Consider the following 115,343-nt stretch of genomic DNA (forward strand, 5'->3'; position numbering starts at 1 on the left):
TCACGATCATCAAAGCGGTGAACGTGCGCCAAGACCGCAACAGGAAAATGTCTCGGAGCATCCCCGTCACGCAGAATCGCCCACGCTGCAAGACGACACCCAAGAGGGCTCCCACGATCAGGCCAGTGAATATCATGCGGTTCGGTACTTTCTCAGTCGGTGCAGTGATGCGTACCGACGAAGCTACTCGTGGACGGCCGGAGGCACCTAAGGGACGGTAACCCGGCGTCATCGTGCGTTGTGCTTATTCGGGCCGAGTTCACGAGCGGGAATGGCGACGACGGAAACGACGAGCCGACCCTTTCCATCTGATGGGGCACCGGACAAGGGTTTAATAGGTCACCCATTCCTAAAGGCCTTCATGCCGTCGTCACGAAATTATTAAACTTCAAATATAAAACTCACCGTATTCCGAAAACGATTCGTATTCATCATGGCCCTGGATCGCCAGCAGTGCAGTGTTAGAGATTTCTTTCAAAGCCACCTTTCGAGGCCAGGATTTTTTCACCCGTTACTTATTCGTGACCACAGCATCAGTTTGATAATAATTTCAAGAATTCCTTGTTTTGCGCCTCACGATTCGGGAGGGTACATAGTGTCATCCACAAATGATGGGAAACACCAACGACTCGGAACCACAGTCGAGTCTCTTCTAGATTCGGCGGACCGAGATGAGAGGAATGGACCACCATGAGGACAACGAAATCACACCACTTCACATCAGCCCTAGCCGCGGGTGGCGGCGCCTGCCTCCTGGCAGTCACGCTCGCCGCCGGAACCCCAGCCCTGGCAGAAGGCACAGATGCTCCACAGGCTTCGACTCAACAAGAAGCATCCCCCCAGTTGCCCACGATTGAGGACACCTGGAGCGGAACGTGGAACGAAACGACACGCCAAGTCGTTAACCATCCGAAGTTTGGCGAGCTCGAGATTCGCACCTACTTCTTGGGTACTCCGCCAACGGACACTTCCCTAGCACAAGGCGCAGTGGGATATGCGGTGTACCAGAACGGTCGTGCCGTGGGCTTCTCCCAAGACAATGGCACCAGTTCCGTGCCGCTGACTGACGGACAGCCGGACAGTGTCACGGCCGTCAACTTCGCGGACACCAACGTGGACCGTGAGGGCAATGTCTATTTCACGTCGGGAGCGTCCGTCGTCGTCTTGCGTCCCACGGACAATGGGTATACGGCGAATCAGACCCTGCCGAACGACGTCAATCAATTGTTCACCGACGCCCTCGAACTGAATATTAACGAAGACGGCGTGGCCTCAATTGTCGCCATAGACGAAAACGGAGTGGCCCAGAAATACACCATGAAGGGCGGCCACTTCTCCGTCACGCCAGCATAAACCGGCGATTCCGGAACGTGGGGCGCTCACTTGCCAGTGGGCGCCCCACATTACGTTGCTTAGAAACCGCCGTCGTTGGCCATGTTGGCAAAGCGTGAATAATGGCCCTGGAATGCGACGGTAATCGTTTTGGTTGGACCGTTACGGTGTTTCGCCACGATCACGTCTGCCTCACCGGCACGCGGCGATTCCTTGTCGTAGATGTCCTCACGGTGAAGCAGGATCACCATGTCGGCGTCCTGCTCGATGGAACCACTCTCACGCAGGTCAGAAACCATCGGCTTCTTGTCATTTCGTTGCTCTGAACCACGGTTAAGCTGCGACAGCGCAATGACCGGGACTTCGAGCTCCTTGGCCAAGAGCTTCAACGAACGCGAAAACTCGGAGACTTCCTGCTGACGCGATTCCACGCGCTTGCCGGAGGACATGAGCTGCAGGTAGTCGAGCACCACCAGCTGCAAATTATTCTTCTGCTTGAGACGCCGACACTTGGCCCGAATCTCCATCATGGACATATTCGGAGAGTCATCGATGAACAGCGGCGATTTGTCCATCCGGCCCATCACTTCGGCGATCTTGGACCACTGGCTATCCTCCAGCGAGCCTCGGCGCAGGTCGGAAAGGTTCAGGGAGGCCTCGGCGGAAAGGAGCCTCATGGCGATTTCGTTGCGGGACATCTCCAAGGAGAAGATCACCGCGGCCTGATTGTGGTGAATTGCGGCGGATCGAGCGATATCTAACGCTAGCGTCGACTTACCCACGGCCGGACGGGCGGCCACGACGATCATCTGTCCACCCATGAGTCCATGAGTTAGCTCGTCCAACTCGTAGAATCCCGTCGGAACGCCCTGCATGCCGTCGGTCTTGTCCCCGTTGGCTTCGATCTCTTCGACGGTTTCGCCGATGATCTCTTTGAGGATGACGTAGTCCTCAGACGTTCGGCGTTCAGCGACCTGGTACACCTCGGCCTGCGCCTGGTTCACGACGTCGTCGACCTCGCCGTCCTGCGAATAGCCCAGTTGGACGATCTTGGTGCCGGCCTCCACCAGACGACGCAGAACGGCGCGTTCGCGGACGATTTCCGCATAGAAACCGGCATTGGCGGCCGTGGGAACGGACGAAATTAGCGTGTGCAGATACGCCGCACCGCCGACTCGACTGAGCTCTCCCCGCTTTGTCAGCTCATCCGCGACGGTAATCGCGTCAGCGGGTTCGCCTTTGCCATAGAGATCGATGATCGCGTCGTAAATCGACTCGTGCGCGGGGCGGTAGAAGTCGACGCCCATGAGAACCTCGACGACGTCTGCGATGGCATCCTTGGACAACATCATGCCGCCGAGCACAGATTGTTCGGCCACGTTGTCCTGGGGTGGGGTCCGCCCGCCGTCGTGTTCTTGGACCGCTTCAGACATCGATTCGTGACTCCTTTTCTTCACCGCTGCTACCCCAGCCTACTGACTCTTGTACGCCGTGGAAGCCGTCCGACAGTCCGGTTTCCGGCCTGACACAACTCATCTTGTGGATAACTTGTGCAAAAGCGAATCCCTCTTGTGGACCCTCTGGGGATATCGGTGTGGATAAACAAATTTGTAGTACCGAAATCCGCGAAATATCAGGGATTATCCCATGCACAGGCTGTGGATAACTGCCCTAATTTTTCGAAGATTCACCCCTCACGTGAGGGTTGAAGGTTTGGTTTCGAGTGATTTTCGCCGAGTTATCCACAGGCGGGAGGTCCACCTGTTGATAACATTGTGGGCTTCGAAGTCATCACACGGCTCATCCAGTAGCCCGTAAGGCTTGGTGTTTGGGCATGACGACTTCACTTTGTGGTGAGCGTCGGTTTCCTACGCCACGCCGTTCATCGCGACCATCAGGAGAACCAACGGGTTAGTGGCCACGGAGATCAGCAGCAGGATGATGTTCAGGGCCTTGCGGCGTCGATATTTAAAGAGGCCAAAGAGGGCCAAGAAGCTCGCGAAGGCTGCAGCAATGGCCGATACGACCAGGCACACCAGGAAGAACCCGAGGACAGTGGACGTCGATCCAGTGTTCCCCGCGAGGAATCCGAGAACGATCAAGACGATGGAAGCGACCCAGAAGCCTGTGGCGATAACTAGCAATTTCGTGCTGGGCAACAACGGAAAGCGATTGCTCTTCCGTCCGATCCTTTTGAACCGACCCGGGGTCTGTGAAGCGCCGGTCTCGTCGGCGTCTTCCCACATCGCTTCCCATTCGGACTGCTTACTCGTTGGGGCCATTCCTTCATCCTTCCACGGGAATCTGACCGTGTTCTGAATCGTCAGTTCGTGACATACAACGAAGCCCGGTACCCCTCCCAAGGGGAGAGACACCGGGCTTCGTTCGATGCTCACGCTACGGTCTCACACAAGGTGTTCCACGGCGTGGTCACCAGCATCTAGGATGCGACGACGTCGATCTCGATGCTGGCAACGACATCTTCGTGGAGACGAACGGCCACGGTGTGGCGTCCGGTCCGCTTGATGTTCTTCTCGATGGTCACGGCGCGCTTGTCGACCGAGCCAAGGCCTGCGGCCTGGATGGCGTCGGCGATAGCGGCCGGCTTGACCGTACCGAAGAGACGACCCTCGGCGCCGGCGTTCACCGGAACCGTGACCGTTGCGGCCGAGAGCTTCTCGGCCTGAGCCTGGGCGTCCTCGAGGTTGTGCTGCGCACGAGCCTCGCGGGCCTTACGGATCGACTCGATCTGGCGTTCGCCGCCCTTGGACCACACGGTCGCGAGGCCGCGGGGCATGAGGTAGTTGCGAGCGTAGCCGTTCTTGACCTCAACGACGTCGCCAGCGGCACCGAGGCCGCTGACTTCCTGAGTCAGAATAATCTTTGCCATGTTCTTCTACTCTCCTTCTCTTTAGCGGCCAGCGCCGGAGTAGGGCAACAGGGCAACTTCGCGGGCGTTCTTAATGGCCTGAGCGATCTTGCGCTGCTCCTGAACGGTCACGCCGGTGACGCGACGCGCACGGATCTTGCCGCGGTCGGAGATGAATTTACGCAGGAGAGCGACATCTTTGTAGTCGATCTCGGTGACTTCAGCAGCCTTGAGCGGGTTCTGCTTTGGTTTGGGCTTACGGATTTCAGCCTTAGCCATCGTGGTGCTCCTTCAGTGTTGTGGAGCCCGCGGATTTCACACCGCGGGATGGGTTAATACATGGATCGGAAGGTTGCGCCTCGGTTTAGAACGGCGGTTCGTCGTCCTGGCCAGCACTCCAGTCGTAGTTTCCACCGGAGTTCTGACCCCAGGGATCCGCCGCGGGAGCCTGCTGGCCACCCCGCTGGTTTCCACCCTGGTTAAAACCGTTGCCGCCGTACCCGTTGGAGCCGCCGAAGTTTCCTCCGGTACCTCCCTGGGCACCACCCGCAGCTTGGCCTTGACCGGTGTTTCCACCGTATCCGCCCTGGCTGCCCCCGAAGTTTCCTCCTCCGGAGCGCTGGTTACGGTTGACCGACGCGGTGGCGAAGCGGAGCGAGGGGCCGATTTCATCGACATCCAGCTCCATCGAGGTGCGGCGCTCGCCCTCCTTGGTTTCATACGACCGTGCTTTGAGACGACCCTGTGCGATCACACGCTGTCCCTTGGTGAGGGACTCGGCGACGTTCTCCGCAGCCTCGCGCCAGATCGAGCAACGAAGGAACAAGGCTTCTTGATCCTTCCACTCGCCGCTCTGACGGTCGAAAGTTCGCGGAGTCGAGGCGATCGTGAAGTTCGCGACCGCGGCACCCGAGGGGGTGAACCGCAGTTCAGGGTCGCCGGTGAGGTTTCCGACAACCGTGATGATGGTTTCTCCAGCCATCATGACCTCCTGAGTCGTATTGAATAGTGCTTCCAGTCAACCACCGGTTCCTGCCCCATGGGACGGTTCCGGCGCAATTGTGGAAACTAGGAGATCTTCTGCTCTTCCGGGCGGATGATCTTGGTGCGCATGATGGACTCGTTCAAGTTAAGAACGCGGTCCAGTTCCTTGGCGACGTCCGGCTCGGACGTGAAGTTGACGACGGCGTAAATGCCTTCGGTCTTCTTCTGGATTTCGTATGCCAGACGGCGACGGCCCCAGATGTCGATGTTCTCGATGGTGCCGTTGTTCTTACGGACCACATCGAGGAACTTGTTGAGGGTCGTCTCAACGGCGCGATCGTCAACCTCGGGGTTAATGATGGCCATGAGTTCGTATTCACGCATGTTTGAACCCACCTCCTTTGGTCTTTGGCGGCTACGGTATTTCCGTAGCAGGAGGTTCGCATGTGCGTTGCCTGATCACTCGGGGATTGACCGAGTCGACACAGACCTACACGACTTTACAGCACCCGCTATCTAAAGAGCACCCCTCTGGGAGCCATGTCACCCGCCTGGGCGCGCGGCGTCGTCGGGCCCTAGAAGCGGCGGTTGTTCAGACGGGCCGTCTCCCCCGCGTTAATAAGGCCCACACGGAAGGGCATTGTGAAGAGGTCGATGAACATCAAGAGCCCCAAGATTCCAAAGAATATATAGCCGATAAGGATCGGCGCGAGGAGCCATCCCAGTCCGTGAAGGATCAGGTAGAAGACTCCCATGAAGGGTGCGCGCAGGTAGAACTTGTGGATACCGAAAATGCCCAAGAAGAACCAGAGCACGTAAGAGAGCACCAGACTCTTCCTCACCACATATACCGGCCGCGCACTGCCGTTGGAATTGATGTACTGCGGCGAATGGTGCTCGGGCTGCGGGTGGCTCATGGCTACTCCTCAATTCGGTCCAATATCCCCGCAGGCTACGGGATTACTAGATTATCGGTCGGCATGGTTGGGGTGGCATCCTGGCGCTTGATTTTCGCGATGCGTGGACGATTCGCTCCGCTTCGGCACCTGGAGACACCGATGGCGACGGTGAAACACCGCCGCCATCGTTCGCTTGCTACCGCAAAGGGTCGCTCACATTACTTGGGGTCGCGCTGAGTGAAGGAGAAGTATCCAAGAATCAGCGGCACGACAGCCCACAGGGCATACCAGAGGCCTGCCTCCACGTACTTCGGGTCGCTCTGCGGCTCGAAGGGGTTGGTGAGGATGCCACTCAACTGCTGAGGAATGTAGCCCTGGAAGTCCCGGACCCACTCCCACTGGAAGGGCATCAACAACAGGGGCAGGATAAACAGCAGGACCACCAAAATCACGATGGCGCCCGCGTTATTCCGGATGATCGCGCCCAGACCAATGCCCATCCATGCCGTCAGCACGAACACCACGATCAGACCCACGATGTTCATCAGGGTTTGTTCCTCAAAGAGGCCGAAGGTGAGATCCACCGGGGAAAGCACCAACTGAGCCATGAGCCAGGCGAGGACCCCGGAGATGATGGCGGCGATGATCGCCACGATGGTGATCTGCACGGTCTTGGCGACGTACACCATGCCGCGACGAGGCGTTGAGGTGAGCGTCGAGATGACCGACTTATTGGCAAATTCCGAGGCGATGAAAACCACGGCCATCGAAGCCAAAATGATATAGGCGAAGATATATCCCGAATCGACGGCTTGCCGTGCCACGTCGGCAGGGTTACCCACCTGCATGAGGTAGGGGTCGGGCTGTTTCCCGTTTTGGATGGCGTCGTCCAGAGCCTTCTTGACCGTACGGGCCTGAGCTGCCGTCAGGGCGGAGAACCCCGCCATCAGCACGATGGTGATGGCCAACATGACCCAGCTGGACACCAAAGTGCGGAATTTCAACGACTCAGAACGGAGAACGCCAAAGAACGACAATTTGTGCTTCGCTTCGTTGGAGTGGGCAGGTTGGGATCCCTGCCGCCCACGTGAATCTACGGTTGTGCTCATTGCTTACTTCTCCTCCTGATTCCAGGGGGTGGCCTGTTCGGTGGAGTGCTCCGGGGTGTAGCCGGAAGACTGTGGTTCGTTATTCACCTGTACCTGATCCGGTGTGTGCGCGCCCCCAGGATTCTGGCCGGGCTGTGCACCTCCGGAGCTGAGGCCCTGGTTCGGGTCCGACGAGCGGTACTCGACGGAATCCTTCGTCATCGACATGTAAACCTGCTCGAGGCTGGCCTGTTGCGGGGTAATTTCCCACAGCAACGCACCATGCGACTGCGCCCGTTGGGCCACCTCGCGACCGGTGCCGTTGACCAACAAGGAGCCGTCGCTCTGCTGCGTCACGCCAACTTGATCTCGCCGCAAAGCCTCGGCCAAAGCGTTGGGATCGTCGGTACGAACCAACACTCGGTCGTCTCCAGCTTGATTCAGGAATTCATTCAACGGCTGATCCGCCAGAACCTTGCCCTGACCGATCACAATCAAGTGATCTGCGGTCTGCGACATTTCCGACATGAGGTGCGACGACAAGAAGACCGTCTTGCCTTCCGAAGCCAAATACCGGGCCATCTGACGAACCCAAATGACGCCCTCGGGGTCGAGGCCGTTGACCGGCTCATCCAGAATCACGGTGGTCGGATCGCCGAGGATCGCGGTGGCGATGCCCAGTCGTTGTCCCATACCCAAGGAGTAGCCGCCGACCTTCTTATTGGCCGCGCTGCTCAACCCGGTGATCTCGATGACCTCGTCCACGCGGGACTTCGGGATGCCGTGTGTGAGGGCCATGGCCCGGAGATGATTCACACCGCTGCGACGAGGATGTACGGCTCGCGCTTCGAGCAACGCTCCAACACTCGTCAGAGGCGAGGAAAGTTCGCTGTATCGCTTTCCATCGACGAGCGCCTCGCCCGCCGTCGGTTTCTCCAAGCCCAGGATCATGCGCATCGTCGTCGACTTGCCGGCGCCGTTCGGTCCCAGGAATCCGGTGACCTTACCCGGCTGGACGGCAAAGGAAATATTGTCGACGGCACGTTTGGACCCATACTGCTTGGTGAGGCCAGAGACCTCGATCATGGTGGCTCCTTCCTTGCCCGGCACTGACCGGGGTAAATGTCGTCCGTAACCAGCCTAAGGGCTAAGTCCTTGACATTCCCTGGCAATTCACGGACCGGAGCATATTTCATACCTGGGTATGAGTTCGCACTGGTGCCTAGCACTACCCCAAGCGGATTCTCTTCGCTCTGTGGACATTCTGTGACGTCCCAGGAACCGTTAATTCACCGTGTTGGATTCGGCCCACCATTGCTTCAAGCGCCGTTCCGCTTCTTCGGGCCCTAAGCTTCCTTCATCCAAGCGAAGATTGAGCAGATAGTTATATGCCTTGCCGACCATAGGTCCAGGTTCGATCCCCAGAATGCTCATGATCTGCTGGCCATCAAGATCAGGCCGCATCGAGTTAAGTTCTTCTTGCTCCGCCAATTCGGCGACCCGGCGCTCCAGGTCGTCATACGCCTTTCGGAGGCGTTGCACTTTGCGGCGATTGCGGGTCGTGACATCCGATCGGGTGAGTCGGTGGAGTCGTTCCAGTTGATCGCCGGCGTCTCTCACGTACCGGCGTACTGCCGAGTCGGTCCATCCGGCGTCGCCATATCCGTAGAACCTCATGTGCAATTCAACGAGCCTGGTCACGTTCTTGATGGTTTCATTGTCGAATCGAAGCGCCCGCATTCTCTTCTTCACGAGTTTGGCCCCGACGACGTCGTGATGACGGAAGCTCACTGCGCCATTGGTGTCGATCTTTCGGGTGGCGGGCTTGCCGACGTCGTGCATGAGGGCGGCAAAGCGCAACGTGAAATCTGGTGCAGGCACGGCACCATCAGGTCCCGTTTCGAGATCCACGGCTTGCATCATGACCGTCAAGGAATGTTCATAGACATCCTTATGGTGATGGTGCTCGTCCGTTTCCATTTGAAGCGCCGGGATTTCGGGCAGAACATGTGCAGCGAGCCCGGTGTTGACCAGCAACTCTATGCCTCGCCGCGGGTTCTTCCCGATGATGAGTTTGACGAGTTCGTCGCGCACCCGTTCCGCGGAGATGATGGTGATGCGCTCCGCCATGTCGTTCATGGCTTGCACAAGTTCCGGTGCGGGGGTGATGTCCAGGCGAGAAACGAATCTCGCGGCTCGCATCATGCGCAGCGGGTCATCCGAGAACGAGTCTTCGGGCGTCCCCGGCGTGCGGAGCACGGCAGCGGAGAGATCTTTCACACCGCCGTACGGATCGACCAACTCGAGGCTCGGTAGCCTCAACGCCATCGAATTAATCGTGAAGTCCCGGCGGAAAAGGTCGTCCTCCAATTTTCGCCCGAAAGCAACGGTTGGCTTCCTCGAGTCCGCGTCGTAGGCCTCAGCGCGATACGTCGTCACCTCGATCATGGCATCACCCTTGCGCAAGCCAATGGTTCCGAAGTCTCGGCCAATCTCCCAGTGAGCGTCGGCCCAATCGCTCGCCACATCAAGGGTTTCGTCAGGTGTGGCATTCGTCGTGAAATCCAGATCCAAGGCAGTTTCACCGAGGAAAAGGTCGCGGACGGGGCCACCCACCAGGGACAGCTCGAATCCTCGCTGCTCAAAGAGCTTGCCGAGTGCTAGAGCGACGGGGTGGATCGATGAGCTGTCAAAGAGGTTTGCCATAGTGCTTAAATCGTGCCAGAAATCCACGACGACGGTGCGCGCCTCTGTCACCGTCCGAGACAAGGGCACCTTCACACGGGTGCCGTTCCCGCACGTGTCAAGGTCGAACTCTGTAAGGTGGACGTATGACTTTTCCAGTTCCCCGGGCGCCGAAGAAGCGGGCATTCACCCCGCCTTCGCCCTTGCCCACGGTGGAAGAAGTCTCTGCCGGGGGTATCGTTGTCGATCTTGAGACCACGGATCATCCCGTCGCCATCATCGCGCGCATCAATCGCGGCGGCAGGCTCGAATGGTGTCTTCCCAAGGGTCATCCGGAAGGCGAAGAGACCAACGAGGAAGCCGCGTGTCGTGAGATCGAGGAAGAAACGGGCATTGCCGGACGCGTCCTCGCACCCCTCGGATCCATCGACTACTGGTTCACCGTCGCCGGACACCGTGTCCACAAGACGGTTCACCACTTCCTCCTTCAAGCAACCGGTGGTTACCTAACCACCGAAAAAGACCCTGATCACGAGGCCATTGACGTCGCCTGGTCCAATATCGATGACCTCGGTCGAAAATTATCGTTCCCCAATGAACGGCGTATCGCAGACATCGCCAGGGAATACATCATCCATCAGCTGTAGAACCGTGTGGGTGATGGCCCGGCAAAGGTCACTCCCATTCCTCCATCGTTAGGCAGAACAGATATGGCACGTACCGGTGCACGTTCCAGCGCCATTATGGCTGCAGGAACCATGGTCTCCCGCGTTCTGGGCTTCGTGAAGACGATGCTCCTGGCGGTGGCCATTGGCGCTTCCACCACCACCGGTAACGTCTTCGCCCTGGCCAACACCTTGCCGAACCTCATCTATGTCCTCGTGGCTGCGGGCATGTTCAATGCGGTGTTAGTTCCGCAAATCATCAAGGCATCCAAAAAGCCCGACGGAGGCGCGGACTATATCTCGCGTTTGCTCTCGTTGGCAGTGATTGGATTGGCTGTCATCACCCTCCTGGTGGTGTTGTGTGCCCGACCCATCATTTCGGTCATGGCCAGCGATTGGTCCCCGGAAAAGCTGGACATGGGCACCACGTTCGCCCTTTGGTGCTTCCCCCAAATCTTCTTCTACGGCCTGTACACCGTAGTCGGCCAGATCCTGAATGCTCGCGGTGCCTTTGGTGCGTATATGTGGGCTCCGGTACTCAATAACGTCGTCGCCATCGCCTCGTTGCTGGTATTCATCGCACTGTTCGGCACCTGGCAGACCGGACAACACGACCCCTCGCATTGGACCACCGACAAGACGTTCTGGCTCGCCGGAATGGCAACGATCGGAGTGGCGACTCAGGCCATCATCCTGTTTATTCCTCTCAAGGCATTGAAGCTCGGATTGGGTCTCAAGCTGGGGTGGCGTGGCATCGGTCTCGGCACCGCTGCCCGGCTCGGTAGCTGGACCCTCGCGACCGGCGTCGTTGCCAACCTGTCCTTCCTTTTCCTTGCACACATCGCTACGACGCCCGAAGGTTTCCAGGAACAGTTCAACCATCCGATTGCGGGTAACAACATGCTCGATCAATCGACCATGCTGTATCAGTTGCCCCACGGCGTCATTGGTTTGTCCATCGCAACCGTGCTGTTCAATCAAATGTCTCGTCACGCGGACAATAATGACGACGCCTCGCTCGTCCAAACACTGTCGCAGGGCCTGCGCATCAGCTCCGTGGCGACCATATTTTGCGCGGTGGCCCTCGTGGTCTTCGCCGGCCCGGTCGGAATGCTCTTTGGCGGCGGCTCCCCCGCTCAAGGTGCCGTGGTGGGGCAGGTGATTTCGGTGATCGCCCTCGGCGGTCCCTTCCTGACCATCGCCTTCATGATGGGACGCGCGTTCTACGCTCACGAGGACGCCAAAACTCCGCTGGTCAATCAAGCCATCTCCGCAGTTTTGGTGATCGTCCTCGGATTCCTGGTTGGGCGTATTCAGCCCCAATACATTGTTTTCTGCCTCGCTGGGCTCTACGCGGGGCAAAACATTCTGGCAACGCTTCTGTTCCACCGAGGCTTGAAGAAGTGGCTCGGAGATTACGACCTGGCGAATATCGTCAAGACTCACCTCCGGGTATCCATATCGGCGATTTTTGCTGGCGTTTTTGGATATATCGCCCTTCGGCTCATGGGCGGAGGTTCCTTCGAGGGCTTCGCGTGGCACAGCCAAATCACCGCGTTCATCACGGTGATTGTTGGCGGATTAGTCATGGGCGTGGTGTATCTCGGCGCCCTGCGAATGTTCCGTGTGAGGGAACTTGACGGAATACTTCGTCCTGTCTTGGCACGATTTGGACGCTAGATAGAGCCACTCGGCCGGTCCGCCGGTATCATCGAACTGTTACTTCGACCCAAACAGCGCGGGGGTTTCTTTTGACGCAGGCTATCCAACTCGGCTCCGTTCTGGGCGGCCGCTATAAGGTGACCGGTCAGATCATCACGACCGCCGCGCAAGACCAGGTTCTCGACGGCAAGGATCAAGTCCTTGAGCGCAAGGTCTCGATCCTCGTCGCCAGCCCCGAGCACAGTGACCTCCTGATCGAGAATGCTCGCGACGTCGCCACAGGGTCTCGGTCCGGGTCCCTCCAGGTGCTCGACCTTGGTCAGTCGGACGACATCACCTACCTGATCACGTCTCACACCCAGGCGAATGACCTCCTTGATCTCCTCCTGACCGATCATCAGGACAACACCTCGTCCGAGAATGAGGAGCTGGGAGGCGAAATTTTCGGAGGCTCTGATGCTCCGACGGCGCCTTCCTCCGATTATGAGCAGGTTGGCACGGAAACTTCGCCGCAGGCCAAGCTCGACGAGCGGAACCAGGATTCTCCAGGTGTTACCGAGTGGACCGACGCCGACTACGAGGCTTTCGGCGAGGAACCTCCGGCCCGCCGTTCGTCTCGAGGGTCCTCGAGGGGTGGTTCACTCTTTGATCGGGCCGCTACCGACGTCGCAGGTGGAGCCGCCGGTGCCTCGGCCGCGTCATGGCGTGATGCGGATTCGAGCTACAACGATGACAGCCGCTACGACTTTGACGACGACTTCAGCGGCTCCCATGACGCCCACGACGAGTACGATTCCCCTGAGCACGACACCTACGAGGACGAGCCCTATGAGGGCGAGTACCCCGAGGATGATGGCCAGTACTACGACGATGACGACTACTACGACGACTCTGAAGACAACCGTCGTCGCGGTAGCTCCATCGGACTGTGGATCACGGCCATTGTCATCATCATTTTGCTGTTGCTCTTGGTGGTATTCGGTTTTAGCCGCCTCGGCAAATTAGTTTCAGGGTCGGAATCGGTTCCTAGTGGAACGGTGACCTCTGCACCAAGCCAATCAGCGTCGGAGGCCTCCGACTCGTCCAGTAATTCGTCAGGAGCCTCACCTACGATCGCCTCGGTCTCTCGCCTCGTGCCCGACCGCCCCGATTTTATGGCGGACCAAGATGCCACGCTCACCAAAACCTTTGATGGCAACGCTTCCTCATATTGGACGAGCTACGGTTTCTCTTCCCCCGACTTTGGGGGCCTGGTCTCGGGCATCGGGTTGGCCATCAAGCTTCAGGAACCGACTAAAGTCTCTCAGCTGACCGTTGATGCCCCGAAGAGCACAGGTGGGCAGTTCACCGTTTTCACCAACGACTCCCCCAGCTTGGATGGAGCCACCAATGCCGGGCAGGGAACATTCGAGAACGGGAAGACGACCGTTGATCTCTCGGATGAAGCCAAGTCCAAGTCGAGCCAGTACGTCATGTTGTACATCACGAAGCTTCCTCAGGTGTCGTCACCCATTGGCGGATACAACAACGGTGTCCACATTGGCGAAATCGGGTTGAAGTAGCCCTCTCACGTGGCGGGATGCTGAGTGGTCTCTCTGAAGGGCGCTGCGCGGCATAGGTGGCCACGTGTGCCTTATGAGCGTCGTCTTACCCTGATTCCATGCGCTGGGAGCCCTCTGCCTTCTACTGCGGAATATTCCGAGGGCCCCGTAGGTTTCACCATCAGATCTTCAACGAGTCGAGTCATCACACAGTCTTCGACTCTTGGTAGCCGCCGCCAGTTCATGGCCGTCATGAAAGGAACTCAGTGACCGATAGCGTCTTTTCACAAGGTGCCGCTCCGTTGATCAACCTCTCCGGTAAGGAAGCGGAGACTCCGCATCAGTCCGGTTCTGAGGAGAATAACGTGCACGACGTCGCCATCATCGGATCCGGACCTGCAGGATATACCGCTGCCGTATATACGGCGCGGGCCAACCTCAAGCCCGTCGTCTTCGCGAGTTCCGTCGCGGCCGGTGGTGACCTCATGACCACCACCGAGGTTGAAAACTACCCGGGATTCATCGAGGGAATCCAGGGCCCTGAGCTCATGGCGAATATGCAGCAACAGGCCGAGCGCTTTGGGGCCGATATCCGGTACGAGGACGTTGAAAGCGTCAATCTCACAGGCGACCTCAAGGAGATCGTTCTTCAAGATGGCACGGTCCACCACGCCAAAGCCGTCATCATCTCGACCGGTTCCGAATACCGCAAGCTCGGCCTCGACGACGAATCACGCCTTTCGGGCCACGGAGTGAGCTGGTGCGCAACCTGTGACGGTTTCTTCTTCAAGGAAAAGCCCATCGCCGTGGTGGGTGGCGGCGACTCAGCCCTCGAAGAAGCCCTGTTCCTCACCAACTTCGCGTCCAACGTCACGATTATTCACCGCCGCGATACTCTCAGGGCTTCCGAAATCATGCAGGATCGGGCCCTCAACCACCCGAAAATCACCTTTGTGTGGGATTCGGCCGTGGTAGGCATCGAAGGTGAGAACAAGACGGAGGCTCTCCAGGTGAAGAACCTCAAGTCCGGTCTCTCCCAGCGCCTCGAGGTCGACGGCCTGTTCGTGGCTATTGGGTCGGACCCCCGTACCGACCTTGTCAAAGGACAGCTGGACCTCACTGCGGAGGGAACGATTGCGGTACAGGGTCGTTCATCCAAAACCAACCTGCCTGGCGTCTTCGCGGCCGGCGATGTCATCGATCCGACCTACCGACAAGCGATCACAGCAGCCGGCTCCGGTTGTGTGGCCGCCATTGACGCCCAGCACTACCTCGAATCCCTGTAACTCCACGATCACGACAGAATTCATCTGAAAGGAAATTCCATGAGCAACGCTAAAGCAGTATCTGACGCTTCATTCGAAGAGGATGTCCTCAAGAGCGACCGTCCGGTCATCGTAGATTTCTGGGCCGAATGGTGCGGTCCCTGCCGCCAGGTTGGACCCGTTCTGGACCAGATCGCCGAGGAGCACGCTGACAAGGTAGACGTCGTCAAGCTCAACGTCGACGACAATGGAGAAACCGCTGCCAAGTATGGCATCACCTCTATCCCCGCCATCTACGTCTTCAAGGACGGAGAGGTTGCCAAGACCTCCGTGGGAGCCAAGCCCAAGGCAATTCTCGAGAAGGAATTCGCGGACTTCCTCGCGTAACCCAAATCAACTAAAAAGTCCCGGTGCGTTTCACGTGAAACACACCGGGACTTTTTTGTCATCTAGGCCCCATCCGTGACGTCGAGACGCCCTCGCACTCAACGCACGGATCAACCTTCAGACAGGAGCAGGTTCGCTCAGAGAACCAGCCTCCACTCCCCTACTGGTCCTTCTCAATCTGCGGATCAAGAACGGAAATAATCCGATTCAGGTCGTCAACCGAGGCAAATTCAATGGTCATCTTTCCTTTACGGGCTCCGAGATTGATCTTGACGCTCGTATCAAGTTTGTCGGCAAAAGCGTCGGCGATGTAGTCCAACCGCTCGTGATGGCGATGCGGGGCGACAGGCTTACGTGCCGGCTTCGCGGACTTTTCAGCAGAACCTGACTGGATAATCTCTTCCACAGACCGAACGGAAAGGCCTTCTGCCACGATCCGCTGCGCGAGTCTCTCCATCGATGCCGGGTCACTGAGGCTTAGGAGTGCCCGAGCATGACCCGCCGAAAGAATTCCCGCAGCTACCCGCCTTTGGACCAGAGCCGGCAACCGCAAGAGTCGAATGGTGTTGGAGATCTGTGGACGGGAACGACCAATGCGCTGAGCCAGTTCATCCTGCGTCGTCCCAAATTCGTTCAGCAGCTGCTGGTAGGCGGCGGCCTCTTCCAGCGGATTCAACTGACTCCGGTGCAAATTCTCTAGAAGTGCATCACGAAGTAGGTCTACATCCTGGGTATTTCGAACAATAGCCGGAATCGTGTCGAGACCGGCACGTTGGGTCGCCCTCCAACGACGCTCACCCATCACCAGCTCGTACGATTCGGGTCCCTGCTCGGCGCTAGGCCGCACCACGATGGGTTGAAGCAACCCAATCTCTCGAATCGAATGGACGAGCTCTTCCATCTCATCTTCATCGAATTCCTGACGCGGTTGCTTCCGATTGGGGTGGATGTCCCCTACCGGGATTTCGCCAAATTTCGCACCAGGAACATTTACCAGCTTGGTTCCGTCGGTGCTACTTTCACTCTGCCCGTCCGAGGCTGCAGCATGAGCATTTGCCTTCGATGCCGCGCCGTCCTCATTCGTGGGCGTCGTTTCACGTGAAACCTCGTCACGGCCAGCCCAAGGAGTTGCCTCTTGACTCTCTGACGCTTGATCAGACGGAGCCTTGACGGATTCCTGTGCTGCTGTCGAGGGTTGGAAGAAGAAGTCCACCGGACGCCTACCACCGGAGCTCTTACGCAATGCGGCACCCATATCAGCCCTGGCGTTACCGGATTTACGGTTACCGGCCTTGGACGTCACCTCATCAGTGTTCTCGGTGCCTGCTGCCGATGTTTCACGTGAAACGGGAGCAGCCTTCTGGCTACCACCGTCGTTGGTCGCCTTGGCGCCACTACCTGAAGCCGATGACTTCTTTGATTTCGCAGTGGATTTGGACGTTGTCTTGGTCGAGGTCACTTTTGCCTTTGTGGCGGAGTTCTTCGACTCACTCGTCGCTTGCTCAGAAGAAGAACTCTTCTCAGCTGTGGCATTCTTAGCAGCTTGACCCTTCCGGGCGGTCTTCTGAGAAGAGCTCTGTTCGGGCGTTTCACGTGAAACGCCTTGACTCGATCCGCTCTTGCCATTGGTGTCTACGGCTTGTTGTTCGTTGGCTTGTCTACTTTTGGCCTCTTGTTCGGGTGCTGTCGGGATGAGAGATCCCAACCCTCTTCCAAGTCCACGACGTCGTTCTGCCACGATGCTCCTCTAAATTGTGCTGACTACCAACAGTCTATCCGGCCCCGTGCGTGTAGTCGGCAGATTTCCACATTCAACTGGATTTTTGCGGCTACAAGTTGCCATTTTGTGACGTTTCACGTGAAACGTGGCGCTTAGTGAGTACAACGTGGCCGCACGCGATACAGAAACGAAAAGCAACTCCGGATCGATCTCGTGCGTTGCCGCTGACTTTCCGCCTTTCCATCGCACGTCGGTGTTTCACGTGAAACGGCACAGTCGCCTCCCAATGACTCCCGGAGGCGGAAGTTTCTAATCGTTTTAGTCATATGACGTCAATTTGGTCGTGGCACTTAGAAGTTCGATCCCGCTTCACAGGGGAGTGCCATTTGAAGGGGATCCCGATGCAATGACTTCTTCGCTCAGGAAGGGGCAATGTTTCATGTGAAACACTGCCTGGGCAGGGGAGTCGTGCCGGATTCGGGTTCCACGATCGCGTAGAACATGTAGTTACACGTCGAGCCTCGATCATTCGGCCAGATGGAGTATTAGAGCATGAAAAAGGGCCCGATACCTCGAGGAATCGGGCCCTCAATCTTGATCTATTGGGCTCCCTTGTGCGCGATCTCAACTGCCGCTTCCAGGTAGGACAACGCGCCAGTGGACTGCGGGTCGTACGAGAGAACGGTCTGTTGGTAACTTGGCGCCTCTGAGATCCTGACAGACCGCGGAATTACCGCGTCCAGAACCTGCTTCGGGAAGTGTTCCCGCACCTCGGAAGCGACCTGGGAAGCCAGGTTGGTGCGTCCGTCGTACATTGTCAGCAAAATGGTACTGACACTCAGCGTCGGGTTGAGGTGCTTCTGTACCAACTCGATGTTCTTAAGGAGCTGGCTAAGCCCTTCCAGTGCATAGTATTCGCACTGAATCGGTATAAGAACCTCTTTGGCGGCCACAAACGCGTTGATGGTGAGGAGGCCGAGCGACGGCGGGCAATCAATAAAGATGTAGTCCAAGCGGGGGAGTCCCTGCTCTTCCCTATACTTTGCATACTCCTGGAGCGCCCTGTCCAAGCGTTGCTCCCTGGCAACCAGTGACACCAACTCGATCTCCGCGCCAGCCAAATCAATGTTGGAAGGAAGGCAATAGAGGTTCGGATACTCTGGGCACTGTTTGACGACGTCGCTCATGGGTGCCGCATCAATGAGGACGTCATAGGTGGAATCCACCTCGACTCCATGCTCAATATTGAGCGCCGTCGAGGCGTTCCCCTGGGGATCGATATCTACCACCAAGGTCTCTAAGCCCCGATCAGCCATTGCGGCCGCCAGGTTAACGGCCGTGCTGGTTTTCCCAACACCGCCCTTTTGATTGCTGATGGTGAAGACTCGGGTCTCGGCGGGCCGAGGAACCGGTTGTTTCGCCAACTTCTTCCATCGCTTCTTTTCGTTCATCAGCTCTCTCGCAACGGGGTACTTCAGGCGATCCGTAATTTTGATTTTGGACGTCAGGGAATCGACCGTTTCACGTGAAACATGACGACCTTGATCTGGCACAACCGGATCAGATTGGTCCTGAGGGTTGGGCGGCATACCCGCATCTGTTGGATCGGGAGCCCTATGTCGTCCTGCCACCAGTTATGTCCCTTTCACGATCCGAGAATAGATTCCACATCACACCAGAGTACCCGCAACCTCGAATTGATATACAGCCATTCCCTTCAGATGTGGATCACCGGTCGCCAAACGATACGGAGAACTCGACGGATCGCCTGACCCAGTTCGGGCAATCCGACGAGGGAATCACAGCAGGAACTACAGCTCGACGCGTACGACCGTCGTCGGTTGCTCCAGAATCGACTCACCAACCGTCAGGATTTCCGTTGACCGGGCGCCATACTTGTTCAGCTTCTTCTGCGCCTTCAAAATTTCTTCGTCAGCGGTCTTTCCCTTGAGGGCCAGTAGTTTGCCGGTACCGCGCAGAAGCGGCAGCGTCATATCCACCAGGCCCACCAAAGCGGAGACCGCACGAGCCGTGACGACGTCGACCTCGAGATCGCCCACAAATTGTTCCGCGCGACCGCGCAGCAATTCCACATTGTCGAGACCCAAGTCGTCGACGACTTCCTCCAGCCAGATAATCCGACGCTCGAGGGGCTCAATCAACGAAATCTCCAGGTCTGGCCGGGCAATAGCCAAACAGAGGCCAGGCAACCCGGCCCCAGAACCAACGTCAGCAACGCGTGCCTCGCGCTCAATGAGACCCTCCACCACGGCGCAGTTCAGCACATGGCGGGACCACAGCCGGGGGACCTCCCGCGGGCCAATCAGCCCGCGTTCAATCCCGCTGGTGGCCAGGTGTTCGACGTACCGCTCCGCAAGGTCCAGGTTGTCCCCGAATACCGCTTCCGAGGCCTCGCGTTCAGCACCGACCAACTCGGTTTCCGAATTCATTCGGAGGCTCCATTGGACTGCGGGGACGTAATAACGATGTGTCGACGTGAGCCTTCACCCTCCGACTCCGAATGGAACCCGTGTTCGGCCACGACGTCGTGCACCAGTTTGCGCTCATAGGGGCTCAGCGGCTTGAGGTGGCAGGGTTCACCGGTATCCTTCACAGATTCAATGGCATTCACGGCCATATCCCGGAGTTCTTTCCCTCGACGATCGCGGTAGCCTGCGACGTCGAGAATCAAGCGGGTACGTTCACCGGTCGCAGCCAAAACGGAGAGCCTCACGAGCTCTTGAAGGGCGTCCAGGACTTCGCCACGGCGTCCCACCAGGAGTTCAAGGTCTTCTTCGTTCTCGTCCGTCACGACCGAAAGATAGGTCCGGTTCTGGCGAACCTCGATGTCAATGTCGCCATCCAGATCCGCAATGTCGAGGAGCTCTTCCAAGTAGTCGGCGGCGATTTCGCTCTCATCTTCGGCTTCATCGGCAAGAACCTCATCGGCGGACGTCTCGTCGACGGTGTCGTTCTCCGACGAGGCAGAATTCTCCTGGGTACCGCCGGTCTGCTGATCCGCGACGGGGCCCGTGGCCTCTACCGCATCCTCGGTGGTCTCTGCGCGATCTTCGTGATGATCAACCATGTACATCTCCTGCTTCCGCGGCCGGTGCTCCGGCGCAGCTATCCGTTTGGGCACCTGACGCGCCCACAAGGGACTCAAGACAACGGTGTCCGGCCCCATCCTGCTGGGCCGGACCACGTTGCACTACTTCTTCTTTTTCTGCCTATTCTTACTGACCGGCTGCTTCCGCTGCCCGCCTTTGGCACGCTCACGCTGCTCTTCGAGTTCCGCCTCGTGCTGTTCCTTAGTCTTACCAACCGGGGGGAGGCCCTTCTCCGCACGACGACGGTTGAGCTCCTTTTCGGCTTCGGAACCGGGAGTCGGGTTGTTGCGAATGACCCACCACTGCTGGCCCATGGCCCAGAAGTTCGACACGGTCCAGTAGACCAACACACCGAGCGGGAAGTTGATGCCACCGATAGCGAAGATGATCGGGAACAGGTACATCAGCATCTGCTGCTGACGGTACATCGGCGATTCTTTGGCCTGTGCGCTCATGTTCTTCGCGGTGAGCTGTCGCTGAGTGAAGAACTGCGTCAACGACATCGCGATGATCATGACGATCGCCATCGTGACGGTGGCGACGTGATTGCCGTTGCCCGGCTGCATGAGCGTCGAGAACAAGGGCGCACCCAAGATGTACGCGTCATTGAACTGGTGCACCATGTCCGCAGAGAGAACGAGAATTCCTTCATGGTTCTGCGACGCCGCCGGGACGCCTCGGAGCACCTGCAACAGACCGAAGAAGATCGGCATCTGAACGATGATCGGGAAGCACGAGGACAGCGGGTTCGCGCCCTTGGACTTGTAGAGGGCCATCTGCTCCTGAGCCATGGCCTGACGAGACAGCTGGTCCTTTTTACCCTTGTACTTGGCCTGAATCTTGGCCATTTCGGGCTGAAGTTCCTGCATCCCGCGCATAGATTTGATCTGCTTCATGAAAAGCGGAACCGTGAGGATACGCATCACGAAGGTCATGAACACGATGGCCAGCACCCAGGTCCAGCCGTTTGCCGGATCCATGCCGATGGCAGTGAACAGACTGTGGAAGACCCAGAGGACGGCCGAAACAATCCACTTGAAGGGCCACAGAATGATGTCGATTGGATTCATCAGGAATTGACTCCTAGCCCCGAGGCTTGTGGGGCGTCGTGTACTCCGCCATCGGCGGATGGTTCAACAGCAAAATCTTGGGCTCGGTGCCCGGCGTGAAAGTTCGCCGGCCAGGAGGTACGGGATCCACACCACCGGTCGCCCAGGGGTGGCACCGAATCAATCGTCTCACGGTCAGCCCGATACCGCGGACCGTCCCGTGAACCGTCACGGATTCCAACCCATAGGCCGAGCACGTAGGGAAGAAGCGGCAGACGTCGCCATACAGCGGCGAGATCAACCGTCGGTATAAGCGGAGAAATCCGATCACCAGGTTTTGGGGGAGTGTCCACACGGCTTCTCCCAGACTCCGCGGTCGGACGTATTCCCTAGGTGCCGCCTGCAGGCGGTCATCGAGGGGATCTGAAGCCGGGTGTCCGGCGGAAAGATGTCCGGTGTGATCGGTCATTGCGCCTTCTCCAGGGTGGGGCCAGAAGACACATCCACATCGATCTTTCGGGACACACTCGACCAAGCGGCGTCGTAGTCCTTCGACAGTTCCTCCCAGGAGGCTTCCGCCGCAGGAGGGAGAGCCCGGACGACGATGCTCAGACCGGAAGGAAGGCCTTTGATGGTGACGGCCACGAGTTCACGCAACCGCCTCTTGACGAGGTTTCGCGTCACGGCATTGCCCACCGCCTTTGACACCACGAAGCCACATACGGTGGGGGTTGTTTCCTCAGGCAGAAGGCGCGCATATAGAACTAAGTTCCGGCGTCCACTGCGGACGCCGGAACGTGTAGTTGCTGAGAACTGTTGAGAAGTCCTCATCCGGTGCTGTTGTGCCAGCACGTCAAGGCTCCTTCTACGCAGACCGGTATGGCGTCTGGCATCGAAGCTCCGAGAAGAAGCCTCCGACCAGAAGAGATCCCCTCAAAGAGGGAGTCAGTTACGCCGAAACCGAAGCGCGACCCTTGGCGCGACGGTTAGCCAAGATGGCACGACCGGCGCGGGTGCGCATACGAAGACGGAAGCCGTGCTTCTTGGCACGACGGCGGTTATTCGGCTGAAAAGTCCGCTTGCTCACTGTAATAACTCCAAAGACTGTTGGTTGGGCCTACCCTGCTGTGGGTCCGCGTGGACCACATCCCGATCAGGAACAGAAGATGGGCGCTGTCGGTTCAGCCGCGCTGTCGGTTCATCCAGCCCATTTCCCCGCACCTTGCAGGGGCGGTTTCGGGCAGGTGGACATAGTCCAACGCGCAGTTGACTAACAAACTCTACGAGCCAGCGCGTGAAACGGTCAAGTCATCTGAGGCGAAAACTCGCACAATAGACGCACGCCACACCCATATTCGACTGGGAGATGTGACACTTCTGTAGACCAACTGTCAACATCCCCAGCCTGTGTGTATCCAAGTGTGCACAGCTGTGGATAATCCGAAAAAAATTTTGCCCTCCCCAAGCGCGAGATGCCGCGGAACTACAAAGTTGTGATTACAGAATTCCCCGAATTTGAGGGCCTGAGGGGCCTTCTCATGCCCTAAGCTATCTAGAGTCGTCCGAGGTTTTCCACAATATCCACAGGTGTGGACAAACGTGTGGAGAACCTGGGTAGAGCACGTGGAACACCGCCGGCACCCCTTCGATGTCCGATCGTTCTTGAGCCCCTCAGGGCCCGAGAAAGGACGGAAATTCAAGGGAGGCCACGTTTCGTACCGGAAGCCGTCCCGAGACCTAGGAGAACAGTGAGCATTCAGGGCAACGACGAGGTTCAAACCCGTTGGGATGCGTGCATCTCCGAACTTCGCGCGAATGTGAATCTGGCCCGGCGCCTTCGAGCCTTTTTGCCACTCGCTCAGCCTCAAGGTCTCTTTGGAAACACCCTGATCATCGCGGTTCCCAACGAGTACACCCGCGATATCTTCCAGACGGAAATGCATCAGGCCTTTAAAGAGTCCATCGCGGCGTCTTTCGGCCAAGACATCACCGAGGCATTCGTCATCGATCCGGAGCTCGATAGCAGCGTTCCGCAGTCGTCGACCACGCCGGCCCCGTCCTCACAGCGGCAATCGTCATCATCTTGGGGCGACGCCGAGCCCCAAACCGCCGGTTCCAACCGCGATCTCCCGCCCGAGCCATCTTTGCGACACGAGAATTCCGTGACGGTCTCCGGTTCGTCGATGCCTCCCATCAGCGAATTGGAAGCCGAGCGTGGCCATGCGGCGTCTCACTCTTCGCCCGTGGACGTTCCGCGCATGGATGAGGAGGGTCCCTCACGGATCCAAAGCGCCGGAGTCGATCTTCCCGCACCGCGTGTGAACGGACCGGATCGCGGTGGAGATATTCCTCGTGACGCATACGATCGTGGCCAAGAAGAGATCGTGTGGGACAGCTCGGCTCGTCTGAACGACAAATACATGTTCGACACGTTTGTGATCGGCCAGTCAAACCGTTTTGCCCATGCTGCCGCCCTCGCCGTCGCCGAAAACCCGGCCAGTGCGTATAACCCGTTGTTCATCTACGGTGACTCCGGACTGGGTAAAACTCACCTGTTGCACGCGATCGGTCACTACGCCAAGCGTTTTTACCCCAACCACCGCGTTCGGTACGTCAATTCAGAAGAATTCACCAACGACTTCATTAACTCGATTCGCGACGACGAAGGCTCCAGCTTCAAGCAGATCTACCGCAATGTTGACCTGCTGCTGATCGATGACATCCAGTTCCTGGCAGGCAAGGAACACACGCAAGAAGAGTTCTTCCATACGTTCAATGCCCTGCACAATCACAAAAAACAGATCGTCATTACCTCGGATCTTCCTCCGAAACAGCTCTCGGGCTTCGCCGAACGCATGCGTTCGCGATTCGAGTGGGGACTCATCACCGACGTCCAACCCCCAGAGTTGGAAACTCGCATCGCGATCCTTCGCAAGAAGGCTCAGAACGAGGATCTCGATGCCCCCGACGACGTCATGGAATACATCGCTTCCAACATCACGACGAATATCCGTGAGCTGGAAGGCGCCCTGATCCGGGTTACGGCGTTCGCTTCGCTCAATAAGCAGCGGGTGGACCTTCCCTTGGCCGAACTGGTGCTCAAAGATCTCATTACCGACGACGGCGTCCCGGAGATCACTTCATCGGCCATCCTCGGACAAACCGCCAACTACTTCGAGATTTCTCTGGATGAGCTCCGCAGCAAATCCCGTAACCGAACACTTGTCACCGCCCGTCAGATCGCCATGTACCTGTTGCGGGAACTCACGGACATGTCTCTTCCGAAGATCGGCCAAGAATTCGGGGGACGAGACCACACGACCGTGATGCACGCAGATCGCAAGATTCGGAAATTGATGGCTGAACGACGCCAGATCTTCAACCAAGTCACCGAGCTGACCAACAGGATCAAGCAGCAACAACGCGAGGGCTAAGTTATCCACAGGTCCCAAGAATCGGTGGAAAACCTGTTTATTAACACCTGTGGATGAGAGTGTGGATTTCTCCCGAGGAACTGTGGACCTTAAGGGGACAACCTGCCGGCCTCTGTGGAAACGACGCTGAGGACCCAAAATTCCTGCACAGACCGTCCACGACGACGATCTTCTTCTCCCACAATCTATCTACAGCCTCGACCCTACTGCCGGCAGTGATGTAAGGGGTTATCCACAGAATCCACATGCGTTATTAACACTACTGATCCTTTAAAGAGATCATTCCAAATAACAAATCTCCGATCCGAAACCCGCCGGCAGGGCCTCCAGGATCTCTGGAGTTCTGAAATTACAAGAATCCTACGGATGCCTTCTCTCCGGTAGGCTCAACCTAGAGACCAACCACCTTCCAGAGAGGGACTTCGCGCACGTGAAATTCTCAGTTGATCGAGACGTACTCGCCGAAGCTGTCACTTGGACAGCTCGTTCCCTCTCTCCCCGCCCTCCGGTACCCGTGCTTTCCGGTCTTCTCATCAAGGCCTCCGGCAACGAAGTGTCAATCGCCAGCTTCGATTACGAAACCTCGGCAAAGCTCAACATCGCCGCTGAGGTCATGGAAGAAGGCGAAACTCTCGTCTCCGGCCGTCTCCTGGCAGATATCTGCCGCTCTTTGCCTTCGGCACCCGTCGAAATCGAGACGCACGATTCGAAGGTCTACCTGAACTGCCGTTCCTCGAAGTTCAACCTCGCGGCCATGCCCGTTTCTGAGTACCCAGAACTTCCCGGACTTCCTGAAATTTCAGGAACGGTCGACGGAGCGGCCTTCGCACACGCGATCTCTCAGGTCATCATTGCCGCTAGCCGCGACGACACCCTTCCGATCCTGACCGGCGTCCGCGTCGAGATCGAAGGTTCCACCATGACCCTCTTGGCAACGGACCGTTACCGCCTGGCCATGCGCGAGCTCACCTGGGAACCCACCAACCCGGAGATCTCCACGGCCGCCCTGATCAAGGCAAAAACCCTCAATGAAGTGGCTAAAACCTTGGGCAATGCCGGTCTGTTGAAGATCGCCCTCTCTGATTCTCACGAACTCGTCGGTTTCGAATCGGGCGGTCGTCGCACCACTAGCCTGCTCGTCGACGGCGAATACCCCAAGATCCGCTCGCTCTTCCCGGATCAGACCCCGATTCACGCCGTCGTCAAAACTTCGGAGCTGGTCGAGGCCGTTCGCCGTGTCTCGCTCGTTGCAGAGCGGAACACCCCGGTTCGCCTCGCCTTCACTCAAGGCCAACTCACCTTGGATGCGGGCACCGGCGAAGACGCCCAAGCCAACGAGGTGCTCGATGCCCGTCTCGACGGCGACGACATTACGGTTGCCTTCAATCCTGTGTACCTGAGCGAAGGGCTCCACGTATTCGGAAGCGATTACGTACGTTTCTCGTTCACGACGCCGCCCAAACCCGCGGTGTTGTCAGCTCAAGACGATCTCGACGGCGAAGATGGCAAGGATTACCGTTACCTTCTGATGCCCGTTCGCCTCCCGAATCAATAAAGGGGCCGCGAGGTGTATATGGATCACCTCTCGCTCATGGATTTCAGAACCTACGGGTTCCTGGATCTTCCGCTGACCACCGGACTGACCGTCATGGTGGGGCCGAATGGCGTGGGCAAAACCAATATTGTCGAGGCCATCGACTACACCGCTAACCTGTCGTCACACCGGGTCAGCAACGATGCGCCGTTGATTCGCGTGGGATCCGAGCGTTCCTATATTCGTTCCCGTGTCATTCGCGGCGGTCAACAGACCGTCATGGAACTCGAACTCGCGCCCGGTAAAGCCAATAGAGTCAGAATCAACCGGGCCGCACCGGTTCGCGTTCGCGAAGCCCTCGGCATCTGCCAGACGGTCTTGTTCTCCCCGGAAGACCTCGAACTCATCAAGGGTGAACCTGCTGGGCGGCGTCGTTTTATTGATGACCTTGCGGTATCGCTGCGGCCCATTATCGGTGGATACCGGGCCGACTATGAGAAGGTGCTGCGTCAGCGCAACGCCCTGCTCAAGTCTTTGCGCAAACGAGGTGCGGGGAAGTCCTTGGGCGACGACGACCGGGCGACCCTCGAGGTCTGGAATGGGCAGCTCGTGAATCTTGGCGCGCGCATGATGCAGGCACGGTTTCAGGTGCTGGCCGGCCTCTTGCCTCACGCGGATCGCGCATATGATCAACTCACCGACGGCGGGAAGACCCTCGGTTTTGTGTACGAATCGGCGGCCCTCGGTCGACGGTCCGGCGCCAACGTCGCGGAGCTCTCGCGTATTCCGCTTCAGGAATTGGGCGCGATGTTGGAGTCAGCACTCGAAGAGCGGGCCTCCGACGAGGTGGAACGTGGCATGAGCCTCGTAGGCCCACATCGTGATGAAATCAGCTTGATCCTGGGAGATATTCCCGCTCGAGGATATGCTTCGCACGGGGAAACATGGTCATACGCCCTGGCCCTGCGGTTGGGCTCTTGGTATCTGCACCAGGCAGATCACGACGACGCCGCGGCCTGCCCGATCCTGATCCTCGACGATGTCTTTGCCGAACTCGACGCGACGCGACGTTCCCGTTTGGCACGGATCGTTTCCGGGGCGGAACAAGTGCTTGTGACGTGCGCGGTGGAAGAAGACCTCCCGGACGAACTGGATCATTCGCGCCGTATCGTTCGAGTATCACCGGGGCAGGCGGTCGTCGTCGACGACGAGACGCTCAACAACTCAGCTCTCGAAGATCCTCCGGCGTCGTCGAGAGGCGAAGGGGCGGAATGAGCATGACCCCGGGAGACGATATCGCTGGTGAGGAGGTGCGCCGCGACCTGGAACGAAACCAGGTCGATGCGCCGGCCGCGTTGCTGCAGCGGCTCCGAACCGCCGCTCTTGCACGGGGTGAAGGAAGGTTGACCGGCCACGCCGCCAAAAAGATTATTCGCGATTTCGGTGAGGTGGTCTCTGCCGAACCGGGCCAGTCGAAGGTGCGGCGGTGGCGTGAGGAAGGCTGGGACCCGCGCACTCTGGGCGGGTACACGGGACCGGGTAAATCCTCGCGAGATCCGCAGAATCTGGGGTCGGTCTTGACCCATATGATTTCTTCCCGGGGATGGAAGGAACCCGTCGCGGTCAGCAGCGTCTTGGCTCGGTGGACGGACCTCGTTGGTCCCTCGATCGCGGCGCATTCCCACCCCGAGAGTTACGAGGACACCGTGGTGGTGATTCGGTGTGATTCCACGAATTACGCGACCACTTTGCGCACCATGATCCCGCAGCTCATGAGGACCTTCGAGGAGGAACTGGGCCGGGGAATCGTCACCAAGATTAGCGTTCTCGGGCCCAATGTGCCCTCGTGGCGGAAAGGGCGCAGGGTCGCTCCCGGCGGAAGAGGTCCCCGAGACACCTACGGTTAGGCGAAGTTGGCTTCCGTCGCATCGACGTCGGAGACAATCCGCTCATCGCCGCTGTAGATCACGAATCGGTGGTCCCGAACGAACCCCGCAAGGGTCATGCCGGCGTCCTTCGCGAGCTCCACGGCGAGGGAGGACGGCGCCGACACGGAGGCCAACATCGGTACGCCCGCCATGGCGCATTTCTGTGTGAGTTCGAAACTCGCTCGACCGGACACCATGAGCACATGCTGGCGCAAGGGAAGTTTGCCCTCGAGTAGTGCCCAACCCAGCACTTTGTCGACCGCATTGTGTCGGCCGACATCTTCGCGCACCGCCACCAGTTCACCTGTTCGACCATCGAAAAGCCCGGCGGCGTGCAGGCCACCGGTGTGGTCGAAGACCTTTTGCCGGTCGCGCAGCACCTGAGGCATTCGGAGGACAAACTCCTCTGACAAGCGCAAAGGATCCTCCGAGGTGGAGAACTGCGATTTTTGGTGCACCTGATCGATGCTGGTGCGGCCACACATGCCGCACGCGCTGGACATCATGACGTTCCGCTCCTGGAAGGGGAGAGGGGGCAAGACCCATGGCTGTAGGACGACGTCGATCGTGTTGTCTCCATCTTCCGCGCCGGGACCAAAGTCCTTGCGGCAGTACCGAATCGAGGAAATTTGCTCGCCGTCGGTCACCACTCCTTCGCTCAACAGGAAGCCCGCGGCTAGGGAAAAATCTTCGCTAGGGGTGCGCATGGTGACGGCGAGGCGTCGACCGTTGACCCGTATTTCCAGAGGTTCTTCCGTGGCAAGCATGTCGGCGCGGGCGTCGCGGGTGCCGTCGTCGGTGACACGGATGACTCGGGTGCGTTTTTCGCTACGGGTCATTCTGAATCGGCCTCGTCTTCTAGCCCCGCTTCACGCCGAACCGTTGTGACCAGTTCAGAGACTCGACGCGTGAGGTCTTGTAGTCGTTCGGTGGTCGAAGCCTGTCCGTCGTCGGCATGTTCGGCCATGCTCAGGCCCAATGCCACCCCCACCAAATACGAGCTGGTGGGCGCTCCGGGGCGGATGACCCCGTGAGCGACGTCCTTGGTCATGGCAAGAATCGGGCCCGGAATCACGACGTCGCTGGGGATCTCGAGTTCCTCGGCAACTCGGTTCAACCACTCTTGGAGTTGAGGTAGTGAATTTTCGGTCATCACGTGCCTTTCGACGTTGATGGTCTGGCGGAATCTCCGTCAGTCGGTCCCGCATGGACCAGCCAGGGAAACATGCGACCCAGGAACCGGAAAACGGCTCACAGGGATTCTCTAGTCATGAAGGCCTTGAGCGGGTGAACCCCCATGTGCCAGGGGTCAGGCTCGCCAAAGGCCGCTGAGATGCTTGTGACGGCCATTAAGAGTCCCGAAGAACCTTCGAAATCGGAGCTGACAACGCCAAAGTCCGGTAGAATCGAAGGAAGATCATGAGGCGGTCGGCGTGTACCCCCAGATACATTGTTATGTTATCTAAGTTATGCGTCGGCTTCCGATACCCGGACCGGGCCCTTCGAGGTGCCTGGATACAAGGAGCTGAATCCCTACAGTGGCAGCCGAGGAAAAGCACGAATACGGCGCAAGCGACATCACCGTCCTCAAGGGGCTCGAAGCCGTGCGCAAGCGGCCGGGCATGTACATCGGGTCAACCGGTGAACGCGGATTGCACCACTTGGTGTACGAAGTCGTCGACAACTCCGTGGATGAGGCCCTGGCCGGGTACTGCGATCACATTGAGATCAACCTCTTGGCCGACGGCGGCGTCAAGGTCGTGGACAACGGCCGCGGTATCCCCGTGGACATGCACCCCACCGAAGGAAAGCCCACGGTTGAGGTCGTCATGACCGTGCTGCACGCCGGCGGTAAATTCGGCGGCGGTGGATACGCGGTTTCTGGTGGTTTGCACGGCGTCGGCATTTCCGTGGTGAATGCTTTGTCCACCCGCGTGGAAACGACCGTGCGCCAACAGGGTTATGAGTGGACCATGAGCTTCCACGACGGCGGAAAGACCAACCAGGAACTCCAGCGCGGTGCGGAGACCACCGAAACCGGCACGCAGCAGGTTTTCTATCCGGACCCGGAAATCTTCGAAACGGTTGATTTCGACTACGAGACCCTCCGTGCACGGTTCCAGCAGATGGCTTTCCTCAATAAGGGATTGCGCATCACCTTGACCGATGAGCGCGAATCGGCAGATTTCGACGACGAAGTCGCGACCGAGAAGAAAACCGAAGCCAAGGTCAATCAAGAGGGGACCAATTCCCAGGGTTTCCGCACCGTCGTCTATCAGTACGACGAAGGCCTGCTCGACTACGTCAAGTTCCTCAATTCGAGCCAACGGGTCAATGTCATCCACGAGGACGTCATCTCTCTCGAGGTGGAGGACACCGAAAAGAAGCTGTCCCTGGAACTCGCGATGCAGTGGACTGAGTCCTATAAGGAATCGGTGCATACCTACGCCAACACGATCAACACCCATGAAGGCGGCACCCACGAAGAAGGTTTCCGCACGGCGTTGACCTCGTTGATCAACCGGTATGCGCGCGACAACAAACTTCTCCGGGAAAAGGACGACAACCTCACAGGCGACGACGTCCGTGAAGGTCTGACCGCCGTTATTTCGGTCAAGATCGCCGAACCGCAGTTCGAGGGCCAGACCAAGACCAAACTCGGTAATTCCGAGGTCAAGACCTTCGTCCAGCGTGAGGTCTGGGACCAACTGGGGGATTGGTTCGAGCGGAATCCGAATGAAGCCAAAGACATCGTTCGTCGTTCCATTACCGCGGCCCAGGCGCGCCTCGCCGCCCGTAAGGCTCGCGAAACCACCCGCCGTAAAGGGCTCCTCGAATCCGGTGGAATGCCCGGAAAGCTCAAGGACTGCTCGTCTAAAGACCCGGAAATTTCCGAGATCTACATTGTGGAGGGTGACTCCGCAGGCGGTTCGGCCGTGCAGGGCCGCGATCCCGAGCGTCAGGCGATCCTGCCGTTGCGCGGCAAGATCCTCAATGTGGAGCGTGCCCGCCTGGACCGGGCCCTCTCCAACGCCGAAGTTCAGTCGATGATCACGGCCTTCGGTGCTGGAATTGGTGACGACTTCAAAATCGAGAAGGCCCGCTATCACAAGATCGTGTTGATGGCCGATGCCGACGTCGACGGTCAGCACATCACCACCTTGTTGTTGACGTTGCTTTTCCGCTTCATGCGGCCGCTGATCGATGCCGGTTACGTTTACCTCGCGCAGCCGCCGCTGTACCGCATCAAGTGGTCCAATGCCCCACACGACTACGTGTTCTCGGATGCCGAGCGTGACGAAGTCGTTGCCCGTGGTCTGGCGAATAATCAGCGCCTTCCGAAGGACAACGGAATTCAGCGCTACAAGGGTCTGGGCGAGATGGACTACACCGAGCTGTGGGAAACCACCATGGATCCCGAACACCGCACGCTATTGCAGGTCACCATGGAAGACGCAGCCGCCGCCGACCAGGTGTTCTCGGTGCTCATGGGTGAGGACGTCGAGTCCCGCCGTGAGTTCATTCAGAAGAACGCCAAAGACATTCGATTCCTCGATATTTAGCCGACATTGAATATTCCCCTTGAGGCATTTATTGCCTCGGGATAGCCGATATCGCGCGATGGACGACATTCACCAGGACGGAACGAAGACAGCATGAGTACCGAAGACAACGGTTCGACGAATGACCCCCAGGGCGGGGAACCTATCGAGGGCGAGGTCCTCGGTGGTGACCTCGAAGGCACCCCGACGATGACCGATCGCGTCGAACGCATCGATCTCCAAACCGAGATGCAGCGGTCCTATCTCGACTACGCGATGGCCGTGATCGTGGGCCGTGCACTCCCTGATGTGCGCGATGGGCTCAAGCCCGTTCACCGCCGCGTGATCTACGCGATGTACGACGGCGGCTACCGGCCGGACCGTTCGTTCAATAAGTGCGCGCGCGTCGTCGGCGAGGTCATGGGGCAGTACCACCCCCACGGCGACACCGCGATTTACGACACCTTGGTTCGCCTGATTCAGAAGTGGATCATGCGGTATCCCCTCGCCCTAGGACAGGGAAACTTTGGTTCCCCAGGCAACGACGGCGCGGCCGCCCCCCGTTACACCGAGTGCAAGATGGCGCCGCTGGCCATGGAGATGGTCCGGGACATCCAAGAAAACACGGTGGATTTCCAGGACAACTACGACGGCAAGAACCAAGAGCCCGTAGTTCTTCCCGCTCGCTTCCCGAATCTTCTGGTCAATGGTTCCTCCGGCATTGCCGTGGGTATGGCCACCAACATTCCGCCGCATAACCTCCGCGAGGTCGCCGACGGCGTGCAGTGGTACTTGGACCATCCGGAAGCCGGTAACGAGGAACTCCTCGAGGCACTCCTCCAGCGCATCAAGGGGCCCGATTTCCCCACGGGCGCGCAGATTCTCGGCCATAAAGGCATTGAGGATGCTTACCGCACGGGACGCGGCTCGATCACCATGCGTGCCGTCGTCAATGTGGAGGAAATTCACGGGCGCACCTGCCTGGTGGTGACGGAACTTCCGTACCAGGCCAACCCGGACAACCTGGCCATCAAGATTGCCGACCTCATCAAGGACGGAAAAATCTCTGGCATTGCGGATATCCGGGATGAAACCTCGGGCCGCACCGGTCAGCGCCTGGTGATTGTGCTCAAGCGCGACGCCGTCGCCAAGGTCGTGTTGAACAACCTCTACAAGCACACCCAGCTCCAGGAGAATTTCTCCGCCAACATGCTCGCGATTGTCGACGGGGTGCCTCGCACGCTGTCGCTCGACGCCTTCATTCGGCATTGGGTCCACCACCAGATGGACGTCATCGTGCGTCGGACCCAATTCCGCCTGCGTCAGGCCGAGGAAGAAGCCCATATTCTCCGCGGCTTGCTCAAGGCGCTCGACGCGTTGGATGAGGTCATTGCCCTGATCCGTCGCTCGCCCACGGCGGACGACGCCCGCACCGGGTTGATGGAATTCCTCGACATTGACGAGGCCCAGGCTCAGGCCATCCTGAACATGCAGCTGCGCCGTCTGGCCGCCCTGGAACGGAAGAAGATCCAGGATCGTCACGACGAGCTCATGCGCCTGATCGAGGAATACAAGTCGATTATTGCTTCGGAACAGCGCCAGCGTGAGCTGATTTCGGAAGAACTCGGCGACATCGTGAACCGCTACGGCGATGACCGCCGCACACAAATCCTCATGGGTTATGACGGCGACATGTCCGTCGAGGACCTCATCCCCGAGGAAGACATGGTCGTCACGATCACCCGAGGCGGCTACGTCAAGCGCACTCGAATCGACCAGTACCGTTCGCAACATCGTGGTGGCAAGGGCATTCGAGGTGCCCAGCTACGCGGGGATGACCTCGTCGAGCACCTCGTCGTCACCACCACACATAATTGGATTCTGTTCTTTACCAATTTCGGGCGGGTGTATCGCACCAAGGCCTACGAACTCATTGAGGCCGGTCGTGATGCCAAGGGTCAGCACGTCGCGAACCTGCTGGCCTTCCAACCGGGCGAAACCATCGCCCGTGTGATGGCTTTGCGGACGTACGAGGATGCACCGTACCTGGTGTTGGCCACCAAGCACGGTCTGGTGAAGAAGTCGCGACTCAGCGACTACGACACCAATCGCACCGCCGGTGTCATCGCCGTGAACCTGCGTGAGGATGACGAACTCATCTCCGCACAGCTCGCCCACTCAGACGACGATCTCATGCTGATTTCCCGTAAGGGACAATCGTTGCGCTTCACGGCCAGCGATGAGGCCCTGCGCCCGATGGGTCGCGCCACCAGTGGCGTCACTGGCATGAAATTCCGTGATGGCGATGAGCTGTTGGCCGCGAACGTGGTGAGCGATGACTCCTACGTGTTTGTGGTGACCGAGGGTGGCTACGCCAAGAGGACCAAGGTTCAGGAGTACCGTGTTCAGGGCCGCGGTGGTTTGGGCATCAAGGTGGCCAAGCTCGTCGAGGACCGAGGAGACCTTGTTGGCGGTCTGATTGTTGGGGAAGACGACGAAGTCCTGGTGGTCATGCAGTCCGGCAAGGTGGCTCGTTCTCACGTCTCGGAAGTTCCCGCCAAGGGTCGCGACACCATGGGCGTGATCTTTGCCAAGCCGGCCAAGAACGACCGCATCATTTCGATCGCTCGGAATCAAGATAAGGGCGTCGACGAGGGACAACAGATTGCCGAAGATGGTTCGGTTGAAGTGTTGGATGCCGAAAATGCAGTACCGTTGGACAACAGTAGTGAACAGACCGATACTCCGGCCGAGTCGGAATCTTCATCACACGGAGGTAATGAGTGAGCACTAATAAACCTGGGAATGCGGCAGGCAGGTCTTCCGCCGCCCCCGGCTCCTCCGCGCGCAAGCCGGCCGACAACCGCCGGCAACCCGCAGCGGGTGGTTCGTCCCGCGGGGAATCGGTGACCGCCACGAAGAAGGCATCCCCGAATGGTCCTTCGAAGGCTCCCGCTAATGGACCGGCAAACGGTGCCAATCGGCGTCCGGCGTCGAGCTCCCGCCCGTTGGTGCGTCCGGCGCCTCGGTCGAAGGTTCGTCGTGCGCACCTGACCGTCGCGAAGGTGGACCTGTGGTCGATCGCCAAGCTGGTCTTCCTGTTGTCGGTGGCCGTGGGCATCGTCGTCGTGGTGGCGACCGTGATCCTGTGGCTCGTTTTCGACATCACGGGAATCTTCGGCGGCGTGGATTCGGTTCTCTCGATGCTCTCGAGCCAGGGCAACGCGGTGTCGATTACGGACTACCTCTCCCTCGGTCAGGTGGCCTTGTACGCAACGATCTTGTCGATTGTGAACGTCGTCTTGATGACGCTTCTCGGCGTGATTTCGGCCTTCCTGTACAACATCGCAGCCAAGCTCGTGGGTGGCATCGGGGTCACCCTGACGGACGACTAATCCTCTCCAGTATCGTGTCCCGGTGACCCGCTCTGTGGGTGAGGTCACCGGGAAACGATTTGGCGGTTGGCTGGTCGTCCTGTAGTGTTTTATTTCGGCCCAAGGCCATGAGGGCGTATAGCTCAGACGGTTAGAGCGCTTCGCTGATAACGAAGAGGTCCCAGGTTCAATTCCTGGTACGCCCACAGAGTCTTTCTCTAAGGAGGTTCCCATGCGGAAGATCCTGGCGGCCCTCGCGGCCGGTACGGTTGCCTTCGTGGTGACCAAGCGAGTAAAAGATTCTCAGGAGACCAAGAGGACGTGGAAGGAATCCACGGACACGGTCATCTGACTTTGGGGGCGTGGCGCAATTGGTAGCGCATCTGCTTTGCAAGCAGAGGGTTAGGGGTTCGAGTCCCCTCGCCTCCACCACGGAAAAACCCGGGGCATCGTACGCACGATGTTCCGGGTTTTTTGTGAATACATCACGGCTCGACGGTCGAAACTCGCGTTCGATCCATTGCATGCTGTAAGCTGTACGAGGTCCTGTTGACGTGGGGAGATCCACGGAAGCGGGGACAACTTCGGGGGTGTGGCGCAACTGGTAGCGCAGCTGCCTTCGGGCAGAAGCTAGAGGTTCGAGTCCTTTCGCCTCCACCGAAGAAAGCACAATGGCCTCTCCCAACAGGGAGGGGCCATTGCTATATCCGAAACCATATATCGGGACCAGAAGCACCGAGCCGAGTGCCACCTCACTAGGGCAAACTGTCTACTTTACGGACAACATTGTTAAAATCACAGGTACACGGCACCGAGTTAACCTGCTGTTCACCTAAGTCAGGGTTGGACTTTAGATACACGTCGGCATAATTTTCGTGTGACACCTGAACTCATCATCCTCGCAATTGTCATCGTTACGGCATTGGTCTTCGACTTCACCAATGGCTTTCACGACACCGGCAATGCCATGGCCACATCCATCGCTACCGGTGCTCTCAAGCCCAAGGTCGCGGTTGCACTTTCTGCCGTCCTGAACCTCGTCGGTGCATTCCTCTCTATTGAGGTTGCCAAGACGGTCGGCAAGGAAGTCGTCAACCTTCAGCTCACTTCTGGCAGCGACCTGATGATTATCGTGTTCACCGGCCTGGTCGGCGGTATCACGTGGAACCTTCTGACTTGGCTCCTGGGTCTTCCCTCGAGCTCCTCCCACGCACTCTTTGGCGGTTTGATTGGTGCCACCATCGCCGGCCTCGGTGTCAGCGGTGTCTTGTGGACCGGAATCGTTGCCAAGGTCATCATCCCCGCCGTCGCCGCCCCTATTGTTGCCGGAATCATTTCCACTATTGGTACGGCGTTGATTTACCGCTTGACCCGCAAGGTGGGAGACACGGAAAAGGAACGTGGCTTCCGCTGGGGACAGGTGGGCACCGCTTCGCTGGTTTCGTTGGCACACGGAACCAACGACGCCCAGAAGACGATGGGTGTCATCTTCTTGGCCCTCGTTGCCTCGTCCTCGATCGATCCGAGCGCGGATATCCCGTTCTGGGTCAAGCTCACGTGTGCCGGGGCTATTGCCTTGGGTACCTATCTCGGTGGTTGGCGCATCATTCGAACCCTTGGCAAAGGGCTCGTCGAAATCGATTCCCCGCAGGGTATGGCCGCCGAGGGTGCTTCCGCCGCCATCATCTTGACCTCTTCACACTTCGGTATGGCTCTGTCGACGACGCACGTCGCGACCGGTTCAATCCTCGGTACGGGCCTGGGCCGCAAGGGTGCTCAAGTTCGCTGGGGTGTGGCTGGTCGCATGGTTGCCGCCTGGGTCATCACGATCCCCGCAGCGGCCATCGTCGGAGCCATCACCTGGTTTATTGGACACCTCGTCGCTATGGTCTCCAACGAACTCGTCGGCGCGCTCGTGGTCTTCGCCCTGCTGATCGCGCTCTCCGGATACATGTGGCTTCGTTCCCGCAAGACTCCGGTCACTCACGACAACGTCAACGACGAATGGCAGGGTGAAGCGGCCTCTCTCGACGCTGCCACCCCCAACCCTGGCGACCCGGAAAGTTCCTTGAACGGACCCCTGGTTCCCCAGAAGGTTGGCGAGATGATTGGGGCAAGATGCCACGGGCAGCTCGCACCAGGCCGGATCCTCGAATCGATAGACACGAAGGAACCTCATGAATTTTCTCCACTTGCTGTCGAATCTGATCCCCGTGACCATTGCGGGCATCATCTTGGGTGCCGGGCTCCCCGCGCTCTTCGCCTTCGGAATGCGTCTGACCGCGGGTCGGACCCAGGTCCAGGAGGACGGTTCTGTGGTTCAGATTCGCCCGGCCGCGGCGCCAATGCGAATTCTTGGATTCATCATTTTCGCGCTGATTATCGCTGCCATCCTTGCGGGGATTCTGTGGATCGCGAAAGATTTCCTCTTTCATTTGACCGGATTTAACTTCCTGGGCCTCGCCAAAAAGTAGGGTTTCTCTCCAGAGCTCTCAGAAAGGAGGCGTAGATGCGCAATATCGCTGCCTCCGTGCTCAGATGGCTTAGGGCCGGATATCCGAATGGAATGCCTTCACAGGATTACATTCCGCTGGTTGCCGTTTTACGTCGTCGTCTCGGCGATGATGAAGTGGTGGACATCTGTCGGCAACTGAAGGCCGAAGGCGTCATTCCCGCAGAAACCGTGGACATTGGCGTTGAGATCACTAAGGTCACCGATGAAATGCCGTTGCCCGAGGACGTCGTGCGTGTGGAAGAACGCCTACGTCACGGTGGATGGGATCTCTAAGCCTGATTGGGCTGATGTGATTCGGTAAGGGCCTCTTCCCTGGACGACGTCGCACCATGCACGGTCTTGGAATTCGGAGACTGAACCTAAGGCGTACTGATCGCGACCTTAAGAAATAAAAAAACGACGCCGCCGCGCTGAATTCAGCGCGGCGGCGTCGTTGGTCAGTGGGGAAGAACCTTAGTTCTTGCCGTCCTGATCTGTCTTCGGAGCCTCGTGCTTGCCGGGGCGAGCAGGCTTCTCGGCCTGACCCTTGGCCTCGGCATCCTTGGCGTCGGGAGTGCCCGCGACCGGCTTGGCCGGCTTATCCATCGGGGCACCCGGAGCCGGGTGGCTGGTGTTCTTCGGGTCATTCAGCGACTTGACCTCTTGGTTGGCCGGAGCCGGTGCCGAAGAGGGCTTGGTGACCTTCTGATCAGCGGAATTGGCCTGTGCGGCAACGCCGGGCTGATCGTTCTTGGCCGGGTCCGGCTTCTGGTTGGCATCCGCCGGAGTCTTCCAGGGATCCTCCACCGGACGGGATGCGCGCCAAGCGGCGACACCCGCGGCGGTTGCCGCAGCCAACAGACCGAAGACGAGAAGGCCCTTGTGGGACTTCTTGTTGGCCTTTTTCTGCTGCTTCGCGAATTCCTGGGCGCGCTTGGCAGCGGCCTTCTGAGCCTTCTTGAAGTTCTTCTTGTTGCCGGTGACCTTGGCAGCCAAAGCCTCAACCTGCGGGTTGACCTCGGCGGAGTTCAACTTGTCGGCCAAAACGCCTGCCGCTTCGCCAGCCTTTGCGCGAGCGTTGGACACTGCGTTCTCAACGGCCGGGGTGGCACGGTCGATCTGCTCCTGAAGACGGGGAGCGACCTCCTTCTGTGCCCAGTCGTTAGCCTGGTCGGCGCGCTTCTGCAGCTTCGTCGTCAGGTCGTTGACCTTGTCGACACCCTCGGAGTAACGAGCGTTTGCCGACTTACGGGCCTGCTTTGCGGCCTGCTTGGCCTTCTTTTCAGCCTTCTTCTGGCATCCCATGAGTTACCTCCTCGTGGACCGGTGCGCAGACAGCATCTCTGCCAACGCCACCCGTCACTTGGGACGGGCAGTTTTTACCGAGTCAGTTTTAGTCCTCTCCCAGGATAGATAATGAGGAGTACGGTGTCCCCACCTCATCGGCGAGTTGCCCCCGTGTTTTCACTGAAGGCGGAACACTATTGGGAGCTCAGGGAGTGCATGGAAAAATGGCTGGCATGACTGCGATTCCCACTGCAAAAGCGACCATTCACACCAACCACGGTGACATCGTGGTTAATCTGTTTGGCAACCATGCGCCGAAGACCGTCAAGAACTTCATCGGTCTGGCCGACGGTTCCCAGGAGTGGACCGACCCCAAGACGGGCGAAAAGAAGAACACCCCTCTGTACGACGGCGTGATCTTCCACCGCATCATCCGTGACTTCATGATCCAGGGCGGCGATCCGCTGGGTCAGGGCATTGGCGGACCGGGTTACCAGTTCGATGACGAGATCAGCCCGGACCTGAACTTCAACGAGCCGTACATGTTGGCCATGGCCAACGCCGGAATCCAGAACGGCCGCGGAACCAACGGTTCCCAGTTCTTCATCACCACCGTTCCCACCACCTGGCTTCAGGGCAAGCACACCATCTTTGGTGAGGTTGCGGACGAAGATTCCAAGAAGGTCGTCGATGAGATTGAAGGCGTTGCGACCGGCATGATGGATCGTCCGGTGGAGGACGTCGTCATGAAGAGCATCGACATCGAGAATCTCTAAGACTCCCAATATTTTCCGCGGAACCCCGTTGGTTCCGCACGTATGAGGCCCTTCCGCACAGCGGTGGGGCCTCATTTTTAACCTGAATACTCTGCGTCAAAAGAAGAGGACACCACTCATGGATCACGAACCACCCCGCTACGGCCAGCGGGACGAGTCCCTCGAGGGAGACCCGAACGGTCGGCCCGTGTGCCCACGGCATCCGGATCGGGTCTCGTACGTGACGTGTGCCCGATGCCAGCGTCCAGCGTGCCCGGAATGTCAGGTTCAGGTTCCAGTCGGCGTGCAATGTGTTGATTGTGTCAGGGAGGTTCAGGAACATCGCAGCGGGCGCAACCCGTTGCTTCCGGGTGGGGCAGGGCTCGCCGTGACGTGGACGCTCATCGCGGTGACGGTCCTGGTATTCGTGGCGCAGTGGGTATTGCCCCGGCAGCTGGTTCTGAATCACCTGGCCTATGCGCCAATTTTGACCGAGGTACAGCCTTGGCGGATGCTCACCAGCGGTTTCGTCCATTCTCCAGGAAATCTCCTACACATCGCCTTGAATATGTACACGCTGTACATCTTTGGTGCGGCCTTGGAACCCAGGATGGGCAAGTGGCGGTTCTTGGCGGTGTATCTGCTGTCGATCATCGGCGGTTCCGCGGCCGTGTACCTGTTGGCGAGCCCGTACACATTGGTCGTGGGTGCTTCGGGCGGAGTCTTCGGGCTATTCGGCGCGCTCTTCGCGTGGACCCGATTCCGCGGGGGAGATACCCGAGGACTCTTGGTCCTGGTGGGGATCAACTTGGTCTTTGGGTTCGTGGTTCCCGGCATCGCATGGCAAGCACACGTCGGAGGACTGGTTGTGGGTGCGGTCATCGCGTTGCTGTTTGACCTCACCACGCACCGGCGGTCCCGAAAGCGTCAGGGGAAGAGGCCGAGCCAGTAGGGTTCCGGATTTTTGTGATTACACGATTCTCGCGTCGGATCGCAGTTATCCACAGGAGTTACCCACAGCTGTTAATAACTACAGGCCTGTAACTTCACACCTGTTAATAACCCTGTGGATGACAATATTCCGCGGAAACACGGGGCCGACGCCGTCGGAGGCGCTAGGGGAGGGTACTGCTTATCCACTCCTGTGGATAACTTTGTGCACTACTGGGGATGAGTGGGGATGTGAATCGGATGGCGATTCTTGTGATTCCCACCGGGATGGGTCTCTGATGCGGCCCTTCAGGCGTCCCTTGAGGCCAACGGTGAGTCCGCGTCACGTCAGCATCTGACCATTAATTCCCCGCAGGTCAAGGGCCATCCGCCGACGTCCGGATACGCCGATGACCCGGTTAACACAGCCACCGGTAACTTCATTGAGCCCGAAACTGATCTCGAGTTTTATGGCCCAAGAGGACTTTGACGGTCACATTCTGTCCGAAATGACTGAGCTTCTGGCACAGCACGAGGGCCAGAAGAACACCGCCCGCTCCGGCTGGGTGATTCGAGATAACGAGGGTGGCTGGTCCGCCTTTACTCTCAGTGGACAGTGGATGGGAGCCGGATCCGGCCCTGGCGCCACCATTGCGGCGTTGCGCGATCAGGACGGGGAAATTACCCGGCTTATTCACACTCGTGGACGATTCATCGATATTGAGTACCTTGAGGGGCGAGTGGCGGTGGCGAGGGCCTCCGACGGGCGTCGTCTCGAATACTTGTATGACGAAAACACGAATCTGGTGCAGGTCCGTACCGAGGTCGGTACTCGCGAATACCGGATCGATGAGCAAGGACTCATTGCTGCCGTCGTTGCCGAAACAGGCGTCGTCGAGGTCACCAATACCTATGATCAGCAGGGTCGGGTGACCGGTCAGGTTTCCGAACATGGGCGTCGGATTCGGTATGGGTATTTGCCGGGCCGTGTCACGGTGGTTTCGGACGAGGACGGTGGCAATTCCAATACGTGGATCGCCGACCAGCGTGGTCGAGTGGTGGGAATCATCGATACGGATGACAACCGCCAGTCCATGGCGTACGACAGCTTCGGTAACCGCGTCTCCGTGACCGAGCGTGATGGTTCGATCACCGTTCGTGGTTTTGATGAACGTGGTCGGATGACGCGTGAGGTGACTCCCGAGGGTGGGGACTTCACCTACGGATACGATGAGCAGGATCGTCCGACGACCGTCGTCACCGACTCCGGCGCCGTCGTGCAGTACGAGTATCAAGACGACGTCGAACGGAACCCCTCGGTCATCGTGGACCCTGCCGGCGGGCGTAGCGAACTCACGTGGGAGGACGGGCTCCTGCAGCAGGTTCAGGACCCGGAGGGTGTGTCGGTTCGTTTCGGCTACGACTCCTTGGGTGACCTCGTTTCGACAACCAATGCCGCCGGGGACACCGCACGATTGGTCCGCGACGACGCGGGCCGCGTGATTGAGGCTATCTCGCCGTCGGGTGCGCGCACTGCGTACGAATACGACGCCCTCGGATTGCTGACGTCGCGCGTTGATGCTGACGGCTCGCGCTGGCGGTTCGAACATGGCGCCGGGGGCCGAATCACGGCCATCGTGGATCCCGCTGGTGCCCGCACCGAATTTGAGTACGGCCCTTCGGGCGACCTGGTGGCGACGGTCGATCCCCTCGGACGTCGCATGTCACGCGTCTTCGACGAAATGGGCAACGTTGAGTCGCTGATCCTCCCTGACGATTCGGCATGGTCGTTTGTTCACGATGGGCTCTCGCAGGTCCGGAAGATTGTGGATCCCGCCGGTGGTACATGGTTGCGGAACTATGACCGCAATGGTGCGCTGACCTCGGTGACCGATCCGACCGGCGTGACGGAGAGCGTCGACTACGACCGCACCGCGCGCTTTGACCAGGTCCGGGACGCCTTTTCTTCGGTTCGCACCGACTACGACCAATACGGTCGACCGAAGAAGACCACCGACGCCGATGGATCAGTGGAGCTGATCTCGTACGACGAGTGCGGTCGACCCGTGGAGTTGGTCGACGCCGAGGGTGGCTTGACCAAGATCGAGTACGACCTCGCGGGTCGAACCACGGCAATCACCACCCCCGGAGGCAAGACGTCTCGCTTCACCTACGACGCGTGTGGCCGTCCACAGACTGAGGTAGAGCCCGACGGTGCCGTCACGCGCCTGGTCTACGACGCCGACTCTCGCGTGATTCAGCGGATCTTGCCGAGCGGCGACGTCGAGTCGGTGATCTACGACGTCATGGGCCGGGTTGTTGAAGCGACCTCTGCCGCTGGCACCACGGCAAAGTACGGGTACGACAAGGTCGGGAACCTGGTCTACGTATCCGACGGACGTTATGGGCAGCGCCGGTTCTCCTATGACGAGGCCGGCCAGCTAGTTCAAGCAATCAATGGCCTGGGCGGAAAGACTCATTTTGAGTACGACGCCCGCGGTCGACTGGTCCGCGTCACCGACCCGATGGGTGCGGTGAGCCGTCGCGTGTACAACGAGATGGACCAGGTCGTCGAATTGGTGGACCCGGCCGGACGTGTCACCACCGGTGGTTATGACGCAGCCGGCCGTCAGCTCTGGCAGGTCGAACCGACCGGTCAACGCACGGAGTGGGCTTTTGACGAGGCGGGGTACGAGAAATCCGTGACTGTGGATGGCCGGTTGATTGCCGAGTCCATCCGCAATTCCGAATCACGCGACGTTGTACTGAACGACTACACATGCCCCGAGGCTAAGGCCGTTCACACGCTGAGCTACGATCGTCTAGGACGATTGATCCGCCGTGACCTGGAAACCCAGGGAGAACGTACCTCCATGGCATGGGGATACGACGCCGACGGCGCTCGCACCTTCATGGACACCCCCGTTGGGCGCACGACGTATTCCTACGACGACGCCGGTCGCGTGGTTTCCGTTGATGCGCCTGAAGCCGGCGAAATCACGTTGAAGTACGACGCCGCAGGTCGCTTGGTGAAGTCCGTTTCTGGAGCCGGTGAGCAAACCTGGGAATACCGGGACGGGCAGATGGTGACCCACCGGAGGGTTTCGCAGGAGGGCGAGTCGAGCACAACGCAGGTCTCCTACGACGGCGCTGGTCGGGTGGCTTCGGTTGATGAGTCTGACGGTGGTTTGACGGTCTACTCCTACGATGAAGCGTCGCAGCTGGTGGGGTCAAAGACCTCCGGGGCCGAGCGTATGGATCGCACGTGGGTCTATGACGTGGCGGGGCGCTTGGTCCGAGAATCACGCGATGGTGTGGAATTCTCGTACACCTACGACGTGGCTTCGCAGTTGTTGTCGGTTGTGGGTTCGGATGGTTCGGAAGCGTCGTTTGTGTATGACGGTTTGGGCCGTCGGGTTCGTGAGGTTCGTGCGGATGGTTCTGTGCGTGAGTTTGCGTGGGGTCCGACGGGGTTTGTGGAGTCTGTGGCCACCGAGGCTGCTGATGGTGGGTCGGTGTCTGCGGTGGATGTGTGGGTTGATGCGACTGGTGAGCCGCGTTGGGTGAATGGCACGGAGTTGCTGTGGGATTCGGCGTCGGTGGTGCCGGCATTGGCTGGTTTTGGCCAGCTGTCTGTGGTGGTTTCTGTTGCTGGTGTGGCTGTGGGGGATTCGTGGTCTGTTGCGGGGTGGAAGCCTGCTCGTGTGACGGAGGTTTCTGATCCGTGGTCGGTTCCGGTGGTGGGTGCTGATGTTGCTGGTTTCTTGGGCCGGGACTCTGCTGTTGGTCTGACGGCCGGTGGGGCTTTGAGTTTGGGTGGTTTGGAGTGGATGGGGGCTCGGGTGTTTGACCGGGGTTCTCGTGGGTTTTTGTCGGTGGATCCGTTGGATCCTGTGGTGGGTGCTGGTTGGTCGGGTAATCCGTATTCGTTTGCGGGGAATGATCCGGTGGGTGCGTTGGATCCGTTGGGGTTGTCTCCGATGTCGGCGGATGAGTTGCATGCGTATACGGAGGCGCGGAAGTCTCCGTTGGAGAAGGCTGCTGGTGCTGTAGGTAACTGGTGGAAAGATAATTGGGAGTATGTGGCCGCGGGGGCGGCCATTGTTGGCGGCGTCGCGCTGATGTGTACTGGAGTGGGTGGCGTTGCCGGTGTGGCGTTGATGGCTGGTTCTGGTGCGTTGCTCTCTGGCGGTGTTTCCGTGGCGTCGCAGAAGGCCACTAACGGAAGCGTTGATTGGAAGGCTGCTGGAAAGGACGCCCTGATCGGTGGGGCTACTGGCGCCATTGGTGGCGTGGGTATGGCCGTTGCCAAGGGAGCGACTGCGGGGATGGCTTCCGGTGGAACTCAGCTGGCGAAGGCTATGGGAGTTAATGCTGGTGTTCATGGCGCTGCTGGCGGTGTAGGGTCATCATTTCAGTATTTGGCAACCCATGGGTGGAAGATTGAGAATGGCCGAGACTTTGCGGGTAGCGTCGCAGGAGGCACTATATCCTCAGCAGCAGGAGCTAACTTGGGCCAGGCAAGTGGAAGTCTTGTGAAAAAATTCGGGCCGTCTGTGGAGAATAGTTCTGCCTTTAAGTCACTTCCGAGTAGTATAACTAAAAAAATAGATCTACAAAAATCAACCGGAAATGTCGCCACTTCAGTAAACACTTTAGGATCGATGGGCGCCGGAGCAGGCGGATCTGTAGTTAATGACGTTGTATCTGGCCGTGAGATAAATGGAGGGAATGCCCTTAGATCTGCAGCAACTTCAGGTGTATCAACCAAGGTCGGAGACAAGATTAACCACATACCTGGAGTCGGAAAGTATACAAATCAGACTGGAGTAACGACGCTCAAACAGATGCAAAATTTTGCACCAAGGTCTTGGAATGGAATGACAGACCTTTCCAAGAAAAATACCTACACCATGTATGGATCTGCAATCTCGGGCACGACGATAGGCTTGTCGGTAGATGCGGCCACAACAGCAATCATAGGCGGGTAAGATCAATGAAATTGAGTAGGCTAAAGCATGCGATCTTGCCGCTGGTAACCCTCGGAATTGTCTTTGTTCCATGGAATCGTTTAGATTTTTTAATGATCATTTCGCTGTCCGGATCTTGGATTATTGGTGCAGCAATTTCCATGATGTTAATTGGCACCCTGAGGAGAACAAAAGCTGCTCCGCTTATTTATTTCATCATGATTGCGTCTGTATTTGTCTTCATGAGCCTTGGGATTCGAGTGCATGGACGGAGTTTGAACCTGGCCTACCTAATGGGGGTCATGTCCGCGCTAAATCTATATAATTTAATATTCGGCCCGGTGGTTGCAGACAAATATGACAAAAAAATTACATCTCTAAAAACTCCAAATGATGAATCCGATGGTCTGAGGCGGAATAGTTTGAAGTCTCAAACTCGGACATTGACGTCCAGAGTTCGAGTTCTGGATAAATGTTCTGGTGAATTTCATACAGGACAAATTGCGCAATTTGAAATGATTTTCCATAGAGGGGCTTCCGAACTTGATAGTTCAAAGATTTCTTTGGAAGTTAACGGCACCCATGAGGAGTTCTGGATGCACGAATTTCTTGAGAAGCGATTCAAGAGTGGAAACGTAATTGAGCCGTGTGATGCGGGCTCTGAATCAATTTTCTCGCTGGTCTACCAAAAGGACCACGATGGATCGGACCTCGTGAATTGGCTCGACGAGTCGTCCTATGGCAACCTGATCTTCTTTTACCCGGACCGAAGTCGTGGAACGGCAATAGAGCTTGATGAGAGTCAGACATCTCGCTTCTTCGATTGGGTCGAAGGCATGGCATCTGCGCAATCTAAGGCATAGGTATTTTTGGTTCGAAGTCCTGCGAAGAAATTGCACAGAGAAAAGCTTAATAAATGACCGTCCGATCGATTTTGATCCTTCCAGAAGCCAGACTAATGTACACATATCGGCAGCATTTATACTAGACGCATTGGCCTACTGGTTTCTTCGGCCAAAATTTTGTTGCAGGTCCAACGACCCGCAGCGGTTCAACCTAAGGCAGGTGTGGCGGATACCAAGGAGTTTACTCCGGTGGTCGGTAAGGTATGTCAGAAGATGAGATTGGGGGCTCTTCACAGATGAGGGTGTAGCTGTGGTGCGACCTGGGGCGGCGCGTCGGTGTCGGGGTGAGGGTCGAGGTCTTCCGATGATGGGAGTTCTCACACAACCCGTCCGGAAGACCTCGACGTGCCTGACGCTACCTTCACGCGCCCTGACCTGACTACCTTCACCCGCCTCGACGGCCTCGGTCTGGAGGTCACCGGCCAGCTGCTCGAGCCTGACCGGTCCGTGCTGGCGTGCCGGGTCGTGGAGCCGGACGACTGGTGCAGGCGGTGCGGCTGCCAGGGCGTGCCCCGTGACACGGTGAGCAGGGAGTTGGCGCACGAGCCGTTCGGGTGGCGCCCTACCACGCTGGTGCTCACCGTGCGCCGCTACCGCTGCAAGGAGTGCTCGCACGTGTGGCGTCAGGACACCACCGCTGCGGCGCCGCCGCGGGCCAAGATCTCCCGCGCCGGCCTGCGGTGGGGTCTGGTCGGGATCGTCGTCGGCCACCTGTCGATGGCCCGAGTTGCCGAAGGACTGGGCGTGGCGTGGAACACCGCCAACGACGCGGTCCTGGCTGAGGGCCGGCGTCTGCTCATCGAGGACCCGACCCGCCTGGACGGTGTCAAGGTCGTCGGGGTCGATGAGCACGTGTGGCGGCACACCCGGCGCGGTGACAAGTACGTCACCGTGATCATCGACCTCACCCCGGTCCGGGACGGCACCGGGCCCTCACGCCTGCTGGACGTGGTCGAAGGTCGGTCGAAGAAGGCGTTCAAGGACTGGCTGGCCGAGCGGGACCAGGCTTGGCGCGATGGGATCGAGGTCGTGGCCATGGATGGGTTCGCGGGCTTCAAGACCGCCACCACCGAGGAGCTGCCGGACGCCGTCACGGTTATGGATCCCTTCCACGTCATCCGGTTGGCCGGGGACGCTCTCGATGAGTGCCGCCGCCGAGTCCAGCAGGAACTGCACGGACACCGCGGACGCAAGGGCGACCCGCTCTACACCGCGCGGCGGACCCTGCACACCGGGGCTGACCTGCTCACCGACCGCCAGCACGAGCGCCTTGACAAGCTCTTCGCTGGGGACCGGCACGTGCAAGTCGAGTGCACCTGGGGGATCTACCAGCGCATGATCTCCGCCTACCGTCACCCCGACCGGGCAGCCGGCCGCGTCGAGATGAGCTCCGTGATCGACGCCCTCGCCGACAGTGTGCCTGAGGCGTTGGTAGAACTGCGCAAGCTCGGCCGCACCCTGACCAGACGCGCCTGCGACGTCCTGGCCTACTTCGACCGGCCGCGCACGAGCAACGGACCTACCGAAGCCGTGAACGGTCGCCTCGAGCACCTGCGTGGCCTGGCCCTCGGCTTCCGCAACCTCACCAACTACATCGCCCGCGCACTCCTCGAAGCCGGCGGATTCAGACCACACCTACACCCCGAATTGTGAAGAGCCAGATTGGGTGCGGCTCAAGGAAACATCCAGAATACTGGATCGTACCTGAATCAAGAAGGGTCACATGATTTTGGAGGAGCAGCACAGGCCTTTACAACTGGAGGGGTAGTTGGTGGGTATCCCCTCGATCCGAGGACCAAAACTCAGGGGTGTATCTGGGGCGAAAGGACGTGCTCCAACTGGTCTCGAAGCAGGAGGAGTTCGAAGCGGGTTTACGGACATGGGCATAAGCTCCATTCAAGGAAGTATCGCCGTGTCGTTGAACTATGCCGGGACGCCACGGGATAAAGGATTTGATCCTGTCACGGTAGGAGATAGCTTCATTAAGGGTTCCACTATGTCTGACGGGAAATGTGCATTGAAGAGTTTTGCGCCCGTAATGGGAGACGCCACTATGCAGGGGGAATGGTCGTGATAAGGGTACTGCTCAAAATTTGGTGAATCCCCTGGGGATTATGAGGTAATTAACGTGCAAAATAAATATAAATTACCCTGGTTTCAACGAGCTCGAACGTACTGGATCCCCATTGGTGTTATTTTCATGATAATTGCGTCCGTTATCGGAATAAATAAGCTGACTCATAGAATTGAAATATGTACAGTTGAAAGTTCCAGTTCGACAATGGGAACAAATGGGATCGCAGGTGGGGAAATTAGTGGCATTAAAATTGTTAATAAAGACTGTCCGGATATATCAATAGGCAAAAGCAATTGGAGTAAAGGGGAGTCGGAAAATCAGGCGAAGCGCCTCACGCCTGGAAAGAAATATAAATTCACGATTGATACCATCCAGTTTAATTGGATTTTCCATACTTGGGTTGGGAAAGATTTTGAGGGTCCTGTGCAAGAGTAGGTCGTCCCACATGCAGTGCATCGATGGCAGTAATGGTCTATGGCACAGGATAGCCGGGCTAGTAGCCGTAAGGATTGATGTGACGGGATAAAATAACCACCTGCCCTATGGTAATTCGAAAGTAGGGCAGCTTCCGATTGCATTCCAATTATGCGGTGTGAATAATATTGATTCTCGGGTTTAGACACAAGGTAAATGGATCGATATCGGCCGAGTGGAGTTATAGTTTATAGGATGTAAGCTTGTTTGTAATTGGGCGGACGGCGAAACAAAGTCGCGCGAACGAGTAAGCCATCAAATAAATAAATATGCAAAACAGATATTTATTTTGACAAGTTCGCATGCCTGCCTTCTGGGGTGGGCGAATCGAATAGGGCCTCCGGCCAGCTGTCTGTGGTGGCTTCTGTTGCTGGTGTGGCTGTGGGGGATTCGTGGTCTGTTGCGGGGTGGAAGCCTGCTCGTGTGACGGAGGTTTCTGATCCGTGGTCGGTTCCGGTGGTGGGCGCTAATGTTGCTGGTTTCTTGGGTCAGGGTTCTGTTGTTGGTCTGACGGCCGGTGGGGCTTTGAGTTTGGGTGGTTTGGAGTGGATGGGGGCTCGGGTGTTTGACCGGGGTTCTCGTGGGTTTTTGTCGGTGGATCCGTTGGATCCTGTGGTGGGTGCTGGTTGGTCGGGTAATCCGTATTCGTTTGCGGGGAATGATCCGGTGGGTGCGTTGGATCCGTTGGGGTTGTCTCCGATGTCGGCGGATGAGTTGCATGCGTATACGGAGGCGCATAAGAGTCCGTTGGAGAAGGCTACTGGTGCTGTAGGTAATTGGGTGGGGGATAACTGGAAGTATGTGGGCGCGGGGGCGGCGATCGGTCCCGGCATTGTGGGTGCTGCGTTGACGTTTACCGGAGTTGGGCGCCGGTTGGGTTGGCGTTGATGGCTGGATCGGGCGCGCTACTTTCGGGTGGCATTTCGCTTGCGAGTCAGAAGGCGCAGGATGGGGTGGATTGGGGCCAGGTGGGTAAGGATACGTTGATTGGTGGCGTATCTGGTCTTGCCGGTGGCGGCGCGGCTATGACGGCAGGCAAGATAGCTGGCGGTGCTATTTCGACGGTGGGAAGCAAAATTGTTCCATCCGGTTCAGTCGTGCAAAAGATTGGGACGGGCGCGTCGAAGGCTTGGGCAGCTACCAAGAACTTCATAAAGAAACCAATTCCATTCACGAAGGTGTCAACACCCGGGGTCAATTGGGTTACCAAGGCTGGAGGTGGCATCGAAGCTAAAGGTCAAGGGGTCATGCAGAAGGGAATGGAGGTAGCTCAACAGCATCACTTCCGGCGGACCCTACCTGGCCAGATGATTGAGGGAAGCGTTGGGAACTCTGTCAACAATGCGCTTAGTTATGCAACCGGTCCTGGTCCGCATACACCGGGAGGCTTAGTTGGTTCGGCGGCAGGGGGAGTGGCAACAGGCTCCATGTCTCCCGTATCTGGAAAGATGCTCAAGGTGGCTTCTCCTAAAATTATGGGGAATACCGGTCCCGATGGTTCGGTAATAAACCGGGCCTTAAGCTCTGAAGCATCGACGGGAGTTACCAATTGGGTCGGTAGTAGAGGCATCGACTATGGATCCGGAGTTAGTAACTATTATCTAACGGACCACCCAGGAGCGGACGGAGGCTCGTGGCATGATGCCAATCAGGCGGGACTTAAAAGCGCTGCTAAGGGACAATCCAAGGCGTTTTCGAAGAAAATCATTGATGCTAGATAATATAGGATGATGATGTCTAAATCAAAGAGCGCGAAAATCGCTTGGAAGGATAGACCGCTTTCGTATAGGATTTTCAGAACAATCCTGAGTATACTAATATTTCTCTGTTTTATTATTGCGCTATTGGCATTTCCGGGAGTTAATATAGCAAATACAGTAGTTAATAAATTCTACCATCAGAATATAACCTGTACGGTTGAAAGCTCAAATCTGACTGCGCAGTCCGGCAGTGGAAATGTATCCGCGACAACTAAGAGCATATATATCAGAACCAAGGAATGCGGGTTGGTGGTCATGAGTAACACACACGAAAATCGTTCACTGCAAGAGGTGTCGGATGCTCTAAATAATAACAAAGGTAATAAGGTTGAAATGCAAGTAGGTGGATGGCAATTGCATAAAAATGAACACACCGCGTATAGAATTAAAATATGATTAGAATGTGCCAGTCGAGCCATTTGCCAAACCTAGAGATTCTACGATGAGGCGATACATCCAATGCCCAAAGAAAAAGTGAAATGGTGGAAGCTGATTGTCTATAGTTTGCTAACTTCCGCATCAATGATATTCATTATTTGGCTAATGGGGTAAGTATGCGAAATACACAGTAGCATATGCCCAACCACTGGAGATCCACTGAGTTCAGGCACCCTGGTATAGGCGGGTTCTGGTTGGTCGGGTAATCCGTATTCGTTTGCGGGTAATGATCCGGTGGGTGCGTTGGATCCGTTGGGGTTGTCTCCGATGTCGGCGGATGAGTTGCATGCGTATACGGAGGCGCATACTCCACTCGGGATTGTGAAAAACTGGGCGAATGAACACGCTGACGCAATAGCAACTACGGCAATGATTGCGGGTGGCGCGTTGATGATCGCAGGAGCGATCGCGACTGGCCCTGTTGGGATGATTGCCTTGGGCGCGGCGTCAGGGGCGTTGCTGTCGGGGGGAATTTCGGTACTCGGTAACAAGAATGCGGACGGAACAGTAAATTGGGGGCAAGTCGGAATAGACACACTAATTGGAGGAGCAACCGGCGCGCTTGGTGGTGCTAGAACGGCAGTGGGGAAGGGTATTGCTGCAACAGTGAGCAATACCGGAAGGGTTGCAAGAGCCGTTGGAATAAACGCAGGAATTAATGGCGGGACCGGCGCAGTGAGCGGCGGAGCTTCGTATTCTCTCACCCACATGAATAATTGGAATGCGCGAGAATTTGCTGGAAGCATCGCTGGCGGGGGTCTTGCTGGGGCTGGGGGAGGACTTGCACGACCAGGAGCCGGATCGATCGCACAGCAAGTCTTTAAGAGCGGAACTTCCGGTAAATTGGCCACGAAAGTTCTTACTCCAACAATAGAATCTGTAACTAGCGTTGCGGGTACTAAATTGGGAAACGACATTTCAGGTAATAAGACAAGTATGCGAGACGTGACAATATCGGCAACTACTCCACATGTGGGTAAAATACTCCCCAATGCAAAAGGACCAAATAATGACGCAAGTATAAAACAATTTGCAAGAGGCAACCCTTCAACTATCTCGGGTGCGATTCATGGAGTTAATGGACCCCGTGCAATGCGGTCTGCACTGACGTCCAACGCATGGGGTGTTGGACTGGATGTTGGAAAATCGGAAGTCTTGGAAAAATTTACACCCTGAAATTGGTAAAAATGAAGAATAAAATCGAGCCATTTGAAAAAATAAGCAAATCCACCCTATTGTGGGGGATGATCCTCACTCTATGGGGGATTGCTTTACCGCTGATCATATCTAGCGGGCGGCTTGTGTCGAGTATGGAAGCCATACTAGTTGCTACATTGGTAGGATTTACCGTTTCCTTTGCTGTATATTTATTTGCCCCGCCTCGCGCTTGTATTTATATAGTTGTAATAGTTTCATTTATCGCCACTTTTGTTCTGAGTACACCATTGCGCCCGTACTATTATACGTTTTTACCGTACTATTTTGCGCTGGGCGGTGGAGGCGTGGTTGGAGGATATATTAGAAATAGACTCTCAAAAAAGAAGAATACTAGCAGCGCAACTTAGTAGAAGTTTATATAACTTGGTGGCGTCAGGACGGAATTCTAGATGCCAAATATATATGATGTTTACTTCCAAACTGTTTATACTTCTCATATATTTTTTCGGAAGATAATTCGGTTAAAAATGCACAAAATCATCTGCGAATCTTTCGTTAATCCGCAGTCGGGTACCTGTTTGAAAGGCGACATGACGCTAACTCAAGCGATGCAATCTCCGGTCCTCAACTTGGCCCGCAACCAAGACCACCCTGGAGGAAGCTAAGACGGAGCTCGAGGAGCTTTGCACTCAGCTGGGGAAGATCTCCATGGACATCTTCACTACGGATGGTGGCGCGTAAATACCGCGCCCGTTCCAGCAGGGTGGGGCTGATGTGATGGGTTGGTACGAACGGTCTCGCACCAGCCCCATTTTTGCTGTTCCTATCTACTTAAAATAAAAGTTGAAATGCTAGCTTCAGGAGAAGTGTCCCGTGTCTGATGCCCTCAAGGGAATTGGCAGCGATGTCAAATTCGACTTTGGCGTTGCCGAAGACGTCATCTCGGCGTTCAATAACTGTGCCCAACTGATCGATGGGCAGAAGTCTTCTCGGTCTGGTGATGTCGAGACGGGCAAGAAAGACTTCAAGGGACATTTCTCTACTCTATTTGCGGAGAATGCCAGGACCGCGGCCTTGGACGCGGACGAGCTGTGCACGCAATTGCGTCAGGTTGCGACGTCTGCCGGTGAACTGCGGGACTTGGCGAAAAAAGAGAACGAACGCTGCTGGTCGGGTGGCTTCGGTTGATGAGTCTGACGGTGGTTTGACGGTCTACTCCTACGATGAAGCGTCGCAGCTGGTGGGGTCAAAGACCTCCGGGGCCGAGCGTATGGATCGCACGTGGGTCTATGACGTGGCGGGGCGCTTGGTCCGAGAATCACGCGATGGTGTGGAATTCTCGTACACCTACGACGTGGCTTCGCAGTTGTTGTCGGTTGTGGGTTCGGATGGTTCGGAAGCGTCGTTTGTGTATGACGGTTTGGGCCGTCGGGTTCGTGAGGTTCGTGCGGATGGTTCTGTGCGTGAGTTTGCGTGGGGTCCGACGGGGTTTGTGGAGTCTGTGGCCACCGAGGCTGCTGATGGTGGGTCGGTGTCTGCGGTGGATGTGTGGGTTGATGCGACTGGTGAGCCGCGTTGGGTGAATGGCACGGAGTTGCTGTGGGATTCGGCGTCGGTGGTGCCGGCATTGGCTGGTTTTGGCCAGCTGTCTGTGGTGGTTTCTGTTGCTGGTGTGGCTGTGGGGGATTCGTGGTCTGTTGCGGGGTGGAAGCCTGCTCGTGTGACGGAGGTTTCTGATCCGTGGTCGGTTCCGGTGGTGGGTGCTGATGTTGCTGGTTTCTTGGGCCGGGACTCTGCTGTTGGTCTGACGGCCGGTGGGGCTTTGAGTTTGGGTGGTTTGGAGTTGATGGGGAAGGTGCGCGGCAACTGGGGGTCGGTGTAGCAACTGGTGGGGCTTTCAAGGGAGGTCATACGGCCATCAAGCCATCAGGCCAGTCACTTGTTGGGGACCTAGAGTCTAAATTGAAACTAGGTTCAGTTGGTGACGGATTAGTTGGTCCATCACATAAAGCGTCATGGGGCCAAGTTGCACTCAGAAAGACATCCAATACTATGTATGATTCGATGTTCTCAGGTACGCAATCTTTCTCGAATACGAAGATGAATGTCGGAGACTTTTCAAAGGCTAAACGAGATGGAGCTGAATCAGTGCTAAGCATGGCAATAACTGGAAATGTACCGGTCAACACAGGGCTCGGAAAGCGTGCCACTGCAGCATCGAACTAACGTAGTGAAAGGTCAATTGTGGGAGAAAAAAATGGCAATGTTGTAGGTAAAGTAGTTTTTTTGATAGTAGCTATATCTGGATTGATACTTGTTATAACAACATTATTTGGAGTTCCAATAAAAAACGCTTACAATAAAAATCACTATTCTGAACAAGCGTGTAAAGTTACACATGTTGAGAAAGTGCAGACGGGGACCCCCAAGAGTGGAGGTAGCGGCAGCGTGAATATCGAGTCTAGCGATTGTGAACCCATTGAGATGATAAAAACAGTTGATGGAAAATCAATCAACGACGTGGCTAAACAGGTCAAGCCTGGTCGCGAATACAAGTTCCAATTCGGCGATATTCAGTGGCTCAATAATCCAAAGGTAGCTCAAAAATTTGAGGAAATGCACTAGGCGACCCAATTTTCGCAGTCACTCCCACCCGTTTCTAGATGATTCTGGATAGTGGAGGCTGATCGAACACAACCTAGATGGCTTAGCAATGTGCTACTCCAAGCGTGCGCCAAACGTTCATTATCGAGATTAGAGGAGTTGCGCTAAGCGAATCGGAGTTGGTCGCGTTACCAGCGTGGCGTTGATGGCTGGTTCTGGTGCGCTGCTCTCTGGCGGTGTTTCCGTCGCGTCGCAGAAGGCCACTAAAGGAAGCGTTGATTGGAAGGCTCCTGGAAAGGATGCACCAATTGGTGGGGCTACTGGCGCCATTGGTGGCGTGGGTATGGCCGTTGCCAAGGGAGCGACTGCGGGGATGGCCTCCGGTGGAACTCAGCTTGCGAAGGCAATGGGAGTTAATGCTGGTGTTCATGGCGCTGCTGGCGGTGTAGGGTCGTCATTCCAGTATTTGGCAACCCATGGGTGGAAGATTGAGAATGGCCGAGACTTTGCGGGTAGTGTCGCGGGAGGCACGTTGACTTCAGCTGCTGGCGCGAACATTGGTCAGGCAAGTGGAAGTCCCGTGAAAAAGGTCGGACCGTCTATTAAGAACAGTTCTGCCTTTAAGTCCATGCCTAGTAGCGTCACGAGCAAAATCGATCTAAAGACTTCTACTGGGAATGCTTCGAATGCCATTAAGACACTCGAGGACATGGGAGTTGGCGCTGGAGGCTCGGTTGTCTCAGATGCAATCTCGGGCAGAGAAATCAGCGGCAAGAGTGCATTAGTGTCCGCAGGAACTTCCGGTATGTCATCGAGGGTTACAGACTATACCGCTAATAAATTCGACGTAGTCGGAAATATGACCAGTCAAACGGGCGTGAACACATTGAATCAAAATGAAGGTGGGTACTCCACATAGCCGGAACGGATTAACAAATCTTCAGGGACACAATACAAAGACTCTATATGGGTCTGCGATTTATGGCACAGGGGTTGGAACTGGAATATTTATGGCTGCTGACAAGTTACAAGAAATTGCAGGGGTAAACTAGTGCGAGTTGCTAAACACTGCCTTGCGCTTTCTGTCTGCTTTGCGATAGCCATGTATCCATGGAGCCATCTGACTGCTCACGTGGTGTTCGTGAAAATCGGGGTTTGGTTGCTCGGAATTGCGATTGCTGTTTGTGTGATGCGCATATTTGGCCATACCAAATATGGGTTCCTGGCCTACATTTTTGTGTTTGGGACATTGTTTGTCTACATATCACTCAACCTGCGCGTAGAAGGCGTTCCGACAAGTATCTCCTACGCAGCTGGAATATTCGCATATATGGATGTCTACTCCCTTATTTTTGTTTCAAAAAAATCTAAAAATACCAAAATCTCTACGAGAAATGAAATTTACCAGCCCAAAAGACCAAACTTAATAATCGTAGGATTCGAAATTTCGAAACAAGGGGACGTATCGCCTGAAGCAACTCCGGTCGAGTGGAGTATTGACGTGGAATCGTATATGGATAAACGTTTCATGACAAGGGCGTCGATGAATTCCTCGAAGCATACGTTAGAATTCTACCTGTCGGAGTTGGACGCCGACTTTTTCGAAAAAGGTAAAATCGTAGAGGATTTCAGGAATCCAAAAGACGTCACATTCATAACTATTTACAGACAAAAATATCATTCGGGAACAGATTTGGAGTCATATTTTGGAGATTCTAAATCGGGCAGTCTCTCGATATACTCTCCTGAGAATGTAGATAGTATGGGAATATTATTTAAGAAAGATTCGACTGACGAATTTATGACATGGGTTTCAGAACTTTTGCAGGGAACGAACAAGTAGTTTCTGTGGCACGGGTAAAATATAAAATTCTCATTATTGCCGCCCGAAAACACTTTGCAATAAGGTCGTCACAAGTAGGGGTACCTATTGTAGATAGAGGCGTCAGTTTCTAATTAGAGGAAAGTTCCGGCTGACCGGCATTCGGAGCCGCATGACGGGGCGGTTGCAATGAGGCGGCCTCGCTTGCCCTGTCTCACATTTACAACAGCGTGGCCTGAAGGCCGAGGGATCATGCACATGCACCTTAGGTGCGGGGTTTCCTCGGTCCTGAATACTTTCCTGTTCATCAATGATGATGGTGTTAGGTGGATCTTTGACGAGGATCGACACATGATTTCCTCTTATGCTCGACCAGACTGGGTCTGCGGCGAAGCAGAATTGTTCTGGTTTGTCGTGGAAACAGGCGATTAGGCCCGGTTCTGGGAACCGTCCCGATAGGTGCTCCAGTCAGGCGCGGATGATGAGGATTCGGTCGCCAAGGTTCGCGCAATTCTCGAGAACGTGGACTCTTGGATGGCTTCTGCCCGCAGCAGCCGTATATCGGGAATCGATCCAGTGACAGGAAGACACGGTGGTGCACGAAGCACTGATAAGACGGCTTTACCCGCTTTGTCCACGAGCGGGGCTGGTCGGCCGATCCTGAACATACTTCGGAACGCGTCGTCGTGGCACGTGCCTCAGAAGGTAAGCGAAGGGACAACCTCTGCGACGAAAACATCTAAGTGGTGAAAGCCTTCTAGAAGCCCGGCACCCAGGAATGTGACAGTCGCCCGGCTAACCATAGAAGCCCCGTCCGATCGGAGAGGGTATTCCTGAATGCCGCCGGCTTATTGGTGCCTGTCCGAAGGCTAGTTGGCAGCCGGGTGGCCCCGGTTGAACTGTCTGGTGGTCTTACAGCTTACCTAACGACGAAGCTTCGCAGTTGTTGTCGGTTGTGGTTACGAAATGGTTCTGTGCGTGGGGTCCGACGGGGTTTGTGGTGTCTGTGGCCACTGAGGATGCCGATGGGGGGTGTTGCAGGGTGGAAGCCCGCTCGTGTGACGGAGGTTTCTGATCCGTGGTCGGTTCCCGTGGTGGGTGCTGGTTGGTCGGGTATTCCGTATTCGTTTGCGGGTAATGATCCGGTGGGTGCGTTGGATCCGTTGGGGTTGTCTCCGATGTCGGCGGATGAGTTGCATGCGTATACGGAGGCGCGGAAGTCTCCGTTGGAGAAGGCCAGGGGCGCTGTATGGAATTGGGTGGGGGAGACTGGGAGTACCTAGCCCCAGGGGCCTCGATAGTTGGCGGTGGATTTTTGATGGCTACCGGGGTTGGTGGACCCATTGGAAATGGCGATGTGGTTCGGCGGATTTAATGTTGCTTCGAAGAAATTCACCACCAGAGAAGTTAACTGGAAGTCGGTTGCTGTGGATACTGGGTTGAGGGCTATGGGAGGGCCGATTCCTAAGGCGGTTGGGCTAGTAGGAAAGCAGGCTGTTTCATCTCTCACGAAGGGGACAGGTAGGGCGCTGATCTCGAAGGTGAGTGTTGGGGTGGCTGAGAAGTCTGCTTCGAAGGTGGGGCAGTTCGCCGGTAGTAGGACTGCTAGGGAAGTTGGAAAGGCTAATTCAGGCGGCATTGAGCAGGGAAATCAAATGCCCTCAATTACGACGTAGTTACAGATGATCCAAATAGGACATATGCCGAAGGGTGCAGGCAAGACCCAATTGAAGCGGTGACAGGAAGAGTATTTAATGGTGGGCAGAAAGCAACCAAGCCATTAATCAGTAAGGTATTTTCAAAATTGGATTCAGTAAAGGAGTTTGGTGCGGAAAAGGCGGAACTGGTCTAAAAAAGCATACTGCTAATAACATGAATATCGTTACAAAAAGACTGGAAAAACTCTTGGAAATTCGTCAATAAATAGTGGACCAACATTCGGAAATACTCTATTAACTACGGAGATATTGATAAGACAACAACGCCGTCCGGTTCGTCTGCCGTGAAGTCAACCCTATCGACACACATTCCAGATAATACAAGCTATGGATTTTCAGCCAATGCTACGCATAAATAGGGTTTATGAAAGGATCTTACAAATAAAAAATGAAAAACGAAAAAAAGAATCAATTATACGGAATTACGCTACTGATAGCCATCGTCTTGGGTGCATTGATACTGGCATATTTTACTGTTTGGCCACTAATTATTCAACAATACAATAAGAGCCATTTTGTTGAAAAGACTTGCCGCGTAGAAGAGGCTAATTATACAGACGGTGGAAGTTTTACTGGTGGTGGGGGTGGAGCCTGGTTGGAGTTAAAGACCAAAGAGTGCGGGGATATTAAGATGCGAAAAACAAATGACGGTAAATCGGTAGGAGACCTAAGGAAAATGGTTAAGAGTGGCAAGGTCTACAAATTCCAATTTGGCGACCTCAAATTACTAGGATCCAGGGACAAGGCCCAAAATGTGCAAGAGATAGACTGATGCCCTAAAAATGCAACTATTGTCGAATTTTCGAACAGTAATGAGTTTGGTACCTTGCGTCGGTGTTGGAGACGTCAGAGCGCACTAAAAATGCAAAAAACCTTCTTCACATTGATCAATTCATGTGAATTGATCAGATGCGGTCGATGAAGTCCCATAATGAGTCTGTGAAATAAATGCAATAAAATAGCAATTTTTCAGATAGATTTATCCTACGGCGCGCGACTGCCGCGGCTGAATTGGCGCGCCGGTTATTTGAGGCAGGGAGAGAGCCCGATAGATTCCTCACGCTCGTCGAAAAATGCCATGAAAATTTTGGCCGGCTTATACTTGGATTATGACTACGAATGCTTCTGGCCAAGCGCTGACTAATGGCGAATTAATTGCATGATGTCCGGTGAATCTTGGTTAACGAACGAGCCCGAAATCAAAGGAAGGATTAGCGAATCATCTTGTAAAGTAGAGGTTCTAATCTAGGATGTGCCGATGTTGGCGGACTAGTAACCTCTGGCGTCGATGAGGGTGGACAAGGAGTATCTAGTGCACGGCGGCAATCGGAAAGTAGGTAAAATTGAGATTAGATTCTAGACGCAGCAGGCTTACATGAATTGCTTGTCGAGTTGCAAGACGCATTAGATATCTCGTGATTAAAATAGCGGTCCTGACGTTCAACAAGTGGAAACTCTAATACGATCTAACAGGATAGTGCCATTCGGTTGCACGAATAAATAAACGACCCAAGTTGTTGGAATATAGGTGGAGTGAATTTTCAGTGCGGCGTGTTAGGGAACCCGATTCTTGTGGTGGATGATTGGCTTGATGCACGGTGATGATGCCGGTTGCTGGTGTGCCTGCGGGGATGCGTGGGAAGCGATTGGTGACGAAGGGCGACTCGGTGTTGGGTTCTGGAAGTGGGGTGCGTCGGTCAAGTCGGCAGCCGGTGGTAGTGCGGAACAGAGGGGCGTCGAAGGTGGGGAACTATGTGGTTCCTGATGAGATATATCCTTTCGGGAAGGCGCAGGGTAATTGGGTATCGGTGTGGCGACTGGTGGGGTCTTCAAAGGGGAGGGGGTAGGGCCCTAACGCCTACGACCCAGAAGACAATAGGAATGGTTGATTCTAAACTCGATTTAGGTCCCGTAAAGGGGCTCCTGGACAATCATTATCATAAAGCGTCTAGGGGGTGCCCTGAGAAAGACAGTGAATGCGGGGATGGATTCGACATCCTCAGGTATGCGGTCGTTTTCTAATACGTATATGATTGGTGAAGACTTTTCAAAGACTCAACGAGATGGATTCGGATCGGCGCCAATTACGCGAATCGCGGACGATTTACCGGATAATACAGAACCTGGAAAACATGCGGTCAAGGTCGTCAATTACAAAAATGGGAGGATATTCGTGAAAGCAAAAAGAGAGGGGGTGCTAGGATCAATAATTGTGCTTACCTTAGCTGCGCTAGGCATATTGCTTCTTGTGGCGATGCTTGTAGGGATGCCGATTAAGAACGTTTATAATAAGAGTCACTATTCTGAACAAGTGTGTAAAGTGACGAAGGTTGAAGAACACAGCGGGGGAACCCCGAAGAGCGGCGGTTCAGGTCGGGTCGACATTGAGTCGAGCAACTGCGACAAATTTGAGATGCGAAAAACCGTCGATGGAGAATCGATTAGCGATGTAGCTCAACAGGTCAAGCCAGGTCGCGAGTATAAGTTCCAATTCGGAGATATTCAGCTGACCAGCAACCCAGCGACAGCTCAGAAATTCGAAGAACTTCACTAGCCAACCTCATCTACTTCAGTCATCCTCATTCTGCCGTCGACCTATCATAGATAGACGCTGGCCGGGCGCATGCGCAGGCCTCCTAGCCATGCTGCGTACCAGGTGCGTCGAGAAAATTCGACTCATCGGTGGGAAAGGGGCTCGATGGAGCCGATTTGGCGGTGTCCTCGGCGGTGGGGGTGTTTCAATGGTTCTAGCCGACCCGTGAAAGACACGCGAGGAAACTCAACCCCCGACTCTCTTATGAGAAAGTTTGGGTTGGAAGATCTAATTCTATTTATCTCTACAAAGTTTGATGCAGTTAAACGTATAACAAACTGGACCGTTAGTGAGAGTGTAGACTACGGGTGGGGCTAGGAACCTGCATAACTAGCGGCCTGGACCCAGGTGGGAACCACGATTCTGAGGTAAATTTAGCCGAAGTAGAAGAAATCGTGACGGTGTACTCCCGGGGAAGCGTAGCGGCCCAGAGCAGGAGAATATTACGGAACACACCAGAATGGCAAAAGGGTGAAGAAAAAATTTGCATAAAAAACGATCCCTAAAGGGAGCCGTAGGACTATTTGTTACTGCCTGTCTGCTAATAGCGGTTATAGCATTTCCCGGAATCAATATTGCCAGTATGATCATAAACAAATTTATCCACAATACGATTACGTGTACGATAATAGGGTCGGAGATCACTAACCAGTCCGGGGCGGGAAGTGTTTCTGCAACTACCAGAAGTCTTCATATCAAAACGAAAGAATGTGGTTTGGTGGTCATGGGAAGGACCCACGTCGAAGGTCAGTCACTAGAGAGCCTGTCAGACTCGTTAAAGGAAAGAGTCGGAGACCAGGTGCAAATTGAGGTTGGGGCATGGAGCCTGCGTAAAGACGAAAAGTCTGGATATAGAGTTGATCTTTAGTCTCGATAGAATAATTATAAATGCACTAGGCGCTTGCAGTATCCGGAGATGTCGTTCCGAGTTTGAAGGTCTGACGGTATTGGTCAAGCGTTCTATCGGTTCGTGCAGCTTGATAGTATGATTCACTTTATGGTCTGTAATACATTTAGATTTATGTTCTTTTCCTAGTTGAATGCGGAGGTCAATTCGAGCGATGGAAAATAGAAGGAGGCCGCCAAAGTTTGGGTGGAGGTTTAGGGTGCTGGAAGGCCTATTTGTGGTCATGTTTTTTGTATTCATGATCTGGTTGATCAGCTAATTGGTTTTTCCTCGCGACTGGTGTGGCAACAAGGAATGCTCGTCGGCTGCATTGGCGTTGATAGTTGGTCCCGGTGTGCTGGTTTGTTCGTGGGTACTTCTCTTGCGACCCAGAATGCACACGGTGACGCGGACTGTGGCAAGGTTGGTAAGACCGCCGGCTGGGCGATACAGACGGTGGGCTGAGTAAAGAATTCTATGAAGAATCCGGTTTAAGAGCTGAAGGCATCTACTCCTGGCGCGAAAATGACGGCGGAGGTCGGTCGGGAACTCTCTGGTAAGGGTCTGAATACATTGAAACACGTGGGTGGGGCGGCCGATCAGTAGTGGCTCCGGACGACGGTCACGGGTTCGATGATCGTGAGTCGAACCAGCGGGTCGTCCATTAACGGCATGAACAAGTCTCTGAGCGGGTACCATCCGAAGGGCGAATATCGAAGATGAAAACGATAGATAAAAAGCCAAAGAAATTAAGAGTTTTGAATAAGATCCTAATACTTTTGGCATTCGCTGCATTTTTCGTTCCGGTTACTATGTTTTTTGGTGGGGGAGTTTTATATAAGTATATAAACGACCATTTTCAAGAAAATAAAGACTGCAAAATTAATTCCGTGGAACTTCGGGATGACAACGTCGGAGGTGGTTCGGTATCAGTAACGAAGAAGGTTATTAGTGTAAAGACCGCAGACTGCGGGGATGGATACATAGATAATGTAACTGACCAAGGTGTTACCTTCAAAGAACTTGCCGACATCCTTGAAAGGAATGAGGGGGAATCTGTAAGCCTTTCCATTGGAATATTGAACTGGGATGGAGACTCTTATATCAAGAAGGTCAATGGTTTAGATCAATTGAGGTAGTTCCTGGGGATCAACCTCATTTCACGCTCTTTTGTCATTAATGGATCTGGCTGACCGGAGCGGACAGGCAAGCTCGCGCTCGGCTAACGCTCTTGGGAACGTGTCGACGTGTCCGTTGGGGGAGTCTCTCGTATCCCTTATTTTGGCTAGATACTTTGCTCATTGGGATGTTTTTTAGTGTCAAGTAGACGTTAACTTTACAAAACGGAAGGCCCTTTGTCGCAGGTTGCGGAAGAGCTTCAACCTGGAATCTGTAAATGACATCGCCCTGTTCGCCTTCCTCTTTCTTATGATTGGCGCTGGGGGCAAAAGTTTTAATTGAAGCAAAGTCCATGACCTGGACGTGTTCGCCGATTCCGTTGAAATTAGCGTTCTGGTGGTCAATGCTTCTTTGTAATTGGTCGAGGTAGAAGGCGGGGAACGGGCCTCAGCCGCCGTCGATGTGATCACTTGTGGTCGTCTATGCCCTTAGCTCGTAGTCCAAGCGTTTCAAGCAAACATCGCGTTCTGTCCGCCGGCTTTCAGCCGTCACCTGGTAGGCGGTGCAACGAAGTTCTTACGTGTAACCCCGGCGTCGTTAAAACACTCATGGCGGCCCACCCCGGAGGGGGACCGCCATGAGCAGGCAAGTAAGGTCGCCTAATTAGCCCTTGAGCTTGTCGCCGATGTTGCGAGCAGCGTCCTTGACCTTCTCTGCGCCATCCTTGACGGCGGCGGAGAGCTGGTCGCCCTTGCCTTCGTTTTTCAGATCATCGTTGCCAACAGCTTCGCCAACTTTCTCCTTGGCGTTACCGGAGGCGTCCTGAAAGGCGTTGTTTGCCTTGTCCTCGATACCCATAGCGGGACTCCTTTCGTAAGGTTCCCCAAGGTATTACCCGAGGGGTCAGCATGATTCTTTGTAAGGAACCGTGACTTAGTTGCCGAACTTGTCGTTCAAGGCATCCTTGGCCTTATCGACATGCTCGTCCTTGACGGTATCCTTACCGGTCTTGTCATTGACGGCATCCTTGCCCTTGTTTAGAGCGTCGTCAACCTTGTCGTTATTCAGATCGAAACCCATATTCGGCTCCTTTCGTTGCGGCAACCCTTTGAATTTTGTGCTCTGGGTCGCCTCTTGGTGATCACACTAGGCCAAGCGTCCGGGCAATGTGAACCGTCCGCCGCCAGATTCCGGGATTGTTCACCCCTGGCAAAACGTCGTCACTGAATCGTGACCTCATTTTCAGCCAATGTGGAGATAGTTCCCTGGAAGCATTGGTGAATTGGGCTCCTCATTACCGTGCGGCCCGATAGAACTGCCCGGGCGACTCGATGTCTTGGCGCAACTCACGAGCGGCACGCCATGCCCACCGCGGGTCGCGAAGCGCCTCGCGGCCAATGCTCACGGCGTCGGCTTGTCCACTCGCAACGATGTGCTCGGCCTGTGTGGGATCCGTGATGACTCCGACGGCGCTCGTCACGATGCCGGTCTCTTTGCGGATGTGCGCAGCAAATTCCGTCTGGTAGCCCGGCCCCGGCTTCACATGAGGCTGCGGCAAGTTCCCGCCGGACGAAACATCCACCATGTCGACGCCGAGCTCGCCGGCCTGGCGGACGAACTCGGTGATCTCAGCGAGATCGTCGTCGTTAGCGCGGCGTCCGGCGTCGGTGCCCCATTCTTCCTTCCAATCCACCGCCGAGACCCGCAACAAGAGCGGCATCTCATCAGGCAGTTCCGCGCGAACACGGCGGATGACCTCAAGGGGGAAACGCATGCGGTTTTCCAGTTCCTCTCCGCCCCAGCGGTCATCGCGGGTGTTGACAGCCTTCTGGAGGAATTCATGCAAGAGGTATCCGTGGGCCGCGTGAATCTGCACCGTATCGACGCCGGCCTGCACCGCCCGACGCGCGGCGTCGGCGAAAGCCTGGGCGGTCTCCAAGATGTCGTCCTCGGTCATAGCGCGCGGAGCGTCAAAGGGGCCGAAAGGCTCATCTGTGGGGGCGAAGGTTTCCCAGGCGCCGTCTTCGGAAGCCAAAGACCCCTCTGGGTAGCCCGGTAGCGCATGGTAGGTGGACGCCTTTCGGCCTGCGTGGGCCAGCTGAATGCCGAAGGCGGCACCTTGGCCGTTCTCGTGGACGAAGTCCGCGATCCGCGAGAAAGCGCTGACCTGGTCATCGCTCCACAGACCCAAATCGCCTGGGGAAATACGGCCCGCGGGAGTGACGCCGGATGCCTCGGCGAGAACAAGGGAGAAACCACCGGTAGCGAAGGACCCAAGGTGGGCAAGGTGCCAATCGGTGGGCACGCCGTCGTCGGCCGCGCTGTACTGACACATCGGAGCGATCAAGGCCCGGTTCTTGAGAGTCAGACCACGAAGAGTCAGAGGTTGAAATAGATGGGAGTAGGCCACGAGGAAACCTTTCCGAGGGGATAGTTCTGAAGTTTTCCTCCACACCAACGACGCTTTTGTGGTGTTTTATTCCCCCTAGATGCCGCAAAGAGACACACCCTGCTGACGCGACGCGAATTTGCCGGAAAAAAGAAGAACTATGACGCTTCTTCGGTCAAGGTTTGGTAAAGAATCCCGCGCCGCATTGGTGTTTTGTACTCACGAGTGTTTTATACTGAATTGTCGATATCGACGAGATGTGCGAAGGCTTCGCGCATGCCGTCATGTGCGCCTGCAGCGTGACGGTTCTATGGGAGACGAACCACGTGAGACAGGCAAGAAGGCGGGACGCGTTGCGCGTCCCGCCTTACTTCTTTAACTATTGGAAGGCTCTGCAACTAGCCCGGGATGTCCATAGCCTCACACGTCCCGATTTGCGGGGCGGCCCGGTGCCAGAGGCAGAAAAACCGGAACCTCAAAATCGCGCTGTGCAAAAGCGTCGGCAACCGCCTGGGCAATCTGGCCAGTGCGCTCTTGCGAAACCAAGGCTAAAACCGCGCCACCAAATCCGCCGCCCACGAGCCGGGCTCCGAGGGCCCCATTGTCCAGGCAGGTCGCGACGGCGACATCGAGTTCCTCGCGGGAAGCGCCCAGGTCGTCCCGCATGGAGCAATGCGACGTCGTAAAGAGCGAACCAAGCTCGGCCCAAGTTTCCGCGGTGGCGGGCAGGCGATCCGTGAACAGTGAACGGGCCCGCTCCACCAACATCATGTCCGTGAAAATATGTTTCATCCACGAACGGAGTTTGGTGACGCCCACGCGGCGAACGACGGTGGGGTCTGCTGCGAGCCGTTCCAGGGTTTCCTCCAGGACTCGTTCCCTGGCGTCGCGGGCTTGCTCGGCGTTCAGGTCGGGAAAACCGATCTGCTCCGGTAGGAGATCGCGGAGGTGTTCGACTCCGGTGGCGTTCTGGAGAGCTTCGCACACGTCGCGGCGAGCCGAATACTGGCCATCCGCCAGATCATGCGGGGCACGGGTGTCGATCACCAGGAACGTTAGGCCAGCATCCGAAACGTTGACGTCCACCGGCTGGATCGAGAAGTCCCGGAAGTCGATGACTATGGCCTGCCCGGGCAGAGAGCGCAGGGACGTGGTTTGGTCAAGCCCACCGGTCACGGCGCCGGCCACTTCGTTCTCGGCCCGCATGCACACTCGAGCCAGGCGTGCGCGAAGTTCGTCGTTGTCCGGACCGCAGCCGCCCACGGGGAGGGGTTGCATGGAAGCTTCGGTGCGCAAGGGGCAGGAGAGCTCCAGGAGCGCCAAGGCTGTTGCACACTCGAGCGCGGCGGAGGATGACAACCCGCCTCCGACTGGGACGGTCGAGTCGATGAGGAGGTCGGCGCCAAAATCCGGCGGTAGGGCGATGTCGCCGCCGCCTTCCTGATTCATGGACCAGGCGACGCCGCCCACGTAAGAAAACCATCCGCTCACGGTTCCGGGCGCGATCTCCGAAACGCGGTGTTGCACGGGTTCGCTCATCTGTAGCGACTCGGCGTGAAGGATGCCGTCTCGCCGGAGACGGCCGGCAATCAGCGTCCGGTACGGCAGGGGCGTGGGAAAACATGCGCCGCCGTTGAAATCGACGTACTCGCCCAAGAGGTTCAGGCGTCCGGGGGCTGACCAAACGCCGTCGGGCTCCGATCCGTACCTCTCAAGGAACGCTTCTCGCAGGGCCTGCACCTGCGCGGTGTGGTCCGGCAATCTGGCCCATCGAGCCGCGATCGAGGCCTCGGTCATGGAGCTGTACCTGAATTCTGTGTTGGACGTTGTGGGGAAAATGACGCGCGGTTCGGCCGTGGAGAGTCAGATTGGGGATTGGCGGAGACCGCGCGCATCAATCATTGTAATGCGGTTCGGATCCGCTCTCAGGCGGCGAGAGTTTTGTGGACCGAAGCAGTCCGTCCACGGCAGCGCGAACGCCGAACTCGCAGGCGTCGGCCTCAAATCCGGCCACGCTGGCGCCATCGCCCTCCGCGCCTCCGGCCCGTGGCCCCGGTGATGTGAGTCGCGCACGATTGTGTTCGGCTGAGACAAACCCCAACACCGAGTAGAGCACCGTTCTGGCGCCCCAGTCGGCGTGGCGCTCGTCCAGACCGGCCGCATTCAGGCAACGGCGGACCTCCACAAAAGACCTGATGGACTCCGGGTGAGCCGCCATCGCCACCCCGACGACGTCGGCGCCGTCCGGATACGGAACGATAGCCTCCCGTACGGTCCTGGCCAGGGCGACAACGGCCTCCACGGTTTCGGCGGGATCGAGCGGGCCCGAGGGTTCCTCGATGCGTTCCGGAGACGCCAACATCCGCTCGGCCAGCAGGGTCAGCAATTCCTGCTTATTCTTCACGTGGTAGTACAGGGCACCCGGCGCGACGCCGAGTTCCGAGGCGACCCGACGCATCGACAAATCGCCCAACCCGTACTCGCTCAGCAGCGAGAGGGCGGTCGAGAGAATGCGTTCTTGGGTCAGGGCCACGAAAAGAGTCTACCGAGGGTCTTCTCGCCCACGCTGCTGAGGCTTAGGAGAGGGCCTCAGAAATGGCGGCGTTGAAGGCATCGATGTCGTGGGGGTTGCGGCTCGTGATGAGGTTGCCGTCCACCACTACTTGCTCGTCCTCCCACGCGGCACCGGCGTTAATGAGGTCCGTAGTGATCGAGGAGAACGAGGTCAGGCGGCGTCCCCGTGCGAGGTCGGCCTGCGCAAGGATCCAGGGTGCGTGGCAAATCGCCGCGACCGTCTTGTTCTGGTCGAAGAAGGCCCGAACGAAGTCCGTGGCGCCGTCGGCGATACGCAAAGCGTCCGCATTGAGGGTTCCGCCGGGAAGGACGAGGGCATCGTAGTCTTCCGGGTTGGCCTCCGCGAGCGGGACGTCCACGGAGAAGGAGTCTGCGTGGTCCCAATCGCCGTTCATGGCCGTCAAGGTCCCTTCGGCGGGGGAGACGATGACGGTCTTAGCGCCGGCGTCGTCGAGAGCCTTGCGGGGACGGGTCAGCTCAACCTCTTCGACACCGTTGGTCAAGAGGAAGGCGACGGTCTTTCCGGAGAGGTCTGCCATGGTGTAATCCCTTCTGAGCGTGCTGTTTTAAGGCCACGCTACGTCTGAACGACGGAGCGACGAAAGGGTGTGCGCTCAGAGCACATTGTCGATGAGGCAGCCCCCTGCGAACATTGAACACCGTTCAAAAACGGTGTTCAATGCTCACATGATGTGTGAACCAACTGCCCTCGCCCGCCGAATCTCCGAAGGCCAGAGCCTTAGCCGAGAGGAAGCACTGTCCATCCTCAATGCCGCCGACGCCGAAACCCTAGGGATCGTCGCGGCCGCTTCTGACCTCCGCCGCCAACACTTTGGCAATAGCGTCAAGGTCAACTATCTGGTCAATCTGAAGTCCGGCTTGTGCCCGGAAGACTGCACCTACTGCTCGCAACGCTTAGGCTCGGCCGCCGAGATCCTGAAGTACACGTGGATCAAGCCCGAAGAGGCCGTGCGGCAGGCTGAGCTAGGAATTGCCGGTGGTGCCTCACGCGTATGCATGGTGGCCAGCGGCAAGGGGCCTACCGACCGGGACGTCGACAGGGTCTCGACGATGATCCACGGCCTGAAAGGCGCCAATCCCGACGTCGAAGTCTGCGCTTGCCTCGGAATCTTGCGCGAAGGCCAGGCGGAGAAACTCCGTGATGCCGGCGCGGACGCCTACAACCACAACCTCAACACCTCCGAGGATCACTACGGGGAGATTTGCACGACGCACGGATTCGGTGAACGTGTCGAAACGGTGCGTCGCGCCCGTGAGACCGGGCTTCAGGCGTGCTCGGGCCTGATCGTGGGCATGGGGGAGAGTCCCGAACAGCTCGTCGATGCCGTGTTTTCCCTGGTGGATCTGGGCGCCGAATCTATTCCGGTGAATTTTCTGATGCCCTTCGAGGGCACTCCGCTGGAAGGAACGTGGGAGTTAGATCCCCTGAAATGCTTGCGTATTCTCGCGATGGTGAGAATGGCCGCCCCGGATCGTGAGGTTCGGATGGCGGGGGGACGAGAAATGCATTTGCGTTCGCTCCAGCCCCTCGCCCTCAATGTTGTCAACTCGCTGTTCCTGGGCGACTACTTGACGAGCGAAGGGCAGTCCGCCCTGGATGATCTACGGATGATCCGCGACGCCGGATTCGAGGTTTTGGGTGCTGAGGGCCGTGACCTGGTGGCCGAACACGAAGAGCGCACGGAGCAGGTGTCCCTCCGGCGTCGGGGAGTAGGAACCGAGACCGCGCCAAACGCCTAGCCCACGAGGGGTTTGTCGCCGCTCCTGCCCAACCGCTGCCTATGGGCCGTATGGTTTGTGTGTGGACTTCATGATCGTCATTATTGTGATTCTGTTGGCGACCCTCGTGCTCGTAGGCGTCGGCGACCGATTCAATCTGCCCTGGCCGGTGCTGTTGACGCTTGCCGTCGCAGCGATCATTTTCATTCCGGCGGTTCCGAACGTCAGCATCAAGCCTGAGCTGATCCTGCCGATCTTCCTCCCGCCCTTGCTCTGGGCGCTAGGGCAAAGAGCCAGTTGGCAGATGTTCCGAACCAACTGGCGGGCGATCGTCATCTATTCGGTGGTCCTCGTGGCCATCACGATCTTGGCCGTGACGTGGACGGCCCTCGTCTTCATCCCGGGCATGACGCTCGCGGCGGCCGTGGCCATCGGTGCGGCCGTCGCCCCGCCGGACCCCGTGGCGGTTGAGGCCCGCCGGACCCCGTGGCGGTTGAGGCTGTCGCGGAACCGGTGGGAATCCCACGACGCATCGTCGCCACGCTCCAAACGGAGGGCCTGTTTAACGACGCAGTCTCCCTCGTGGCCTTCCAGGCCGCGCTCGCGGCCATTACGGATCACGGGCACCTCTCCGCTCCCATGTTGGCCTTGGAATTTCTGTACACCGCGGTCGCGGCCGTGGCAGTCGGCCTGCTTTTCGGGTGGTTGGGTGGCATTGCGCGGCGGTACCTGACCTCGAGCGTGGCACGGTCCGGCTTGACCCTGGTCATCCCGTTCGCGATCTACATCGCTTCCGAAGAGATCCATGCATCCGGCGTGATCGCCGTGGTGGTCGGAGCTGTACAGATGTCGAGCACCATCGGTGACCTGGAGCCCGAGGATCGTCTCAGCGGAACGGCCTTCTGGGGCGTCTTGGAATTGCTCATCACCGGCGTCGCCTTCGGCCTGATTGGGCTGCAGGTTCGCGCGGTTATCGACGACGCCGGCGACCGCATCGGCGAAATGATCCTGCACGGTGTCATCATCTCCGCCGTCGTGATCCTGTTGCGGCTGGCATGGATGGCCGTGATGGTGGCGGTCAACTCCGCCAAGGGTGGCCGCTTCATGACGCCGCGCACCTTCGGCGAAGCCCTGGTGATGACGTGGTCCGGCATGCGCGGACTGGTGACGCTGGCGCTGGCCCTCTCCCTTCCGACGATCGGCTTTGATTTCCGTTCCGAGGTGCTGGTCATCGCATTCGTGGTGCTCCTGTTCACCATGGTCTTCCCCGGACTGACGCTGCCCATGCTCGTCAAGATCTTGGGGCTCGACCAAGAGGACGACCAAGACCGGCAGGAACGCGAGCTGCTGCAAAGGGCTCAGTACGCGGCGATGGAGGCCGTCCGATCCTCAGCCAAGGATGCGCCCCCAGAGATGGTGGCGACGGTTTCGGAACTCTACCGGCGGATGGTCCCGCGAAGCCCGCAGGAGATCGAAAGCTCCGAGGTCTACGACCAGCAGATGCGGGAACGCACCAAGCGGCGCAAGCTATTTGTGCACATTCGCGATATCGCCTTGAACGCCGCGCAGGACGAAGTGATCAAGGCACGTTCCGACCGGGGCGTGGACCCGGCAACCGCCGACCAAGTGTTGCGGAGACTCGATCAGCTCGCCGCCATCGAGAACCCCGATATGGCCGGAATACTTCCCGCGATGAGACCAGACGGGAACCCGCAGGCAGCCCAACGAATGGGCAGAAAAGAGCCTGGCGACTCGCAACCGCCGGCCTCATGATGAAATAGAAGACATGAACTATCGCGTCTTCCTCACCCCCGCGTACCTGACGTCCCTGCTGGTGATTCTGCTCGGCGCCATCCTCGTAACCGCCCATCTGGGCGTTCTCGGCTGGATCCTGCTCCTTGCCGGCCTGGCCCTGAACGTGGTGGCCTCGATGGTCAGCCACAACCGCGAAGAGCTCCGCAAGGCGGACCAGCTGGAATCCGGATCTCCCGCGGCCAAACCGTGGTCTCAGGAGGGCCGTACGCGGGATACGTCCCGCTCCTAAAACACACCGGCCCCGCGCCGTCGACACAGGAAGGGCCCGCACCCCACGCGCGTGCGTGATGTGCGGGCCCTTCCTGTTTTCTGCGCCCTACTTAGCCTCGGCGGAGGACCTTGCGGACCCTGGTGAAGACGCTCTCAACGGTCTCGGCCTCTTCCAGAGAGACCAGGCCGTTGAACATGTCTCCGACGTGGCGCTTATGGATCTCCTGGGCCTCCAGGAAGACCTGCACCCCATGGCTGGTCAACTCTGCGAAGGCTGCCCGGCCGTCCGTCGTGTCCTCGATCCGTCGGAGAATTCCCTTCTCGCAGAGCACTCCAACTTGGTAGCTGAGGCGTGACGGGGAAAAGACCATCTCGTGGGCGATATCGCCCAAACGCAGACGCCGGTCCTTGGCGTGGTACAGGAGCTGGCACACGTCGTAATCGGCGAGACGAAGCGCCGTGTCCTTTCGGAGCAGTTGTTCGAGCTTGTTCAGCAGCATCTGTGAAGTCTCGAAGTACTGCCGCCACGCGTCGGAACGAATCCTCTCCTCGCTCCCGACCGGGCTTTCTTGTGGTTCTGTCAACGGTTATCCCCCTTGGTGGTTTCTCTGCGATGACCTCTTGACGTCCCCAAAATTTAGGCCCGCTAAGAAAATGCCATGCGTTCAAAGAGTACTAGGAAATTTCCAAACCAAAACTTTGGAAACCACGATTGGGTGAACTTTTCGCGTCTCGAAGTTAACGCAACGGTGCCCTTCCGGTTAACCAGGCTCGATCCTGGCGGAAATTCAACGAATTTACTTGTCAAGGAAAGTAAGTACGGCTCGTACTCGCCGGTTACCGGCGTCGGGGGCCAAGCCAAGTTTGTCGAAAATATTACCTATGTGTTTGGCCACAGTCGCCGAGGAGACGAAGAGTTCCTTCTCGATCTCGGAGTTGGCTTTCCCCTGTGCCATGAGATTGAGAATCTCCAATTCGCGGGGGGTCAGCTGATCCAAGGCGCTCGAACGGCCCGTGGACGAAGCGTTGCCCATGAGGTGCTTCACGACGTCGGGGTCGATCACGGTGCCCCCGCCGGCCACGGTTTCCAGGGCACGAGCGAAGTCCTCGACCTTGGCGACCCTGTCCTTGAGAAGGTATCCGAGTCCGGAAGAGTCTTCGGAGAAGAGTTCACGGGCGTACGCGGAGGCGATGTACTGGGAAAGCACCAAGACCGGTAGGCGGGGGTAGCGCTCGCGAAGGGTGTGGGCGGCTTGAAGTCCGTCGTTGGTGTTGGTGGGTGGCATGCGCACGTCGGTAATGACGACGTCGAGGCCCTCGCCCGCGTGTGCCTCGTCCACCGCCGTCAGGAGAGCGCCGGCGTCTTCAACTTGGCGCGTGACCTCGTGACCGAGTCTCGTCAGGACCATGACGAGCCCCTCCCGCAGCAGAGTGGAATCTTCCGCAAGAACAATGCGCACTGGTTCGGCCTTTCGACAGGGTCGGGACAGGTAGTGGGAGCGTAGCTTCATGGCGACGACCCACCCCTCCCAGGGTATCTGCCGACGCCTCCGGTGGAGATTAGGTGGCTGCGTCGATGGAATCGGGGCTTTGACTGCTCAATGGCAGGCGTCCGTAGAGGGTGGTTGGTCCGCCCACCGGGGATTCCACCCAGACGCTGCCGCCCAACGGTTGCACGCGTTCGTTGAGCCCAGACATTCCCGTTCCCTTGCTCATATCGGCGCCGCCCTGGCCGTTGTCCGTGATCTCGACCGTCAGGGCGCCGTCCATGACCGACGCCGAGATCCACAGGGTGTTCGCCGTGGAGTGCTTGAGGGCGTTGGTGACGGCCTCGTTGGCAACGTAGTAGGCGGTTCGCTGGATGTCGTTGGGCAGCTGGTCGGCTGCGGTGTAGTGCAGATGCACCGGCAGCATGCAGTTGTTCGCCAACTCTTCGAGCGCCGCCCGGAGGCCGTGATCTTCCAAGACTGCGGGGTAGATGCCTCGAACGGTGTTGCGAAGGGTCTGCAGCGCGTGGGTCATTTGCTCCTGGGCGCGGACCACTTGTTCCCTGGCCGACGTGATGTCGACCCCTTGGCCTTCGAGCATTTGAAGTTCAAATTCCGCCATCCCGAGACGCAGGTTGAGGTTGACGAGTTCTTGCTGGACGCCGTCGTGAAGGTCCCGCTCGATGCGGCGTCGTTCGGACTCAAAATTGTCCAAGATGCGGGCGCGGGAAAAGGTCAACTGGTGGACTTGGCGTTCAATTTCCTCGGGCCGAGGGCTGAGCAGGGCCTTGGAGACCGTGGCGGTGATCGCGGAGTAGAGGCCGTTGAAGTACGCGAAGAGGATGAGGCAGCCGAAGAACGCGAGGGCGGGAATCCACCATTCGTCGGCGTGCAGGGGGCGCTTAGCCATCCACGAGATGACGAGGGGGTCTTGGCTCAGGCTCTCCGTATCGATGTCTTGGTGGAGCGCTCCGGTGACGGTCCACAGCATGACCGTGATAAAAAGTGTCGCCGCCTCGAGGAACAACACGATCATGGTGGCGATGCCGAACATTGCGGAGGCCACCATCGCCAGGACGTTTCGCCACGAGGCGGGTTCCTTGTACCGGGTTTTGAGCCACACGGTAAAGGGCCTCAGGGGAAGGGCAACATGGGCCGAGGGGATGTCGCGGAACCCCAACATCCATAAGCGGCCGCGTTCGACGTAGCCGAACCACAGTCCCAGAATTGGTAGGAAGATGAGGCAGATGGCGGGAAGCAGGAGAAGTTCGAGAGAAATCCCGACCGAGGAATTGGTCGAGAGGGTGAGCAAGGTCAGGAAGCCAAAGAAGGCCACGAAGAAGATGAGGGGCTGAAGGACCATCCCCATGATCGCCGCCCACGGACCCGCCGTCACGAGATACCAGGGGCTCCTGAGCAGGCGCCACATCGACTGGTTCATTCTGTTCTTTGCCTCAGGTTCCAGGGTTGGTGTTACTCGTGAGGTTACACGTCGGTTCAGGACGAGGCCGAGCCGAAGGGGGCTATGGGGTGGCCGATGAGGCATGCACTGGTCGAGACGGCCTCGTCGGCGCGGGAGGAACCCCTTCGGGTCGGCGCTTCGTCACAAACTATCGTGGCTCGGAGCGGCCCGCCGGGTCAGTGGGGTGGGCACTGAAGATGGGGTAGTGCTAGTTCTACCCTTCAAAGGTCGCGGGGGAGAGGCCCCAGAAATGCGTGACGGCCTCTGCGGCGATGAACGATCGCGTGCCTGAGCCCAACTGTGGCGGAAAATCGTGTGGTGAAGGAACCACGTGTCCCATTCCCTCGACGGACCACAGCTCGACGGGTTCGCGGCCCTGTTCACTCCATCGGGTCACCTCGACGTCCTCGAACCGGCGTTCCGTCACCGGGCCGGTGGAAATGCCGTTGCGGCGGGCAAAGTACGCGGCCGAATCGACGGCGGAGAGTACCTCGCCACGGGATTCGGAACCCCAGAGTGATGCTTCGCCGCCCGCGTAGGGCGCGAGGGGATCCGCCGTACCGTGGATTGCCATCAGGCGGAGAGGGCGCGGCTTCACGGTTGGACGGTCGTCTAGCAGAAAATTGCTCGGCGCGGGCTGGGTGGCCGCGATGACTGCTGCTCCGGCGAGCAGCTTGGGTGCTTCGTGGAGGAGGCGTATCACCATCTGTCCGCCGTTGGAGTAACCGACCACGAAAACCCGGGCGGGGTCTACGTGGTGTGCGCGGGTCATGTGGCGGATGATGGCGGCCGTGAAGGCGACGTCGTCGATTCCCTGGCGGCGGGACTCGAAGGTCGAGCCGCGGCGGGAATCGTTGAAATGCCGATGGAAGGCGTCGGGGTAGGCAACGAGGGCACCTGCGGCAACGGCGGCGGCGTCGAAGGTTTCGGCGGTGAATTTCCGGAAGACGCGCGAACTTTGTTGCGATCCATGGAAAGCCAGGATGAGAGGTGGACTCGGATCGTGCCGCTCGGGGGCCACCACGGTGAACGTTCTCTCGACACCTTGAAGGGGAAGGGATTCCCTCGTCACGACGTATGGCTTGCTCACCCGGACAGCTTAGGCGGAAGCGGCAGTGAGGGTCGAGGAGCCGCCGATTCATGGCTTCATGTGGACGACGTCGACTGTGTTGATGGTGGCCAACGCGCTATTTTGTACAAAATCCGTCCGTTTTGAGGGCGACCATCCACCCTGTGCCTCGACGAGGAGAACCATGACCATCGTGAACGTCTTGCCGCTGATCGCGGCCTGGGTTGTTGCTCTCCTGGCTCCCGGCCCCGACGTTCTGATGATTCTGCAGCAGGCGGCCCCTCGAACCTCGACGGCGGAGGAGGTGCCTTCCACCGCGGCCCCTCAGGCAACCGGTGCCCGCCCCAGAATCTTGGGGCTTGCGGCGGCCCTCGGGGTCATGACCGGGAATCTGATGTGGATGGTGGGCGCGGTCGTGGGACTCGGCGCGCTCGTGGCACTCTTCCCCGCGATAGTTCCGATCCTGAAGATCTTGGGCGGCTGCTTCTTGGCGTATATGGGCTTGTCGGGGCTGTGGTCGTTGCGAGGCGCCTCGCGTGGGGGTCCCGCGGTGAAAGTGCGCCGGGCGAGTCTGCGTGGTGCGTATCTGAAGGGGCTCGCGACGAACCTCGCGAACCCCAAGGCCCTGATCTTCTTTACCGCGCTCTTGGCTCCGTTCATGAGCCACGGATTTCCGTGGTGGCAGACGGCCATCCTCGTTGTGGTCTTCATGGTGATCGGACTGGCCTGGTTTGCGACCTTCGCATGGGTGGCTTCTAGCGGGGTCGTGGTGCGGTGGATTCGCACCTACTGGTTCCGCGTCGAGGTTGCGACGGCGTGCCTGTTTTTCCTGATCGGGGTCGGCTTCCTGGTCGACGGCGTGGTTGGGCTGGCTGGATGACCACGGCCGACGTCGTCGACCGTGGTCCTTCCCGACGACGCTTCTGACATGTGTGAGTGTGCACCGGGCGACATGTTCGGAAACTTTGGGTAAAGGGACGTTAGCGGTTCATATTTAATACCTAATACCCCTAAGTTTATGGGTTTTCGGTGCTGTTTGGGTTTATTCATAAAAATTGCCGCCGGAATGGTCGTTTTGGTAGCCGCCCCTTCAGCGGTGTCCCAAGGGTGCCGGATCACCATGGTCCTCAACCCCGAAGTTTCGGGCTCATCGGGCTGGTCGCAGGAAAATTTCCTCCTCGAAAATGTGGAAACTTTTACCAAAGTAGATAATTTCTTGATGATTCCTTGTGAAGAGCTGTCGATAGATCCAGAAACTTAGCGTTACAAGGTATTCACGGATTGGAAAGAGTTAACCGACCTTCACGTAAGAATCCGCTGGTTATTTGGAGAGTGCACGGTCGCGGTATCCAACCGGCGGTTCGTGCCCTCGAGAACGGAACATCCCCTCGGAAAGGCAAACCTGAAATGGCACTCGGAAACTTCAGCAAAGCGACTGTGGGTATTGGTGCGCTGGCTATCGTCGCGGGATCGCTGGTGGTCCCCACCGCCGCGAATGCAGCGAACGACAATGCCGGGCCACAGCCGGATCATGCTGCTGCGGCCGCGGCTCCCAAGGACCTCAAGGACCCGCAGCTCAAGGAATTGGCGAACGACATCGTCGCTACCAACGAAAACAGCGACCTCAACATGGATGCCCACTACGGCTTCTATCAGAAAGAAGACGACGGCCGCGGCATCACGCTCGGAATCGTCGGATTCACCACCGGCACGGGCGACTTCAACAAGGTCCTCGACAACTACGACAAGGCGACCGGCGGTCAGAACGCGTTGCACGACTACATTGAACCGCTCAAGAAGCTCTCCGGAGACAACTTGGACGGCCTGGATCAAAAGGGTTTCCACCAAGCGTGGAAGGAAGCCGTGAAGGATCCCAAGATGCAAGAAGCCCAGCGTCAGGTTCGTGACGAGCTCTACTTCAATCCCGCCGTCGACCAGGGTGAACAGGACGGGGTCGGTGCCCTCGGCCAGTTCATCTACTACGACACCTTGGTGCTGAATGGCATGGGTAGCGACCCGGATGAAAAGGGTTTTAAGAAGATCCACCAGGAGACCGTGGATTCCTTCGGCGGCAAGACACCGGCACAGGGCGTGGACCAGAAAGAATTCCTGGAGCGGTTCTTGGACATCCACCAGGACAGCATGGAGCACTCGGACAGCCACAACGACAAGGACACCTTGCAACGGGTCACCGACGAGCAGCGTCCGTTTGTCAACGAGTCCAAATTTGATTTGCAGTTCCCGCTCGACTGGACCGTCAACGAAGACCACTACCAGGTCAACAGCTTCGACGACCTCGGCAAGTAACCCCCTCCACGACTCGGAAGACCCTACCGATAGGACAGCAGACTCATGCGAAAGTTCGGCACACGATGCGTTATTTCGGCTTGCATCGGCACCCTGATGGCGGGCGCCGTCGCTCCCATGGCTCAGGCGGCTCCCGCCCCTGGCGATCAGAACTCGGCGGCACAGGCCACCCAGCAGAAGGACAACCAGCCTTCCTCGATGCTCTACGGGCTCAATAACAATCCGAATACCGTCAAGGACGAGGACATCAACAAGGTGGTCGGCAAGACGCCGGCAACTAAGGTTCTTTTCCACGGTTTCGCGGATAACGAGATCGATTCGACGCGGTCTGATCTGGTCAACACGTGGAACAGCGGTTCCGTCCCGGTATTTACGTGGGAATTGCGGACCGGCGATGCGAATGAAAAGAATGTTCTGCACGACATCGAGACCGGGAAAAAGGACGACCTCATCCAGCGCGAGGGCAAAATGCTCCAGAGTTACGTCAACGGTCCGGATGGAAAGGCCGGCACCGACGACGACCGCCAGGTCTATCTGCGGCTCGGCCACGAGATGAACGGCGATTGGTACCCGTGGGGCGCCACGAAGGAAAATTCCCCGAATGACTACGTCTCCGCTTTCCAGCACGTTCACCAGCAGCTAGACGGCGTCGGTGGTCTCGACAAGAGCCACCTACAGTACATGTGGATCCCGATGAGCATGGGCGGCGTTGAAGCCAACGGAAACGTGCCCGGCAAGGAGTTCTACCCGGGGGACGATTACGTCGATTGGGTCGGCGTCGATGCGTACAACCGCAACAACGAACAAGGATGGCAGCAGCCCAGCCAGATCCTGGAGCAGTCGCTACGTGAAGTCACCGAAATTGCCCCGAATAAGCCGCTGGCCATTCCGGAAATCGGCTCCAACGAGGGTGACGGCAAGAACCAGTGGATGAACGACATGTGGGGCACCGCAAGCTACTTCACGGGTGCGCATGGCGAGAAGGTCAAGATGCTCTCGTACTTCAATAACGACAAGGACGAGGGCGGCAAGCTCGGCTGGACCAAGTGGTCGGCCATCGACCGCGATAACCAGAAAAATGGCGGCAACGGTGGAGACCAGCAAGTCACCGGTACCAGCGGCGATCCCCTGCACGTGTACAGCGCCTTCGTGGACACCATGAAGAAGGACAACATGGTGGGCGCCGACGGCCAGAAGCACCTGACCGAGCAGCAATTCCAGGGAAATTTCTAAATAGCGCCCCGCTCCTCCCCGACGCGAATGCGTCACCCGGCCGGCGAAGCCGCTGAAACGACGGCCCTTCGTCGGCCGGGAACCTCACCCACATTCACTCTTCTTAGGAGAAACCATGAAACTCTCCCGCACCCTCCTCGCCGCCGGTCTCCTCGGAACCACCGCGCTGTCCCTCGGATCTCAGGCGGCCATGGCCGATGTCCCCGCCGCCCCCGCACATGAGGTATCTCCGTATATCGACGTCAATGCGGATAATTTCCACACGATTAACGACGCTCAGCAGGCCTCCGGGGTCAACGCAGCCACCCTCGCGTTCCTGAATTCATATTCCGGGAATTGCGACGTTCAATGGGACGCCTCGAGCAGCGACGGCTCCGGATACATGAAGGACCAGATCTCGGAATTCCAGAAGAACGGTGGCGACGTCACCATCTCCTTCGGCGGAGCCAGCAACAGTGATCACATGGTGGCTCACACGTGTAACGACGTCGCCAAGATCAAGAGCGCCTACGAAAACATTGTGGATACCTACGGGGTCAATCACCTGGACTTCGATATCGAAGGCGGCGCACAGAAGGACGACGCCGCCAACCAACGACGCAATGAGGCACTGGCCCAACTCCAGAGGGAGCGCCCCGACGTCAAAGTGGACTACACGGTCCCGGTGGGCCCCGATGGAATCGACCGCGATACCCAGGGCGTGCTTGCCGACACCAAGGACAAAGGCGTGGCAGTGAACACTGTGAACATCATGGCGATGGACTTCGGTGACGATGAGGACACCGTGGCCGATGGCAGGAAAGCCATCGATGCCACCAACGGTCAGCTCCAGGGCGTCTTCGGTGACCAGCATCCCGGGCTCGGAGTCACCTTCTGCGCCAAGAAGGACGGCGACCAACAGTACTTCAGCGTGCAGAATGCTCGCGATCTCGAGGGATACGCCGTGGAACACGGAGCCCAAAAGCTCTCCTTCTGGCAGCTCGAGAAAGACGCCCACGACGGCTACGAGTACTCCAAGGCTCTCGCCGAGATCCAGTGAATTTCAGCACTGACCCATGTCGAAGGGAACGAACACCATGAGTAAGACCCTCAGAATGCCCTCCCGCGCCACACTGGGCGCGATCTCGGCGGTCGCCCTTGTCGCGACATCCGGAATCCTCTCCTCCTCCGCTGCCATGGCCGAGGACCCCACGAACTCCGCGAACCTCCCCGACCTGGGGAATAACGGAACGAGTTTCCACATCCAGGCCGGAGATGCCGATTTCGATACGGCCATGCCGGACAAATCGGTGGCAACTTATGTGATGAAGAAGGGGCAGAAGCCCACGATGTATCTCACGACTGCGGACCAGGGGAAGAACAACCTCAAATACAAGGTTCAGCAATTTGATGCCGAAAATACGAGCGGCGGTCCGTCGTCGGGCGATATTCGTACGAAGCCAGACACGAACTACGGACAGGTAGCTGGCTTCGGGGCCACCATGACCGACTCGGCGGCCTTCTTGCTTCAGCATTCACCGAACCGCGATGAGATCATGCAGAAGCTCTATGGACAAGGCGCAGACGACGCACACCTGAACATCGCCCGCGCCCCGATGGGGTCAACGGACCTCATGTCCGATCCCGATGACTATCACTCCTTGCAGGACGGTGGGGCGGATACCTTCTCGATCGATAAGCACCCGAGCGATCAGCGGGAGATCGAGATGCTGCAGCAGGCTAAGAAACTCTCCGGTCAAGATTTCAAGCTCATCGGTACCCCGTGGACCGCTCCCGGCTGGGCCAAAAAGAGCGGACAGCTTCATCCCGGTAACGACGACGGCGGGGCGAATGAGCTCAATATGGATGAAACCGGGGATTACGCGCAGTACTTCAAAAAATATGCTGAAGCCTACGACCAGATTGGCCTGAAGCCTTGGATGGTCTCATTGCAGAACGAACCGCTGAACCCCAATACGAAAATGCCGACCACCCAATTGAGCAAATTTGTTCAGGGAAGTAACGGCAACTGGACGCCCGACGCCGCAGAGGCCGGGAAAAACGAGGTAACGCTGGCCCACGCGGTGAAGCAGGCCCTGCCGCAAGACGTCGGCATCCTCGGGTGGGATCACAACACAGATACTCCGGACGGCTCCGAACCGGTTGCAGGCTCGGACGACGTCGACATGATGGGGTACCACTCCTACAACTCAACGAACCCCTCGGGGCCGAACAAGTACCAAGATCAATCGCGGAAAAAGAACTCCTTGATGAGCGAAGGTTCCAACATGGTGGGGGAAACCGACGCCCGCGATAAGCTCGGCGACACCGTGGAGAAGGACATTATGGGGCCCATGCGGCATGGAGCTTTGGGATCGCTGTACTGGTCCTTGATGCAGGACAGCCAGGGAAACCCCCATTTTGGAAGCGATGATTCCTGCGATTCGTGCCGCGGTCTCGTGACCGCCACGGACAACGGCAACTACGAACTCTCCCAGGAGTATTACTACTACTCCCAGTTCAGCCGTTTTGTGGAACCGGGTTCCACGAATATCGAGTCGAATAACTCCGGCAATCTCTCATCTGTGGCCTTCCAAAACGGGGATACCACCACGGTCGTCGTCCTGAACGACGGCGACCACAAGGTGAATTAACACCGGGACGACAGACAAGGCACGAGAGGCGACCTTGGGGGCGCTCCTCGTGCCTTGTCGCGCGTTAGCCCTTGAGGAGATCCTCGAACGGAGTCACCTTGAGCGCGGGAAGGCCCCCACCGCCGGCCAAGTGAGGCCGTTGTGGGGTGGTACCGGCAGGGGCCTGCTTTTCTCCCGACCCTGAATCCGCAGCTGGGGCGGAATCTTCGGCGACATCGGCCGAATCCAAACCGACGGCAGGCTCGGCCGGGTGCTGCCGACTGCTGGCACCGAGCCGCCAGGCTAATCGATCCGCGAGCTCCCCACCGGCACGGTCGATCCGGGTTTGCAGGGTGGTATCCGTACCGAAGTCATCCGTTGCGGCGAAGACTCCGGTGGGCACGACATCGGCGTGGAGATAAGCAAAAAGCGGACGCAGGGCCGTCTCGATCATGAGGGAATGTCGAGCCGTTCCGCCGGTCGCGGCCAGGAGCACGGGCTTGCCCAAGAGATCGTCGTCGCTCGTGAGGTCCCAAAAGGACTTGAACAGGCCCGTGTACCCGGCCTTGAACGTGGGCGTCACCGCGATGACGGCGTCGGCTGTTCGGACGGCGTCGAGGGCATCGCCCACGGCACCGGACGGGAACCCCATGGTCATGGTGTCGGCGATCCCGTGGGCGAGGCCGCGCAGGCTGATCGTCTCGACCGAGGCGCTTACGCCGGCGCGATCCAACGCTGTACGGGTGGCCTCACCGAGGCGCTCGCCGAGCAAGGCGGTGGAGGAAGGCTCCGAGAGGCCCGCGCTCACGATAACGATGGTGGGGTTACGCATGACGTTCTCCTTCAACGTGCTCTTCCGGTGCTGAGTGATTCTCAGAGGTTCGCTCCGCTTCGGCCTGTGCTGCCCGCCGGGCCTCGAGAACGCGGGGGTGTACGGGTGCCTCCGGGACCTCCGGATTGTGAGAGGCCGCGTATTCCTTACGGAGCTCCGGCAAGACCTTCTCCCCGAACAGATCCATCTGCTCCAGCACTGTCTTCAACGGCAAACCGGCGTGGTCCACGAGGAACAGCTGGCGCTGGTACTCGCCCGCGTAGTCACGGAAGGACAGAGTCTTTTCGAGGACCTCCTGCGGGGAACCCACGGTCAAGGGTGTCTGATCCGTGAACTCCTCCATCGTGGGCCCGTGGCCGTAAACCGGTGCGTTATCGAAGTACGGACGGAATTCGCGCCGGGCATCCTGGGAGTTGGGCCGCATGAAGAACTGACCACCCAGACCCACGATCGCTTGCTGGGCCGTTCCGTGGCCGTAGTGCTCGAAGCGCTCGCGGTACAGGTCGATCATCTGGCCCGTGTGCTTCATGTTCCAGAAAATATTGTTGTGGAAGAAGCCGTCGCCGTAATAGGCCGCTTGTTCCGCGATCTCGGGCGTCCGGATGGAGCCGTGCCACACGAAGGGCGCGACGCCGTCCAGCGGGCGCGGCGTCGAGGTGAAGGACTGAAGCGGCGAGCGGAACTTCCCTTGCCAATTCACGACCTCTTCCCGCCACAGACGGTGCAATAGAGCGTAGTTCTCCACCGCGAGATTGATGCCATCGCGGATATCCCGACCAAACCACGGATATACCGGGCCGGTGTTTCCTCGGCCGAGCATCATATCCACGCGGCCATCGGCGAGGTGCTGCACATAGGAGTAATCCTCCGCGAGGCGCACGGGGTCCATGGTGGTGATCAGCGTGGTGGATGTGGACAGAATAATGTTTTTGGTTTGCGCCGCGAGGTAACCCAAGAGGGTCGGAGGGTTGCCCGGGGCCGCGAACGGCGGGTTGTGGTGCTGCCCCGTGGCAAAAACGTCCAGGCCAATTTCTTCCGCCTTGCGGGCGATCTGAACGGTCGCCTTGATGCGTTCGTTCTCACTAGGGGTGGTTCCGGTGGTGGGGTCCTGGGTGACGTCCCCCACAGTCATGATGCCGAGTTGCATGGTTTCCTCCTGGGTCGTGGTTCGTTGTTCTGACCCTATCAACATTCGTGATGTCCCGCTTATTCCCGGAGAAAAATACGTGAAGTGTAAAGTAATTTCGACGTGGGATGGGTGTAATGTCCCGAGCCTGATGTGGCGCTACAAAGTTTATGTACTTTCGAGTTTTTCTTGGAAGAATGGGGCCTTAAGGACCCAAGCGCCGCGCGGAGGCGGCGTTGAGAAATGGGGCGGCGCCGAAATGCTGTGGGCGGCGATCTGCCCGCGATTGAAGCGAGGAAGAGATGAGAGGACGCCGTCCCGGAAAATGTGACACCCGCGGGGAGATCCTGGCTCGGGCTCGAGAGCTGTTTCAAGAGCAGGGGTACGCCAAGACCTCGATGCGGTCAATTGCCCGTGCGTCAAACGTGGATCCGTCCCTGATGCACCATTATTTCTCCTGCAAGTCGGAGCTATTTTCCGAGTGTCTGCTGGGTAAACCCACGGACTTCGTCCCAGAGGAGATCGCCGACGAGGTTTTCCAGACGACGCCGGTGGGAGAGCTCGGGAACAAGCTGGTCCTCACGATGATCACGGCGTGGGAGAGCCCCGGGGTCAGCGCCGCGATCCGGGCCAATCTGATGTCGATTGGGGAGGATCGGCTCTTGGTCAGCCAGTTGCAGGCGGCCATTCGCGGAATCATTGGAGGGAGGCTCGCGGCGCGCATGGGCGACATCGACCACGTGAATCTGCGGGCGAGCCTGGTGATCTCTCAGATGGTGGGCTTGGCCATCGCTCGGTACGTGTTTGTCGAGGAGTCGGATTTGGCCCGAATGAAGCCGCAGGAAATCGCCGAGATTATGGGGCCGACAATCCAGCGTTACCTCGTGGGCGACGTGGGGGTCTGACCTGCGGGGTTGACCGCACAGGAGCCTCCGCCGAAGCGCCAACGGTTGCGCGAGAACCACCGATACGCCAGCTGGGAAACGGCCGTAACGCCGGGCGCGAGAATAATGCGCGCCAGGAGTCGGTCCGCCCGATGATGCGATGCCGCGAGTCCAGCCGCAATGGCTCGATGGCCCCAGAGGTGCGCGGCGTCGGGAAGGGCTGTTCCCGGAGCAGGGGCTGGTCCGGCGGCGTAGAGGGCTTCTTCGGTGAAGCGCTCGACGTCGTCCTCTGAGAGTTCAGTAATTACCCGCGAAAAGGGGATGACCTCGAGGCGACCGCGCGTGCGTCGTGCGAGCAGGCGGGCCAGTGGAACGCATGGCCCGCAGTTGTCGTCGTACACGAATACCCTCATGACTTGAGGTTATCCCGCCCGTCAACGCCGGCGACTTCGAGGTTAGCCCCGGTCGGATTCTCGCTGGACCGGGTAGACGTTGCCGCCGAGGTTGGGATCGGGAAGGACGTCGTCGGGGTCGATGATTTCGACGCGGTGACCGTCAGCGATGAGACGGCGGAGGCCCTCCAAGAACATGCGGCGCGCCATCGCGTCGAGGCGGGTGACGCGGGAGAGGTCGAAGACCATGGTGCCCGAAGCGCACTCGAGGCCCGCCAAGCGGTGCATGATCGCCTCGGCACCCGAGAACTGAATGACACCCTGCATCCGCATGATGGTCTCGTGAGGCTCCTCGCTGACGGAGCGGATGACGTTCGAGCCGAAGATGCCGGCGTCGAGTAGGTGCAGGCCCATGTCCTGTGAGAGCTTATTGAAAACCCGGACGCCGCGGACGCTGTTTCCTTGGCGATCCAGGCGCGGAGACATGACACCGATGCCTACCTGGCCCGGCAAGACACCGAGAATACCGCCGGAGACGCCCGACTTGGCGGGAATGCCGACGTTGGAAAACCATGTCCCGGAGGCATCGTACATTCCGGCGGACACCATGACCGCGAGCACCTGGCGTGCGACCTCACGGCTCGCCACGTGCTCACCGGTAAACGGGTGCACGCCGCGATTCGCGAGGGTCGCGCCCATGACGGCGAGGTCGCGCACCGTGACCTTGATGGCGCATTGGGCGACGTAGCCGGCCACCGCTTGGTGCGCGTGCTCCTCGAAGACGCCCAAATTGCGGAGCATATGCGCCAAGGCGAAATTGCGATCTGCCGTCTCCAGCTCGGAGCGGAACACGGATTCGTCCATCTCGAGATGCCTGCCCGCGAGGCGCGAGAAAAACTCCACCGTCCGTTCGGCCCGTTCCTCGAGTGAGGAGCCCGGCTCCGCGAGCATGCTGTGGATCGTGATGGCGCCTGCGTTGATCAGGGGGTTCTTGGGGCGGTTGGTGCCCCTTTCCAGTGAGAGCTCGTTGAAGGCCTCGCCCGTGGGTTCGACGCCCACCTTGGCCGCCACGGCGTCGAGCCCGCGATCCGTCAGGGCGGCCGCGTAGGCGAACGGCTTGGAAATCGACTGGATGGTGAACTCGCGCTCGTCGTCGCCCACGGAATAGGTGCGTCCCTCGATGGTGGTCATCGCGATGGCAAAGACATCCGGGCGGGCCTTGGCCAATTCCGGGATGTAGTCGGCGAGTTCGCCCCCATCCTGGCCTCGGGTTTCCTCAAGCAACTGCAGCATGTACTTGCGTACGGGAGACTCCACTGGGTCCTTCCTGGTGATCGGCGGTGACCACGATTGCGATTCGGTGCACGTCGAGCCTATGCGAAATGTGAGCCCGTGAGGGCATCCGCGATCACACGGTTTAGGACTCCGCCTTCCGCAGCGTCCGCAGGGACATTGCGGCCGCAAGGATCATGAGGACCACGCCGATTCCCGAGGTGAGCGCGACCCCCGAGTCGAAGGCCGAACGCGCCGACTCGAGGAGCTGTGCTCCGGCGTCGCCTCCCACGTGAGAGGCCACTTCCGTGGCACCCCCGAGGGTTTCTTGGGCGGCGGCTCGTGCGTCGTCGGGAATGCCCGCCGGAATGGTCAGGTGAGACGAGTAGGCGGCGTTGAGGATGGATCCCAGCACGGCCGTTCCGAGGACCGCTCCGGTTTCGTAGGCCGTCTCTGAGATGGCCGACGCCGCCCCCGCCTTGTGCGCGGGTACCGCGGAGAGAATGACGTCGTTCGAAATGGTTTCCGCGGCACCGATACCCGCTCCGAGAATCACGAATGCGGTGATCAGGCCGAGGTCCGAACCGGCCGGTCCGGCAATGGTCACGATGCCGAAACCGACGGCATTCAGCGCGAGACCGCCCGAAACCACCTGGGCCGGCGTGAAGCGGCGCACCACGGGAACCACGGCGAGGCCCGAAATGACCGTCGCCGCCAAGCCGGGAATCAGGACGATTCCGGCCTGAAGCGGGGTCTTGCCACTGATCAGCTGGAGGTGCTGAGAGATGAAATACAAGAAACCCACCAGCGAGAACACGCTCAGCAAGTTCGCCAAGACGGCCCCGGAGAACGCCGAGTTGGTGAAGAGCCGGACGTCCAGCATGGGGTCGGGCCGGCGCAACTGCCGACGAACGAACGCGAAGCCAGCGACCACCGCGACCACCAAGCCTACGACGACGTCGCCCCGGAGTCCGTCGCTCGCGAACGTCTTGATGCCGTAAACGAGCGGCGTCATGGTGGCCATGACGAGAACGATGCTAATGAGGTCGATGGGATTGGGTGAGGGATCCTTGGACTCTGGAACCAGCATGGGGGCGAAAACCAAGAGGGGAATCAAGACGGGAACGGCCAGCAAGAAGACCGAGCCCCATGAGAAATGTTCGAGCAAGAATCCGCCCACAATGGGCCCGAGTGCGGCCCCGCCAGAGAAACCTGCGGCCCAGATGGCGATGGCTCGACGGCGTTCCTGCGGGTCCACGAAGATGTTGCGAATCAAGGAGAGCGTGGCCGGCATGAGCACCGATCCGAAGAGGCCCATGGCCGCACGGGCCGCGATGAGCCATTCGGCGGATGGGGCGAAGGCGGCCGCGAGGGAGATCACCGCAAACCCAGTACTCCCGATCAGAAGGATCCGGCGTCGGCCGATGCGATCCCCGAGGCTTCCCATGGGAACCAATAAGCCGGCGAGAACGAGGGAATAGATATCCACGATCCACAACAGCTGTGGCCCGGTGGGTTCGAGATCCCCGGAGATGGCCGGCAGGGCAAAGGAGAGGACGGTGTTATCGACGGCGATCAAGAGCACCGGAAGCATGAGGACGGCGAGGGCGGCCCAACGGCGGTCATGGTGCTGAGGGCGCTCACCCTTGCGTCGTAGTGACGGTGACATGCTGCTCCTCTCCGAGAATGGGGTGACTTCTCACGGTACTGTACCGTCTGGACGGTTTACTTCCAAGGGGCTAGGGTCGAAATCATGAGCGCAAAGAACCGAATTGTGGACGCTTACGAATCCATCTTGATTACGGAGGGGGAACGCGCCGCCACCATGGATGCGGTGGCTGCACGGGCCGAGGTCTCCAAGGGTGGCCTGCTGTATCACTTCAAAGACAAAAACGCTCTGGCTGACGGCTTGATCGAACGACTATTGGAGTACGCGGCCGAAGATTGCGAGCTGATGCGTTCTTCGGGCGAAGGGGCTTCGAGGTATTACGTGCGCTCGTCGGCCTTTTACCTCAATGACGATTCCAGTCAGGGTGCTCCGATTGACCGCACCTTCATCGCCGTGTTGAGCCTGGGGCAGGAAGCGCAACCTAAAGCCCGTGAAGCCATGCGCCGCATTCACGCGGACTGGTACGAGATCATTCTGGAGGAGGTCGGAAATCCCGTGACGGCCTCCGCCATTCTGCTGATGGGTGATGGTCTGTATTACAACGCCGCCATGGCAGGTGGTGGGGTCGATTCGGAGGGAATGCCGGTCGTAGACAGCCTGCGTGATTCGGCCCCCGGGTCCGCGTCGATCATGAGCCCGGATGGCTTGGAAGACCTGCTGGCCCTTGTGGACCGGATTAAGGGTGGCGCCTAGGCGCCGTCGCCGGTGAGGCGCCGAATCAGCGATTCCGTGGTGCGTGTGAAGATCTCATTGCCCAATTCCTCTGGCAACGGACCGAGCTGTCCGAAGAGTTCCATGCTGATGGTGCCGATCAACGTTCCCCAAGCCTCGATGCCGAAGGCGATGTGACGGGGAGAGGCTTCGACGCCCATCTTTTCCACCTCGGGAACGACCCATGCAGTCAGCGCCTCGGAGGGTTGGCTTACGGGCGGGTTTCCCTCCGAGATGGTGGCGATTAGCATTCCGATGACTCGCGTTCCTGCGTTCGTGGTGCGCTCTTCCGGCGCCGCATAGCCGGGAACGGGTGAACCGTAGAGAAGCGCCCACTGTTCCCGGTGTCTCAGTGCCCAGTCCCGCATGGCGTGGGCAATGGATCGAAAGCGTGTGGCTGGTTCGGCCGAAGGGTTGAGGTTCTGGGTGACGGCGTCGCCGAGAGATTCGTAGGCATCGACCAATAGCGCCGTCAGTAGCTCCTCTTTGCTCGACACATACCGGTACACCGCCGAGGAGACGACGCCGATCGTGCGCGCGACTTCGCGCAAGGACAGGTTGGCGGCTCCGCGCGTTGCTAGCTGTTGGCGGCCGGCCTCGAGGATTGCCGCCTCCATATGTGCGCGACTCTCCGCGCGAGTGGGGCGTGAGGTGCTCATGAATTCAGTGTGCCACGGGCTCGACCCACACCCTCAAAAAGAGAGCACCGCTCTTGAAATGCCTTCGAGTGAGAGCTAGGCTGAAAAGCGTCAACTAGAGAGCACTGCTCTCGGAAAGTGGTGGGTCATGAAATACCTCGTCACGGGTGCGGGTCAGATCGGCACCCAAATGGTGCGGAATTTAGTCGAAGCGGGCCACCAGGCGGTGGTCTTGCGGCGTAGCCAGAAGTCGGTGGAAGGGGCTGAGGTTCTGGTGGGGGATGTTTCGGACCGGCGCCTCCTGGCTCGGGCCATGCGGGAGGTGGCTGCGGTGTTTCACTGCGTTCACGCGGCGTATGACGCCGATGCTTGGCGAAAGATGCTCCCAGACCAGGAGCGAGCCGTCATGGACTTGGCCGCCGATGCGAATATCCCGGTGATCTTTCCGGAATCCGTGTACGGATTTGGGGCGGGGGCTGAAGACCTGACGGAGGGCGATGCCTTGGCGCCGCGAAGCCCGATGGGCCAGGTGCGAGCGGAACTTCTCGCGGCCCGGCGCGAGCACGACGCGACCACGCTCAGCATCGTCGCCTCGGACCTGTGGGGGCCGACTGCGGAACCATCGACCTCGGTGGCGCATTTGGCGGTGATGGTTCCGCGCCCGCGAGGTAGAGCCGGATACGCCATGGGAAACCCTCGTCTGCAACACACGTTGACCTATATCCCTGACTTGGCAACGTCCATGATCGCGGCCGCGGAAAACGCCGCGGAGCTGGCGCCCAAGGGAGATCTCATAGCGCACGCCCCGTCGATTACAGAGTGCAGCTTGGAAGAACTGAACCGTGTGGTGAGTGAGGAGGCGGGGGTGCGGCGTCGAACCATCCGCCCCGTGCCGGCGGGACTGCTTCGGGTCATGAGATGGATGCATCCGATGCTTCGAGAGTCATCGAACCAGTCCTATTTGTGGACGCGACCTGTGCTCATGAGGCCGGGAATACTGAGTGATCGGTATGGGCTGGAGGCGACGCCGCTACGCTCCGCCGTCCGACACATTTTGTCCGTCACGACCCCCCTGACGAGCGAAGCTGGCGGTAAGCTGACAACAAGGTGAGCCATCACATCATCTCGCACTCCGGAGGATGCCCCCATGAACCGTTCAGCGCAGAATAGGTCTCGTTCCCTGACCATTGCGGTCGTCACGCTCGCCGGCCTCGCGCTCGCCGGGTGCGGAGGATCTTCCGATGATTCGAAGGGGTCCTCGTCAGACTCGCCCTCGAGCAGCTCGAGCTCCTCGTCGCCGTCGTCGTCATCATCTTCGACGCCGTCGAACTCCCCCTCGAAAAAGCCCTCTGAGGGAACGGACAGCGCAACTCCTCAGCCGTCGTCCACTCCTTCAACCGACAGCTCCCCAAAGCCAGATCAAGGCCAACCCACGCCGACTCCAGAGACCAGCACACCTCAGGCTGAACAGAATGCGCCCGCACCGGGTAGCCGGTCACAGCGAGGCAACCTTGTCAAAGGCATTGGCCAGCCCGCCGTCATCAACGGCGCGAGCGGTCAGCCCGCAGCGACCATGGTCCTCAACGGCATCCAAAACTCTCCCCAATGCACGGCCCCTTATGCGGGCCAGCCCGAGAACGGACGGTTCATTAGCCTGAACATGGGCGTCTCCACGGGTAGCGCCGCCGACATGCAGAGCGTCCTGAACGACGACCGGTTCTACTTCTCCGAGGCGAACTGGAAGTTCATCGGGGCCGACGGAAGCGTGATCGATCAACCCGCGACGGTCTCCACGTACAGTTGCATCCCGCCCAACCAAACCATCCCCCTGGGAATCGCTCCGGGCCAGAACCTTCAAGGTTCCGTGATCCTCGATATTCCACAGCAGGCAGGCACGCTCGTGTACACGGATCCGGTGATTCACGATGGCTGGGAATGGCAGGTCCAGTAGTCGTTTAGGGTTCCGAAGGGACCTTCTGTGGTTCCGGCGTGGGCTCTAGGGCCCGCGCCGTTCCTTGTTGTCGGATGACCCATCCGAGGGTGATGATCCACGCGACGGCCAGCAGGATAAGCACGATGTTGGAGGCGCCTGCCGGCAGTGCGTCCTGCGCGGTATCGGTGCCCAAAAGGGTGCGCCCATTAGTCAGAATGATGAGGCCGCCTGCACCGACGGCGAGAACACGCGGCGCCAGAAACCGGACGAGCCACGCCGCCACGGGGGCCGCGATGACGCCACCGACGAGCAGCGCGAGGACGAAGGGCAGATTGATGCCTTGATGGCCGAGGGCCAGGAGGAACCCCGCGGATGCCCCGAGGCTCACCACGAACTCCGAGGCATCGATGGAGCCGATCACCTTCCGAGGCGAAATCTTTCCGGACGCCAGCAATGTCGGGGTGCCGACGGGCCCCCACCCGCCGCCTCCGATGGCGTCCATGAACCCGGCGAGCATGGCCAACGGAACGAGGAAGAACCCCGGGACCCGGCCCCGAAAAGACGGCCGCACGGTGGGCGTTCGGAGAAAGCGCACCAGAACATAGACTCCCAGCAGGAGCAAGATCACCGACATGACCGGCTCGGCCCCTTCACCGGAAGCGGCCAAAACGTTGGCTCCCAGAAAGGCCGCGATTCCCCCGGGAACGGCCATAAAGGCCACAACCCGCCAGTCGATATTGCCGAAGCGCCAATGGGAAGCCCCGGAGGCCAAGGTGGTGCCGATTTCGGCGAGATGAACCGTGGCCGAAACCGAGGCTGGGGCAAGTCCGGCGGTGAGAAGGAGCGACGACGACGTCACTCCGTAGGCCATGCCCAGGGAGCCGTCGACGAGTTGTGCTGCCAGCCCAATGAGGCCGAGGATGATCAGGGTTTTCACGTGGCGCTCCCGATAGAGGTGTTGTGTAGTTTTGAACACCATAGGGAGGCGCGCACGCGGCGCTCAACGGTTGAGTAGAAGCGAGTAGCCCGGTGACCTCGCGTTTCGTCGCAGGGCGGTCATGACCGCGAGAGTGTCCTACGATGACGCGCTGGTGGAACCCTTCAGGACGGAACGGATGTATTCGGCAGCGGTGGCCACCACGGTGTCTGTGGCGTCCTGGACCTCCAGCGGCGAATACGGGAAGGACGCCGAATGCTGGGCCCAGGCGTGCATCGCCAGATCGTTCCACGAGTCGCCGATCGAATAGGTCTCATAACGCCCACCCAGGTACGCCTCGTCTAGCCAAGCCAACCCCGTCCCCTTGGTGCAGCTTGGCGGCACGACGTCGAGGAAGTCCTGGTTTCGGTGGCAGTCCACCTGGCCGTGAAAGCGCTCGCGGATCCACGACGTCGTGCGCTCCATCCGTTCCTCGTTCCCCTCAATGAACAAGGGAATGCCTACGAACTCGTGATGCGGAATATCCTCAACGGCCATCGGGGCGAAATGGGCCAAGATCGAGCTGGATTTGGAACCGGTGGTTGAGGGGAAGTGGGCGTCGTGATCGGATTCCAGGGTGGTTCCGTAGACCGCGATGCCCTGCTCCTGAGTCAGGGTCTCCACGATCTCGCGGACGACGACGTTGGGGATGGTGTGGCTCGTCAGCACGCGGAAATCGGCGTCGGTCACGGCACCGCCCGTGTACAGAACGTAATAGTCGAATCGAAGGCCCGTACCTTGGAGCGCATGAATCGTCGCGGCGATGGACTTTCCGGTGGAGCACACCGCCAGATTTCCGGCGGCCTGCCACTCGTGGATGGCTTCTACGCTTTCGGCGCTGATCTTCTGGTCAAAGACCAGGGTTCCGTCTAGGTCGAAGGCCATCAACTGCGGCGACATGGAGTCCTCGGTTTCCTCGGCGATTACGTGAAGTAATGGTCCCACAGTACGGAACGGAGCTGCGGTTCAGGGTAAGGTCCGTCACAGAACCCCGAATGGGGGAAATGGCCAGGGACCCGGCTGGAACAGTCGGCCCCACGACAAGGAGCCGCGACGGAGCGCTCAGAGGGAAGGACGCATGGAGCAAACCCATCACCAGCTGTCAGAGATCCTGGGGCAGGCTGAGGCCTACTACGTGAAGGAGGGGGACGGGCGGTTCCGCTCGACCATCCATGCTCAGGGCGCCTGGAACGAGCACGAGCAGCACATGGCGCCCGCCTCGGGGCTCCTGGCGCACTGCCTGGAACAGCATGAACCCCGCGAGGACATGCGCATTGCCCGCATCAGCTACGAGATCTTAGGGCTCATTCCCGCCGGCGAAATTGAGGTCGTGACCACGACCCTGCGGCCGGGACGGACCATCGAATTGATTCAGGCCGAAATGATTGCCGGGGGACGGACCGCGATTCGGGCCAGTGCGTGGCGATTGATCTGCACGGATACAAGCGAGGTCGCAGCGACCGAAGAAGCCAGTATCCCCTCTCGAGACCAGTGCACCCCGTGGCGAGGTGCCGACGAATGGCCGGGCGGGTTCATCCGCTCCCTGGACGGCCTCCGCGCCCCGGAACACCGAGCGGGCCACGGGATCGGATGGGTTCGCCCGATCTTTCCGCTGGTGGAGGGCGAGGAATCGCCGGACTGGGTGCACCTCATGGGTGCCGTGGATGCCTCCAACGGCATCGCGACCCGAGTGGCCCCTGGAGATAAAAAGTGGATCTTCCCCAACGTGGATCTCCAGATTCACCTGTTCCGTCGCCCCGAAGGCCAATGGCTCGGTCTAGAGAACGAGGTCAGTTTCGGCGACGACGGCATCGGACTCACCTCGTCGATCCTGCACGACGACCACGGCGCGTTCGGCCGGGCGGAGCAGACCCTCACTCTGAGGCGAATCGGCTCCTAGGCATCTTTTTGCGACGACGCCGCCCGCACCGCTCAGAGGAGAGCGAGGCGGGCGGCGTCGTGCGTGAGGTCGTGTGGGGCTAGCGCAGCACGCGCACGCCTTCCGAAGCGCTCCAGGTGACCTCGACGCCCTTGCTGAACTTCTGGTGGATCTTGCCGTCAGAACCGCGGTACTCGTCCGTGGTCGGGGCGCCCCAGCCGTTCTCGCGGCCGTTATCGATCCAGGCACCGCCGATCGCGCCGGTCTCGATGATCGTGTGGGTTCCGCTACCCGGCGTCCACATGTAGAGGTTGGAAACGCCGCCCTTCTTGAACCACTGGTACGCGAGGCCGTTCTTGGAGATTTCCTCGCTCGTGGGAACGCCGGCGCCGTTTTCGCGGCCGTCGTTGGCCCACTTGCTACCGATCCCGCCGGATTCGTTGATGATGTGCGTTCCGGTTGCGGGTGTCCACATGTAGAAGTGGCTGGTTTGGCCCTTCACGAACCACTGGTACGCGGTGCCGTTCTTGGACACTTCGTCGCTGGTCGGGAAGCCGGAGCCGTTTTCGCGGCCCTGCTGAACCCAGCGGCTACCGATGCCGCTAGTTTCCTGAATCGTGTGGGCGCCGGTTCCGGGAGTCCACATGTACAGGTTGGAGACCCGGCCGTTCTTGAACCACTGGTAGGCCATCCCGTTCTTGGAGATTTCGTCGCTCGTGGGGATGCCGGAACCGCTTTCGCGGCCGTCGTTGGCCCACTTGCCGCCGATCGCGCCCGATTCGTTGATGATGTGCGTTCCGGTCGCGGGGCTCCACATGTAGAAGCTGCTGGTGTTGCCCTTCTTGAACCACTGGTAGGCCAAGCCGTTAGCCGAGATCTCGTCGCTGGTCGGGAATCCCGAACCGTTTTCGCGGCCCATCTGGACCCAGCGGTTGCCGATGCTGCCCGATTCGTTGATGACCTGGGCACCGTTCTGAGGGGTCCACATGATCAGGGTCGACTTGCCGGCCTTGGTCTTGAACCACTGGTAGGAGAATCCGTTCTTCTTGAATTCTTCCGACGAGGGGTACCCGTAGGCCCGCTCGTATCCGCCAGCGCGGTACTTCGCGCCGATGGCACCGTTGAAATTCACCGAGTGGGTTCCGGTGAAGGGGGTCCAGTAGATCGTGTAGTTCTTGGTGAACTCCTGGAATACGCCACCGTCGACGAGTCCGCCGCGTTCGTTGGCCCGCGGGTTTCCGAAGGTCGAGGCGCCGCCGAGGGCGTCGTAGAGGTTGCGGATGCCGTTGACCACCACGGGCGTTGACGAACCGCCGGCTGCCGGCGCCACAGCGTTGACTGCCGCCTTGGCGTTGATTCGGGGGTAACCGCCCACGTTACTGCCGGTGGACACCAAAATATATCGGATCTGTTCCACGCCGAGCGACGGGTTCCGCTGCTTCATGAGGGCGATGAGACCGGCGACGTGCGGTGCCGCCATCGAGGTGCCGTTCAACGTGCCGTAGCTAGCCGCGGCCGGAGCGGAATAGCCGGTGTTGTAGGTGGACCAAATGTCGGCTCCCGTGGACCCGCCGGGGGCGACGACGTCGAGCATCGGCCCGTAATTCGAGTAGCCCGTCATGACGTCGGAGGAGGCCGTTGCACCAACCACGACGGCGCCCAAGCAGTTCGCGGGGCTGACGTCGTTGGCGTTGACGCCCGAGTTACCTGCGGCCACCACCACGGGAACGTTGCGGGAGGCCGCACCGTCGACCGCGGACTTCATGATGGAGGAACACTGGCCGGGCCATGCTGCCGAGAAGTTGACGACGGTCGAGGGGTTCGGGTTCGCGGGAGCACCGGCGACGCGACCGCCCGACGCCCAAGTGATCGCGTCCGCGAAGTCAGACACGTAGCCGGAGGCGCCGATGCCGAAGGCCCGGACCGGCTGAATCTTCGCGTCGGGGGCAACGCCGGAGACGCCGATGCCGTTATTCGTGGAGGCCGCCGCGATGCCTTCAACGTGAGTGCCGTGCCAGTTTTCCCCTGCTGCCATCACACCGGGGTCGGTGGGATCTGAGTCCCGCCCGTAGACGCCGTCACGGTCATAGTCCGGGGAAACGAAGTCGTAGCCGCTGACGACCTTCGAGTTGAGGTCGGGGTGGTTGGTGGTACCCGTATCGACCACGCCGATGGTTTGGCCGGCTCCGGTGGCGCTTTGCCATGCTCCGGGGGCGTCGATGATTCGCATATTCCACTGGTACGGCCCGAAATAGGGGTCATTTGGGGTGGTCGGATACCCGGTGGTGGCATTCTTGACGATCTTGTCCGCTTCCGCGAATTCAACATCGGGCTCTGCCGAGAGCTTCTTGACCACCTGGTCTTGCTCGCTGGCGTTGAGCTTCTTGGAGGACTGCACCACGTCCGAATTCGCGGCCGACGTCTTGACGATCTTGGCGTCCTTGGCCGGTGTTGTTTGCCCGGTCTCCTGCAGAACCTTGGTTTTGGTGGCCTCGGGGGTGTTGTCCTTGAACTTCACGACGACGCGGTCGGTGGAGTCCTCGACCGTCGCGGTGGGAGCAGCTGCCGCGGTTTTGCCCGAGAGCTGAGCCAGCGATGAGTCGCCCGTCTGCGTCTGGGACTGTTGTTGGCTGGTCGGTCCAGTGGGGGGTGCCGCCACGGCCTGGGTGGCCGTGAGGCCGAGGGCCCCGGACACGAGGCAGAGGGCGAAAAGGGTACGGGAGGAACGCATGGGGGCCTTAAAAACTCAGGGTGCGAAAGAGTGAGATTGATGGGCGCGAGTTCACGATCGTGACGGACACGAAAACGATCCTCGCACTCTGTCGAATCATGTTTCAGGAATGCCGCGGTGTCAAGGTCTCAAATTTCCTCGTCGACCGGCACAGAGCCCATGCGCTCCCGTAAAACCTACAATCCGTACATTCTTCGAATGTAAGCACCGTAGAGAATTCGATAGATGTTGGGGGAGACTTTGAGGAGAATTCCTGCGAGGCCGAAGACCGGTTTCACACGGAGTACCGCGGGAATTCCGCTCCATTGGATGCGACGACGGCACGTTTCCAGAACCTTTTGAGCTTCTTCGCCTTGGAGCACGATGGCCTGCTGGGCATTATTCAGGTAGGTCAGGATCCGCGAGGCCTGATACGCGTTGCGGCCCGCCGGGGTGGTGAGGAAGGGGCCAGCCACCCTTCGGATTTCCTCCACGAGAGCGTCACTCTCGGCCACCGGCGTGATCTTGCCCCACGTGGCCGAACCGGCGTCGACCGTGTATTCATACAGAGACGAAGGAATGATGGCTACGCGTCGCGAATTGGCGTAAGCGGAGACGCAGAACAGCGCATCTTCGGCGCGCGTCACTTCAGTGTGGAACCGAACGTCGCGAACAGCCTCGGCGGAGACCAGCTTGTCCCACACGTAGGGTGTGACGTCGTCGGACAAGAGTTCCAGGGTCGCCTCTCGACCCGTCCGGATGCCCGGCTTGCCGGCCCGGCGGTCGCGTTGCGTACCATCCGCGCTGAGCAGCGTGTGGCTACAGACGACCAGGTCAACCTCGGATTCGCGCGCGTAGGCGTGCATGGTCGACAGGAAATTGGGGCGGAAATGGTCGTCCGAATCGATGAATGCGATCCAGTCGCCGCGGGCGGCGTCGAGGGCCTGGTTGCGGACTGTGGAAACACCGGCATTGACGGGATTATCGAAAACCCGCACCCGCTCGTCCGGATGCTCGCGCAGGAAGTCCGCCACGACCTCGGAGGAATGATCCGGCGAACCGTCGATCATCACGAGTAGTTCGAAGTCTGGGTCCGTTTGGGCCAGCACGGACTCGATGGACGAGACCACCCGGTCGGCGGTTTTGTAGACCGGCATGATGACCGAGGTGCGGGGGTGCTGACCTGAGCTCACGGAATCTCCTGTGTCGTTTCGGGTACTGCTGCCGCCGTCATCCTAGCGAAGTCGGCCGGGGAGAGCCTTAGAGCGCGGCGCGAGGTTAGGCGGTCACGACCTCGACGACGCCGTGGTGCTGACGCCCCAGAGGTCACTCGCGAGCCTGGCGATATGCATGGCCAGGTAGGTGTGCTCGTCGTCGGAGAGTTCTTGATGCAGGTGGACTTGGAGCAGGAGCACAACTTTATAGGCGCAGTCGTAGGCGCGAGGGTATCCGGTCCGCACGGCCTCGTGAATCGCGGGAAATGCGGGGTCGGTGGTGTTGGCGTGAATCCCTTGTTCGGCCCGAACGAATAGGTACCGAAGATGCGTGACGAAGCGGGCGACCGAAAGGTTTGACGGGTCGATTTCTTGCCCAAAGGCGTTGGAAATCACGCCGAAGATTTCGGTAAAGACTTCCGTCATTTTGAAAGTCTTAATGAGGTCTTCGGTCGCAAATTGCGAATTAACGAGGTGCAGGGCCAGCGGCGTGGCTTCGTCCTCGGGGAGTTTCACACCCAGGCGTTCGTTAATGATGGAGATGGCACGATGGCCGAATGCCGTTTCTTTGGGGTAGAGATGTCCGACCTCGATGCTGAGTGGGTATTCGATCCGCAACCCATCGGTGGCGCGCACGATCGCGTAGTTAATGTGGTCGGCCAGCGGCAAGATGAAGGAGTGCGAAATGTTGGCACCCAGTTCCTCACGGGCGATTTTTTCCAGGTCCGTTGCCACGGCGAGAACGTCCGAGGGAATTTCCGAAAGCATGGCCGTCAGGTGTTCCTCGGCTTGCTGCTCGGGGTAGAACTTTTGCGTGACGGCGTCGGCGTCGATGGGTTGGCCCTTCTTTTTGCCGAAGGCCAAGCCGCGTCCGATGGCCACCACTTGATCGCCGGTATCGGTTTCCGCCAGAACCACGTTGTTATTAAATATTCGAAGGATTCGCACGACTGCCGTTCCTTTCTTCCCCCAACGTTGCCCAGGCGCTACCGGGCGGCTGCGTCAGCCTCGATGAACCCGTGTGTTCAAATCTTAGAATCCCGGGGCTTTGAACACGATCAAAGCCACGAAAATTGCCGCAAGAAGGACCGCGCTGATGATGATGAGGGCTGTCAGGACGACGACGTTCGTGGCGTGACCCGGCTGATGTTCGAACCGAGGGTGGGGGTGCTTCTGTGGGGCGGGAGCGGCAGGTTTCTTCTGCGAGCTTTCCGGGGAGGCTTGGGCCGATGTGGGCTCTTCCTTCGGTGAGGGCTTCGCTTTTTCCCGATCACCGGTGGTGGCACGTTCCTTGCTGGGCTGCGACTTTGCCTTCGACGAGGAATCGACGGTTGAAGTGGAGCCCGCGTCTTTTGCCTTTGTAGTGGAGACGGAATCGCCGGAGGCGGATGCCTTTTCTCGTGCAGGGGTGGGCTTGTGGGTCGAGCCCGGTTTCGAGGAATCCTTTTTCGTGGAATCTGCCGAGGGCGAGGCGGACGATGCCGCTTTTTTCGACGAGCGGAAGGTTGACATGGGCCTCCTTTCAGAAGTGTGTCCCACGATACACAGTTTGCGCTCGCCCTCGACAGAAAAGTCCTTGGCGTGGATCCTTACCGTCTCGGAAGTTACGGCGAGGCCTGTATGAAGGGGCTTCGCATGGCTTGCTCGGCTTATTGCGTAGCCGGGCTCCATTGGGATCCGCGGATGGGACTTGAACCGCGGTCAACTCCTCGACTGGCGGGAAGGGTGGTGTTCCTCTAGACGTTGCGGGTCCCAGACTCGACGAGCTAACTCGAGGACCAGCTGGCGGCGTTCATTCTGTTCCTGCAACCCGAATTGCTCATATGGACGGAACGACAGTGCCTCGCGTTCCACGAATGAGGTGAACTGTGGTTGGTGCTGGTACGCCGTCTTGGAGAGGCTAGCTGCATAAAAGTTTTGTTTGGCGTAGTGCTGGACCTTTTCCTCAAACGGTCTGTCTTGGTAGCTACGGTTCACATCGGCCGGCAACAGGAGCAAACCTGCGATGTGGTTACGCTCGGCCTCGAACTCTTGGAGTGTCAGGGGCGTATCGGCGTAGCGAGCATAGATATTCGCCCAAATATGCTCGATATCCATCGGGTTCTTTCTCGAACGATCCACCAATTCTGCGAAGTTGTTCGAACCTCCGGAATTCTGATTCGTGTACGCAGTGATACGGGCCAGCAGGTGATAGATATAGCGCCTACTGAACTGGTTCAGCCGCAGGTCAGCAATACCCTCCCGATGGCGGCTGGGACTGCCCTCCAGGGAAACTTCCGCCTCGTCTCTGTCGATCCTTTCCCGGAGCACAGTGATCAACTCAGGAAGTGAGAGTCCTCGGATATCGCGGCATAGCAAAAACATCGCATAGTTCACGCTCGAGTAGCCCACGCGTATGTAGTTCACCGCTCGTCGCATGAGCCAAATGTCGAGGTAGGTGGCAGTCGTCGCGATTTTCTTGCGGATGGTTTCTGTATCGTCGCCTAGTCGCAAAGGGGCTAATAGGACGGTGCTCTGCCACGTGAAATCATTGTGTGAGTTATAGAAGACCGCTTCGAGACCGGCTGTCAAAGTATGCGACGCCTCGAGGATCATTCGATAGGCACGGGCGAAGAAAGGCACCTCAGAAGTCATGACTTCACGGTTCCTATGGGGGTCCCCAACTCCAACGCGGTCCCTGTTGTCCCTGACCCAGCGATGAAATGTCGTGCCGATCAGGTCCCAGTCACGGTCTGATGCACCAGCTTTCCTGTCCCGGATAGAGTCGGCGTATTGGGAACGTAACCAAGCTTTGGCGAAAGCTGCGCTCCGTTCGCTATCCGGCTCAGGTTCCCAGGACGTCAGGTTGGTCAGTGTTTGTTTCCACGTGCCATTTGCGCGAGAGCGTTCGTTAGGATCGTCAATGCCACCTAAGAGATATGCCTTAAGCATGTCCACCGGACTTAGCGGCTTGCCACGGTCATTCATTGTCTCGAAGATCGAATAGGCATGAGAGTCGGAGGCCGTCGAAATTTCAATCAGACCGACGTTATTGATCAACCAGTAGATGAATGTCTCCAGAGCTGGACCAAGTTCATCTGCCAGCGCACGTTCTTCGATGTTCCTATAGCGGGCGATGATGGTCTGGATCGATTCGTCTTGGTCGGTCGGATCGTAGTCGACACCCTCAAATAAAGCTTTCAGTGCCGGCACGCGATCCTCTATGTCGAGGTTGAACTTCTTTTCGCCGTAGTCATCCGAAAAAATCAGCGGTTCAAGGGTCGAGGTCACAGGGAGGTTCAGTCGTACAGACTCCCGATAGAGGTAGACCAGAAGCAGTGTTAGGGACGTGACCCGTTGCTGGCCATCGACGAGATAATTTCTCGTTCCACGCTGCGTGACGATGATGGAGCCGAGGAAGTAGTCATCGTAACGGCTAGCAGCTTTTGGTGAGTCACCATCGCGGTAGGAGACGATGAACTTGTTGTAGAGGTCGTCGAGAAGCTCTTCAATATTGGATCGTTCCCACTTGTACTCTCGCTGATACTCGTCAATGGAGAAGGATCTCGTCTGGAGGAGGCCTTTGATCGTTCGGTAATGCGGGATTATGCCACTCATGAAACTCACTCCTGATCGAGATTTAGGGGGTCCTGATCACACCCTAATCGCCATAAAGTCGTCATTGGTGCATCTCAGACTGAGCCAATTAACAAGCTTGGAAACGGTAATCCAACAAACTTCAGAATTTGCCACATGCTGTTCACACTGCGTTGTTAACATCCGGCGTGGGGCACTCAATACGCTTAGCCTGCGGGGCCAGCACCTTCACGACGCTGACCCCGCATCCCCCGATGTATCCGGCGTCCATTGCGGGACTTATGCAGTGATTTCCATGTTTGACATTGCGCCGATACCCGCGATGACTGCATGACCCGCAGCAAGTCAAGGATTGTGATCAGTTGACGCGCTTAGGCGGCGGCGTCGTACTGGATCTCCACGGAAATGCCCTGGTCCGTGACGAACGGTTTGCCGACGTGGGCCGTGCGGGATGAGCCGAGGGGAGAATTCACGACCTCGCGCCCGGTCTGATCCCGAATGACGAGGTTTCCGCCAGCGGGGATCGTTTCCTGCGCCACGGAGTATTCCTTCTCTGCTCCATTGAGGGTGCCCTTGTTGGTGTACGAACCGTCCGCGTTCGGGACCGGCTTGGGGGTGCCTTCGGGGTCAGGGAATCGGATGTATTGGGAGAAGTTCCCGTAGGAATTGTCCTTGACGTCGTTGATGATGAATTGCTCGTGGGTGGCCTGAGCGGAGGGCTTGACGTCGACGTACACGGTCGAGTTCATGTCCATGAGCTGGTAGAGGAGGTGGGGTTGACCGTGCACATCAAAATTCGTGGCCCGGTCGGCAGGGATCACCGACTCGATGGCCTGCCGCGCGGACTGCGCTCGCTTGTCGGACGCGTTGCGGTCCCAGACTGCGGTCACCACGGCGAGGGTAACTACGACGATCACGGTGGATAGGGCGGCCACAAGGAATTTACGCATGAATGTTCTCCGGTTTTCAGTGGGTTGAGGAAATGTTGAAATACATCGTTTCAACTCTGAGGTTTCCGGTCAGTGGAGGGGCCTGTAGTTGTGGGTATAGCTGCCGATACTTCGTGGCGGTGGAGGGCCTTGGTACGGAAATGGCGAGGACGGATACCTCGTGGTGCCGAAGCGTGAACGGTTTGACCAAGGTGAAAACTGATGGGCGCATCATTTTCGGCGGTAAGCATAGGTTGCCAATGAGGAGTAGCTTGTAGGGTGGTTCTTCGAATTTTCGTGTCCCCCAAAGGAGCAAGAAGCATGAGTACTTCTCGCACGGAATCTGCCGCGAGCTCCAGTAGCCGCGTCAAGGTTCTGGCATTCTCGGGCGCCCTCGGTGGTTTCCTCTTCGGTTTCGACTCGTCCGTCGTCAACGGCGCGGTCGACTCGATTCAAAAAAGTTTCGGGCTCTCTTCGGCCATGACGGGCTTCGCGGTGGCATGCGCCCTGCTGGGTTGCGCCGCCGGCGCCTGGGTTGCCGGTCCGGTGTCGAACCGGTGGGGGCGCACCAAAGCGATGGTCTTGGGATCCGTATTCTTCCTGGTCAGCTCGCTGGGCGCTGGCCTCGCTTTCGGCGTGTGGGACCTCATCATCTGGCGCTTCATCGGTGGGTTAGGTATCGGCATCGCATCCGTGACCGCTCCCGCCTACATTGCGGAAATTTCCCCGAAGGACAGCCGCGGACGCTTGGGCTCCATGCAACAGCTGGCTATTACCATCGGTATTTTCGTGGCATTGCTATCCGATGCCGTCATCGCGAATAGCGCTGGCGGGGCCGGTTCTCAGCTGTGGTTCGGAGTCGAAGCGTGGCGGTGGATGTTCATCGTCGGGCTGATTCCCGCGCTGGTGTACGGCGTCGTCTCATGGGGACTTCCGGAGTCGCCGCGCTCGCTGGTCTTGCAAGACAAGAACGACGAGGCGAAGAAGGTTCTCGCGACGATCGTGCCGCCGGAGAAGGTGGAATCCGAGATGTCCGAGATCAAGCTCGCCATCGAGGAAGATCGCCGAGCAAACTCCGGATCTATTCGAGGCACCGCGCTCGGCCTGCGCCCGATCGTGTGGGTCGGAATCGTCATGGCCATCTTGCAGCAGTTCGTCGGCATTAACGTGATTTTTTACTATTCGACGACGCTGTGGAGTTCGGTAGGCTTCGACGAGTCGGACTCGTTCATGATCTCGGTGATTACCTCGGTCATTAACGTTTTGGTGACCCTGATTGCCATTGGCCTGGTGGACAAGATCGGGCGCCGCCCGTTGCTATTGGGCGGATCGATCGGCATGTTCGTTTCTCTGGCGATCATGGCCATTTCGTTCACGCAGGCCGTGACCGTTGACGGTAACCCGTCGCTCCCCGGGGCATGGGGGCCGCTCGCTCTGATCTTCGCAAACGTATTTGTGATTTCCTTTGGCGCCACGTGGGGTCCCTTGCTGTGGCTCATGCTCGGCGAGGTGTTCCCCAATACGATCCGCGCTAAGGCCATGGGCCTCTCGACCGCCGCGAACTGGCTGGCGAACTTCGCCGTGAGCATGCTCTTCCCGGTACTTGCGGGATTCTCCCTGGCCTTCTCTTACGGCTTGTTCGCACTCTTCGCGCTGATCAGCCTGCCGTTCGCCTACTTCTTCATTCCCGAAACCAAGGGTGTGGCATTGGAGGAGACGGACAGCCTGACGGTTCCGCGCCGCCAGAAAGCGCGCATGCCGAAGCTGTAACAGCCCTGGACTGCACCACTCGGCAGTCGGATTCGTACCGGCTACCGAGTGGTGTGGCGTTTAAAGGCTCATGACGTAGGCCAAGGGGACGGCGACGATGAGCACCGTCGTGGCAATCCACGCGAGGATTTTGCCGGGCCCGATGGCGCGGGGGCCGTCGTCGATCTCGGCGTCGCGCAGTTCCGGGGGAATACCGTCGGGGTAGATCTCCTCACGAGGGTGATAGCCCTCGATGGCGAAGTCCTCGTCATCCGACGGCGGCTCCTCCACGGGGAATTGTGCGGCGGGAAGGGCTTGGTTGAAGAGTTCGCGAGCCTCGATGTCGGAGAGGTCGTGCTCGGACGGGTGGTGTTCGCCGGGCTGGTGCGGGATTGGGGCCACGGAATCCTCCTGGATGGGTTGTCACCAGGGTATCGAGTTCTTATCCAGCGGGAAATGACGCCGAGGAACGAGGGTGGCGTGCCATAATCGCGTTGTCCGTCGTCAATGACGAATTACGCACCACTACCGGAAGCCTCGTTCTATGCATTTCTCATCCTTTGGTATTGGTGTCGCGATAACGGTGCTGACGGTCGTTGTCGCGGGACTTTCCCTGCGGAACACCATGCGTAAGAACCGGGCGGGTGGAGATGGCGGCCCGACGGTTGCTGGGACGCCGGTCAAGCGACAGCGAACGACGGCCCTCGTTCTTTTGGCTGGATGGGCCTGGCTTGGCTTTGGCGTCTACATCGTGGTCACCAGCCTTCTTGGGCCCGGGGGCGGAGCGGCCATCATACTGGGCCTGCCGGTGCTCGCAGCCGGTGCCTTCTTCATGATCTGGTTCAGGAATGTCTATAAGGAATTTAACGCTCACGAAATGCGGTGGCACGGAATCACCGGAGGTGAGCACCGCATGCTGTACCGGGAGATCGAGCATTTTCGGTGTGAAACGTCGGAATCGAATCGACATGTGTCTATTTATCTTGCGGGCATCAACGGTCAAGAGGTGAAGGTCTATTTGTCGATTTACGATGCCTCGACCCTGTTGCGTCAGCTTCAGTACAGGTTGGACCACGGCAAATGGGCCGACCGTCCCTTGGGTCCGGGTGATGCTGGACCGGAAGACTTCCTGTCCCGGTTGGTGACGCTCAAGCCCACTGACCTGTCGGATCCGCGGGTTCGGGACGATGCGTAGGGGCAATCGGCCTACCTACGGGACGTGTCTTGAGCTGAGAGGGCCGCATTCGCTGACCGCCACTCCTTCGCGCTCCGAGGCAATGAATTTCCTTCCGAGGCACGGCCTCGAAATAATGGAGTTTCCGCCCGTCAGCTCGGGGTTTTGGAATATACTCGCGTCGTCAACCACCTCGCGCGAACCCCGGAGCCACTATGCCAATGCACACCATAATTTCCGTCGGTGTAGCGATGATCGTGATGGTTGTCGTCACCTCCATCGCTTCGTGGTTCGGTCAACGCAAGAATAAGCAGGCCGATCGGTCAATCGCCCCGCAACCTTACGGTTTCAGCGCCGGAAATAGCGGTCCCCAGGCTTATCCTGGGTCGCCCGAATACGTGGCGGCCGGACGGGCTCACGACAATCAGCCTATTCCGGTGAAGAGGCAGCGAATGCTGCGGATTATTCCGATCGTCGGTTGGGTTTTTGCGGTCGTGGGCGGCATTTCGGTCCTCTTTGGCCTCTTGGGTTTGTTGATGTCAGAGCCGCCCCTCCTGGGGATGGGAATCTTCGGCATCATCTGCCTGCTCTTCGGAATCATGTTCATTGCGTGGTACCGGAATTTCTACATGGAATTCGACGACATGGAGGTTCGCTGGCGCAGTGTCTGGGGCCAAGAACGTCGCATGGCGTATCACGAGATCGATGTGTTCAAATTGGGACAGTCGGGAAATGGCATCACCCTGACTGCTAAGAGCGTTCGGGGCGACAAACTGTCGATGAGCGCCACCATTTACGATTTCACGCGCCTGATGCGTCAGGTGAAATACCGTCTCGATTACGGGAACTGGGCCATGCGTCCGCTCCTCGAAGACGAGGTCGGCCCGGAGAATTTCGTGGAACAATTCAACGGGGTGTCGGTCTCCGGGTTGGCACGCCCCGCCGAGGGCAATCAGGTGCAGGCCAATGACTGATCAACCTAAACCGATCCAGAAGCCCTCCGTGGAGGGAGCGCCTCACAGGTCCAGCGCCGAGGAGAAGTTCTTCAACGATGTGGATTCAGACAACATCGTTTCCATGTTTTTCATGGCATTGAACGCCAAACCCCTTGAAGAAGCTCAGAAGTGGTCCCACGACATCAGTGTTGAGGACGCCGCCCGACTCGAGCGAGGCGAAAGCATGGAACGCCTCCCGGTCGTTCCTCAGCCGCAGGTGCCGACGATGAATCGGAGCTGGTCGTGGTTGGTCTGGGGAATTCTGGCATGGCTGATTCCCTCGTTGGTCATCTGTGTGCCATTGGCACTGTTCGCTGGGGCCTCGTGGATTGTGATCGCGCTGATCGTCGTGGGTTTCTTAGTGCTGGGGACGGCCGTCGCCGTCCTCCTCAAGGCGAGGATCATGTTCCGAAATGGCCAGGCCACCATGAATTACATGGCTGAGGCGGGCCGTCACGAATTCGGGTCCTCTCGAGAAGCCGCACGGGTTGCCATCCTCGACGGAGAGGATCCGAAGGAATATCTCGAAACTATCCGAGAAATTCTGGAAGATTCGTCCGAAGACAACCCCTCCGAGACCGAAAGTGACCCCGGGCAGGATCTTCGGAGCCGCTGATCGATCCAGCAATGCCTGTCCATATCCGGTGAGTGCACCGGTCGGTTCAGGTGGTGGAGGCCGCTCGTTCGTGGGTGTCTACTTGCCCGAATTCGCCTTCCAGACGGCCCCGCGAACCCGGTTGAATCAGGCTCTTCACAATTCGGGGTGTAGGTGTGGTCTGAATCCGCCGGCTTCGAGGAGTGCGCGGGCGATGTAGTTGGTGAGGTTGCGGAAGCCGAGGGCCAGGCCACGCAGGTGCTCGAGGCGACCGTTCACGGCTTCGGTAGGTCCGTTGCTCGTGCGCGGCCGGTCGAAGTAGGCCAGGACGTCGCAGGCGCGTCTGGTCAGGGTGCGGCCGAGCTTGCGCAGTTCTACCAACGCCTCAGGCACACTGTCGGCGAGGGCGTCGATCACGGAGCTCATCTCGACGCGGCCGGCTGCCCGGTCGGGGTGACGGTAGGCGGAGATCATGCGCTGGTAGATCCCCCAGGTGCACTCGACTTGCACGTGCCGGTCCCCAGCGAAGAGCTTGTCAAGGCGCTCGTGCTGGCGGTCGGTGAGCAGGTCAGCCCCGGTGTGCAGGGTCCGCCGCGCGGTGTAGAGCGGGTCGCCCTTGCGTCCGCGGTGTCCGTGCAGTTCCTGCTGGACTCGGCGGCGGCACTCATCGAGAGCGTCCCCGGCCAACCGGATGACGTGGAAGGGATCCATAACCGTGACGGCGTCCGGCAGCTCCTCGGTGGTGGCGGTCTTGAAGCCCGCGAACCCATCCATGGCCACGACCTCGATCCCATCGCGCCAAGCCTGGTCCCGCTCGGCCAGCCAGTCCTTGAACGCCTTCTTCGACCGACCTTCGACCACGTCCAGCAGGCGTGAGGGCCCGGTGCCGTCCCGGACCGGGGTGAGGTCGATGATCACGGTGACGTACTTGTCACCGCGCCGGGTGTGCCGCCACACGTGCTCATCGACCCCGACGACCTTGACACCGTCCAGGCGGGTCGGGTCCTCGATGAGCAGACGCCGGCCCTCAGCCAGGACCGCGTCGTTGGCGGTGTTCCACGCCACGCCCAGTCCTTCGGCAACTCGGGCCATCGACAGGTGGCCGACGACGATCCCGACCAGACCCCACCGCAGGCCGGCGCGGGAGATCTTGGCCCGCGGCGGCGCCGCAGCGGTGGTGTCCTGACGCCACACGTGCGAGCACTCCTTGCAGCGGTAGCGGCGCACGGTGAGCACCAGCGTGGTAGGGCGCCACCCGAACGGCTCGTGCGCCAACTCCCTGCTCACCGTGTCACGGGGCACGCCCTGGCAGCCGCACCGCCTGCACCAGTCGTCCGGCTCCACGACCCGGCACGCCAGCACGGACCGGTCAGGCTCGAGCAGCTGGCCGGTGACCTCCAGACCGAGGCCGTCGAGGCGGGTGAAGGTAGTCAGGTCAGGGCGCGTGAAGGTAGCGTCAGGCACGTCGAGGTCTTCCGGACGGGTTGTGTGAGAACTCCCATCATCGGAAGACCTCGACCCTCACCCCGACACCGACGCGCCGCCCCAGGTCGCACCACAGCTACACCCTCATCTGTGAAGAGCCTTGAATCAGGCGGGCGAGACTGACCAAACCGTCTCGTGACCAGGTGCGACGTCGCACCATGAGGCACGGCTCCGCGACGTCGATGCCGAGAAGCTCGCATTCGGCCTCGTTGCCGAGCACCGCCTCGACCTCGTGGCGGCCGCGAGTCAGCGGCGCGACTTGGGTTAGATAGTCATTGGGCGTGGTTACGGTGAAGTCTTGGCTGAGATAGTCGGGGGCGGCGTCGGGCGCCACGTAGCGGTCCTCGAGCTGAAGCGGAACTCCGTTGTCGTAGTGGACGACCAGCGAGTGGTAAACCGTCCCGGAGAGGCCGTCAGCTTCGAGCCATTCGGCGTCGTCCTCCACAACCTCGGCGCGCTGGAACAGAACTTCGGTGCGGTGTGCGTGGCCGCGTTCGTGGATTTCGTCGGCGATATTGCGGATTTCCACGAGTGAGGTCGGTGTCTTGGCGTCGGCGATGAATGTGCCGACGCCGCGAACCCGTTTGAGCATCCCCAGGGAGCTGAGTTCCCGGTAGGCGCGGTTGATGGTCATGCGGGAGAGCCCGAGCGCATCGACGAGCTCATTTTCGGAAGGGACGGGCTCGCCCGGTGAGCACGTGCCATCGTGGATGCCCTCCTGCAGGACCCGCATGATTCGGCGGTATGCGGGGTCGCTGTGGGTGGCCACATTTTGGTAGGCGTGCGTGAACGCTTCGATATCCACAGGGCCCCTTTCGCTCTTGACAACTGGTTGTATATACAGGACTATACGACAAAGGTCATTTTGTGATTCACACTGCATTTGTGTGGTCGTGGGTCACTCCACGAGTCTACGAATCCCACGGGGTCGAGCGAAGAGGCTTGGCTCTTGTGTCACCACATCTAGGAGAGTTGCCCGATGTACGACGTTTCATCCCCCAACCATCAGCCCCGTCCTGTTTCGGCCCCGCGTGGCCCCGAGCTCACCACCCTCGGGTGGCAGCAAGAGGGAGCCTTGCGCATGCTCATGAACAACCTTGACCCAGAGGTAGCCGAGCACCCCGACTCCCTCGTGGTCTACGGCGGAACCGGCCGCGCTGCCCGTAGCTGGGAAGCCTACGACGCCATCGTGCGTACTCTGAAGACGCTCAAGTCGGACGAGACCATGTTGGTTCAGTCGGGTAAGCCCGTGGGCGTTTTCCGCACCAATGAATGGGCGCCGCGCGTCTTGATCGCCAACTCCAACCTCGTGGGCGACTGGGCGAATTGGGAGGACTTCCGCAAGCTCGAGGCTGAGGGCCTGATGATGTATGGCCAGATGACGGCCGGTTCCTGGATTTACATTGGCACGCAGGGCATTCTGCAGGGAACCTTTGAAACATTCGGCGCCGTCGCCAGCAAGCGCTTCGGCGGAACCCTCGCCGGAACCATCACTCTGACGGCAGGTCTCGGCGGCATGGGTGGTGCTCAGCCGCTTGCCGTCACCATGAACGAGGGTGTGGCCATCTGCGTCGATTGCGATGAGTCTCGCATCGACCGCCGCATCAAGCACCGTTACCTCGATGTCAAGGCCAACAACCTTGATCATGCCCTGGAACTCGCGTTGGAGGCCCGCGACGCTAAGAAGCCGCTCTCCATCGGTCTCGAGGGCAACGCCGCCATCATCTTCCCCGAGCTCCTCAAGCGTGAGGCACCTATCGACATCGTCACCGACCAAACCTCGGCGCACGACCCCCTCGCGTATCTGCCCATCGAAATCCCCTTCGCCGAGATGACTCAGGAAGCTGAGCGCGATCCTCAGCTGTTCACCAAGAAGTCCCGCGAGTCCATGGCCGCGCAGGTCCAGGCCATGGTGGAATTCCAGGACCGTGGGGCCGAGGTCTTCGACTACGGCAACTCGATCCGCGATGAGGCGCGTCAAGCCGGTTACGAGCGCGCATTCGAATTCCCGGGCTTCGTCCCGGCATATATTCGCCCGTTGTTCGAGGAAGGCCTGGGGCCGTTCCGTTGGGCGGCTCTGTCGGGGGACCCCAAGGACATCGAGGCCACCGACCGAGCACTCCTGGAGCTCTTCCCGGAGAACGAGCACCTGCGCCGGTGGATCACTATGGCCGAAGAAAAGGTCGCCTATGAGGGCCTGCCGGCACGTATCTGCTGGCTGGGGTACGGCGAACGTCACCGTGCCGGTCTGAAGTTCAACGAGATGGTGGCCAACGGTGAGCTTTCGGCGCCGATCGCCATCGGTCGTGACCACCTCGACTCCGGGTCCGTGGCCTCGCCGTACCGAGAGACCGAATCCATGAAGGACGGTTCGGACGCCATCGCCGACTGGCCACTCTTGAATGCCCTGGTCAACACGTCATCGGGGGCTTCCTGGGTGTCGATTCACCACGGTGGCGGTGTCGGAATGGGCCGTTCGATCCACGCCGGGCAGGTTTGTATTGCCGACGGCACGGATCTCGCCGCGCAGAAGCTCGAGCGCGTGCTGACCAACGACCCCGGCATGGGCGTGATTCGCCACGTCGACGCCGGTTATGAACACGCTTCGGACGTCGCCAAGGAACGCGGCGTGCGCATCCCCATGGCTGAAGGAGACGCATGAGTTCAACCCTGTTGACGGGAATCTCCGAGCTGGTCACCAACGATCCCGAGGCGGGTCACGGCAAGCTCGGATTGATAGAAGACGCCGCCGTGGTTCTCGACGGCGAGACGGTCGCTTGGGTCGGGCCGCGTTCGCAAGCTCCGGCGGCGGATACGGCTCGAGACCTTGGGGGACGCGCCGTTCTGCCGGGCTTCGTGGAATCGCACTCCCACATGGTCTTTTCGGGCGACCGTTCGGAAGAATTTGCTGCTCGAATGGCTGGGCAGAAGTACACCGCCGGTGGGATTCGTGGGACCGTGAAGCACACCCGCGAGGCCAGCGAGGAACACCTGCGTGCCAACATGCAGCGCCTCGTCAACGAGTCCTTGCGTTCTGGGACCACCACCGTGGAGTGCAAGTCCGGATACGGCCAGTCCGTGGAGTCCGAGCTGCGTAGCCTCGAGGTGGCGGGCTCGCTGGCGGATGAGGTGACGCTCCTCGCCGCCCACGTGGTGCCCCCGGAATATGAAGGGGACACCGACGCCTACGTTCGGGTGGCTGTCGAGGAGATCATTCCCCGATGCGCCGAGAAGGCGACGTGGATCGACGTCTTCTGTGAACAAGGTGCCTTTGACGAGTCGCAATCCCGCAAGGTGCTCCAAGCCGGTATCGACCACGGTTTAACCCCCCGAGTGCACGGGAACCAGCTCCATCAGGGGCCGGGCGTGCAGCTCGCGGTCGAACTTGGTGCAGCGTCGGTGGACCACGTCGTCCACATCAATGATGCCGACATCGAAGCGCTCGCCTCGAGCGACACCGTCGCGACGCTCCTCCCTGGGGCCGATTTCTCGACCCGCAATGAATATCCCAATGCACGCGGCCTCCTGGACGCCGGGGTGACCGTCGCGCTCGGTGCCGACTGCAATCCGGGAACCAGCTACACCACCAGTCTGCCGTTCTGCATCGCGATTGCCGTGAGAGATCTGCACATGACGGCGGACGAGGCGGTCTGGGCGGCAACCGCCGGTGGGGCACGGGCTCTTCGACGGAACGACGTCGGATCCCTTCGCCCCGGCACGAGGGCCGATCTCGTGGCATTAGACGCACCCAACCACCTGCACCTCGCGTATCGGCCCGGTGTGCCGCTGGTGTCCACGGTGTGGCAGCGGGGGCGTCTCGCATATCAGGCTTCGGAGGTGACGTCATGACGAATTCGATGGATCGTAGTGCTCTCACAGTGGACCAATCGGCCGCGGAATGGACCGGTCGCATCGACGGCGACGGCCGCGAACACCGCAGGTGGCACCAAGTGGTTTCCCCATACACCGCGCAGGCCGAACGGGAAGCTCCGGGTGGCGTGGTCTACCTGGGTTTCTCGAGCGACGAGGGAGTCGAGAGGAATAAGGGCCGGCGGGGTGCCGCGGCCGGTCCGCAGGCACTCCGTGGTGCGCTCGGTGGATTAGCTCTCGCCGATCAAGACGCGGACATCCGCGCTTGGGACGCGGGAACCGTTGCCGTCACTGACGATCAGCTCGAAGCGGGTCAGAAACGATTGGGCGAGGCAGTACGTCGCGTCATCGATGCGCAACGTCTCCCCATCATTCTGGGAGGCGGTCACGAAATCGCCTTCGGGACGTATCAAGGAGTGGCCGCGTCTGCCCGTCGCCAGGGCAAGAGGCTCGGGGTCTTGAACCTCGATGCACACTTTGATCTTCGACCGGACCCAGTCCCCAGTTCGGGAACGCCTTTCCGTCAGATGCTCGAGACCGAAGAGGCGGGCGGCGGAGACTTCCAGTATTCGGTGTTGGGCATCAGCCAGCCGAGTAATACACAGATCTTGTTCGACACGGCAGAGAAGTACGGCGTCCGGTATCTGCTGGATGAGCACTGTTCCGTTGCCGACCGTGAGCGAGTTCGAGAGTTTGTGGCCGGGGTTCTCGACGACGTCGACCTCCTTTACCTAACCATCGACCTTGACGGTCTCCCCGCGTCGACCGCGCCCGGTGTCAGCGCCCCCGCGGCCTACGGCGTCCCCCTGGAAAATATTCAACTGGCCTGCGACCTCGCGGCCTCGAGCGGAAAACTCGCGGCCTGCGACGTCGCCGAACTCAACCCCACGTACGACATCGACGGACGGACCGCGCGCACCGCCGCGCGCCTGGTCCACCGTATTGCGACCGCATCGCAGAACTCAGAGCTAGGAGCAACCTCATGAATCAATCGACCCAACATGAATCCGACCAGCGGCCCGAGGTCGTCGTCGGTGTGGGTGCCGTGAGCTTCCAAGACGTCGTCGACGTCGCGCGCCACGATGCCACGGTCCGACTCTCCGATGAAGCCTTGCAAGCAATACAGGAGTCCAGCGAACGCATCACCGAGCTCGCGAACTTCGACCGCCCGGTCTACGGCGTCTCGACTGGATTTGGCGCGCTCGCGAGCCGTCACATTCCGCAGGAGATGCGCCGTCAGCTGCAACGCGGCCTGATTCGCTCCCACGCGGCGGGTTCCGGTCCCGAGGTCGAACGTGAAGTCATTCGCGCCTTGATGTTGTTGCGGCTCTCTACTCTCGCCACGGGTCGAACCGGGGTGCGCCCCGAGGTGGCCCGGGCCTATGCGGACATGCTCAGTGCAGGGATCACCCCGGTCGTGCACGAATACGGTTCGCTCGGATGTTCCGGAGACCTCGCGCCGTTGGCTCACTGCGCGCTCGCGATAATTGGTGAAGGCCCTGTTCGTACTCGCGATGGCGAATTGACGACGTCGGCCGAGGCACTCTCGGCGGCCGGCCTGGAACCCGTGGTCCTCGCGGAGAAGGAAGGCCTGGCGCTCATCAACGGAACCGACGGCATGCTCGGTCAGCTCGTGCTCGCCCTGAACGACCTCGACCGCTTGATGCGACTCGCCGACTTGGCCGCCGCCATGTCGGTTGAGGGCCAGCTCGGGACCGATCGCGTCTTCCAGGCCGATCTTCAAGCCTTGCGCCCGCACCCTGGCCAGGCAGCCGCGGCCGCGAACATGACGTCGATTCTGACGGATTCCGGAATCGTTTTCAGCCACAAGGGTGACGACTGCACGTACGTCCAAGACGCCTACTCATTGCGGTGTTCCCCGCAGGTTGCCGGTGCCGCTCGAGACACCATCGAACACGCACGCATGGTCGCCGGGCGTGAGCTCGCCGCGGCGGTGGACAATCCCGTCGTGACCTTGGATGGCAGGGTCGAGTCCAACGGCAATTTCCATGGCGCCCCCGTCGCGTACGTGCTGGACTTCTTGGCCATCGCGGTTGCCGATACCGCTTCCATCTCGGAGCGCCGCACGGACCGGTTCTTGGATGTCGCTCGCAACCGAGGCCTGCCGCCTTTCCTGGCCGACGACGCCGGCGTCGATTCCGGCCACATGATCGCTCAGTACACGCAGGCGGCTATCGTCTCCGAACTCAAACGCCTGGCCAACCCGGCTTCGGTGGACTCGATTCCGTCCTCGGCGATGCAAGAAGATCACGTGTCGATGGGCTGGTCCGCGGCTCGCAAGCTCCGGAAGGCCATCGACGGGCTCAACCGGGTGCTCGCGATCGAGATTCTCACAGCCGCCCGCGGTATCGACCTGCGCGAGCACGACGCCGCCCCGGCCACATCCGCAGTGATCGCCGCAATCCGCGAGGCCGGAGTCGAGGGGCCCGGGCCTGATCGATTCCTCTCGCCGGAGATCGAAACGGTGGTGGAGCTGGTGTCCTCCGGGGCTCTTCTCGAGACGCTCGAGACGGTGACCGGCGAACTGCGCTAGGTCTTTGCTGCGGTAACGCGAAGGGGCCGTCGCCGACGAGTCGGTGACGGCCCCTTCGCTTTGCGCGGCCCGCGGGCCGGCCTTATGGCGCGCTACCTAATTGGCTACACAAGTATCATGGCCACTTCCCGTACACCGTGTGGCAGCCCGGTGACTTCCGGGCGATTGGGCAACGTCCTGGTTAATACCTTTCATTACAGCCACCCCTACCTCGGGCGTCCGAT

Annotated in this window: 105 protein-coding genes, 3 tRNA genes and 3 pseudogenes (1 of these 111 only partly in view); 62 read left to right on the forward strand and 49 right to left on the reverse strand. The window is 58.7% G+C overall.

Translation table 11 applies throughout. The features are described 5' to 3' along the window. Window positions 1-232: pseudogene (locus B9Y51_RS11290) on the reverse strand (YeeE/YedE family protein) (its annotated part extends 821 nt beyond the left edge of the window); the annotation flags it as partial. Between the two features lie 458 nt (window positions 233-690). On the opposite strand from B9Y51_RS11290, the gene B9Y51_RS00500 reads away from it, so the two are divergent. Further along, window positions 691-1,353, forward strand: coding sequence for a hypothetical protein (locus B9Y51_RS00500; protein WP_085528422.1), 663 nt, complete (start codon window positions 691-693; stop codon window positions 1,351-1,353). Between the two features lie 59 nt (window positions 1,354-1,412). Here B9Y51_RS00500 and dnaB read toward each other — a convergent pair whose 3' ends face one another. The 10 genes from dnaB to B9Y51_RS00550 form a co-directional block, all read right to left on the reverse strand. After that, window positions 1,413-2,765, reverse strand: a complete 1,353-nt coding sequence (gene dnaB / locus B9Y51_RS00505; RefSeq protein WP_048680754.1) for a replicative DNA helicase — start codon at window positions 2,763-2,765, stop codon at window positions 1,413-1,415. Between the two features lie 435 nt (window positions 2,766-3,200). Beyond that, a complete protein-coding gene (locus B9Y51_RS00510; protein ID WP_126855840.1) occupies window positions 3,201-3,614 on the reverse strand; it encodes a hypothetical protein in 414 nt (137 codons plus the stop codon). A gap of 158 nt (window positions 3,615-3,772) precedes the next feature. Next, window positions 3,773-4,222, reverse strand: a complete 450-nt coding sequence (gene rplI, locus B9Y51_RS00515) for a 50S ribosomal protein L9 (RefSeq protein WP_048680749.1) — start codon at window positions 4,220-4,222, stop codon at window positions 3,773-3,775. Window positions 4,223-4,243: 21 nt separating this feature from the next. Then, window positions 4,244-4,480: a 30S ribosomal protein S18 gene (gene rpsR / locus B9Y51_RS00520; RefSeq protein WP_048680746.1), complete on the reverse strand. Its 237-nt coding sequence runs from the start codon at window positions 4,478-4,480 to the stop codon at window positions 4,244-4,246. Between the two features lie 85 nt (window positions 4,481-4,565). Next, window positions 4,566-5,183, reverse strand: coding sequence for a single-stranded DNA-binding protein (locus B9Y51_RS00525; protein ID WP_085528423.1), 618 nt, complete (start codon window positions 5,181-5,183; stop codon window positions 4,566-4,568). 86 nt (window positions 5,184-5,269) lie between these two features. Then, window positions 5,270-5,569 (reverse strand): 30S ribosomal protein S6, encoded by a 300-nt coding sequence (gene rpsF, locus B9Y51_RS00530; protein WP_030016483.1) that lies wholly within the window; start codon window positions 5,567-5,569, stop codon window positions 5,270-5,272. Between the two features lie 191 nt (window positions 5,570-5,760). Next, window positions 5,761-6,102 carry a TM2 domain-containing protein gene (locus B9Y51_RS00535; protein ID WP_085528424.1) on the reverse strand — a complete coding sequence of 114 codons (342 nt, stop codon included), beginning with the start codon at window positions 6,100-6,102 and terminating at the stop codon, window positions 5,761-5,763. Between the two features lie 200 nt (window positions 6,103-6,302). Next, window positions 6,303-7,193, reverse strand: coding sequence for an ABC transporter permease subunit (locus B9Y51_RS00540; RefSeq protein ID WP_085528425.1), 891 nt, complete (start codon window positions 7,191-7,193; stop codon window positions 6,303-6,305). 3 nt (window positions 7,194-7,196) lie between these two features. Next, window positions 7,197-8,258 carry an ABC transporter ATP-binding protein gene (locus tag B9Y51_RS00545; protein WP_085528426.1) on the reverse strand — a complete coding sequence of 354 codons (1,062 nt, stop codon included), beginning with the start codon at window positions 8,256-8,258 and terminating at the stop codon, window positions 7,197-7,199. 198 nt (window positions 8,259-8,456) lie between these two features. Next, window positions 8,457-9,878 (reverse strand): CCA tRNA nucleotidyltransferase, encoded by a 1,422-nt coding sequence (locus B9Y51_RS00550; protein WP_085528427.1) that lies wholly within the window; start codon window positions 9,876-9,878, stop codon window positions 8,457-8,459. A gap of 125 nt (window positions 9,879-10,003) precedes the next feature. Between B9Y51_RS00550 and B9Y51_RS00555 the strand changes: the two genes are divergently transcribed. From B9Y51_RS00555 to trxA, 5 genes are all read left to right on the forward strand, one after another. Beyond that, window positions 10,004-10,504, forward strand: coding sequence for an NUDIX hydrolase (locus tag B9Y51_RS00555; protein ID WP_085528428.1), 501 nt, complete (start codon window positions 10,004-10,006; stop codon window positions 10,502-10,504). Between the two features lie 63 nt (window positions 10,505-10,567). Continuing rightward, on the forward strand, window positions 10,568-12,202 hold the full coding sequence (gene murJ / locus B9Y51_RS00560; protein WP_085528429.1) for a murein biosynthesis integral membrane protein MurJ: 1,635 nt from the start codon (window positions 10,568-10,570) through the stop codon (window positions 12,200-12,202). A 71-nt stretch (window positions 12,203-12,273) separates the two neighbouring features. After that, window positions 12,274-13,746, forward strand: coding sequence for a hypothetical protein (locus tag B9Y51_RS00565; protein WP_085528430.1), 1,473 nt, complete (start codon window positions 12,274-12,276; stop codon window positions 13,744-13,746). Window positions 13,747-13,991: 245 nt separating this feature from the next. Then, a complete protein-coding gene (trxB, locus tag B9Y51_RS00570) occupies window positions 13,992-15,011 on the forward strand; it encodes a thioredoxin-disulfide reductase (protein ID WP_425432040.1) in 1,020 nt (339 codons plus the stop codon). 39 nt (window positions 15,012-15,050) lie between these two features. Further along, on the forward strand, window positions 15,051-15,377 hold the full coding sequence (trxA, locus tag B9Y51_RS00575; RefSeq protein WP_048680715.1) for a thioredoxin: 327 nt from the start codon (window positions 15,051-15,053) through the stop codon (window positions 15,375-15,377). 160 nt (window positions 15,378-15,537) lie between these two features. Here the strand turns inward: trxA and B9Y51_RS00580 are convergent, their stop codons facing one another. From B9Y51_RS00580 to rpmH, 8 genes are all read right to left on the reverse strand, one after another. After that, window positions 15,538-16,836, reverse strand: a complete 1,299-nt coding sequence (locus B9Y51_RS00580) for a ParB/RepB/Spo0J family partition protein (RefSeq protein WP_245826006.1) — start codon at window positions 16,834-16,836, stop codon at window positions 15,538-15,540. A gap of 860 nt (window positions 16,837-17,696) precedes the next feature. After that, window positions 17,697-18,686, reverse strand: coding sequence for a ParA family protein (locus B9Y51_RS00585; protein ID WP_085528432.1), 990 nt, complete (start codon window positions 18,684-18,686; stop codon window positions 17,697-17,699). Window positions 18,687-18,908: 222 nt separating this feature from the next. Beyond that, entirely contained in the window at window positions 18,909-19,547 is a 639-nt protein-coding gene (gene rsmG / locus B9Y51_RS00590; RefSeq protein WP_048680707.1) for a 16S rRNA (guanine(527)-N(7))-methyltransferase RsmG, read from the reverse strand. Then, window positions 19,544-20,185: a Jag family protein gene (locus B9Y51_RS00595; protein WP_085528433.1), complete on the reverse strand. Its 642-nt coding sequence runs from the start codon at window positions 20,183-20,185 to the stop codon at window positions 19,544-19,546. Before B9Y51_RS00595 ends, rsmG begins: the two co-directional genes overlap by 4 nt. 123 nt (window positions 20,186-20,308) lie before the next feature. After that, window positions 20,309-21,277: a membrane protein insertase YidC gene (gene yidC, locus B9Y51_RS00600; protein ID WP_048680704.1), complete on the reverse strand. Its 969-nt coding sequence runs from the start codon at window positions 21,275-21,277 to the stop codon at window positions 20,309-20,311. A 13-nt stretch (window positions 21,278-21,290) separates the two neighbouring features. Next, the gene (gene yidD, locus B9Y51_RS00605) at window positions 21,291-21,725 is read right to left on the reverse strand and encodes a membrane protein insertion efficiency factor YidD (RefSeq protein WP_048680702.1); all 435 of its coding nucleotides are present in this window, start codon (window positions 21,723-21,725) and stop codon (window positions 21,291-21,293) included. Further along, window positions 21,722-22,108, reverse strand: a complete 387-nt coding sequence (gene rnpA, locus B9Y51_RS00610) for a ribonuclease P protein component (protein ID WP_085528434.1) — start codon at window positions 22,106-22,108, stop codon at window positions 21,722-21,724. The genes yidD and rnpA overlap by 4 nt, the downstream gene beginning before the upstream one ends. Window positions 22,109-22,205: 97 nt before the next feature. Continuing rightward, a complete protein-coding gene (gene rpmH / locus B9Y51_RS00615) occupies window positions 22,206-22,343 on the reverse strand; it encodes a 50S ribosomal protein L34 (protein WP_048680695.1) in 138 nt (45 codons plus the stop codon). 661 nt (window positions 22,344-23,004) lie between these two features. Between rpmH and dnaA the strand changes: the two genes are divergently transcribed. The 4 genes from dnaA (at window position 23,005) to B9Y51_RS00635 (ending at window position 28,131) form a co-directional block, all read left to right on the forward strand. Then, a complete protein-coding gene (gene dnaA, locus B9Y51_RS00620) occupies window positions 23,005-24,690 on the forward strand; it encodes a chromosomal replication initiator protein DnaA (protein ID WP_085528435.1) in 1,686 nt (561 codons plus the stop codon). A 430-nt stretch (window positions 24,691-25,120) separates the two neighbouring features. Further along, the gene (gene dnaN, locus B9Y51_RS00625; RefSeq protein ID WP_048680688.1) at window positions 25,121-26,245 is read left to right on the forward strand and encodes a DNA polymerase III subunit beta; all 1,125 of its coding nucleotides are present in this window, start codon (window positions 25,121-25,123) and stop codon (window positions 26,243-26,245) included. An 18-nt stretch (window positions 26,246-26,263) separates the two neighbouring features. Then, complete coding sequence (gene recF / locus B9Y51_RS00630; RefSeq protein WP_342742316.1) at window positions 26,264-27,499, forward strand: DNA replication/repair protein RecF; 1,236 nt, start codon at window positions 26,264-26,266, stop codon at window positions 27,497-27,499. Then, window positions 27,496-28,131 (forward strand): DciA family protein, encoded by a 636-nt coding sequence (locus tag B9Y51_RS00635; RefSeq protein WP_085528437.1) that lies wholly within the window; start codon window positions 27,496-27,498, stop codon window positions 28,129-28,131. Before recF ends, B9Y51_RS00635 begins: the two co-directional genes overlap by 4 nt. Here B9Y51_RS00635 and fdhD read toward each other — a convergent pair. Next, entirely contained in the window at window positions 28,128-28,991 is an 864-nt protein-coding gene (gene fdhD, locus B9Y51_RS00640; protein WP_085528438.1) for a formate dehydrogenase accessory sulfurtransferase FdhD, read from the reverse strand. The genes B9Y51_RS00635 and fdhD overlap by 4 nt on opposite strands. Then, on the reverse strand, window positions 28,988-29,305 hold the full coding sequence (locus tag B9Y51_RS00645; RefSeq protein WP_085528439.1) for a DUF6457 domain-containing protein: 318 nt from the start codon (window positions 29,303-29,305) through the stop codon (window positions 28,988-28,990). Before B9Y51_RS00645 ends, fdhD begins: the two co-directional genes overlap by 4 nt. Before the next feature lie 385 nt (window positions 29,306-29,690). Here B9Y51_RS00645 and gyrB point away from each other — a divergent pair, with 385 nt between their 5' ends. The 9 genes and pseudogenes from gyrB (at window position 29,691) to B9Y51_RS00690 (ending at window position 37,856) form a co-directional block, all read left to right on the forward strand. Next, window positions 29,691-31,715 carry a DNA topoisomerase (ATP-hydrolyzing) subunit B gene (gene gyrB, locus B9Y51_RS00650; RefSeq protein ID WP_085528440.1) on the forward strand — a complete coding sequence of 675 codons (2,025 nt, stop codon included), beginning with the start codon at window positions 29,691-29,693 and terminating at the stop codon, window positions 31,713-31,715. Window positions 31,716-31,808: 93 nt separating this feature from the next. Continuing rightward, entirely contained in the window at window positions 31,809-34,481 is a 2,673-nt protein-coding gene (gene gyrA, locus B9Y51_RS00655; protein WP_082156741.1) for a DNA gyrase subunit A, read from the forward strand. After that, window positions 34,478-35,089 (forward strand): DUF3566 domain-containing protein, encoded by a 612-nt coding sequence (locus B9Y51_RS00660; RefSeq protein WP_048680672.1) that lies wholly within the window; start codon window positions 34,478-34,480, stop codon window positions 35,087-35,089. The genes gyrA and B9Y51_RS00660 overlap by 4 nt, the downstream gene beginning before the upstream one ends. A gap of 111 nt (window positions 35,090-35,200) precedes the next feature. Beyond that, window positions 35,201-35,274, forward strand: a tRNA-Ile gene (locus B9Y51_RS00665). 26 nt (window positions 35,275-35,300) lie between these two features. Next, entirely contained in the window at window positions 35,301-35,420 is a 120-nt protein-coding gene (locus B9Y51_RS11265) for a DLW-39 family protein (protein WP_218189187.1), read from the forward strand. A gap of 4 nt (window positions 35,421-35,424) precedes the next feature. Next, window positions 35,425-35,500 (forward strand) — tRNA-Ala (locus B9Y51_RS00670). A gap of 154 nt (window positions 35,501-35,654) precedes the next feature. Next, a tRNA-OTHER gene (locus tag B9Y51_RS00675) sits at window positions 35,655-35,725 on the forward strand. Window positions 35,726-35,945: 220 nt separating this feature from the next. Continuing rightward, window positions 35,946-37,106, forward strand: a pseudogene (locus B9Y51_RS00680) (anion permease); the annotation flags it as partial. A 471-nt stretch (window positions 37,107-37,577) separates the two neighbouring features. Continuing rightward, window positions 37,578-37,856: a DUF3349 domain-containing protein gene (locus B9Y51_RS00690; protein ID WP_048680665.1), complete on the forward strand. Its 279-nt coding sequence runs from the start codon at window positions 37,578-37,580 to the stop codon at window positions 37,854-37,856. Window positions 37,857-38,036: 180 nt separating this feature from the next. Here the strand turns inward: B9Y51_RS00690 and B9Y51_RS00695 are convergent, their stop codons facing one another. Then, window positions 38,037-38,867: a hypothetical protein gene (locus tag B9Y51_RS00695; protein ID WP_048680662.1), complete on the reverse strand. Its 831-nt coding sequence runs from the start codon at window positions 38,865-38,867 to the stop codon at window positions 38,037-38,039. Window positions 38,868-39,082: 215 nt separating this feature from the next. Between B9Y51_RS00695 and B9Y51_RS00700 the strand changes: the two genes are divergently transcribed. From B9Y51_RS00700 to B9Y51_RS00775, 21 genes are all read left to right on the forward strand, one after another. Next, window positions 39,083-39,625: a peptidylprolyl isomerase gene (locus tag B9Y51_RS00700; RefSeq protein ID WP_048680884.1), complete on the forward strand. Its 543-nt coding sequence runs from the start codon at window positions 39,083-39,085 to the stop codon at window positions 39,623-39,625. A 118-nt stretch (window positions 39,626-39,743) separates the two neighbouring features. Beyond that, window positions 39,744-40,556, forward strand: a complete 813-nt coding sequence (locus B9Y51_RS00705) for a rhomboid family intramembrane serine protease (RefSeq protein ID WP_085528441.1) — start codon at window positions 39,744-39,746, stop codon at window positions 40,554-40,556. Window positions 40,557-40,895: 339 nt separating this feature from the next. After that, a complete protein-coding gene (locus tag B9Y51_RS11445) occupies window positions 40,896-41,024 on the forward strand; it encodes a DUF6531 domain-containing protein (RefSeq protein ID WP_425432045.1) in 129 nt (42 codons plus the stop codon). 19 nt (window positions 41,025-41,043) lie between these two features. Continuing rightward, window positions 41,044-45,525: a type IV secretion protein Rhs gene (locus B9Y51_RS00710; RefSeq protein ID WP_158088216.1), complete on the forward strand. Its 4,482-nt coding sequence runs from the start codon at window positions 41,044-41,046 to the stop codon at window positions 45,523-45,525. A gap of 35 nt (window positions 45,526-45,560) precedes the next feature. Then, window positions 45,561-46,367 (forward strand): hypothetical protein, encoded by an 807-nt coding sequence (locus tag B9Y51_RS10965; RefSeq protein WP_143467934.1) that lies wholly within the window; start codon window positions 45,561-45,563, stop codon window positions 46,365-46,367. 387 nt (window positions 46,368-46,754) lie between these two features. Next, the gene (locus B9Y51_RS00720) at window positions 46,755-48,062 is read left to right on the forward strand and encodes an ISL3 family transposase (protein ID WP_048680651.1); all 1,308 of its coding nucleotides are present in this window, start codon (window positions 46,755-46,757) and stop codon (window positions 48,060-48,062) included. Window positions 48,063-48,537: 475 nt separating this feature from the next. Next, window positions 48,538-48,921 carry a M14 family metallopeptidase gene (locus tag B9Y51_RS10970; RefSeq protein ID WP_143467935.1) on the forward strand — a complete coding sequence of 128 codons (384 nt, stop codon included), beginning with the start codon at window positions 48,538-48,540 and terminating at the stop codon, window positions 48,919-48,921. A gap of 462 nt (window positions 48,922-49,383) precedes the next feature. Then, window positions 49,384-49,848: an RHS repeat-associated core domain-containing protein gene (locus B9Y51_RS00725; protein ID WP_085528444.1), complete on the forward strand. Its 465-nt coding sequence runs from the start codon at window positions 49,384-49,386 to the stop codon at window positions 49,846-49,848. Then, on the forward strand, window positions 49,848-50,681 hold the full coding sequence (locus B9Y51_RS00730) for a hypothetical protein (protein WP_085528445.1): 834 nt from the start codon (window positions 49,848-49,850) through the stop codon (window positions 50,679-50,681). Before B9Y51_RS00725 ends, B9Y51_RS00730 begins: the two co-directional genes overlap by 1 nt. A gap of 1,083 nt (window positions 50,682-51,764) precedes the next feature. Continuing rightward, a complete protein-coding gene (locus tag B9Y51_RS10975) occupies window positions 51,765-52,334 on the forward strand; it encodes a hypothetical protein (RefSeq protein WP_143467936.1) in 570 nt (189 codons plus the stop codon). 11 nt (window positions 52,335-52,345) lie between these two features. Beyond that, entirely contained in the window at window positions 52,346-52,723 is a 378-nt protein-coding gene (locus B9Y51_RS10980) for a hypothetical protein (RefSeq protein ID WP_143467937.1), read from the forward strand. Window positions 52,724-53,189: 466 nt separating this feature from the next. Further along, on the forward strand, window positions 53,190-53,504 hold the full coding sequence (locus B9Y51_RS11130; protein WP_158088217.1) for a hypothetical protein: 315 nt from the start codon (window positions 53,190-53,192) through the stop codon (window positions 53,502-53,504). Next, entirely contained in the window at window positions 53,491-54,198 is a 708-nt protein-coding gene (locus tag B9Y51_RS00745) for an RHS repeat domain-containing protein (protein ID WP_158088218.1), read from the forward strand. Before B9Y51_RS11130 ends, B9Y51_RS00745 begins: the two co-directional genes overlap by 14 nt. A 362-nt stretch (window positions 54,199-54,560) precedes the next feature. After that, window positions 54,561-54,941, forward strand: coding sequence for a hypothetical protein (locus B9Y51_RS10985; protein WP_143467938.1), 381 nt, complete (start codon window positions 54,561-54,563; stop codon window positions 54,939-54,941). A gap of 184 nt (window positions 54,942-55,125) precedes the next feature. Then, window positions 55,126-55,839 carry a hypothetical protein gene (locus B9Y51_RS10990; RefSeq protein WP_143467939.1) on the forward strand — a complete coding sequence of 238 codons (714 nt, stop codon included), beginning with the start codon at window positions 55,126-55,128 and terminating at the stop codon, window positions 55,837-55,839. Between the two features lie 132 nt (window positions 55,840-55,971). Beyond that, a complete protein-coding gene (locus B9Y51_RS00755) occupies window positions 55,972-56,763 on the forward strand; it encodes a hypothetical protein (RefSeq protein WP_143467940.1) in 792 nt (263 codons plus the stop codon). Between the two features lie 1,004 nt (window positions 56,764-57,767). Beyond that, on the forward strand, window positions 57,768-58,025 hold the full coding sequence (locus tag B9Y51_RS10995) for an RHS repeat-associated core domain-containing protein (RefSeq protein ID WP_143467941.1): 258 nt from the start codon (window positions 57,768-57,770) through the stop codon (window positions 58,023-58,025). Window positions 58,026-58,091: 66 nt separating this feature from the next. Further along, on the forward strand, window positions 58,092-58,418 hold the full coding sequence (locus B9Y51_RS00760; protein WP_143467942.1) for a hypothetical protein: 327 nt from the start codon (window positions 58,092-58,094) through the stop codon (window positions 58,416-58,418). 430 nt (window positions 58,419-58,848) lie between these two features. Then, complete coding sequence (locus B9Y51_RS00765) at window positions 58,849-59,232, forward strand: hypothetical protein (protein ID WP_085528451.1); 384 nt, start codon at window positions 58,849-58,851, stop codon at window positions 59,230-59,232. 1,257 nt (window positions 59,233-60,489) lie between these two features. Then, window positions 60,490-61,014: a hypothetical protein gene (locus B9Y51_RS11000; RefSeq protein WP_143467943.1), complete on the forward strand. Its 525-nt coding sequence runs from the start codon at window positions 60,490-60,492 to the stop codon at window positions 61,012-61,014. A gap of 1,644 nt (window positions 61,015-62,658) precedes the next feature. Next, on the forward strand, window positions 62,659-63,078 hold the full coding sequence (locus B9Y51_RS00775; protein ID WP_085528453.1) for a hypothetical protein: 420 nt from the start codon (window positions 62,659-62,661) through the stop codon (window positions 63,076-63,078). A 643-nt stretch (window positions 63,079-63,721) separates the two neighbouring features. Here the strand turns inward: B9Y51_RS00775 and B9Y51_RS00780 are convergent. The 6 genes from B9Y51_RS00780 to B9Y51_RS00800 all read right to left on the reverse strand — a co-directional run bounded on the left by B9Y51_RS00780 (window position 63,722) and on the right by B9Y51_RS00800 (window position 68,560). After that, complete coding sequence (locus B9Y51_RS00780) at window positions 63,722-63,916, reverse strand: CsbD family protein (RefSeq protein WP_048682449.1); 195 nt, start codon at window positions 63,914-63,916, stop codon at window positions 63,722-63,724. 75 nt (window positions 63,917-63,991) lie between these two features. After that, complete coding sequence (locus B9Y51_RS11005; RefSeq protein ID WP_126855695.1) at window positions 63,992-64,138, reverse strand: Rv0909 family putative TA system antitoxin; 147 nt, start codon at window positions 64,136-64,138, stop codon at window positions 63,992-63,994. A gap of 214 nt (window positions 64,139-64,352) precedes the next feature. Then, entirely contained in the window at window positions 64,353-65,468 is a 1,116-nt protein-coding gene (locus tag B9Y51_RS00785) for an NADH:flavin oxidoreductase/NADH oxidase (RefSeq protein ID WP_085528454.1), read from the reverse strand. Window positions 65,469-65,867: 399 nt separating this feature from the next. After that, window positions 65,868-67,244, reverse strand: a complete 1,377-nt coding sequence (locus B9Y51_RS00790) for a galactokinase (RefSeq protein ID WP_085528455.1) — start codon at window positions 67,242-67,244, stop codon at window positions 65,868-65,870. Window positions 67,245-67,341: 97 nt separating this feature from the next. Next, on the reverse strand, window positions 67,342-67,980 hold the full coding sequence (locus tag B9Y51_RS00795; protein ID WP_085528456.1) for a TetR/AcrR family transcriptional regulator: 639 nt from the start codon (window positions 67,978-67,980) through the stop codon (window positions 67,342-67,344). 43 nt (window positions 67,981-68,023) lie between these two features. Continuing rightward, window positions 68,024-68,560: a type 1 glutamine amidotransferase domain-containing protein gene (locus B9Y51_RS00800; RefSeq protein ID WP_048682436.1), complete on the reverse strand. Its 537-nt coding sequence runs from the start codon at window positions 68,558-68,560 to the stop codon at window positions 68,024-68,026. 151 nt (window positions 68,561-68,711) lie between these two features. On the opposite strand from B9Y51_RS00800, the gene bioB reads away from it, so the two are divergent. From bioB to B9Y51_RS00820, 4 genes and pseudogenes are all read left to right on the forward strand, one after another. Then, window positions 68,712-69,782, forward strand: coding sequence for a biotin synthase BioB (bioB, locus tag B9Y51_RS00805; protein WP_143467950.1), 1,071 nt, complete (start codon window positions 68,712-68,714; stop codon window positions 69,780-69,782). A 70-nt stretch (window positions 69,783-69,852) separates the two neighbouring features. Further along, window positions 69,853-70,203: pseudogene (locus tag B9Y51_RS11375) on the forward strand (cation:proton antiporter domain-containing protein); the annotation flags it as partial. 71 nt (window positions 70,204-70,274) lie between these two features. Beyond that, on the forward strand, window positions 70,275-71,534 hold the full coding sequence (locus tag B9Y51_RS00815; protein ID WP_158088219.1) for a cation:proton antiporter: 1,260 nt from the start codon (window positions 70,275-70,277) through the stop codon (window positions 71,532-71,534). Between the two features lie 13 nt (window positions 71,535-71,547). Beyond that, window positions 71,548-71,805: a hypothetical protein gene (locus tag B9Y51_RS00820; RefSeq protein ID WP_048682428.1), complete on the forward strand. Its 258-nt coding sequence runs from the start codon at window positions 71,548-71,550 to the stop codon at window positions 71,803-71,805. A 91-nt stretch (window positions 71,806-71,896) separates the two neighbouring features. Here B9Y51_RS00820 and B9Y51_RS00825 read toward each other — a convergent pair whose 3' ends face one another. The 4 genes from B9Y51_RS00825 to B9Y51_RS00840 all read right to left on the reverse strand — a co-directional run bounded on the left by B9Y51_RS00825 (window position 71,897) and on the right by B9Y51_RS00840 (window position 75,825). Beyond that, complete coding sequence (locus tag B9Y51_RS00825; RefSeq protein ID WP_126855696.1) at window positions 71,897-72,370, reverse strand: MarR family winged helix-turn-helix transcriptional regulator; 474 nt, start codon at window positions 72,368-72,370, stop codon at window positions 71,897-71,899. 213 nt (window positions 72,371-72,583) lie between these two features. After that, window positions 72,584-73,246 (reverse strand): response regulator transcription factor, encoded by a 663-nt coding sequence (locus B9Y51_RS00830; RefSeq protein WP_218189188.1) that lies wholly within the window; start codon window positions 73,244-73,246, stop codon window positions 72,584-72,586. 100 nt (window positions 73,247-73,346) lie between these two features. Further along, a complete protein-coding gene (locus B9Y51_RS00835) occupies window positions 73,347-74,714 on the reverse strand; it encodes a sensor histidine kinase (RefSeq protein WP_158088220.1) in 1,368 nt (455 codons plus the stop codon). Window positions 74,715-74,949: 235 nt separating this feature from the next. After that, complete coding sequence (locus B9Y51_RS00840) at window positions 74,950-75,825, reverse strand: CE1 family esterase (protein WP_085528461.1); 876 nt, start codon at window positions 75,823-75,825, stop codon at window positions 74,950-74,952. Between the two features lie 163 nt (window positions 75,826-75,988). Here B9Y51_RS00840 and B9Y51_RS00845 point away from each other — a divergent pair, with 163 nt between their 5' ends. From B9Y51_RS00845 to B9Y51_RS00870, 5 genes are all read left to right on the forward strand, one after another. Further along, entirely contained in the window at window positions 75,989-76,684 is a 696-nt protein-coding gene (locus B9Y51_RS00845) for a LysE family translocator (RefSeq protein WP_158088221.1), read from the forward strand. A 527-nt stretch (window positions 76,685-77,211) separates the two neighbouring features. Beyond that, complete coding sequence (locus B9Y51_RS00855) at window positions 77,212-78,111, forward strand: chitosanase (RefSeq protein ID WP_143467944.1); 900 nt, start codon at window positions 77,212-77,214, stop codon at window positions 78,109-78,111. Window positions 78,112-78,156: 45 nt separating this feature from the next. Further along, window positions 78,157-79,344 carry a glycoside hydrolase family 26 protein gene (locus B9Y51_RS00860; protein ID WP_085528465.1) on the forward strand — a complete coding sequence of 396 codons (1,188 nt, stop codon included), beginning with the start codon at window positions 78,157-78,159 and terminating at the stop codon, window positions 79,342-79,344. 115 nt (window positions 79,345-79,459) lie between these two features. Further along, window positions 79,460-80,383 (forward strand): glycosyl hydrolase family 18 protein, encoded by a 924-nt coding sequence (locus tag B9Y51_RS00865; RefSeq protein ID WP_085528466.1) that lies wholly within the window; start codon window positions 79,460-79,462, stop codon window positions 80,381-80,383. Window positions 80,384-80,420: 37 nt separating this feature from the next. Next, window positions 80,421-81,977, forward strand: a complete 1,557-nt coding sequence (locus tag B9Y51_RS00870) for a glycoside hydrolase family 30 protein (protein ID WP_158088222.1) — start codon at window positions 80,421-80,423, stop codon at window positions 81,975-81,977. 64 nt (window positions 81,978-82,041) lie between these two features. Here the strand turns inward: B9Y51_RS00870 and B9Y51_RS00875 are convergent, their stop codons facing one another. Together B9Y51_RS00875 and B9Y51_RS00880 are read right to left on the reverse strand one after the other, a co-directional pair. Next, complete coding sequence (locus B9Y51_RS00875) at window positions 82,042-82,788, reverse strand: CE1759 family FMN reductase (RefSeq protein ID WP_085528468.1); 747 nt, start codon at window positions 82,786-82,788, stop codon at window positions 82,042-82,044. After that, the gene (locus B9Y51_RS00880; RefSeq protein WP_048682400.1) at window positions 82,781-83,935 is read right to left on the reverse strand and encodes an LLM class flavin-dependent oxidoreductase; all 1,155 of its coding nucleotides are present in this window, start codon (window positions 83,933-83,935) and stop codon (window positions 82,781-82,783) included. Before B9Y51_RS00880 ends, B9Y51_RS00875 begins: the two co-directional genes overlap by 8 nt. 281 nt (window positions 83,936-84,216) lie before the next feature. On the opposite strand from B9Y51_RS00880, the gene B9Y51_RS00885 reads away from it, so the two are divergent. Next, complete coding sequence (locus B9Y51_RS00885) at window positions 84,217-84,819, forward strand: TetR/AcrR family transcriptional regulator (RefSeq protein WP_085528469.1); 603 nt, start codon at window positions 84,217-84,219, stop codon at window positions 84,817-84,819. Here the strand turns inward: B9Y51_RS00885 and B9Y51_RS00890 are convergent. The 3 genes from B9Y51_RS00890 to B9Y51_RS00900 form a co-directional block, all read right to left on the reverse strand. Next, window positions 84,792-85,211 carry a DCC1-like thiol-disulfide oxidoreductase family protein gene (locus tag B9Y51_RS00890; RefSeq protein WP_085528470.1) on the reverse strand — a complete coding sequence of 140 codons (420 nt, stop codon included), beginning with the start codon at window positions 85,209-85,211 and terminating at the stop codon, window positions 84,792-84,794. The genes B9Y51_RS00885 and B9Y51_RS00890 overlap by 28 nt on opposite strands. A 42-nt stretch (window positions 85,212-85,253) precedes the next feature. Then, window positions 85,254-86,507, reverse strand: coding sequence for a glutaminase (locus tag B9Y51_RS00895; RefSeq protein WP_085528471.1), 1,254 nt, complete (start codon window positions 86,505-86,507; stop codon window positions 85,254-85,256). A gap of 100 nt (window positions 86,508-86,607) precedes the next feature. Next, the gene (locus B9Y51_RS00900; RefSeq protein WP_048682389.1) at window positions 86,608-88,131 is read right to left on the reverse strand and encodes an MFS transporter; all 1,524 of its coding nucleotides are present in this window, start codon (window positions 88,129-88,131) and stop codon (window positions 86,608-86,610) included. Between the two features lie 84 nt (window positions 88,132-88,215). Here B9Y51_RS00900 and B9Y51_RS00905 point away from each other — a divergent pair, with 84 nt between their 5' ends. Then, a complete protein-coding gene (locus B9Y51_RS00905; protein ID WP_245826007.1) occupies window positions 88,216-88,824 on the forward strand; it encodes a TetR/AcrR family transcriptional regulator in 609 nt (202 codons plus the stop codon). On the opposite strand, the gene B9Y51_RS00910 is transcribed toward B9Y51_RS00905, so the two are convergent. After that, window positions 88,821-89,501 carry a TetR/AcrR family transcriptional regulator gene (locus B9Y51_RS00910; protein ID WP_085528473.1) on the reverse strand — a complete coding sequence of 227 codons (681 nt, stop codon included), beginning with the start codon at window positions 89,499-89,501 and terminating at the stop codon, window positions 88,821-88,823. The genes B9Y51_RS00905 and B9Y51_RS00910 overlap by 4 nt on opposite strands. A 127-nt stretch (window positions 89,502-89,628) precedes the next feature. Between B9Y51_RS00910 and B9Y51_RS00915 the strand changes: the two genes are divergently transcribed. Together B9Y51_RS00915 and B9Y51_RS00920 are read left to right on the forward strand one after the other, a co-directional pair. Then, the gene (locus tag B9Y51_RS00915; protein WP_085528474.1) at window positions 89,629-90,591 is read left to right on the forward strand and encodes an NAD-dependent epimerase/dehydratase family protein; all 963 of its coding nucleotides are present in this window, start codon (window positions 89,629-89,631) and stop codon (window positions 90,589-90,591) included. A 36-nt stretch (window positions 90,592-90,627) separates the two neighbouring features. Then, the gene (locus B9Y51_RS00920; protein WP_085528475.1) at window positions 90,628-91,431 is read left to right on the forward strand and encodes a hypothetical protein; all 804 of its coding nucleotides are present in this window, start codon (window positions 90,628-90,630) and stop codon (window positions 91,429-91,431) included. 4 nt (window positions 91,432-91,435) lie between these two features. On the opposite strand, the gene B9Y51_RS00925 is transcribed toward B9Y51_RS00920, so the two are convergent. Next, a complete protein-coding gene (locus tag B9Y51_RS00925) occupies window positions 91,436-92,350 on the reverse strand; it encodes a sulfite exporter TauE/SafE family protein (protein WP_085528560.1) in 915 nt (304 codons plus the stop codon). Window positions 92,351-92,488: 138 nt separating this feature from the next. Next, a complete protein-coding gene (locus B9Y51_RS00930) occupies window positions 92,489-93,289 on the reverse strand; it encodes an HAD-IIB family hydrolase (RefSeq protein WP_085528476.1) in 801 nt (266 codons plus the stop codon). Between the two features lie 178 nt (window positions 93,290-93,467). On the opposite strand from B9Y51_RS00930, the gene B9Y51_RS00935 reads away from it, so the two are divergent. Continuing rightward, window positions 93,468-94,289, forward strand: coding sequence for a thioesterase family protein (locus B9Y51_RS00935; protein WP_085528477.1), 822 nt, complete (start codon window positions 93,468-93,470; stop codon window positions 94,287-94,289). Window positions 94,290-94,368: 79 nt separating this feature from the next. Here B9Y51_RS00935 and B9Y51_RS00940 read toward each other — a convergent pair whose 3' ends face one another. From B9Y51_RS00940 to B9Y51_RS00965, 6 genes are all read right to left on the reverse strand, one after another. Beyond that, entirely contained in the window at window positions 94,369-96,999 is a 2,631-nt protein-coding gene (locus tag B9Y51_RS00940; RefSeq protein ID WP_085528478.1) for a S8 family serine peptidase, read from the reverse strand. 176 nt (window positions 97,000-97,175) lie between these two features. Further along, entirely contained in the window at window positions 97,176-98,171 is a 996-nt protein-coding gene (locus tag B9Y51_RS00945) for a glycosyltransferase family 2 protein (protein ID WP_245826008.1), read from the reverse strand. Window positions 98,172-98,264: 93 nt separating this feature from the next. Beyond that, a complete protein-coding gene (locus B9Y51_RS00950) occupies window positions 98,265-99,140 on the reverse strand; it encodes a PRD domain-containing protein (RefSeq protein WP_085528479.1) in 876 nt (291 codons plus the stop codon). 84 nt (window positions 99,141-99,224) lie between these two features. Further along, window positions 99,225-99,704: a hypothetical protein gene (locus tag B9Y51_RS00955; protein WP_085528480.1), complete on the reverse strand. Its 480-nt coding sequence runs from the start codon at window positions 99,702-99,704 to the stop codon at window positions 99,225-99,227. A 189-nt stretch (window positions 99,705-99,893) separates the two neighbouring features. Beyond that, entirely contained in the window at window positions 99,894-101,789 is a 1,896-nt protein-coding gene (locus B9Y51_RS00960; RefSeq protein ID WP_085528481.1) for a DUF262 domain-containing protein, read from the reverse strand. Between the two features lie 350 nt (window positions 101,790-102,139). Beyond that, window positions 102,140-102,718, reverse strand: coding sequence for a hypothetical protein (locus B9Y51_RS00965; RefSeq protein WP_085528482.1), 579 nt, complete (start codon window positions 102,716-102,718; stop codon window positions 102,140-102,142). A gap of 300 nt (window positions 102,719-103,018) precedes the next feature. On the opposite strand from B9Y51_RS00965, the gene B9Y51_RS00975 reads away from it, so the two are divergent. Next, complete coding sequence (locus B9Y51_RS00975) at window positions 103,019-104,467, forward strand: sugar porter family MFS transporter (RefSeq protein WP_048682358.1); 1,449 nt, start codon at window positions 103,019-103,021, stop codon at window positions 104,465-104,467. Between the two features lie 60 nt (window positions 104,468-104,527). On the opposite strand, the gene B9Y51_RS00980 is transcribed toward B9Y51_RS00975, so the two are convergent. Then, a complete protein-coding gene (locus B9Y51_RS00980) occupies window positions 104,528-104,848 on the reverse strand; it encodes a hypothetical protein (protein WP_085528483.1) in 321 nt (106 codons plus the stop codon). 142 nt (window positions 104,849-104,990) lie between these two features. Between B9Y51_RS00980 and B9Y51_RS00985 the strand changes: the two genes are divergently transcribed. The 3 genes from B9Y51_RS00985 to B9Y51_RS00995 all read left to right on the forward strand — a co-directional run bounded on the left by B9Y51_RS00985 (window position 104,991) and on the right by B9Y51_RS00995 (window position 107,231). Continuing rightward, window positions 104,991-105,641: a hypothetical protein gene (locus B9Y51_RS00985; RefSeq protein ID WP_085528484.1), complete on the forward strand. Its 651-nt coding sequence runs from the start codon at window positions 104,991-104,993 to the stop codon at window positions 105,639-105,641. A gap of 200 nt (window positions 105,642-105,841) precedes the next feature. Continuing rightward, window positions 105,842-106,594, forward strand: a complete 753-nt coding sequence (locus tag B9Y51_RS00990) for an adenosylcobinamide-GDP ribazoletransferase (RefSeq protein ID WP_085528485.1) — start codon at window positions 105,842-105,844, stop codon at window positions 106,592-106,594. After that, window positions 106,587-107,231 (forward strand): hypothetical protein, encoded by a 645-nt coding sequence (locus tag B9Y51_RS00995; RefSeq protein ID WP_085528486.1) that lies wholly within the window; start codon window positions 106,587-106,589, stop codon window positions 107,229-107,231. Before B9Y51_RS00990 ends, B9Y51_RS00995 begins: the two co-directional genes overlap by 8 nt. A gap of 135 nt (window positions 107,232-107,366) precedes the next feature. On the opposite strand, the gene B9Y51_RS01000 is transcribed toward B9Y51_RS00995, so the two are convergent. Next, window positions 107,367-108,674, reverse strand: coding sequence for an ISL3 family transposase (locus tag B9Y51_RS01000; protein WP_048680651.1), 1,308 nt, complete (start codon window positions 108,672-108,674; stop codon window positions 107,367-107,369). 97 nt (window positions 108,675-108,771) lie between these two features. Beyond that, window positions 108,772-109,500 (reverse strand): histidine utilization transcriptional repressor HutC, encoded by a 729-nt coding sequence (hutC, locus tag B9Y51_RS01005; protein WP_245826009.1) that lies wholly within the window; start codon window positions 109,498-109,500, stop codon window positions 108,772-108,774. A 174-nt stretch (window positions 109,501-109,674) separates the two neighbouring features. Here hutC and hutU point away from each other — a divergent pair, with 174 nt between their 5' ends. The 4 genes from hutU to hutH are packed head-to-tail and all read left to right on the forward strand — an operon-like array spanning window position 109,675 to window position 115,119. Next, the gene (gene hutU, locus B9Y51_RS01010) at window positions 109,675-111,357 is read left to right on the forward strand and encodes a urocanate hydratase (protein ID WP_085528488.1); all 1,683 of its coding nucleotides are present in this window, start codon (window positions 109,675-109,677) and stop codon (window positions 111,355-111,357) included. Next, window positions 111,354-112,544, forward strand: a complete 1,191-nt coding sequence (gene hutI / locus B9Y51_RS01015) for an imidazolonepropionase (protein WP_048682343.1) — start codon at window positions 111,354-111,356, stop codon at window positions 112,542-112,544. Before hutU ends, hutI begins: the two co-directional genes overlap by 4 nt. Before the next feature lie 8 nt (window positions 112,545-112,552). Next, entirely contained in the window at window positions 112,553-113,551 is a 999-nt protein-coding gene (gene hutG / locus B9Y51_RS01020) for a formimidoylglutamase (RefSeq protein ID WP_218189192.1), read from the forward strand. Further along, window positions 113,548-115,119 (forward strand): histidine ammonia-lyase, encoded by a 1,572-nt coding sequence (gene hutH / locus B9Y51_RS01025; protein ID WP_048682333.1) that lies wholly within the window; start codon window positions 113,548-113,550, stop codon window positions 115,117-115,119. The genes hutG and hutH overlap by 4 nt, the downstream gene beginning before the upstream one ends. The last annotated feature ends 224 nt before the right edge of the window (window positions 115,120-115,343 follow it).

It is taken from the genome of Kocuria massiliensis, assembly GCF_900169715.1.
Classification (GTDB): Bacteria; Actinomycetota; Actinomycetes; order Actinomycetales; family Micrococcaceae; genus Rothia; species Rothia massiliensis.

Bases quoted from the DNA above. Each gene is read 5' to 3' on its own strand.
- B9Y51_RS00990 (WP_085528485.1), top strand. From the start codon at position 105,842: ATGCACACCATAATTTCCGTCGGTGTAGCGATGATCGTGATGGTTGTC.
- B9Y51_RS11005 (WP_126855695.1), bottom strand. From the start codon at position 64,138: ATGGGTTTCGATCTGAATAACGACAAGGTTGACGACGCTCTAAACAAG.
- hutU (WP_085528488.1), top strand. From the start codon at position 109,675: ATGTACGACGTTTCATCCCCCAACCATCAGCCCCGTCCTGTTTCGGCC.
- B9Y51_RS00885 (WP_085528469.1), top strand. From the start codon at position 84,217: ATGAGAGGACGCCGTCCCGGAAAATGTGACACCCGCGGGGAGATCCTG.
- B9Y51_RS00765 (WP_085528451.1), top strand. From the start codon at position 58,849: ATGAAAAACGAAAAAAAGAATCAATTATACGGAATTACGCTACTGATA.
- B9Y51_RS00695 (WP_048680662.1), bottom strand. From the start codon at position 38,867: ATGGGATGCCAGAAGAAGGCTGAAAAGAAGGCCAAGCAGGCCGCAAAG.
- B9Y51_RS00555 (WP_085528428.1), top strand. From the start codon at position 10,004: ATGACTTTTCCAGTTCCCCGGGCGCCGAAGAAGCGGGCATTCACCCCG.
- B9Y51_RS00800 (WP_048682436.1), bottom strand. From the start codon at position 68,560: ATGGCAGACCTCTCCGGAAAGACCGTCGCCTTCCTCTTGACCAACGGT.
- B9Y51_RS00920 (WP_085528475.1), top strand. From the start codon at position 90,628: ATGAACCGTTCAGCGCAGAATAGGTCTCGTTCCCTGACCATTGCGGTC.
- B9Y51_RS00700 (WP_048680884.1), top strand. From the start codon at position 39,083: ATGACTGCGATTCCCACTGCAAAAGCGACCATTCACACCAACCACGGT.
- B9Y51_RS00935 (WP_085528477.1), top strand. From the start codon at position 93,468: ATGGAGCAAACCCATCACCAGCTGTCAGAGATCCTGGGGCAGGCTGAG.
- fdhD (WP_085528438.1), bottom strand. From the start codon at position 28,991: ATGACCCGTAGCGAAAAACGCACCCGAGTCATCCGTGTCACCGACGAC.
- yidD (WP_048680702.1), bottom strand. From the start codon at position 21,725: ATGACCGATCACACCGGACATCTTTCCGCCGGACACCCGGCTTCAGAT.
- B9Y51_RS00960 (WP_085528481.1), bottom strand. From the start codon at position 101,789: ATGAGTGGCATAATCCCGCATTACCGAACGATCAAAGGCCTCCTCCAG.
- B9Y51_RS00915 (WP_085528474.1), top strand. From the start codon at position 89,629: ATGAAATACCTCGTCACGGGTGCGGGTCAGATCGGCACCCAAATGGTG.
- B9Y51_RS00775 (WP_085528453.1), top strand. From the start codon at position 62,659: ATGAAAACGATAGATAAAAAGCCAAAGAAATTAAGAGTTTTGAATAAG.
- B9Y51_RS00910 (WP_085528473.1), bottom strand. From the start codon at position 89,501: ATGAGCACCTCACGCCCCACTCGCGCGGAGAGTCGCGCACATATGGAG.
- B9Y51_RS00855 (WP_143467944.1), top strand. From the start codon at position 77,212: ATGGCACTCGGAAACTTCAGCAAAGCGACTGTGGGTATTGGTGCGCTG.
- B9Y51_RS00965 (WP_085528482.1), bottom strand. From the start codon at position 102,718: ATGCGTAAATTCCTTGTGGCCGCCCTATCCACCGTGATCGTCGTAGTT.
- B9Y51_RS00955 (WP_085528480.1), bottom strand. From the start codon at position 99,704: ATGTCAACCTTCCGCTCGTCGAAAAAAGCGGCATCGTCCGCCTCGCCC.
- dnaB (WP_048680754.1), bottom strand. From the start codon at position 2,765: ATGTCTGAAGCGGTCCAAGAACACGACGGCGGGCGGACCCCACCCCAG.
- B9Y51_RS00835 (WP_158088220.1), bottom strand. From the start codon at position 74,714: ATGAACCAGTCGATGTGGCGCCTGCTCAGGAGCCCCTGGTATCTCGTG.
- B9Y51_RS00900 (WP_048682389.1), bottom strand. From the start codon at position 88,131: ATGTCACCGTCACTACGACGCAAGGGTGAGCGCCCTCAGCACCATGAC.
- B9Y51_RS00930 (WP_085528476.1), bottom strand. From the start codon at position 93,289: ATGTCGCCGCAGTTGATGGCCTTCGACCTAGACGGAACCCTGGTCTTT.
- B9Y51_RS10990 (WP_143467939.1), top strand. From the start codon at position 55,126: ATGGCTGGTTCTGGTGCGCTGCTCTCTGGCGGTGTTTCCGTCGCGTCG.
- B9Y51_RS00985 (WP_085528484.1), top strand. From the start codon at position 104,991: ATGCATTTCTCATCCTTTGGTATTGGTGTCGCGATAACGGTGCTGACG.
- B9Y51_RS10995 (WP_143467941.1), top strand. From the start codon at position 57,768: ATGGGGGGTGTTGCAGGGTGGAAGCCCGCTCGTGTGACGGAGGTTTCT.
- B9Y51_RS10980 (WP_143467937.1), top strand. From the start codon at position 52,346: ATGAAGAATAAAATCGAGCCATTTGAAAAAATAAGCAAATCCACCCTA.
- B9Y51_RS00510 (WP_126855840.1), bottom strand. From the start codon at position 3,614: ATGGCCCCAACGAGTAAGCAGTCCGAATGGGAAGCGATGTGGGAAGAC.
- B9Y51_RS00550 (WP_085528427.1), bottom strand. From the start codon at position 9,878: ATGGCAAACCTCTTTGACAGCTCATCGATCCACCCCGTCGCTCTAGCA.
- B9Y51_RS00500 (WP_085528422.1), top strand. From the start codon at position 691: ATGAGGACAACGAAATCACACCACTTCACATCAGCCCTAGCCGCGGGT.
- B9Y51_RS00760 (WP_143467942.1), top strand. From the start codon at position 58,092: ATGGCGATGTGGTTCGGCGGATTTAATGTTGCTTCGAAGAAATTCACC.
- B9Y51_RS00525 (WP_085528423.1), bottom strand. From the start codon at position 5,183: ATGGCTGGAGAAACCATCATCACGGTTGTCGGAAACCTCACCGGCGAC.
- B9Y51_RS11000 (WP_143467943.1), top strand. From the start codon at position 60,490: ATGATTGGTGAAGACTTTTCAAAGACTCAACGAGATGGATTCGGATCG.
- B9Y51_RS00705 (WP_085528441.1), top strand. From the start codon at position 39,744: ATGGATCACGAACCACCCCGCTACGGCCAGCGGGACGAGTCCCTCGAG.
- B9Y51_RS00975 (WP_048682358.1), top strand. From the start codon at position 103,019: ATGAGTACTTCTCGCACGGAATCTGCCGCGAGCTCCAGTAGCCGCGTC.
- B9Y51_RS00585 (WP_085528432.1), bottom strand. From the start codon at position 18,686: ATGCCGCCCAACCCTCAGGACCAATCTGATCCGGTTGTGCCAGATCAA.
- B9Y51_RS00690 (WP_048680665.1), top strand. From the start codon at position 37,578: ATGCGCAATATCGCTGCCTCCGTGCTCAGATGGCTTAGGGCCGGATAT.
- murJ (WP_085528429.1), top strand. From the start codon at position 10,568: ATGGCACGTACCGGTGCACGTTCCAGCGCCATTATGGCTGCAGGAACC.
- B9Y51_RS00635 (WP_085528437.1), top strand. From the start codon at position 27,496: ATGAGCATGACCCCGGGAGACGATATCGCTGGTGAGGAGGTGCGCCGC.
- B9Y51_RS00820 (WP_048682428.1), top strand. From the start codon at position 71,548: ATGAACTATCGCGTCTTCCTCACCCCCGCGTACCTGACGTCCCTGCTG.
- B9Y51_RS00860 (WP_085528465.1), top strand. From the start codon at position 78,157: ATGCGAAAGTTCGGCACACGATGCGTTATTTCGGCTTGCATCGGCACC.
- trxA (WP_048680715.1), top strand. From the start codon at position 15,051: ATGAGCAACGCTAAAGCAGTATCTGACGCTTCATTCGAAGAGGATGTC.
- recF (WP_342742316.1), top strand. From the start codon at position 26,264: ATGGATCACCTCTCGCTCATGGATTTCAGAACCTACGGGTTCCTGGAT.
- B9Y51_RS11265 (WP_218189187.1), top strand. From the start codon at position 35,301: ATGCGGAAGATCCTGGCGGCCCTCGCGGCCGGTACGGTTGCCTTCGTG.
- B9Y51_RS00535 (WP_085528424.1), bottom strand. From the start codon at position 6,102: ATGAGCCACCCGCAGCCCGAGCACCATTCGCCGCAGTACATCAATTCC.
- B9Y51_RS00905 (WP_245826007.1), top strand. From the start codon at position 88,216: ATGAGCGCAAAGAACCGAATTGTGGACGCTTACGAATCCATCTTGATT.
- rpsF (WP_030016483.1), bottom strand. From the start codon at position 5,569: ATGCGTGAATACGAACTCATGGCCATCATTAACCCCGAGGTTGACGAT.
- B9Y51_RS00730 (WP_085528445.1), top strand. From the start codon at position 49,848: ATGGCTGGATCGGGCGCGCTACTTTCGGGTGGCATTTCGCTTGCGAGT.
- B9Y51_RS00995 (WP_085528486.1), top strand. From the start codon at position 106,587: ATGACTGATCAACCTAAACCGATCCAGAAGCCCTCCGTGGAGGGAGCG.
- B9Y51_RS00595 (WP_085528433.1), bottom strand. From the start codon at position 20,185: ATGGTTGATCATCACGAAGATCGCGCAGAGACCACCGAGGATGCGGTA.
- B9Y51_RS00870 (WP_158088222.1), top strand. From the start codon at position 80,421: ATGAGTAAGACCCTCAGAATGCCCTCCCGCGCCACACTGGGCGCGATC.
- B9Y51_RS00545 (WP_085528426.1), bottom strand. From the start codon at position 8,258: ATGATCGAGGTCTCTGGCCTCACCAAGCAGTATGGGTCCAAACGTGCC.
- B9Y51_RS00710 (WP_158088216.1), top strand. From the start codon at position 41,044: ATGACTGAGCTTCTGGCACAGCACGAGGGCCAGAAGAACACCGCCCGC.
- B9Y51_RS00890 (WP_085528470.1), bottom strand. From the start codon at position 85,211: ATGAGGGTATTCGTGTACGACGACAACTGCGGGCCATGCGTTCCACTG.
- rplI (WP_048680749.1), bottom strand. From the start codon at position 4,222: ATGGCAAAGATTATTCTGACTCAGGAAGTCAGCGGCCTCGGTGCCGCT.
- yidC (WP_048680704.1), bottom strand. From the start codon at position 21,277: ATGAATCCAATCGACATCATTCTGTGGCCCTTCAAGTGGATTGTTTCG.
- B9Y51_RS00880 (WP_048682400.1), bottom strand. From the start codon at position 83,935: ATGCAACTCGGCATCATGACTGTGGGGGACGTCACCCAGGACCCCACC.
- rpsR (WP_048680746.1), bottom strand. From the start codon at position 4,480: ATGGCTAAGGCTGAAATCCGTAAGCCCAAACCAAAGCAGAACCCGCTC.
- hutH (WP_048682333.1), top strand. From the start codon at position 113,548: ATGAATCAATCGACCCAACATGAATCCGACCAGCGGCCCGAGGTCGTC.
- rsmG (WP_048680707.1), bottom strand. From the start codon at position 19,547: ATGAATTCGGAAACCGAGTTGGTCGGTGCTGAACGCGAGGCCTCGGAA.
- B9Y51_RS00875 (WP_085528468.1), bottom strand. From the start codon at position 82,788: ATGCGTAACCCCACCATCGTTATCGTGAGCGCGGGCCTCTCGGAGCCT.
- B9Y51_RS00940 (WP_085528478.1), bottom strand. From the start codon at position 96,999: ATGCGTTCCTCCCGTACCCTTTTCGCCCTCTGCCTCGTGTCCGGGGCC.
- B9Y51_RS00865 (WP_085528466.1), top strand. From the start codon at position 79,460: ATGAAACTCTCCCGCACCCTCCTCGCCGCCGGTCTCCTCGGAACCACC.
- hutG (WP_218189192.1), top strand. From the start codon at position 112,553: ATGGATCGTAGTGCTCTCACAGTGGACCAATCGGCCGCGGAATGGACC.
- B9Y51_RS00790 (WP_085528455.1), bottom strand. From the start codon at position 67,244: ATGACCGAGGCCTCGATCGCGGCTCGATGGGCCAGATTGCCGGACCAC.
- B9Y51_RS00780 (WP_048682449.1), bottom strand. From the start codon at position 63,916: ATGGGTATCGAGGACAAGGCAAACAACGCCTTTCAGGACGCCTCCGGT.
- bioB (WP_143467950.1), top strand. From the start codon at position 68,712: ATGTGTGAACCAACTGCCCTCGCCCGCCGAATCTCCGAAGGCCAGAGC.
- hutI (WP_048682343.1), top strand. From the start codon at position 111,354: ATGAGTTCAACCCTGTTGACGGGAATCTCCGAGCTGGTCACCAACGAT.
- B9Y51_RS00540 (WP_085528425.1), bottom strand. From the start codon at position 7,193: ATGAGCACAACCGTAGATTCACGTGGGCGGCAGGGATCCCAACCTGCC.
- gyrA (WP_082156741.1), top strand. From the start codon at position 31,809: ATGAGTACCGAAGACAACGGTTCGACGAATGACCCCCAGGGCGGGGAA.
- B9Y51_RS00645 (WP_085528439.1), bottom strand. From the start codon at position 29,305: ATGACCGAAAATTCACTACCTCAACTCCAAGAGTGGTTGAACCGAGTT.
- B9Y51_RS00845 (WP_158088221.1), top strand. From the start codon at position 75,989: ATGACCATCGTGAACGTCTTGCCGCTGATCGCGGCCTGGGTTGTTGCT.